At 65.9% G+C, this 99,643-nt stretch carries 92 protein-coding genes; 33 read left to right on the forward strand and 59 right to left on the reverse strand.

What is annotated here, in order from left to right; genetic code table 11:
- Positions 1 to 163: 163 nt before the first annotated feature.
- Positions 164 to 3,124, reverse strand: coding sequence for a UPF0182 family protein (locus CH276_RS08505; RefSeq protein WP_176459168.1), 2,961 nt, complete (start codon positions 3,122 to 3,124; stop codon positions 164 to 166).
- A 277-nt stretch (positions 3,125 to 3,401) separates the two neighbouring features.
- Here CH276_RS08505 and CH276_RS08510 point away from each other — a divergent pair, with 277 nt between their 5' ends.
- The gene (locus tag CH276_RS08510) at positions 3,402 to 3,980 is read left to right on the forward strand and encodes a PPA1309 family protein (protein WP_094632531.1); all 579 of its coding nucleotides are present in this window, start codon (positions 3,402 to 3,404) and stop codon (positions 3,978 to 3,980) included.
- A 13-nt stretch (positions 3,981 to 3,993) separates the two neighbouring features.
- On the opposite strand, the gene CH276_RS08515 is transcribed toward CH276_RS08510, so the two are convergent.
- Positions 3,994 to 5,019, reverse strand: coding sequence for a YlbL family protein (locus CH276_RS08515; protein WP_094632472.1), 1,026 nt, complete (start codon positions 5,017 to 5,019; stop codon positions 3,994 to 3,996).
- A gap of 146 nt (positions 5,020 to 5,165) precedes the next feature.
- Between CH276_RS08515 and CH276_RS08520 the strand changes: the two genes are divergently transcribed.
- The 3 genes from CH276_RS08520 (at position 5,166) to CH276_RS08530 (ending at position 8,977) form a co-directional block, all read left to right on the forward strand.
- Complete coding sequence (locus CH276_RS08520) at positions 5,166 to 6,563, forward strand: zinc-dependent metalloprotease (RefSeq protein WP_094632474.1); 1,398 nt, start codon at positions 5,166 to 5,168, stop codon at positions 6,561 to 6,563.
- Between the two features lie 123 nt (positions 6,564 to 6,686).
- On the forward strand, positions 6,687 to 7,574 hold the full coding sequence (locus CH276_RS08525) for a hypothetical protein (RefSeq protein WP_094632476.1): 888 nt from the start codon (positions 6,687 to 6,689) through the stop codon (positions 7,572 to 7,574).
- Between the two features lie 92 nt (positions 7,575 to 7,666).
- The gene (locus CH276_RS08530; protein WP_032398314.1) at positions 7,667 to 8,977 is read left to right on the forward strand and encodes an ABC1 kinase family protein; all 1,311 of its coding nucleotides are present in this window, start codon (positions 7,667 to 7,669) and stop codon (positions 8,975 to 8,977) included.
- Positions 8,978 to 9,010: 33 nt separating this feature from the next.
- Here the strand turns inward: CH276_RS08530 and CH276_RS08535 are convergent, their stop codons facing one another.
- From CH276_RS08535 to CH276_RS08545, 3 genes are all read right to left on the reverse strand, one after another.
- The gene (locus CH276_RS08535) at positions 9,011 to 9,331 is read right to left on the reverse strand and encodes a WhiB family transcriptional regulator (protein ID WP_037189857.1); all 321 of its coding nucleotides are present in this window, start codon (positions 9,329 to 9,331) and stop codon (positions 9,011 to 9,013) included.
- Positions 9,332 to 9,484: 153 nt separating this feature from the next.
- The gene (locus CH276_RS08540; RefSeq protein WP_032397689.1) at positions 9,485 to 9,790 is read right to left on the reverse strand and encodes a hypothetical protein; all 306 of its coding nucleotides are present in this window, start codon (positions 9,788 to 9,790) and stop codon (positions 9,485 to 9,487) included.
- A gap of 143 nt (positions 9,791 to 9,933) precedes the next feature.
- Positions 9,934 to 12,048, reverse strand: coding sequence for an ATP-dependent DNA helicase UvrD2 (locus CH276_RS08545; protein ID WP_441344248.1), 2,115 nt, complete (start codon positions 12,046 to 12,048; stop codon positions 9,934 to 9,936).
- Positions 12,049 to 12,164: 116 nt separating this feature from the next.
- Here CH276_RS08545 and CH276_RS08550 point away from each other — a divergent pair, with 116 nt between their 5' ends.
- On the forward strand, positions 12,165 to 12,434 hold the full coding sequence (locus CH276_RS08550; protein WP_032398313.1) for a mycoredoxin: 270 nt from the start codon (positions 12,165 to 12,167) through the stop codon (positions 12,432 to 12,434).
- A 7-nt stretch (positions 12,435 to 12,441) separates the two neighbouring features.
- Here CH276_RS08550 and nudC read toward each other — a convergent pair whose 3' ends face one another.
- The gene (gene nudC / locus CH276_RS08555) at positions 12,442 to 13,344 is read right to left on the reverse strand and encodes an NAD(+) diphosphatase (protein ID WP_032398312.1); all 903 of its coding nucleotides are present in this window, start codon (positions 13,342 to 13,344) and stop codon (positions 12,442 to 12,444) included.
- A gap of 24 nt (positions 13,345 to 13,368) precedes the next feature.
- Complete coding sequence (locus CH276_RS08560) at positions 13,369 to 14,436, reverse strand: potassium channel family protein (protein WP_032398311.1); 1,068 nt, start codon at positions 14,434 to 14,436, stop codon at positions 13,369 to 13,371.
- 105 nt (positions 14,437 to 14,541) lie between these two features.
- On the opposite strand from CH276_RS08560, the gene CH276_RS08565 reads away from it, so the two are divergent.
- Positions 14,542 to 14,928, forward strand: coding sequence for a DoxX family protein (locus tag CH276_RS08565; protein WP_032398310.1), 387 nt, complete (start codon positions 14,542 to 14,544; stop codon positions 14,926 to 14,928).
- Here CH276_RS08565 and CH276_RS08570 read toward each other — a convergent pair.
- The 4 genes from CH276_RS08570 to CH276_RS08585 all read right to left on the reverse strand — a co-directional run bounded on the left by CH276_RS08570 (position 14,891) and on the right by CH276_RS08585 (position 23,445).
- Positions 14,891 to 18,304 (reverse strand): ATP-dependent helicase, encoded by a 3,414-nt coding sequence (locus tag CH276_RS08570; RefSeq protein ID WP_094632479.1) that lies wholly within the window; start codon positions 18,302 to 18,304, stop codon positions 14,891 to 14,893. The two genes, CH276_RS08565 and CH276_RS08570, sit on opposite strands and share 38 nt — an antisense overlap.
- Positions 18,301 to 21,618 carry an ATP-dependent helicase gene (locus tag CH276_RS08575; RefSeq protein WP_094632481.1) on the reverse strand — a complete coding sequence of 1,106 codons (3,318 nt, stop codon included), beginning with the start codon at positions 21,616 to 21,618 and terminating at the stop codon, positions 18,301 to 18,303. Before CH276_RS08575 ends, CH276_RS08570 begins: the two co-directional genes overlap by 4 nt.
- A 64-nt stretch (positions 21,619 to 21,682) precedes the next feature.
- Entirely contained in the window at positions 21,683 to 22,327 is a 645-nt protein-coding gene (locus tag CH276_RS08580; protein ID WP_094632483.1) for a response regulator, read from the reverse strand.
- A complete protein-coding gene (locus CH276_RS08585) occupies positions 22,324 to 23,445 on the reverse strand; it encodes a sensor histidine kinase (protein WP_176459169.1) in 1,122 nt (373 codons plus the stop codon). The genes CH276_RS08580 and CH276_RS08585 overlap by 4 nt, the downstream gene beginning before the upstream one ends.
- 136 nt (positions 23,446 to 23,581) lie before the next feature.
- Here CH276_RS08585 and CH276_RS08590 point away from each other — a divergent pair, with 136 nt between their 5' ends.
- From CH276_RS08590 to CH276_RS08615, 6 genes are read left to right on the forward strand one after another with little or no spacing between them, the layout of a single operon-like run.
- Complete coding sequence (locus CH276_RS08590) at positions 23,582 to 24,313, forward strand: ABC transporter ATP-binding protein (RefSeq protein WP_094632533.1); 732 nt, start codon at positions 23,582 to 23,584, stop codon at positions 24,311 to 24,313.
- The gene (locus tag CH276_RS08595; RefSeq protein WP_094632487.1) at positions 24,310 to 25,086 is read left to right on the forward strand and encodes an ABC transporter permease; all 777 of its coding nucleotides are present in this window, start codon (positions 24,310 to 24,312) and stop codon (positions 25,084 to 25,086) included. The genes CH276_RS08590 and CH276_RS08595 overlap by 4 nt, the downstream gene beginning before the upstream one ends.
- A gap of 23 nt (positions 25,087 to 25,109) precedes the next feature.
- Positions 25,110 to 25,886 (forward strand): alpha/beta hydrolase, encoded by a 777-nt coding sequence (locus CH276_RS08600; RefSeq protein WP_094632535.1) that lies wholly within the window; start codon positions 25,110 to 25,112, stop codon positions 25,884 to 25,886.
- Entirely contained in the window at positions 25,887 to 26,228 is a 342-nt protein-coding gene (locus tag CH276_RS08605; RefSeq protein WP_094632489.1) for an MGMT family protein, read from the forward strand.
- Complete coding sequence (locus CH276_RS08610; protein ID WP_045195734.1) at positions 26,225 to 26,671, forward strand: PaaI family thioesterase; 447 nt, start codon at positions 26,225 to 26,227, stop codon at positions 26,669 to 26,671. Before CH276_RS08605 ends, CH276_RS08610 begins: the two co-directional genes overlap by 4 nt.
- Positions 26,672 to 26,684: 13 nt before the next feature.
- The gene (locus CH276_RS08615) at positions 26,685 to 28,469 is read left to right on the forward strand and encodes an NTP transferase domain-containing protein (protein ID WP_094632491.1); all 1,785 of its coding nucleotides are present in this window, start codon (positions 26,685 to 26,687) and stop codon (positions 28,467 to 28,469) included.
- Here the strand turns inward: CH276_RS08615 and CH276_RS08620 are convergent.
- The 6 genes from CH276_RS08620 to CH276_RS08645 form a co-directional block, all read right to left on the reverse strand.
- Positions 28,423 to 29,151, reverse strand: coding sequence for a sirohydrochlorin chelatase (locus tag CH276_RS08620; RefSeq protein ID WP_094632493.1), 729 nt, complete (start codon positions 29,149 to 29,151; stop codon positions 28,423 to 28,425). The two genes, CH276_RS08615 and CH276_RS08620, sit on opposite strands and share 47 nt — an antisense overlap.
- Positions 29,151 to 30,356, reverse strand: coding sequence for a uroporphyrinogen-III synthase (locus CH276_RS08625; RefSeq protein WP_094632495.1), 1,206 nt, complete (start codon positions 30,354 to 30,356; stop codon positions 29,151 to 29,153). Before CH276_RS08625 ends, CH276_RS08620 begins: the two co-directional genes overlap by 1 nt.
- The gene (gene nirD, locus CH276_RS08630) at positions 30,353 to 30,745 is read right to left on the reverse strand and encodes a nitrite reductase small subunit NirD (RefSeq protein WP_032398305.1); all 393 of its coding nucleotides are present in this window, start codon (positions 30,743 to 30,745) and stop codon (positions 30,353 to 30,355) included. The genes CH276_RS08625 and nirD overlap by 4 nt, the downstream gene beginning before the upstream one ends.
- A 121-nt stretch (positions 30,746 to 30,866) precedes the next feature.
- Positions 30,867 to 33,362: a nitrite reductase large subunit NirB gene (gene nirB, locus CH276_RS08635; RefSeq protein WP_094632497.1), complete on the reverse strand. Its 2,496-nt coding sequence runs from the start codon at positions 33,360 to 33,362 to the stop codon at positions 30,867 to 30,869.
- A gap of 61 nt (positions 33,363 to 33,423) precedes the next feature.
- Complete coding sequence (locus tag CH276_RS08640; protein ID WP_052050432.1) at positions 33,424 to 34,827, reverse strand: nitrate/nitrite transporter; 1,404 nt, start codon at positions 34,825 to 34,827, stop codon at positions 33,424 to 33,426.
- 224 nt (positions 34,828 to 35,051) lie between these two features.
- Positions 35,052 to 36,293, reverse strand: a complete 1,242-nt coding sequence (locus CH276_RS08645) for an MFS transporter (RefSeq protein WP_045199967.1) — start codon at positions 36,291 to 36,293, stop codon at positions 35,052 to 35,054.
- Positions 36,294 to 36,374: 81 nt separating this feature from the next.
- Between CH276_RS08645 and CH276_RS08650 the strand changes: the two genes are divergently transcribed.
- Positions 36,375 to 37,085, forward strand: a complete 711-nt coding sequence (locus tag CH276_RS08650) for a FadR/GntR family transcriptional regulator (RefSeq protein ID WP_032397682.1) — start codon at positions 36,375 to 36,377, stop codon at positions 37,083 to 37,085.
- Here CH276_RS08650 and CH276_RS08655 read toward each other — a convergent pair.
- The 3 genes from CH276_RS08655 to CH276_RS08665 form a co-directional block, all read right to left on the reverse strand.
- Positions 37,075 to 37,929 carry a TIGR02569 family protein gene (locus CH276_RS08655; protein WP_032398302.1) on the reverse strand — a complete coding sequence of 285 codons (855 nt, stop codon included), beginning with the start codon at positions 37,927 to 37,929 and terminating at the stop codon, positions 37,075 to 37,077. The genes CH276_RS08650 and CH276_RS08655 overlap by 11 nt on opposite strands.
- A 58-nt stretch (positions 37,930 to 37,987) precedes the next feature.
- Positions 37,988 to 39,154 (reverse strand): adenylyltransferase/sulfurtransferase MoeZ, encoded by a 1,167-nt coding sequence (moeZ, locus tag CH276_RS08660; RefSeq protein WP_094632499.1) that lies wholly within the window; start codon positions 39,152 to 39,154, stop codon positions 37,988 to 37,990.
- Between the two features lie 93 nt (positions 39,155 to 39,247).
- Positions 39,248 to 40,327 carry a DUF3152 domain-containing protein gene (locus tag CH276_RS08665; RefSeq protein WP_176459170.1) on the reverse strand — a complete coding sequence of 360 codons (1,080 nt, stop codon included), beginning with the start codon at positions 40,325 to 40,327 and terminating at the stop codon, positions 39,248 to 39,250.
- A gap of 300 nt (positions 40,328 to 40,627) precedes the next feature.
- Between CH276_RS08665 and CH276_RS08670 the strand changes: the two genes are divergently transcribed.
- A complete protein-coding gene (locus tag CH276_RS08670) occupies positions 40,628 to 41,281 on the forward strand; it encodes a TetR/AcrR family transcriptional regulator (RefSeq protein WP_032397680.1) in 654 nt (217 codons plus the stop codon).
- 72 nt (positions 41,282 to 41,353) lie between these two features.
- Here CH276_RS08670 and CH276_RS08675 read toward each other — a convergent pair whose 3' ends face one another.
- Together CH276_RS08675 and CH276_RS08680 are read right to left on the reverse strand one after the other, a co-directional pair.
- Entirely contained in the window at positions 41,354 to 41,581 is a 228-nt protein-coding gene (locus CH276_RS08675) for a DUF3107 domain-containing protein (protein WP_032397679.1), read from the reverse strand.
- A 106-nt stretch (positions 41,582 to 41,687) separates the two neighbouring features.
- Complete coding sequence (locus CH276_RS08680) at positions 41,688 to 42,419, reverse strand: ferritin-like fold-containing protein (protein WP_032397678.1); 732 nt, start codon at positions 42,417 to 42,419, stop codon at positions 41,688 to 41,690.
- A gap of 284 nt (positions 42,420 to 42,703) precedes the next feature.
- Here CH276_RS08680 and CH276_RS08685 point away from each other — a divergent pair, with 284 nt between their 5' ends.
- A complete protein-coding gene (locus tag CH276_RS08685) occupies positions 42,704 to 44,383 on the forward strand; it encodes a DEAD/DEAH box helicase (protein WP_032398300.1) in 1,680 nt (559 codons plus the stop codon).
- A 9-nt stretch (positions 44,384 to 44,392) separates the two neighbouring features.
- Positions 44,393 to 45,637 (forward strand): Rv3212 family protein, encoded by a 1,245-nt coding sequence (locus CH276_RS08690; RefSeq protein WP_094632501.1) that lies wholly within the window; start codon positions 44,393 to 44,395, stop codon positions 45,635 to 45,637.
- 21 nt (positions 45,638 to 45,658) lie between these two features.
- Here CH276_RS08690 and CH276_RS08695 read toward each other — a convergent pair whose 3' ends face one another.
- Both CH276_RS08695 and CH276_RS08700 read right to left on the reverse strand, forming a co-directional pair.
- On the reverse strand, positions 45,659 to 46,453 hold the full coding sequence (locus CH276_RS08695) for a ParA family protein (protein WP_032397676.1): 795 nt from the start codon (positions 46,451 to 46,453) through the stop codon (positions 45,659 to 45,661).
- A gap of 59 nt (positions 46,454 to 46,512) precedes the next feature.
- Positions 46,513 to 47,979, reverse strand: a complete 1,467-nt coding sequence (locus CH276_RS08700) for a DHA2 family efflux MFS transporter permease subunit (protein WP_094632503.1) — start codon at positions 47,977 to 47,979, stop codon at positions 46,513 to 46,515.
- Between the two features lie 180 nt (positions 47,980 to 48,159).
- Here CH276_RS08700 and CH276_RS08705 point away from each other — a divergent pair, with 180 nt between their 5' ends.
- Together CH276_RS08705 and CH276_RS08710 are read left to right on the forward strand one after the other, a co-directional pair.
- A complete protein-coding gene (locus tag CH276_RS08705) occupies positions 48,160 to 48,801 on the forward strand; it encodes an acid phosphatase (RefSeq protein WP_094632505.1) in 642 nt (213 codons plus the stop codon).
- Entirely contained in the window at positions 48,798 to 49,274 is a 477-nt protein-coding gene (locus CH276_RS08710; RefSeq protein WP_045195752.1) for a GNAT family N-acetyltransferase, read from the forward strand. The genes CH276_RS08705 and CH276_RS08710 overlap by 4 nt, the downstream gene beginning before the upstream one ends.
- 18 nt (positions 49,275 to 49,292) lie before the next feature.
- Here the strand turns inward: CH276_RS08710 and CH276_RS08715 are convergent, their stop codons facing one another.
- Entirely contained in the window at positions 49,293 to 49,712 is a 420-nt protein-coding gene (locus CH276_RS08715) for a hypothetical protein (protein ID WP_045195754.1), read from the reverse strand.
- 127 nt (positions 49,713 to 49,839) lie between these two features.
- Between CH276_RS08715 and CH276_RS08720 the strand changes: the two genes are divergently transcribed.
- Both CH276_RS08720 and CH276_RS08725 read left to right on the forward strand, forming a co-directional pair.
- Entirely contained in the window at positions 49,840 to 50,793 is a 954-nt protein-coding gene (locus tag CH276_RS08720; RefSeq protein WP_032398298.1) for a diacylglycerol/lipid kinase family protein, read from the forward strand.
- Between the two features lie 265 nt (positions 50,794 to 51,058).
- Positions 51,059 to 51,313 (forward strand): WhiB family transcriptional regulator, encoded by a 255-nt coding sequence (locus CH276_RS08725; protein ID WP_032366305.1) that lies wholly within the window; start codon positions 51,059 to 51,061, stop codon positions 51,311 to 51,313.
- 110 nt (positions 51,314 to 51,423) lie between these two features.
- Here the strand turns inward: CH276_RS08725 and CH276_RS08730 are convergent, their stop codons facing one another.
- Together CH276_RS08730 and CH276_RS08735 are read right to left on the reverse strand one after the other, a co-directional pair.
- Positions 51,424 to 52,902 carry a sensor histidine kinase gene (locus tag CH276_RS08730; RefSeq protein WP_045195759.1) on the reverse strand — a complete coding sequence of 493 codons (1,479 nt, stop codon included), beginning with the start codon at positions 52,900 to 52,902 and terminating at the stop codon, positions 51,424 to 51,426.
- Positions 52,903 to 52,923: 21 nt separating this feature from the next.
- On the reverse strand, positions 52,924 to 53,139 hold the full coding sequence (locus tag CH276_RS08735; protein WP_008717734.1) for a biotin/lipoyl-binding carrier protein: 216 nt from the start codon (positions 53,137 to 53,139) through the stop codon (positions 52,924 to 52,926).
- A gap of 119 nt (positions 53,140 to 53,258) precedes the next feature.
- Between CH276_RS08735 and CH276_RS29350 the strand changes: the two genes are divergently transcribed.
- Positions 53,259 to 53,333, forward strand: a complete 75-nt coding sequence (locus CH276_RS29350) for a 50S ribosomal protein bL37 (RefSeq protein ID WP_370878772.1) — start codon at positions 53,259 to 53,261, stop codon at positions 53,331 to 53,333.
- A gap of 71 nt (positions 53,334 to 53,404) precedes the next feature.
- Here the strand turns inward: CH276_RS29350 and rsrA are convergent, their stop codons facing one another.
- Positions 53,405 to 53,713: a mycothiol system anti-sigma-R factor gene (rsrA, locus tag CH276_RS08740; protein WP_176459171.1), complete on the reverse strand. Its 309-nt coding sequence runs from the start codon at positions 53,711 to 53,713 to the stop codon at positions 53,405 to 53,407.
- Positions 53,710 to 54,492, reverse strand: coding sequence for a sigma-70 family RNA polymerase sigma factor (locus tag CH276_RS08745; RefSeq protein ID WP_230596997.1), 783 nt, complete (start codon positions 54,490 to 54,492; stop codon positions 53,710 to 53,712). Before CH276_RS08745 ends, rsrA begins: the two co-directional genes overlap by 4 nt.
- A gap of 90 nt (positions 54,493 to 54,582) precedes the next feature.
- Here CH276_RS08745 and ybaK point away from each other — a divergent pair, with 90 nt between their 5' ends.
- From ybaK to rsgA, 3 genes are read left to right on the forward strand one after another with little or no spacing between them, the layout of a single operon-like run.
- Positions 54,583 to 55,074, forward strand: a complete 492-nt coding sequence (ybaK, locus tag CH276_RS08750) for a Cys-tRNA(Pro) deacylase (RefSeq protein ID WP_094632507.1) — start codon at positions 54,583 to 54,585, stop codon at positions 55,072 to 55,074.
- Positions 55,075 to 55,080: 6 nt separating this feature from the next.
- Entirely contained in the window at positions 55,081 to 56,397 is a 1,317-nt protein-coding gene (gene aroA / locus CH276_RS08755; protein ID WP_094632509.1) for a 3-phosphoshikimate 1-carboxyvinyltransferase, read from the forward strand.
- Positions 56,349 to 57,383, forward strand: coding sequence for a ribosome small subunit-dependent GTPase A (rsgA, locus tag CH276_RS08760; RefSeq protein WP_176459172.1), 1,035 nt, complete (start codon positions 56,349 to 56,351; stop codon positions 57,381 to 57,383). The genes aroA and rsgA overlap by 49 nt, the downstream gene beginning before the upstream one ends.
- A gap of 50 nt (positions 57,384 to 57,433) precedes the next feature.
- Here the strand turns inward: rsgA and CH276_RS08765 are convergent, their stop codons facing one another.
- From CH276_RS08765 to CH276_RS08785, 5 genes are all read right to left on the reverse strand, one after another.
- A complete protein-coding gene (locus CH276_RS08765; protein WP_032397669.1) occupies positions 57,434 to 58,684 on the reverse strand; it encodes a fatty acid desaturase family protein in 1,251 nt (416 codons plus the stop codon).
- Positions 58,685 to 58,806: 122 nt separating this feature from the next.
- A complete protein-coding gene (locus CH276_RS08770; protein ID WP_032398294.1) occupies positions 58,807 to 60,108 on the reverse strand; it encodes a fatty acid desaturase family protein in 1,302 nt (433 codons plus the stop codon).
- Positions 60,109 to 60,216: 108 nt separating this feature from the next.
- Entirely contained in the window at positions 60,217 to 61,332 is a 1,116-nt protein-coding gene (locus tag CH276_RS08775) for a ferredoxin reductase (RefSeq protein WP_032398293.1), read from the reverse strand.
- Positions 61,333 to 61,456: 124 nt separating this feature from the next.
- Positions 61,457 to 61,981, reverse strand: coding sequence for a DUF6912 family protein (locus CH276_RS08780; RefSeq protein WP_032397668.1), 525 nt, complete (start codon positions 61,979 to 61,981; stop codon positions 61,457 to 61,459).
- An 11-nt stretch (positions 61,982 to 61,992) separates the two neighbouring features.
- Positions 61,993 to 63,438 carry a WS/DGAT/MGAT family O-acyltransferase gene (locus CH276_RS08785; protein ID WP_094632545.1) on the reverse strand — a complete coding sequence of 482 codons (1,446 nt, stop codon included), beginning with the start codon at positions 63,436 to 63,438 and terminating at the stop codon, positions 61,993 to 61,995.
- 185 nt (positions 63,439 to 63,623) lie between these two features.
- Between CH276_RS08785 and CH276_RS08790 the strand changes: the two genes are divergently transcribed.
- The gene (locus CH276_RS08790) at positions 63,624 to 64,199 is read left to right on the forward strand and encodes an Rv3235 family protein (RefSeq protein ID WP_094632511.1); all 576 of its coding nucleotides are present in this window, start codon (positions 63,624 to 63,626) and stop codon (positions 64,197 to 64,199) included.
- A 37-nt stretch (positions 64,200 to 64,236) separates the two neighbouring features.
- Here CH276_RS08790 and secA read toward each other — a convergent pair whose 3' ends face one another.
- From secA to CH276_RS08860, 14 genes are all read right to left on the reverse strand, one after another.
- Positions 64,237 to 67,143, reverse strand: a complete 2,907-nt coding sequence (gene secA, locus CH276_RS08795) for a preprotein translocase subunit SecA (protein ID WP_094632513.1) — start codon at positions 67,141 to 67,143, stop codon at positions 64,237 to 64,239.
- A 307-nt stretch (positions 67,144 to 67,450) separates the two neighbouring features.
- A complete protein-coding gene (gene hpf, locus CH276_RS08800) occupies positions 67,451 to 68,119 on the reverse strand; it encodes a ribosome hibernation-promoting factor, HPF/YfiA family (protein ID WP_032397665.1) in 669 nt (222 codons plus the stop codon).
- A gap of 201 nt (positions 68,120 to 68,320) precedes the next feature.
- Positions 68,321 to 69,004, reverse strand: a complete 684-nt coding sequence (locus CH276_RS08805) for a ComF family protein (protein ID WP_094632515.1) — start codon at positions 69,002 to 69,004, stop codon at positions 68,321 to 68,323.
- A 46-nt stretch (positions 69,005 to 69,050) separates the two neighbouring features.
- Positions 69,051 to 70,793 (reverse strand): MtrAB system accessory lipoprotein LpqB, encoded by a 1,743-nt coding sequence (lpqB, locus tag CH276_RS08810; protein ID WP_052050429.1) that lies wholly within the window; start codon positions 70,791 to 70,793, stop codon positions 69,051 to 69,053.
- A gap of 35 nt (positions 70,794 to 70,828) precedes the next feature.
- Positions 70,829 to 72,514, reverse strand: coding sequence for an MtrAB system histidine kinase MtrB (gene mtrB, locus CH276_RS08815; RefSeq protein ID WP_032397663.1), 1,686 nt, complete (start codon positions 72,512 to 72,514; stop codon positions 70,829 to 70,831).
- On the reverse strand, positions 72,511 to 73,188 hold the full coding sequence (gene mtrA, locus CH276_RS08820) for an MtrAB system response regulator MtrA (RefSeq protein WP_027496508.1): 678 nt from the start codon (positions 73,186 to 73,188) through the stop codon (positions 72,511 to 72,513). The genes mtrB and mtrA overlap by 4 nt, the downstream gene beginning before the upstream one ends.
- Before the next feature lie 4 nt (positions 73,189 to 73,192).
- Complete coding sequence (locus CH276_RS08825) at positions 73,193 to 73,858, reverse strand: dTMP kinase (protein ID WP_094632517.1); 666 nt, start codon at positions 73,856 to 73,858, stop codon at positions 73,193 to 73,195.
- Positions 73,859 to 73,879: 21 nt separating this feature from the next.
- Positions 73,880 to 75,364: an adenosylhomocysteinase gene (gene ahcY / locus CH276_RS08830; RefSeq protein WP_032397661.1), complete on the reverse strand. Its 1,485-nt coding sequence runs from the start codon at positions 75,362 to 75,364 to the stop codon at positions 73,880 to 73,882.
- Between the two features lie 121 nt (positions 75,365 to 75,485).
- Positions 75,486 to 76,589, reverse strand: a complete 1,104-nt coding sequence (locus CH276_RS08835; protein ID WP_045199982.1) for an alkane 1-monooxygenase — start codon at positions 76,587 to 76,589, stop codon at positions 75,486 to 75,488.
- A gap of 266 nt (positions 76,590 to 76,855) precedes the next feature.
- Positions 76,856 to 78,373 (reverse strand): amino acid permease, encoded by a 1,518-nt coding sequence (locus CH276_RS08840; protein WP_032398289.1) that lies wholly within the window; start codon positions 78,371 to 78,373, stop codon positions 76,856 to 76,858.
- A 150-nt stretch (positions 78,374 to 78,523) separates the two neighbouring features.
- On the reverse strand, positions 78,524 to 79,753 hold the full coding sequence (gene manA / locus CH276_RS08845; RefSeq protein ID WP_082322644.1) for a mannose-6-phosphate isomerase, class I: 1,230 nt from the start codon (positions 79,751 to 79,753) through the stop codon (positions 78,524 to 78,526).
- Positions 79,753 to 80,895 carry a hypothetical protein gene (locus tag CH276_RS08850; protein WP_032397659.1) on the reverse strand — a complete coding sequence of 381 codons (1,143 nt, stop codon included), beginning with the start codon at positions 80,893 to 80,895 and terminating at the stop codon, positions 79,753 to 79,755. The genes manA and CH276_RS08850 overlap by 1 nt, the downstream gene beginning before the upstream one ends.
- A gap of 71 nt (positions 80,896 to 80,966) precedes the next feature.
- On the reverse strand, positions 80,967 to 82,349 hold the full coding sequence (locus CH276_RS08855; protein WP_094632549.1) for a phosphomannomutase/phosphoglucomutase: 1,383 nt from the start codon (positions 82,347 to 82,349) through the stop codon (positions 80,967 to 80,969).
- Between the two features lie 196 nt (positions 82,350 to 82,545).
- Positions 82,546 to 82,956, reverse strand: a complete 411-nt coding sequence (locus CH276_RS08860; RefSeq protein ID WP_176459173.1) for a DUF3499 domain-containing protein — start codon at positions 82,954 to 82,956, stop codon at positions 82,546 to 82,548.
- 72 nt (positions 82,957 to 83,028) lie between these two features.
- Between CH276_RS08860 and CH276_RS08865 the strand changes: the two genes are divergently transcribed.
- The gene (locus CH276_RS08865) at positions 83,029 to 83,508 is read left to right on the forward strand and encodes a metallopeptidase family protein (protein ID WP_032397658.1); all 480 of its coding nucleotides are present in this window, start codon (positions 83,029 to 83,031) and stop codon (positions 83,506 to 83,508) included.
- A 30-nt stretch (positions 83,509 to 83,538) separates the two neighbouring features.
- On the opposite strand, the gene CH276_RS08870 is transcribed toward CH276_RS08865, so the two are convergent.
- Positions 83,539 to 83,772, reverse strand: a complete 234-nt coding sequence (locus CH276_RS08870) for a WhiB family transcriptional regulator (RefSeq protein WP_027496498.1) — start codon at positions 83,770 to 83,772, stop codon at positions 83,539 to 83,541.
- A 719-nt stretch (positions 83,773 to 84,491) separates the two neighbouring features.
- On the opposite strand from CH276_RS08870, the gene cofD reads away from it, so the two are divergent.
- The 3 genes from cofD (at position 84,492) to CH276_RS08885 (ending at position 87,403) form a co-directional block, all read left to right on the forward strand.
- Complete coding sequence (cofD, locus tag CH276_RS08875) at positions 84,492 to 85,466, forward strand: 2-phospho-L-lactate transferase (RefSeq protein WP_032397657.1); 975 nt, start codon at positions 84,492 to 84,494, stop codon at positions 85,464 to 85,466.
- Positions 85,463 to 86,833, forward strand: a complete 1,371-nt coding sequence (locus tag CH276_RS08880) for a coenzyme F420-0:L-glutamate ligase (RefSeq protein WP_094632519.1) — start codon at positions 85,463 to 85,465, stop codon at positions 86,831 to 86,833. The genes cofD and CH276_RS08880 overlap by 4 nt, the downstream gene beginning before the upstream one ends.
- A 108-nt stretch (positions 86,834 to 86,941) precedes the next feature.
- The gene (locus CH276_RS08885) at positions 86,942 to 87,403 is read left to right on the forward strand and encodes an NUDIX hydrolase (RefSeq protein ID WP_094632551.1); all 462 of its coding nucleotides are present in this window, start codon (positions 86,942 to 86,944) and stop codon (positions 87,401 to 87,403) included.
- A 13-nt stretch (positions 87,404 to 87,416) separates the two neighbouring features.
- Here CH276_RS08885 and CH276_RS08890 read toward each other — a convergent pair whose 3' ends face one another.
- The 3 genes from CH276_RS08890 to rfbD are packed head-to-tail and all read right to left on the reverse strand — an operon-like array spanning position 87,417 to position 90,301.
- The gene (locus CH276_RS08890) at positions 87,417 to 88,511 is read right to left on the reverse strand and encodes a sugar phosphate nucleotidyltransferase (RefSeq protein ID WP_032397655.1); all 1,095 of its coding nucleotides are present in this window, start codon (positions 88,509 to 88,511) and stop codon (positions 87,417 to 87,419) included.
- Complete coding sequence (locus tag CH276_RS08895; protein WP_032397654.1) at positions 88,501 to 89,412, reverse strand: glycosyltransferase family 2 protein; 912 nt, start codon at positions 89,410 to 89,412, stop codon at positions 88,501 to 88,503. Before CH276_RS08895 ends, CH276_RS08890 begins: the two co-directional genes overlap by 11 nt.
- 34 nt (positions 89,413 to 89,446) lie before the next feature.
- Positions 89,447 to 90,301 carry a dTDP-4-dehydrorhamnose reductase gene (rfbD, locus tag CH276_RS08900; protein ID WP_094632521.1) on the reverse strand — a complete coding sequence of 285 codons (855 nt, stop codon included), beginning with the start codon at positions 90,299 to 90,301 and terminating at the stop codon, positions 89,447 to 89,449.
- 442 nt (positions 90,302 to 90,743) lie between these two features.
- Here rfbD and CH276_RS08905 point away from each other — a divergent pair, with 442 nt between their 5' ends.
- Positions 90,744 to 92,168 carry an LCP family protein gene (locus CH276_RS08905; RefSeq protein WP_094632553.1) on the forward strand — a complete coding sequence of 475 codons (1,425 nt, stop codon included), beginning with the start codon at positions 90,744 to 90,746 and terminating at the stop codon, positions 92,166 to 92,168.
- 59 nt (positions 92,169 to 92,227) lie between these two features.
- Positions 92,228 to 92,953, forward strand: coding sequence for a TIGR03089 family protein (locus CH276_RS08910; protein ID WP_094632523.1), 726 nt, complete (start codon positions 92,228 to 92,230; stop codon positions 92,951 to 92,953).
- Here the strand turns inward: CH276_RS08910 and CH276_RS08915 are convergent.
- Genes CH276_RS08915 through CH276_RS08925 form a run of 3 tightly spaced genes read right to left on the reverse strand, consistent with a single transcriptional unit; the run spans position 92,941 to position 95,079 of the window.
- Entirely contained in the window at positions 92,941 to 93,330 is a 390-nt protein-coding gene (locus CH276_RS08915; RefSeq protein ID WP_441344249.1) for a hypothetical protein, read from the reverse strand. The two genes, CH276_RS08910 and CH276_RS08915, sit on opposite strands and share 13 nt — an antisense overlap.
- Entirely contained in the window at positions 93,327 to 93,833 is a 507-nt protein-coding gene (gene purE, locus CH276_RS08920; RefSeq protein WP_094632527.1) for a 5-(carboxyamino)imidazole ribonucleotide mutase, read from the reverse strand. The genes CH276_RS08915 and purE overlap by 4 nt, the downstream gene beginning before the upstream one ends.
- A complete protein-coding gene (locus CH276_RS08925) occupies positions 93,826 to 95,079 on the reverse strand; it encodes a 5-(carboxyamino)imidazole ribonucleotide synthase (protein ID WP_094632529.1) in 1,254 nt (417 codons plus the stop codon). The genes purE and CH276_RS08925 overlap by 8 nt, the downstream gene beginning before the upstream one ends.
- 147 nt (positions 95,080 to 95,226) lie before the next feature.
- Between CH276_RS08925 and CH276_RS08930 the strand changes: the two genes are divergently transcribed.
- Positions 95,227 to 95,787: a GtrA family protein gene (locus CH276_RS08930; protein WP_045199996.1), complete on the forward strand. Its 561-nt coding sequence runs from the start codon at positions 95,227 to 95,229 to the stop codon at positions 95,785 to 95,787.
- A 5-nt stretch (positions 95,788 to 95,792) separates the two neighbouring features.
- On the opposite strand, the gene CH276_RS08935 is transcribed toward CH276_RS08930, so the two are convergent.
- The 4 genes from CH276_RS08935 to CH276_RS08950 are packed head-to-tail and all read right to left on the reverse strand — an operon-like array spanning position 95,793 to position 99,322.
- On the reverse strand, positions 95,793 to 97,112 hold the full coding sequence (locus CH276_RS08935; protein WP_032397649.1) for a sensor histidine kinase: 1,320 nt from the start codon (positions 97,110 to 97,112) through the stop codon (positions 95,793 to 95,795).
- Between the two features lie 6 nt (positions 97,113 to 97,118).
- The gene (locus CH276_RS08940; protein WP_037190266.1) at positions 97,119 to 97,799 is read right to left on the reverse strand and encodes a response regulator transcription factor; all 681 of its coding nucleotides are present in this window, start codon (positions 97,797 to 97,799) and stop codon (positions 97,119 to 97,121) included.
- 39 nt (positions 97,800 to 97,838) lie between these two features.
- A complete protein-coding gene (locus tag CH276_RS08945) occupies positions 97,839 to 98,438 on the reverse strand; it encodes a PH domain-containing protein (protein WP_094632555.1) in 600 nt (199 codons plus the stop codon).
- Positions 98,439 to 98,485: 47 nt separating this feature from the next.
- On the reverse strand, positions 98,486 to 99,322 hold the full coding sequence (locus CH276_RS08950; RefSeq protein ID WP_045200001.1) for a biotin--[acetyl-CoA-carboxylase] ligase: 837 nt from the start codon (positions 99,320 to 99,322) through the stop codon (positions 98,486 to 98,488).
- A 96-nt stretch (positions 99,323 to 99,418) separates the two neighbouring features.
- Here CH276_RS08950 and CH276_RS08955 point away from each other — a divergent pair.
- Positions 99,419 to 99,643: carboxyl transferase domain-containing protein (locus tag CH276_RS08955; RefSeq protein ID WP_303396054.1), on the forward strand; the 225-nt coding region annotated here is incomplete at its 3' end.

The raw sequence follows: 99,643 nt of genomic DNA on the forward strand, positions 1-99,643 counted from the left end.
TCCAACGCCTCGAAAAACCGCACCTTCAACCCAGCACATGCCACGATCCCCGCAACTCCCTCAAATCGAGGGTGTTGCGGGGATCGTTAGAACCCGCCATTCGGTGAGGCGGCCCTTTCGCTCGTATCGACCGGTTCGGGTCAGCAGACCTGACCCGACCCGATCAGTTGCCGGCCCGGTTGTACGTGTCGACCGCGGTCTGCAGGTTCTCGAGCGCAGTGCCGAGTTCCGCCAGATTTCCGCTCTGCTGCGCAGAGCGCACAGCGGAGAGTGCAGCGTTCAAACCGGAAACGGCAGCATCCCTCGTTGCCGAACCGCCGGTGGCGGGGGCAGGAGTTGCCGCAGGCGTGCCACCGTCGGACGGCGCGGTTTCGGGAACAGCGCCGGGCTGCGTATTTCCGTCGGTCTCACCGGGTGCGGTGACCGTGCGTCCGGCACCCGCTCCGAACACCTGCTCGATGGCCTCGGGCAGTGTCGCGGCATACCCGACGCGGCCCTCGTACGAGACGAGTACTCGAATCAACTGCGGATAAGCGGACGCCTCGTTGGTTCGAGAGGCGTACACCGGCTCCACGTAGATCAATCCACCGTTGCCGACCGGAAGTGTCAGCAGGTTGCCGAACTCCACGGTGTTCTCACGGCGCACGATGCCGAGACTCTCGGATACGTCCGTCGTGGTCGTCATCTGGTTCTGCACCTGATTGGGACCCTGCGTCGACGTATCGGTCGGCAATCGCAACACGGTGATCTTGCCGTAGTTCTCCGGGTCCGAATCCGCACTGACGTACGCGCCCAGCACCTCTCGGCGATATCCGACCAGCGCACTGGTCAGCTGGAACGACGCCTGATTCTCCTCGTTGGAGATGTCGGATGCGACGACGTAGTACGGAGGCTGCTTGGCCGCGGTGTTCTCTGCGGTCGGATCGGTCGGAACTTCCCAGAACGCGTTGTTGGTGAAGAACTCTCGCGGATCGTTGACGTGGTATTTGGTCAGCAGTTCACGCTGAACCTTGAACAGATCTTCCGGGTAACGGAAGTGATCACGAAGCTCGTCGGACACCTGGTCCTTGGGGATGACGGTTCCCGGGAACACGCCTTCCCATGCCTTGAGCACGGGATCGTTCTCGTCCTGCTCGTAGAGCTTGACGGTGCCGTCGTAGGCATCGACGGTGGCCTTCACCGAGTTTCGGATGTACGACACCTCTCGGCTCGGCAGCGCACGTGTCGTCGTCGACTCGATGCTGTCGGCCGTGGCGTCCTCGAGCGACATCCGCTGGGCGTACGGGAAGTTGTCCAGCGTGGTGTACCCGTCGATGATCCAGACGAGCTTGCCCTCGACGATCGCCGGGTAGGTCGATCCGTCGGTGGTCAACCACGGTGCGACCTTCTGAACGCGGTCGCGGGGGTCACGGTTGAACAGAATCTTCGACTCGTCGCCGATCACGCTCGAGAACAGAATGTTGCGCTCGGCGTACTTGCTGGCGAAGACGAGCCGGTTGAAGAAGTTGCCGACGTCGACACCTGCTGCACCGGTGTAGGTGTAGCTCTTGCTGTCGGTGTCGTACTCGCGAGGCTCGCCGGTGGAACCGACGATCGAGTAGTCCGCGTCGGAGTTCGCGATGACCGGGCCGAAGTAGATGCGCGGCTGGTCCAGGTCGCCGGGCCCGTCCTTTCGGATGGTGCCCTCGGAGTCGTTCTCGATCCAGTTGACCTGGTAGTTCGGGTAACCGCCGCGCCCGCCGCTGGATTCGTCGGCGACGGCCTCGTCGACGGAGTTGGCCGGCGCTGCGACGAAACCGTTGCCGTGCGTGAACACGGTGTGGCGGTTGATCCAGTCTCGCTGGTTCGCGTCGAGGGTCTGCGGTGAGATCTCACGGGCAGCAACGACGTAGTCGCGCAGGTTGCCGTCGGCATCGGGGTACCGGTCGACGGCCAGAGTGTCGGGGAATCCGTAGAAGTTACGGATCTGACGCTGCTGGGTGAACGTGGGCGCGAGGATGTTCGGGTCGAGAAGACGGATGTTGGACATCGTGGCCGACTCCGACGCCACCTCGCCGGGGCTCAACGCCGCCTCGCCGGAGTAGTTCCGATAGGTGACCACGTCGTCGGTCAGTCCGTACGCCGCTCTGGTGGCCGCGATGTTCCGCTCGATGTACGTGCTCTCCTTGTCCGCCGCGTTCGGGCGCACCGAGAACTGCTCCATCACCATCGGCCAGACGGCACCGATCAGGATCGACGAGAGCACCAGCAGCGCAGTGGCCAACGCCGGAATTCGAAGATCACGCAGGAAGATCGCTGCGAAGAACGCGATGGCACAGATCACGGCGATCGCGAGCAGGATCAGTTTGGCCGGCAACACCGCATTGATGTCGGTGAAGCTGGCACCGGTGAACGTCGGTTCTTTCCGACTGCTCGACAGCAGGGTGTAGCGGTCGAACCAGTACGCCACGGCCTTGAGCAGAACGAAGCTGCCCGCCAGGACGGCGAGCTGGATCCGCGCTGCGCGAGTGAGGGCTCCCTCACGTCCGGCGAGCCGGATTCCGCCGAATACATACTGCGTCACCAAGTTCGCGAAGAACGCGACCAGGACGGCGACGAAGAGCCAGTTGAGGATGAATCGGTAGAACGGCAGATCGAACGAGTAGAACCCGACGTCGAGATTGAACTGTGGATCGGTCATCCCGAAGTCCCCGCCGTGCAGGAACAGCTGGACCGTCACCCAGTTGGTCTGGGCGATCATGCCGGAGAGGAAACCGAACACCACCGGAATTCCGATGCCGAACAGGCGCAGACGGCTCATCACCGTGGTGCGGTACCGCGCGATCGGATCGTTGGGACCGGCGACCGGAACGAACACCGGCCGATTGCGGTACGCCAACAGCAGTGCCGCGAAGACGATGAGTCCGACGACCAGGGAAACGACGAGGAAGATCACCAACCGCGTCAGCAGAGTGGTGGTGTACACGCCACGGAAGTCGACTTCGCCGAACCACAGCCAATTTGTGTACACGTCGATCAGACGGGGACCGATGAGTAGCAAACCTGCTGCCACCAAGGCCAATACGAGCAAGATCCGGCTTCGCCGCGACAAGGACGGCATACCGGTGGGGGGCCTCATGCCCACGTGCCACACTCCAACTTCGGGCGGCGCCGATCGGCACCGCAGATGACTTCGGCGATGCACTCAGTGTGCACCGCATGTCCGTTTCGCCCTACTGTACGTACGTTGATCCTACGGCTGCGACAACCGTACTGCGGCCACTGCCGAACCCAGGTCAGGAGCGTCGCGTCGAACAGAACCATCGGAATGCGAGGATAGTGCGGTGAGCAACGACAGCAACGGACTGCCCGGCAGAGACGATTTCGGAAGCGAGTTCGACCCGGAGTCGGGTGGGCAGGACGTGGCGGAGGCTCTGGCTCGATGTGCCCGCGAGGTGGCGGATTTCGTCGACGCGGGCGGATGGCACCAGGCCCCGCAGATGTTCGCGTTGGTGCCGACCGCAGCGCTCGCCGCGGCCGAGCCCGGCCTGCTCGACGATCTCGCCGACGGTGCCGCACTGACGCCGATCCAGCAGCACTCGCTGCCCGAGGACATCACCGGCGGCTCCCCCGGCCTGGACGAGTTCCTCGCCACCTCCACGTGGCCCGAGGGTGTGGTCGGATGTGCCCTGGTTCAGGAGATAGTCGTGCTTCCACCGACTGCCGAATCGACCCTCGACGATGCCTTGATGCCGTTGCTCGCAGATCCCGATGCAGCCGACGAAGCCGCACGCTCGGCCGCCGAGAACCATCCCGAGAAACGGGATGCTCGGTTGATCGTCGCGGTGCTCAAGGACGGCCCGTCCCTGACGTTGCTGCAGTTGCACCCGGACGAGGACGCCGATCCCTTCGCGCCCATCGACCTTCGCATCGCCGAGGATCTGGCCCCCAACGTCGTGCACGGCCTCTACGCAACGTTCGACGTCGTCGACGACGACTAGCGGCAGGACCCGGTCAGCTGCAGGACGGCGCGTCGCCGCCGGAGCCGATCGCCTGCAGAGCGTCGACAGCACTGTCCAACGATTCGACGCGCACCAGACGCAGTCCGTCGGGAACGTTCTGTTCGGCTTCACCACAGTTGGCGTCCGGCACCAGGAACGTGGTCGCACCCGCTTCGCGAGCCGCGATCAGCTTGTAGGGAATACCGCCGATCGGCCCGACGGTACCGTCGGCGTCGATCGTTCCGGTGCCCGCGACGAACTCACCGTTGCTCAGCTGACCGGGACTGAGCTTGTCGACCACGGCGAGGCTGAACATCAGTCCGGCCGACGGACCGCCGACGTCGGCGAGGTTGAACTTCACGTCGAACGGCACGTCCGGCTGCTCCTCGGGCGTGACTCCGAGGTATCCGAGGGATGCATCGTCGGGCCGAGCACCGAGCACCACTGCGCTGGTCTGCGTCGACCCGTCTCGCACGTACTCGATGTCGAGAGAATCGCCCGGCGCTCTCGAACTGACGGCCTCACGAACGGCCGATGCAGTCGCGACGGGCGTGCCGCCGACCGACACCAGCGTGTCCCCCACATTCAGCACGCCTGCAGCGGGGCCGTCCTCGGCCACACTGGCCACCGCCAGTGACACGGGGAGATCGAGATGGTGCAGAGCAGCCAGTTCGGCGCTGGATTCGGACTGCTCGAAATCCGCCTGATTGCCCTCCTGCACTTCTTCTTTCGTCATGTCCGGCGGATAGACCTCTTCACGCGGGACCAGGCCTTGGCGTCCGCTCGCCCAGAAGCCGAGAGCCTCGAACAGATTGAGCTGATCACGCACGGCCACGGTCGTCATGTTCAAGTGACCCGCCGTCGGGTCGACCTCGGTTCCGTCGATCTGCACCACGGGCACCCCGTCGACGTCGCCGAGAGTATTGTACGTCGGTCCGGGGCCGAGTGCGGCGAAGGGAACGGTGACGACCGAGCCGGTGACGCCCAGCACCACCACGGGCACCAGCGCAGCGACGAGAGTGGCGATCCTTCGGTTCACTCCGTAGACACTAGATCCGAACGAAGTCCACGGTGCAGACCGCCCCTACCGAGTGCGTCGGTGCCGACTTCGCACGGGTCCGACTGTTCGCCGTCAGCGTGACGATCCACCACTCTCTCCGTTCTCCGGGCTTGTACCGTTGAGTCATGAGCAATTTTGGTTTCGGTGCCCCCGACGACGACCCGGACAAGAAGAAGGATCCGGACGGCTCCGGCAACCCTGCCGGCTTCGGGTTCGGTGCGGAGGGCTTCGACCCCGCACAGCTGGGCCAGATGCTCACCCAGTTCGGCCAGATGCTCAGCGGAATGGGAGCTGCGGGCGGAACCGGTTCGGGGCCGGTGAACTACGACCTGGCCAAGCAGCTGGCACGCCAGCAGATGGGCGATTTCAGCCCGGTGTCGGCGGGCGAACGGGAGGCCGTTACCGACGCCGCGCACCTCGCCGAGCTGTGGCTGGACGGGGCGACGACGCTGCCTGCCGGTGCCACGAAGACCGTTGCCTGGACACCGGTCGACTGGCTCGACAACACGATCGACACCTGGAAGCGCCTGTGCGACCCCGTCGCCGAGCAGATTTCGGGGATGTGGACATCCGGACTGCCCGCCGAGGCCCAGCAGATGGCCGGGCCGATGATGGGCATGCTGACGCAGATGGGCGGGATGGCGTTCGGCTCGCAGCTCGGCCAAGCTCTCGGCCAGCTGTCCAAGGAGGTGCTGACGTCCACCGACATCGGCCTGCCCCTCGGACCGTCGGGGACGGCGGCGTTGTTGCCGTCGGCCATCGCGTCGTTCAGTGAAGGGCTCGAGCAGCCCGACCGTGAGGTGTTGGTGTTCCTCGCCGCTCGTGAAGCCGCCCATCAGCGGCTCTACAGCCACGTCCCGTGGTTGCGGCAGCGGGTTCTGGCCACCGTCGAGGAGTACGCCCGCGGCATCAGGATGGACTTCTCGGCCATCGAGGAGGCCGCCGCAGGACTCGACCCGTCCGCGCTGACCGATCCGTCGAAGATCGAGGCGATCCTGCAGCAGGGTGCCTTCGAGCCCCAGACGACGCCGGAGCAGAAGCACGCACTCGAGCGTCTGGAGACACTGCTCGCCCTCGTCGAAGGATGGGTCGAAACGGTGGTGGCGACCGCTCTCGGCGACCGTCTGCCCGGTGCCGTCGCACTCGGCGAAACCATCCGTCGCCGCCGGGCGTCGGGAGGCCCGGCCGAACAGACCTTCGCGACGCTGGTCGGCCTCGAACTGCGCCCCCGCAAGGTCCGCGAAGCAGCCGATCTGTGGCGTCAGCTCCTCGCCGCCGCCGACATCGAGGGGCGTGACGGCGTGTGGGCACACCCCGATCTTCTGCCCGACTCGTCGGATCTCGACAATCCCGCGGCGTTCATCGACCGAGTGGTCGGTGGTGGAACATCGAACTTCGACGACCCGATCGCGCAGCTCGAAGCAATGGAGGCCAAGGAGGCCGAAGAGCGCGCCGAGCGCGCTGCGGAGAACGACGACAAGGGCACCGACGACGGTCCCGACAGAGGTTCATCCACAACCTGACCCGGGCGGTGTCGCACCGCTTCGATCCAGCTCGTCGAACGCCTGCTCGGAGGCCCTTCCACCCTGTGGATAACGCGCTCCGAGTGGGCGTTCTTCGCGGTCTGGGCTGCCAGAGTGTGTTTCATGATCACACCGACAGTTCGACTCGATCCTGCGGTGGCAATTCTGCCGCGGCGAGACGGCACAGTTCAGTTGGGTTGGAATCCCGAGACCAGCGTCGTCGTCACTCCACCTCCCGGCACCGAGCCGGGCTCGATACTCGACATTCTCCGACTCCTCGCCGCAGGCCACTCCAGACCGCACATCGTCTGTCACGCAATGACATTGGGAATGTCCGCCAATCGGACATCGGCGATGCTCGGCGAACTGGAGGATTCCGGGTTGCTGCTGCACGGCACGAGCGAACCGGTGGTGTCCGACGCCTCACCGGGCGCCTCCGGATCGGGGGCAGTGAAGACCGTCCACCTGGTGGGGCGAGGCCCGATCTCCGACGCGTTGGCCTCCGGTCTGAGTCGTACCGGAGTGACGGTGAGCCGGACGAGTCTGACTCCGACGCGCTACCCGCACTCGGTGGTGAAGTCCTGGAACTACGACGTCGTGGTGTTGGCCGACGATCTGGTTGCCGAACCCCGATTGGTGACCGATCTGGTGCGCCTGCGCACCCCACATCTGCAGGTGCGGCTACGAGACGGCAAGGGGATAGTCGGTCCTTTCGTGGTGCCCGGTCGGACCAGTTGCCTGCGGTGTGCCGATCTGACGCGCTGCGACTTCGAGCCCGAGTGGCCACATCTGTCCGCTCAACTGCTCGGCACGGTCGGCCAAGCCAGCAGCGCGACGGTGTTGGCCACGGCAGCGTTCGCGTTCGCTCAGTTGGAGAACCTTATCGGCCGTTCCGACGCCGCGCTCCCCGAGACCGCCGACTGCACCATGGAGCTGGACTTCGCGGCAGCCGGAACCACCGTGCACAAACGGCTGTGGTCCAAGCATCCGCACTGCGATTGCTGGCACTGACGAAACGCACCGAAAGCGAGTTCACCTCGACCGACAGCGGTCGGTGCGGGGCGGTCCGAGCAATTGTCGGAAGGTTCAGCCATGATGGAGCTGTGTCTGACATACCGCGCCGTGGATCGACTCGTACTGCAAAACTGGCCAGCATTCCCCTCGGAATGGCCGGTCGTGCTGCCGTCGGGTTCGGCAAGAAGCTCGCCGGCGGCAATCGCGACGAAATCGACGCGGACATGGCCGCCAAAGCAGCAGAACAGCTCTTCTCCGTCCTCGGGGAACTCAAGGGCGGTGCCATGAAGCTCGGGCAGATGCTCTCGGTGATGGAAGCGGCCGTTCCGGAGGAGTTCTCGGAGCCGTACCGCGAGGCGCTGACCAAGCTGCAGGCGCAGGGACCGCCCATGCCCGCGAAGACCGTGCATCGGGTGTTGGACCAACAGCTCGGAACTGCGTGGCGGTCACGTTTTCTCGATTTCGACGACACTGCGATCGCCTCGGCCAGCATCGGACAGGTGCACCGAGCTACGTGGTCGGATGGACGCGATGTCGCGGTGAAGATCCAGTACCCCGGCGCGGACGACGCATTGCGCTCCGACCTCAAGACGCTGAACAGGTTCGCGAACCTGTTCAGCACGGTGCTCGCGGGCACGGACGTCAAGCCGGTGCTCGAGGAATTGACGGCTCGCACCGAGGACGAGCTCGACTACCGCATCGAGGCGGCGAATCAACGTGCCTTCAGCAAGGAATTTGCGGGCGATCCACAGTTCGCCATTCCCAAGATCGTCGCCAGTGCACCCAAAGTGGTTGTCAGCGAATGGATGACGGGTCGGCCGCTGGCCGATGTGATCGCGAACGGAACGGCCGAGGAACGCAATCGGGCGGGCGAACTGCTCGCACTGTTCGCATTCGTCTCTCCGGCGCGGGCGAAGTTGTTGCACGCCGATCCCCATCCGGGCAATTTCATGATGCTCGAGGACGGACGCATGGGCGTCATCGATTTCGGTGCCTGCGCTCCGATGCCCGACGGCCTCCCTCCGGTTCTCGGCAGAATGGTCTCGCTCGCGCGTGACGAGAAGTTCGACGAACTCGTGGTGTTGTTCACCGAGAGCGGCTTCGTGGTGCCGGGGCGAACGGTGACGCAGAAGGAGATCGAGGACTATCTACGTCCGTTCACCGATCCGATTCACACCGAATCGTTCCATTTCACCAGGGCCTGGTTGCAGAAGGCTGCGGGCACCGCCGCGGATTTCAACAGTGCGCAGTTCCGCACCGTTCGCGCGTTGAACATGCCTGCCGAGTACGTGATGATCTTCCGAGTGCTCGGCGGGCTGGTCGGTATCTGCGCGCAATTGGACGCCTACGCGCCGTACATGGCCATTCTCACCGAGTGGCTGCCCGGCTTCGCCGACTGATCGTTCGGCGAAACCGGGCACCGGTCTCGGACATCATGCTGCGTTCTTCCGCGGCCGTCCTCGGGGACGCTTGCGGGCGATGACGACACCCTGCTCGAGGATCTCACCGCCCCATACGCCCCACGGCTCGGCTCGGTCGAGGGCCGCGCTCAGGCAGGTACGCCGGATGGGGCACTCGGCGCACAGCGCCTTCGCCTGCTCGAGTTCGGCAGGGGTGTCGGCGAACCACATGTCGGGGTTCGCCGCTCGGCAGGGCACCGACAGTGCCAGCTCGACCGATTCGGTCGAATACTGTGCAGCGTAGGCACTCTCGGACTCTGGTCGGCATGTCGTCCGGATCGTGGCGGTTGACACGTCGGTCTCCTCTACTTTTCGTGCGGCGTCGTTATCGGTTCGAGGGGTGATGCGAACCTGTCGGCCTCACGCTCGGATAGAGGAACTACCTGAACGAGAAAGGCCACGGTCCGCGAGTGCGGGTCCGTGGCCTGGTGGGGCTTGTCGAAGCGTCTACCGACAGTGAAGTCGGTGTCTGCTGTCGAGCACGGACGCACGTGGTGCGCGGTGACGTCGGGCTGCCTGAGCAACGGCTTTCGCTCCTGGTGCCAGGGCGACCTGGGCGGAATTCGAACCCGAGGCCGCGTATGCGGACTCGTCGATGGGGCCGAAAGCGGAGGAACGAATCCACGTCTGCGCAACAGAGCCTGCGGCGGCGGCATGAGTGCCGAGGGGGGCAACTCCGAAGGGTGCCGTGCCGAGGACAGGGCTGAACGCGACGGTTGCGTGGGCAACGGCGGCGTGCAATGTGTTGATCATTTTCTTCAGCTCCTGTTCTGGTCTCGTCGGCGGATGGGACAGTGCGCGATCTCCCGCGGCACGTGAAACAGACTAAGCCCCCCGCCGATATCTGCACAAGTTATTTTCTACCTGCGGTTTCGCGGAAATTCTCACCCTCTGCGTCACGCGTCCGAGGCCCGCACGACGGTGAGGACCTCTTCGCCGAACCGCTCCAGTTTCTTGGCCCCGATTCCTGGAATCGCCACCAGCCCACGCTCGTCCTGCGGTTGCTGCTCCGCGATGGCCGTCAGCGTGTTGTCGCTGAAGACCACGTACGCGGGCACCTTCAGTTCGCGGGACTTGTCCAATCGCCACGACTTCAGCGCATCGAGCAGGGCGATGTCGACGTTCGACGGACAACTGTCGCACCGACCGAGCATGGTCGCGGACGTGCCGATCAACGGCTTGCCGCACAACCGGCACTTGGGACCGGACTTCTTGCCAGCAGGCGCGGCGATACGCGACGCGGGTGAGTCCTCGGGAATCAGACCGTTGAGAAACCTCGACCGTCGCCGTGATTTGCGTCCGCCCTCGTTGCGGGCGAGTGCCCAGGACAGATGCAAGTGGACACGGGCGCGCGTGACACCGACGTAGAGCAGCCTGCGCTCCTCCTCGACGGCTGCCTCGTTGTTGGCGCTGGGGTCGTTGCCGATCGCGTGCGAGATCGGCAGAGTGCCGTCGGCGAGACCGACGATGAACACCGCGTCCCACTCGAGTCCCTTCGCCGCGTGCAGCGAGGCGAGCGTGACGCCCTGCACCGTCGGTGGATGCCGAGCCTCGGCGCGTGCTGCGAGCTCGCCCAGCAGTTTGTCGAGAGTCAGGTCGGGCTCGTGCACCAGCAGCTCCTCGGTGAGCTGCACCAGACCACCCAACGATGCCCACTTCTCGCGGGCCTGCGCACCCGTCGGCTCGGTGGCAGTCAGGCCGAGCGGAGCCAACACCGCTCGCACCAGAGCCGGTAGCCCCTCGCCCGCCTGCGCGCCGTCGGGCAGATCGTCGCGACCGCCTGCCTGCCGCAACGCGTTGACACCCTGCCGCACCTCGGGTCGGGTGAAGAACCCTTCACCGCCGCGCACCTGGTAGGGGATCTTGAGCTCGGTCAACGCCTGCTCGTGTGCCTCGGACTGAGCGTTGATGCGGTAGAGGATCGCGATCTCGGCCGGTTCCACGCCCTTCGAGATCAACCTCTTGATCGCTCGCGCCACGCCGTCCGCTTCCGCCGGCTCGTCGTCGTACTCGAAGAACTCCGGTTCCGGACCCGGCTCGCGCTGACCGATCAACTGCAGTCGGGTGCCTGCGATGCGACCGCGGGCGGCTCCGATGACGCGGTTCGCCAGCGACACCACCTCGGGCGTCGAACGATAGTCGCGCTCGAGCCGAACCACGGTGGCCTCGGGGTACTTCCGTGAGAAGTCGAGGAGATACCGCGGAGATGCGCCGGTGAAGGAATAGATGGTCTGGTTCGCGTCACCGACGACGGTGAGATCGTCACGCTCACCCACCCAGGCGTCGAGCACCCGCTGCTGCAACGGCGTCACGTCCTGGTACTCGTCGACGACGAAGCAGCGGTAGCGCTCGCGGAACTCGTCGGCCACCGACGAATGTTCTTCGAGCGCGGCGGCCGTGTGCAGCAGAAGGTCGTCGAAGTCGAGCAACATCCCGTCGCCGCCGCGTGACTTGAGTTCCTCGTAGCCGGCGTACACGGCGGCGACCTTGGTCGCGTCCATCGGAACGTCACGGCGATTGCTCGCCGCGATGCGCGGATAGTCCTCGGGTGCGATCAACGATCCCTTGGCCCATTCGATCTCTCCCGCGAGATCCCGGATGGCGTCGGTCGACGTGGACACCCCGGCGCGGTTGGCCGCCTGCGAGACGACGGTGAACTTGCGATCGAGAAGCTGCCATCCGGTGTCGCCGACCACCTGCGGCCAGAAATACTTGAGCTGACGCATGGCCGCGGCGTGGAACGTCCGAGCCTGCACCGGAGGGCCGTCTCCCCCGACACCGAGCTCACGCAAGCGACCGCGCATCTCGCCGGCCGCGCGCGCAGTGAACGTCACTGCGAGCACCTGCCCCGAGGACACGTGCCCCGCCGAGACGAGGTGGGCGATGCGTCGGGTGATCGTGCGAGTCTTTCCTGTGCCCGCACCCGCCAGGACGCAGACCGGGCCGCGGGGAGCCAACACTGCCGCGGATTGCTCCGGATCGAGTCCGGCGGTCATCGCGTCGTCAGCCATGAGGTCCATTGTGTCAGTGCCTACCGACAGCTCCACCCGGGGCCGAACCGGGTGTCCGACGGCCGATGCGGGTGTCGGCCGGAACAATCGCGTCGGCGCTCCTGTTGACTGTTGGCGTGACCACTACCGAGAACACCCCACAGACCCCGGCCGCGCTGACCGTCTACTCCACCACGTGGTGCGGTTACTGCCGCAGGCTCAAGACCCAGCTCGACCAGGCCGGAATCGAGTACGCCGAGATCGACATCGAGCAGAACCCGGAGTCGGCCGACTTCGTTGGCAGCGTGAACAACGGCAACCATGTGGTGCCGACCGTGCTGTTCGCCGATGGGTCGACGGCCACGAACCCCACTCTGGCCGAGGTCAAGCGCGCGCTGTCGCTCTGACCGACCGTCAGGCCGACGCCGCCCAGGCCTCGAGCATTCCGCGCGCGATGGAGATCGAACCTGGGAGCAGCAACCGTGACGTCGAATCCGATCCCCAGTCACCCAGTTCGAGCGCTGCGACCACCTCTGCTCGGTCGAACCAGTGGGCCTCGGCGATCTCGCCGTCCTGAAAGTGCAACGGTTGCTGCGGGTCGGCGACGGCGGAGAATCCGATCATCACCGAACGCGGAAACGGCCAGGGCTGACTGCCCAGATATTCGATGTCGGAGACGTCGAGGCCCACTTCTTCCCTGATCTCCCGAGTCACACAGGTTTCCAGCGACTCACCGGCCTCGACGAAACCCGCCAGCACCGAGAATCGACGCTCGGGCCACGCAGGTGCTCGGGCCAGCAGCACTCGATCGCCACCGTCGTGAACCAGACAGATCACCGCCGGATCGGTACGAGGGAACTCCTCGTGACCGGTCGACGTGCTCGTCCTCGACCACCCCGCGCTCGACGGAACGGACGGCGCACCGTCGAGTGAACTGAACTGTGCGCTCGCATGCCAGTTGAGGATCGCCAGGGCTCCGGTCACCATCGACAACGCGTCGCTGTCGAGGCGATCACCGTCGGTGCGCAGGTCGCCGAGGGTGCCTGCAACCACCTCGACCCGCCTGGCCCACAGGTGTCGATCGCCGTGAATTCCGAGAAAGACCGCATCGGCCGTCGGCTCGGCGGCGACGTCCGCGGCGGAGCCGAGCACCAGGCCGTGCTCGTCCACCGGGAATCGGCCTCTGCCGTCCACGTTCAGGATTCGAGCTGTCGGCCAACCCGCTGTCAATGTTGCGGTGTCTCGGCGCAGTTCCTCTGCCCTGTTCAGTGGCGATCGGGACAGTCGAGGTGGGTGAGCGAGGTGGAATTTCGGCACGCGCACGACCCTACTTGGCCGGGACTAGTCGCCCACGCGACGGATGTACAGCAATCGATCGGATGCCTCGACCGCATCGACTTCCGGGGTGCCGACTCGGAACAGTTTGCCGCCCCGCACCACTCCGAGGACGATGTCGGTGAGGTGCCGCGGAGAACCGCCCACCTCGTCACGCTCGACTTCGCGTTCGGCGATGGCGAAGCCCGCCTCCGGGGTCAACAGATCTTCGATCATCTCCACCACGGACGGGGTCGACGTGGCGATGCCGAGCAGACGTCCCGCGGTCTCCGACGACACGACGACCGAATCGGCACCGGACTGACGCAGCAGGTGCGTGTTCTCCGCTTCCCTGATGGCCGCGACGATCTTTGCTTTCGGAGCGATCTCGCGTGCGGTCAGAGTCACCAGCACCGCGGTGTCGTCCCGGTTGGTCGCCACGATGATGGCCGCCGCATGCTGGGCTCCGGTGAGCCGGAGCACGTCGGACTTGGTCGCCGACCCGTGCACGGTGACCAAGCCCAGGGCCGATGCGGCGTCGAGTACCGTCTGATCGGTGTCGACGACGACGATGTCGGACGCCGAAACACCGTCTCCGAGCATCGCGTCGACTGCGGTACGGCCCTTGGTGCCGAAACCGATGACCACGGTGTGATTGCGCACGCTGCGTCTCCATCGCTGAATTTTGAATGCCTGCCGGGACCGCTCGGTGAGAACCGACAGCGTTGTACCGACCAACAGAATGAGGAACAGGACCCGAAGGGGTGTGATGACCAGGATGTTGACCAGGCGCGCCGACGGACTCATCGGTGCGATGTCACCGTATCCCGTCGTCGACAACGACACCGTCGCATAGTAGAACGCGTCGAGAAACGACAGTTCGCCGTTCTGGTTGTCGCTGTAGCCGTCTCGATCGAGATAGACGACGAACGCCGCGAGGAACAGGATTCCGAGCGCCATCAGCACCCGCTTGTAGATAGCGCGCCACGGACTCGACTCCAGTTCCGGAACCCGCAGCACTCCGACGAGCGCGAAGTCGGGCTTGTCGGTCAGCGCGCCACTGTCACTCAGCCGCGCTCGCAACCTACCTGCCACGTCGTCCGCCGAGGTACTCACCGAAGTCGAGATCATTCACGGCACGCAGCGTAACCCCATGCCAGGCTTCTGTGCCGACGACGCCGGGTGTGGCACGGTATGGGCATGACACAGAGATCGAGTCAGGCGGCCGCACTGCGCCTCGCCGGACTGCTCGCCGGAGCCGGAGTTCTGCACTTCGCCACCCCGAAGTTCTTCGATGCCCAGGTACCGACGGCCCTGCCCGGCTCGGCGCGGACCTACACGCAGGTCTCCGGCGTTGCCGAACTCGCCGTGGCCGCAACGCTTGCCGCACCGCGGACCCGTCGACTGGGCGGTGCACTCGCGGCCGCGCTGTTCGTCGTGGTCTTCCCCGCCAACATCAACCTGGCATGGAAGTACGTGCAGAGCCCGAAGACCTCGCCGGCTCTCAAAGCAGCGATGATCGCCCGACTGCCGATGCAGATTCCACTGGTCACCGAGGCTCTGAAGGCTCGTCGGAACGCACCGTGACCCCCGGTTGCTCGGGCCCGGCCGGGCCTTCCAGGAGTTGGGCCAATTCTGTTGCGTCCGGAAGGTTTTCGGGCGAAATGGTGTGACCACTGCGCACGTAGTGGAACGCCGCGCGCACTCGATCGAGCGGTACCGGTTCGCTGCGCCCGATCGACATCAGCTCGGCCCACGCCAGCCGGTAGGCCGCGAGCTGCATCGCCACCGCCCGCTGCTCCGACGCCGTCGGCTCGGCACCGGTTTTCCAGTCGACGACGGTCCACCCGCCGTCGGGGTCTGCGAACACGGCGTCGATACGTCCTCGCAGCACCGTTCCCGCCACGGACGTCTCGAACGGCACCTCCACTTCGACGGGACTGCGGAGCGACCACTCCGAGTCGAGAAACGCCTGCTGGAGGGTTTCCAGGTCCACGTCGGCCGAGGCTCCGGTGTCGGCCGACCCCGGCAGTTCGTCCAGGTCGAGCAGTCGGGTCGCACCGAAGCGCCGCTCGATCCAGGCGTGGAACGCGGTTCCTCTGCGGGCCAACGGGTTCGGCGGGAACGGCAGCGGCCTGCGTAGGCGCGACGCCAACGCGTCGGGGTCGGCCGCGAGGTCCACCAGCTGTGTCACCGACAGGTTGCCGGGCAGAGCCACGTCGACTCCTGCGACCGATCTCGCGGCCCGCTCGGCCAGCAGAGTGTCGACGTCCGCGGCCCAGTTCTCGGGGTCCTCCCGAATTCGACCATCGGTGCCGTCGTCTTCGCTCGGTGTGGCCGAGATGTCTGCCAACGCGCGCAGCACTTCGTGCACGCCGCTCTCGATCGCTCCTCGTCGTGGACCGAGTGGATCGCGCGGCCAGGACGCGGTGTGCGGCACGGCCCCGAGTGGGTTCGACGCCCCGTCCTCCGGGGCCGAGGCCCACTGCTCGATCACCGCGATGTCGGCGAACTCCTCGACGTGCGTGTGCAACTCGTCGAGAAATTCCGACGGCCCACGCGGCTTCGTGGCGCTCTCGTCCCAGTGATGCGCGGATACCAGCAGCACCCGTTCGGTTCGGGTGAGTGCCACGTAGAACAGTCGGCGATCCTCGGCGAGCCGACGCCTCGCCAACGCATCCTTGTGACTCTTGACTGCGTCCTCCAGGTCCTTGCGATTGTGGAGCCCGTCGAGTTCGAGGACCGGAACCCCTTCCGAGCCTTCGCCGTCGAGCGCGCGGTCACCGCGCAGAGACGGCGGCAGCTCGGCCATCGCCCCGAGCCAGGTCGAGGAGGCGTTCGAGGAGGGGAACACACCCTTGGCCACGTGCGGGACCGCCACCACCTCCCATTCGAGGCCTTTCGCGGAATGAACGGTGAGCACCTGCACGCGATGGGGAGCGACCTCGACCTCACCGGGGGCGAGGCCGTCCTCGACCGTCTCCGCGGCGGCGAGGAACGACAGGAATCCGGTGACCGTGGCGGTCGGATTGTCGGCGTAATCGGCCACCACATGGGCGAATTCGTCGAGATGTTCACGACCGACCGCGCCGTCGGTGCCGAACGGCGTGCGAGCCTGAGCCTCGACACCGATACCCATGATCCGCTCGATGTCGCCGACCAACTCCGTCAGAGGTTGACCGATTCGGTCGCGAAGCAGGTGGAGCTCGCCTGCCAGGGCGACGATCCGGCGGTGCCCCACCTCCGAGTACCGCTCGGCCGGACCGGGATCGGCTATCGCGTCGGCCAGACCGGCCTGCTCCGACTGCTCGCCGGGCAGAGCGCTACCGAGCGCCGCCTCGAGCGCCTGTGGGTCGTCGACGCGTCCGCTGGTGCCGTAGCCGCCGCGGATCTCGAGCTCTCGGGCGCGCTGGGAGAGTGCCCGCAGATCCGTCGGCCCGATCTGCCACCGAGAGCCGGTGAGGATGCGCATCGCCGAGCTACCGGCAGTGGGGTCGGCCACCAGTCGCAGCATCGCGATGATGTCGGCCACCTCGGGAACGTGCAGCAATCCACCGAGCCCGACGACCTCCACCGGTAGTCCGCGGCTGCGCAGCACCTCCGCGATCGGCTCGGCGTCGGCGTTGCGGCGCACCAGAACCGCGGCGGTGGGCGGCATGCGATCCTGCTCGAGAGCGGAGCGGTACTCCCCCGCGATCCGGTCCGCGATCCACTCTCGTTCGTCCAGCACGGTGTCGGTGACGGCCAGGCGAACATCACCGGGAACCGCACCGGGGCGAGCCCGCAAAGTCGGCACCGGCACGCCGACGCGACGCAGTGGGTCGGTGATCAGGTTGGCCAGCGTCAAGGCCTCGGGCGGATTTCGCCAGCTGGTGAGCAGCTCGAGCCGAGGTGCGGGGCTTCCGTCGGCATTCGGAAAATCGGTGGCGAACCGCGGCAGATTCGCTGCCGATGCGCCGCGCCACCCGTAGATCGACTGCATCGGGTCGCCGACGGCGGTCAGGGCCAACTGCGGGTCGCTGCCGGAACCGAACAGAGACGACAGCAGCACACGCTGAGCGTGTCCGGTGTCCTGATACTCGTCGAGCAAGACGAGCCGGAACCGTTGCCTCTCGGCGATTCCCACCTCGGCATGCTCGGCGGCGACCCGCGCCGCCATCGACATCTGCGAGCCGAAATCCAGTGCGCCCTCGCGACGCAGAGTCTGCGCAAGCCGTTCCACCAACGGCAGCAACCCGATTCGTTGATGCTGCGCGTCGAGAATGTTCAGCAACTCCTTGGTGGGCCCGCCGCGTTGTCGTGGCCCCGGCCCGAGAGTGTGCACCAGTTTCTCCAGCTCCACGTGCGCGTGGCGCAGATCCTCGGGATCGACCAGATGCTCGGCCAATTGACCGGAAAGCGCGAGTACGGCCTCGGTCACCGACGTGGGGTTGCGGTCGGTGTCCAGGTCGCCGTCCCAGGTACTGACGACACGGTGGGCCAGCTGCCACAGTTCGGTTTCCGAGAGCAGTGTCGCGGATGGTTCGATCGGCAACAGCAAGCCGTGCTCGGTGAGCAGGCGGCCTGCATAGGAGTGGTAAGTGCTCACTTCCGGCTCGGCACCGAGGATTCGCTCGCGCAGCGCCAGACTCGGATCGAGTGCACGCACCAGATCGGATCCGGCCAGCCGAGCCAGCCGAGCTCTGATCCGAGAGATCAACTGCTGTGCGGCTTTTCGAGTGAAGGTCAGACCCAGAACCTGGTCGGGGTCGACGAAACCGTTGGCCACCATCCACACCACGCGGGCCGCCATGGTCTCGGTCTTGCCCGCACCTGCTCCCGCGACGACGAGCGTCGGGCCGGGCGGGGCGGCGATCACGGCGGCCTGTTCGTCGGTCGGTGGATGCTTCTGCCCGAGCGCCCGGGCGAGCTCGACCGGCGACACCAGCACCGAACCGGTCCGTGTCTTCGTCGATGTCGTCATTGCTCGGTCACCTGCCTACCCGTCTCGTGTGCCGGACAACTGGACTTGACCGGGCAGTGCCTGCACCCGTCGTTGACACGCGCCTCGAACGTCGGTCCCTGCGTCGCCGATGCGGCCTGGTGCACGGTGTCTCGCCACTCCTCGAGCTTCTCCGGTGTCGGCACGTCCTGGACGCGCTGCGTCGCCCCGTCCTTGTTGTGAGGCTTGGCCACGAACACCAGCCGCGCTCCGCCGGGCTCGCCCGCAGGCTCGCCCTCGATCGCACCGGCTGCTGCGGCGACCTGGTAGGTGGCCAGCTGATGGTGGCCCTGGGCATCCTCCTTGGACATCACGGTCTTGGCCGTCTTGACGTCGATGATCACCGGCCGGCCGTCCGAGTCGTGCTCGAGTCGGTCGATGCGGCCACGCAACGCCACCGCCGGTTCGTCCTCCGACCGAGCGTCGAGTATGCCGTCGACGCGCACTTCGACTCCGGCCTCGGTGAGCTCGCCTCGACTGCCCTGCAGCCAGGTCTCGAAGGTCTCGAGCATCGCCCCGGTTCGGTCGAGCTCGTGTCGCGAGTACCACTGCGATCCGAGATCGACTGCATCCCAGGCTGTTTCGAGAGCACGACGGAGTTGCTCCGGTGGTATCCGACCGGCCACTGCCTGGACGAGAGTGTGCACGAGCGTGCCGGTGACCGCATGGGTGTTGGTGCCGTCGTTGCCGCCGTGACGTTCGAACATCCACCGCAGCGGACAGGTGGTGAGTTGTTCCACCGTGGACGGCGACAGCGGCACCGGACCGTCGCCGAGCTGCCACAACGGCGCGTCGGTACTGGGCCCTGCCACCCCGAACCACTCGTCGGGATGGGCACCTCGAACACCGGCGTCGGCGAGAGTGGCCAGATGCCGGGCCGCTCGGGCTCGCTTGTCCGGATCCTGCTCGGCGACAACCGGATCGCACACCACACTCCGCAGTTCGGCCACCAGCATCGGCAGCGCCAACACTCGGTGTGCGGTCTCGGGCCCGGGGAGCTCGGGTACGAGATCCGACTCACCTCCCGCGTCGACGCCGCGGAGTTCGTCCACGAATCGCGACCGGACCAGATCGGCATCTCCGGTACTGGAATCGACGGCGGTGACGAGCAAGGTCGATCGGGCGCGACTGCACGCCACCAGAAACAGGGTGCGCTCCTCGGCCAGCAACGGTGTCGACTTCGACAGTCGCCCGTCGAGCGCCGCGGCCGCGTCGACCTTGCCGGACGCGAGGTCGACCAAGGTGTCGGTGCCCAGGAGACTGCCGCGTGACCGCAGACCCGGCCACAGCCCTTCCTGCACGCCGGCAACCGCGACGAGCTCCCATTCCCGACCCGCGGCAGAATGCGCGCTCAGCAGCGTCACCGCGTCGGCCCGAACCGTGGCGCGGTGTGAGTTGAGAGTGGGGATCTCCTGCTTCGCAATGTAATCGAGAAATCCACCGATCTGCGCCCGGGGCAACCTGTCCACGTATGCCGCCGCCGCGTCGAACAACGCCACCACCGCATCCAGGTCGCGGTCGGCCTGAGCACCGGCCGAGCCACCCCAGGCGGACGCCGCGGCCCACCGCCGCTCGAGTCCCGAAGCCTGCCACGCCGCCCACAACACGTCCTCGACACCGCGGCCCGCGCGGGCGAGAGCCCGCGCCTTCCGGATGACACCGAGGGCTCTGCGCAACGGGGCGGACTCGACGTCCGACAGTCCGTTCGTCCACCCGGCACTCCCCCGAGCGTCGTCGGTGAGTACGACTCTGAGCAGCTCCGCCGAGTCGCGCTCGCCGCCCGATGCGAGCTCGAGCCTGCGCACGCCGCGGCGCAGTCGCCGCAGACCCACCGGGTCGGCTCCGCCGATCGGCCCGGAGAGCAACGCGAGTGCATCTTCACCGTCGAAGCTCGGGTCGGAGATCGCCCGCAGTACCAGCAGGAGACCCACGGCCCCGTGCTGGCGGTGCAACGGTAGCTCCGAGGTCGGGGTGATCATGGGAACCCCTGCCCCGTGCAGCGCCCTACGCAACGGTGCGAGGGTGCGCGGTACCGACCGCACCACGATCGCCATCTCCGACCAGGGCATGCCGTCGATCAGGTGGGCCCGACGCATGGCGTCGGCGATGATCGCCGCCTCCTTCGCAGGCGAGGACACGACGTGCACCCGCGCTGCCGGCGCTCCGAATCGGGCCCTGCCCACCGGTTCGGGGCAGCGGTGGCGACCGAGGCCCGGCAATCTTCTCGCCACGATGTCGGTCAGCTCGGCGACCTCGGGCACGGAGCGGTAGTTGCGTGTGAGCACAACGCGGCGCGGCGAGCCCGCCTCGACCAGATCGGCCACGAAAGCGGGATCGGCGCCACGGAAAGTGAACACGGATTGATCGGGATCCCCGGCGACGACTGTCGATTCGGTGTCGGTGCCGATCAACCGAACCAGCTGCGCCGCTTGCGGATCGAGGTGCTGCGCGTCGTCGACGACGAGGTGCCGAATACGCGCGCGTTCGCTGCGCAACAGTTCGGGATCGGTGGCGAACGCCATGAGCGCGGCACCGATCAGCTCGGCGGCGTCCAGACCAGGAGCCGTGGCTCCCGCCGCCTCCACTCCCACAGCACCGCGCAGCAACATGGCCTGCTCGTATCGGGCAGCGAACCTCCCGACGGCGACCCACTCGGGCTTGCCGTGCTTGCGGCCGAGTTTGATCAGGTCTTCCGGTCCGATGCCGCGTTCGGCGGACCTGAGCATCATGTCTCGCACCGCAGTGACGAATCCCGCGGTGCCGAGGGCCGGACGCAGCCGCTCCGGCCAGTCGAGCGCCCCGTCCTCCAGATCGCCGCGCAGCATCTCGCGCACCACGGCGTCCTGCTCGGCACCGGTCAGCAATCGCGGTGGCGGATTGCCGTACAGCGAGGCCTGCAGCCGCAGCACCGCGAAGGCGTAGGAGTGCACCGTGCGCACCAACGGTTCACGCGTCGCCCGCAGTGCGTGATCGCCGCTGAACAGACCCGAGGTGATGACCTCGCGCACCGCGGTTGCCGCCCGTTTGGACTGGGTGAGTACCAGAACCGACTCCGGATCACCGGTGACGATGCGCGAGACCGCGTAATCGGCGACGAGCGAAGTCTTACCCGTGCCGGGACCACCCAGGATCTGCCATGGATTCCATCGCGGCGCACCCGACGCGGCCGCTGCTGCCGCGTCGGGAGTCGACGACAGCAGCCGAGCTGCCGAGCCGGTCCACTCCCGTGCCGGGCGAGCCACCTTGGGTGCACGGACGAGAGTGACCGTCGCGCCGTGTCTGCCGTCCGAGCTCATGACACAGATGCAATCACGAGCCACCGACAGACCGACCGTCGCCCGGACGGAGCCTTGGACACGTTCAGTCGAGCAGCCCGTCGCGCAGCGCACGCAGAACTGCGCTGGTTCTGTCGTTCGCACCGAGTTTGAGAATGGCCGAAGACATGTGGTTCTTGACGGTTCCCTCTGCCAGATGCAGTGCGTCGGCAATCGATCTGTTGGTGTACCCGCTTGCAACGAGCCGTAGGACGTCGATCTCGCGGGCCGTGAGGGTTTCGGCGACTCCGACGTCGCTCGCGCCGTGTTTTCCGGTCCGAAGAGCGTTCAGCAATCTTTGAGTAATGGCAGGTTGTGCCAAGGTGCGCCCTGCCGCGAGTTCACGTACGGCACCGCCGAGCCGCTCGAAGGTGACATCCTTGAGCAAATAACCCTTCGCACCCGCACGCAGTGCCCCGAGGACCAACTCGTCGTCGTCGAACGTCGTCAGCACCAGGACCGGAACCCTGATTCCTCTGTCCTGCAATGCCCGCAGCGTCCACAGTCCGTCGAACCGCGGCATGCGTAGATCGAGCAACACCACATCGGGAGGATCGAGTTCCATAGACGCGACCGCAGCAGCGCCGTCGTCCGCCTCACCGGTCACCTCGATGTCGGGGTCCAGTTCGAGAAGGCTGCGGATACCCTGCCGAACCAGAGTGTGGTCGTCGACGATCAAGACCGAGATCACGGTGCCGGCACCGTTGCATGGACCGCGAACCCGCGTTGGACCGAAAACGTGACCGTGCCGCCCAGTCCTTCGATGCGTTCTCGGATTCCTTTCAGACCGTGCCCCGGCTCGAAATCGGGCGACACCCGGCCGTCGTCGCGCACCGAGACCGACAGCGCACCGGTCGGATCCGACGTCACCTCTATCCACATCTCGTCGGCGTTCGCATGGCGAATTGTGTTGGTGATCATCTCCTGCACACAGCGCACCACCGCCAAGCCGCGAGCTTCGTCGACCCGCATCTCGGGATCGACCGTCAGATGCACAACAGGTTGGGGCAGCTGCGCAACCAGACGATCGAGTGACTCCCCCAGCACCGGAGTCCTGCTGCGCACCTCGCCGACGGTCGCACGGACGTCGGCGAGGAGGTCACGTGCGATGGTTCGAGCCCGAACGACATGCTCGCGCGCGGGCTCGGCGACCTGATGGGAGGCTACCTCTAGTTCCAGGCTCAGTGCTGTGAGTTGGTGACCGAGCACGTCGTGCAACTCTCGCGCGATTCTCAATCGCTCGTCGGCCCGGGAGGAATCGTCCAACAACGCACTGGCGGTGCGCAGTTCGGCGTGCGCGACCGCGAGTTCCCGACGCAACCGAGACTGCCGCAGCTGCGCGGTCACCGACAACGCACTGGCCACCTGCAGCGCTCCGTAGATCGACGCGATCAGGACGATCTCCGAGATCCGTCCACCCCGGATCGCGACCGACACCCCCACACAGCAGGTGTAGATCGCAACGATGACCGCCACCGCCGAGGCGGACACCCGATACACGGCGAACGTCGAGGTGAAGACCAGCAGAATGGGCAACCAGCCTGCAGTCGGGGCGGTCAGCACCAGAATCGGTGCCAGCACCACCTGGGAGCCAAAGCATGCGCGCACGGGACGATCCGGCAGCCGGTCTTCCCACCACATGCCCGCGGTCTGCGCGAGCAGGAAGGCCGCGAACAGTGCCGCCCAAACCGAACGTGGAACCGAGAGCTCGTCGGCGATCGAGCGATCGAAGACGACGAGAGCGCCCATCGCGACCGCGAGCGCGGACACGAACGCACCGGCCAGAACGTCGGGTCCGAGTCGTGTCATTCTGTCGACCCTATCTCCAGGTCCGCCCTCACACCCCTGCCGAAAGTCACGATCGCCATCGGTGACCATCGACACCTGTGCGCAGGCCAGGGCGGATCTAGCGTCGAGATCGACACCATCGAGAAGGGAACATCGGATGGCAGCGATCGACGTTCGAGACATCACCCAGCGCTATCGGGGGCGCACCGCCGTGAAAGGCGTCAGCCTCGCGATCGCCGAAGGCGAGACGCACGGCCTGCTCGGGCGCAACGGAGCCGGCAAGACAACCCTGGTCGAAATCGTTGCGGGCCTTCGTAAGCCGAGCTCGGGTTCCGTGCGAGTTCTGGGACTCGACTCCGTCGCCGATCGCGATCGTGTGCGAGCCGTTCTGGGGGTGCAGCTGCAGTCCAACGATCTTCACGCCTCGCTCACCGTCGCCGAACTGGTTGATCTGTTCGCCTCCTTCTACCGTCGACCTGCCGATCGAGGCGCTCTCGTCCGTGCGGTGGGCCTGCACGAGCATCGGCGGGTTCGGTACGAGCACTTGTCCGGAGGCCAGCAACAGCGGTTGTCAGTGGTCCTCGCCCTGATCGGTTCTCCTCGGGTCGTCGTGCTCGACGAGCTCACCACCGGACTCGATCCGGATGCCCGACGCACCGTGTGGCGACTGATCGAGGACCTCCGCGCAGACGGTGTCACCATCCTGTTGGTCAGCCATCATATGGACGAGGTACACCGCCTGTGCGATCGCATCACCGTCCTCGATCGCGGGGCCGTCGTGGCCACCGGCACACCGGAATCTCTGATCGCCGACGCCGGCCTCGGAGGCGACCACCGAGCCACACTGGAGGCCGCATTCCTGACGCTGATGGAACGGCATTCGGCATGACCGCGTACGACATCCACGCTGCACCTCGTCCGGGCCTGCGCGCCACCGGCGCACTGGTCGGGGCCGAAATGCGCATGGTCATCCGGGACACGGCCGGCCTGATCGTTCCCATCGCCCTCCCCGTGCTCGTACTGGTCATGAACGGCTCGGGTGCTTCGGCGGAGATCGTCGGTCCGGGCGCGATCACCGCGTTCGATCGGTTCGTGCTGCCGCTTACCCTGACCATGATCGTCGCCGTCGTCGGGATCGTGAACATGCCGAGCTTTCTAGCGCTGTATCGCAAGTCCGGCGTGCTGAAGCGACTGTCGACGACACCGATCCGACCGGCGCAGGTGTTGGCTGCGCAGGTGATCACCAGCGCCGTCCAAGCGACACTCGGAATCGGTATCGCTCTGTCCACCGGCACCCTGCTCTTCGGCATCACGCCACCGCACAACCCGATCCTGGTTGCGGCCATCGTGGTGCTCGGTGCCGCGGCGATGTACTCGCTGGGGATCGTGGTGGCTGCCGTCGCACCCACTGCGAACTCGGCCGTCGCGATCGGTCTGACTCTGTTCTTGGCTCTCGGTGCCACCGGCGGACTGTTCGGACCGGTCGCGGATCTACCTGGGCCTGTTGCGGTGGTCGGCGAGGTACTTCCTTTCGGTGCCACCGTCACTGCGCTTGGATCTGCCTGGGCCGGAACGCCTGTCGACATCGGCGGACCCATCGGGCTCGTGATCGCGGTCATTGCCGGAACCGCGTGCGCGATCCGGTTGTTTCGCTGGTCCTAGCGCGATGCGGCATAGTGGTCGACGTGCCCGAGTTGAATCTGCATACGTTCGGACCCGCAGACGGTCCCGAAATCCTTGCCGTCCACGGTGTGACCGGCCACGGTGCCCGCTGGTGGGATCTCGCCGAGAATCACCTGCCCGAGGCCCGAATTCTGGCTCCTGATCTGATCGGCCACGGCTATTCTCCGGCCACGCCGCCCTGGGACATCGACGCGCAGGTCACGGCTCTGAAGGCCGTGTTGGACGCCCACGCGCGCGGTCCGGTCGTGGTGCTCGGGCATTCGTACGGCGGCGCGTTGGCCGTCCATCTCGCACAGAGGTTCCCGGACGCGGTGCGGGCGCTGGTTCTGCTCGATCCCGCGATCGCTCTGCCGCCGGACGAGTTGCTCGAGGTGGCAGAGGCCACCGCGAAGTCCCCTGACTACACCGACGCCGACGAGGCGCGATCGGAGAAGATCCACGGGGCGTGGGCAGACGTGCCCACCGAATTGCTCGACCGCGAGGTCGCCGACCACCTGGTCCCCGCAGAAGGCGGAAAGGTTACGTGGCGAATGTCGATTCCGGCGATCGTCGCGACGTGGGGCGAGCTCGCTCGTCCGATCGTGGTCCCCGCCGAGAGCGTCCCGACCATCGTGGTTCGGGCCATGCGCGTCGAACCCCCTTATGTCACCGACGAATTCCTTGCTGCACTGCGAGAGAAACTCGGTGAGAACCTGCGTACCGTCGAGCTGGACTGCGATCACATGGTCGGCCAGGCCAAGCCGGTCGAGGTCGCCGAACTGGTGCGATCTGTGCTGTAGATGGCCCCGATCACCGAAGCCCAGGTCGAAAGGGTTCGCGCGCTGGTCGCGTCGATCCCCCCGGGATTCGTTGCCACCTACGGAGACATCGCGGCTGCCGCGGACCTGTCCAGCCCCCGCATCGTCGGCTGGATCATGCGCACCGATTCAGCGGACCTGCCCTGGCATCGAGTCCTCGGCGCGAGCGGAAAGCCGGCCCCGCACCTTGCCGCGAGACAGCTCGCCGCCCTGGCCGGCGAAGGCGTGCCGAGTCACGACGGGCGCGTGCCGTTGACCTCGATTCGGTTCGACTTCGGGGCGCTCCCACCCCCGACTGCGCCGACCACTAATCTCGGAGAATGAACATCAGGGACGCGTTCGAGCAGTTCGATCCACGCCCCACGGCGAAGTTCGCTCTGTCGAAGGCCAGCAGCTTCGTCGCGTCCGCCGGTCTCGTCGTCGACGAGGTCTCGGGCACCAGGGTTGCGGGGCACATCGATTTGACGGACGAGCACTTCACGCCGTGGGGCGTCGTCCACGGCGGCGTCTACACCACTGCCGTCGAGAGCGCCGCCAGCATCGGTGCCAGCGAGGCGGTCAAGGATCGCGGTGAATTCGCAGTCGGCGTACACAACGGCACCGACTTTCTGCGCGCCAGCAAGGGCGGTCGCGTCGACGTTGTCGCAGAACCGTTGCAGCAGGGCCGCGTTCAGCAACTGTGGCTGGTCACGATCACGGCCTCGGACAGCGGCAAGACCATTGCGCGAGGGCAGGTTCGCCTGCAGAACGTGCCGCTGCCGACATGACCGAGCTCGCACCGTGACACGGCCGGTCTGCGACGCGATCGTTCTCGCCGGCGGCCGAGGGTCGAGGATGGCAGATCCCGAGCACCCCGCTGCGTCGGAGGGGGTCGACAAGCCTGCCATGACCGTCGGCGGACGTCGCATGGTCGACATCGCCGTGGACGCGGTATCGAGCTGTCGCAGAACGGTTCTCGTGGGTCCGCTCCGAACCGGAGTGCCCGAGCACGTGGTGCAGACTCGCGAGACGCCGGCAGGCGGTGGGCCCGTCGCCGCCCTCGCCGCCGGACTGAAGTCACTCGGTTCCGCAGATTCGGAGGGCACCGCAGATCTGGTGGTGGTCGTTGCGTCGGATCTGCCCTTTCTCGACGCCGCGGCGGTCGAATCGCTGATCGGTTCCATATCCCACTCGCGCACCGACGCCGTCTTCGCCCGCGACGGTCACGGCCGCACCCAGTTCCTGCTCGGCATCTGGCAAATGTCTGCCTTGCGCTCTGCTGTGGCACAGCTGGATTCGGTGGACGGCGCACCGATGCGCAGAATCGTTCCCGCGGAACACACGGTCATCCCGATGTCCGGCATCGAGGACTGCGATACCCGTTCCGATCTGCTCGCGGCCCGCCGCGCCGCGCAGCTGCCCGAGACGTTGGAGGTCGGCGACGCGCTCGGGCAAATTCGGAGTCGACTCGCTCCCCTGCCGGTCCATCGAGTCATGGTGCGGGACAGTGTCGGAACCGTTCTCGCGGAACCACTCGTGTCCCGGACCGCATTGCCAGCAGTCGACATCTCCGCGATGGACGGCTACGCCGTCTGCGGCACCGAACCCTGGACGCTGCGGTCCGACATCGCGTACGCCGGAAGCTCGAACATCGCCGAACTCACCGACGGTACGGCGGTGCGCATAGCGACCGGAGCCGCGCTTCCGCCCGGAGCGACGTCGGTGGTTCGCGACGAACACGTGATCCGCGAGCCCGACGGGTCCGCTCGGCGAATGCCGACGGCCCCGCAGTCGGACGACACGCGTCGACGCGGCGAGGACTGGCTGCCCGGCACAGAACTCGCCGCAGCAGGCACCCCGATCGATGCCGCGGTACGGTCGCTCGCCGCCAGCGCCGAGGTGTTCGAGATGGCGGTTCGAGGCCCGGCCCGCGGGCGAGTTGTCATCAGCGGCAACGAGATTCGATCCATCGGACCACTCGCCCCCGGCGAGACGAGGGACGTTCTCGGATCGGTACTGCCGGAGTACCTGGCACACTGCGGTATCACCGTCGTCGATGTGACGCTGCTCGACGATACCGCGACGGGGTTTCGAGACGTGCTGACCCGCACCGAGGACGTGGACGTGATCATCGTCGTCGGGGCAACCGGAGGCGGGGCCGCCGATCAGCTCCGCACGACCCTCGTCGGCCTCGATGCGGAGACCGTCGTCGGGCGAATGCGGATGCGTCCCGGGGGTTCTCAGATCACCGCGGCGCTGCCCGACGGCACGGTGGTGCTCGGCCTACCCGGCAACCCGCTCGCCGCCGTCGGCACCGCGATGCTCACCGCACCCGCCATCGTCGACGCCCTGACCGGGAGGACGGTGCGCCCATCGCGGATCGGCCTGTTGACCAATGCCGCCGAGGTTCGGTCCTCGACTCCTCGCATCGTCCCGGTCACCGCGGACGGCACGCGGTGGCGAGCAGATACCCAGGTCCGCACGGCACATCTGGCTCACCTCGTCGGCCGCGACGCACTGGCGGTGATCCCGGCCGAGGTCAGCGCCGACGAGCCGGTGACAATTCTTCCGTTACCGCACCACTAGATTCACCGAGAGAGCGAACACCCTCGCGGTAGCGCGCGACCACGAGATCGACGATCGCGGCATGCACTCCGAGCGGTTCACCGACGCCGTCGGCACCGACGTCGGCCAAACGGGTGTGAAAGAGCCCGCGCGCCAACAGATACGACGCCACGAACACCCGCGCATGCCCGTCGTCACGCAGAGTCGACACCGCGTCGGACACGGTGGGGGTACTGGTGGCGACGTAGCCGATGCGGACCGGAACCCGGGCGACGTCGGTCAGCATCGCTGCCGCGCGCCGATGTTCCTCCAACGCACGAGCGTCCGACGATCCTGCGGCAGCGAGCACGATACTGTCACCCGCCTGCCAACCTGCATCACGCAGTCGGTCGACCATGACCTCGGCCAGCACGTGGTCGGGTCCGAGAGCGCGGGTGACCGCGACCGAGGTGTGAGCGCTGTCGGCGATCTCTCGCGGCACATCGGTGTGCACGTGGTAGCCGGACGCAAGGAAAGCCGGAACCACCACCGCCGACTCGGCGGTGTCGCGCAGCACCTCGGCCGGAGACGGCCCGAGAACGTCGACGAACGCCACGCGCGTGGTACCGATCTGCGTCGACACGGCATCGGCGAGTGCGGCGATCATCTCGACACCACGGGGGTTTCGGGTGCCGTGTGCAACCAACACCAGAGTGGGTGTCATCAGTACTTCCCTCCTTCGACGACGGCCGAACGCGAGGCCGATTCGTCGGAGTCGCAGTCCGTTTCGGTCTCGATGTGATCGAGTGCGATGCGATAGCCACGCTTGACCACGGTCTGGATCGCCTTCGGCGCGCCCAGCGAGGATCTGAGTCTGGTCATCGCGGTTTCCACCGCATGGGTGTCGCCGCCTCCGCCGGGCAGTGACGCCAACAGGTCCTCGCGGGAGACGACGCGTCCGGGATTGCGGGCCAACGTCTTCATCAGCGCCATGCCTGCCGGCGACACCGGTCGAACTTCGCCGTCGACCACCACGCACTTACCGCGGACGCTGACCACGTGTCCGCCAGCGTGCAGCCGGCCGGTTCGCCTCGGCAGCTCCTCGGCGATGTGCCGCGCGAGTGCCCCCAGACGCGCCCGTGCGGGCTGGGTGGTGGCCACGTTCAGTTGTTCCAGGGGCGCGGCCGTGACCGGCCCGACACAGGCCGCCAGCACCCTCGATCTCATCGATTGCAGCAGGGGTTCGAGCACGCCGTTCTCGTCGGCGCGCATCAGCATCGACGCCACCGCCGGTGCCGAGGTGAAGCTGAGGGCATCGAGCTCGCCGACGACGACGGCTTCGATCATCCGGTCCATCGGGCTCTGGTCGTCGGGCGCCGTCCAGCGGTACACCGGCACCGGAACCACTTCGGCCCCTGCGCAGCGCAACACCTCGCAGAAGTCGGGGACCGGCTCCCATTCGGTGGTCGCGCCGTGCAGCTGCACCGCGACGCGTTTACCCTCCACCCCTTCGGCGAGCAGATGTTCGAGTACCTCCGCCGAGGACTCCGAGGCGGGCGACCATTCCTCGCGCAGATCGGCCGCTCGAATGGCACCCTTCGCCTTCGGCCCACGAGCCAGCAGGCGTGACGCGCCGAGTGCGCGCCCCAGTTCTTCGGCCTGCCCCCACCCGTCCGCTGCCTCGATCCAGCCACGAAAGCCGATTCCTGTTGTGGCAACGGTGATCTCGGGCGGATCAGCGATGACGGCGGCGGTGACGCGTTCGAGTTCGGCGTCGTCGGCCAAAGGGATGATGCGGATTGCAGGTGCATGCATCACGGTGGCACCGCGCCGCTCGAGCAGAGTCGCGAACTCCTCGGCCCGACGCGACGCCGTGATTCCGACCGTGAACCCGGCCAGAGGCAGTGCTGCCCCGGCGATTTCGCTCACGTAGATCCGCCGCGGACGAGCACGACGCCTTCGACACAGGAGACCTCGAAGGATCCGAGGGTGACCTGCGGGTCGTCGAGGCAGCGCCCGTCGGCCAGGGAGAAGACCTGCTTGAGCAACGGCGACGCGACGGTGGGTTCGCCTCCGCGGTCTCCCACCAGTCCGCGTGACATCACTGCTGCGTGTCCGTACGGATCGATGTTGCCCACCGCGAACAGTCGTCCGTCGTCGAGCAGGAACAGCGCCGCCTGGGTGCCACCTCGCAGGAGCACCGCCACTCCGCGCCCCGGAATCAGTGCGTCGAGTGTGCAGGCCGGGGTCCAATCACGAGCGATGCCGTTCGGTACCGCTGTTGGTGACTTCACTGTTGATGAATCGATGACAGTCATGGCGCACCTCCTGATCAGCTATTCCACGTTGCTTGTGTTTCTGGCCCGTTAAGTCGCGATTACTCGTCTGTGCACATGCACTCAGTCTCGTGACCTGCCGGTTGTCAGCTCCTTCGGCGGTTCACGCGCCGATGCGCGGCATTCCCATCAGCACGGGTACCTTGCGTGCCCCGGACTCGTCGAACGCGATGGTGGGGTCCGCCTCGTCCGGGGCGTTGACGAAGGAGACGAATCGACCGAGTTTCTCGTCGTCTTCGAGCACACCCGCCCACTCGTCCTTGTACCCGGCGACGTGGCGTTCCATGTCGGCCTCCAGCTCCGCACCGATGCCGAGGCTGTCGTCGCACACGACTGCTCTGAGGTGGTCGAGGCCTCCATCGAGCGACTCGAGCCACGGCGCTGTGCGCTGCAACCGATCGGCCGTACGCACGTAGAACATGAGGTAGCGGTCGATGTAGCTGACCAGGGTGGCATCGTCGAGGTTCGAGGCCAGCAGCTGAGCGTGCTTGGGTGACTGACCGCCGTTCCCGCCCACGTACAGATTCCAGCCGCCCTCCGTCGCGATGATCCCGACGTCCTTGCCCCGAGCTTCGGCGCATTCGCGCGCGCAGCCCGAGACACCGAACTTGATCTTGTGCGGCGATCGCAGGCCCCGGTAGCGGTTCTCGAGATCGACGGCCATTCCCACCGAGTCCTGGACGCCGTAGCGGCACCAACTGGAGCCGACGCAGCTCTTGACCGTCCGCAGCGACTTTCCGTACGCCTGGCCCGATTCCATACCGGCGTCGACGAGGCGCTTCCAGATCGCCGGTAGCTGCTCGACGCGGGCACCGAACATGTCGATGCGCTGGCCTCCGGTCACCTTGGTGTACAGCCCGAAATCGCGGGCCACCTCACCGATGACGATGAGCTGCTCGGGCGTGCACTCGCCTCCTGGCATCCGGGGCACCACCGAGTACGTGCCGTTCTTCTGAATGTTGGCCAGGAAGTGGTCGTTGGTGTCCTGCAGTGACGCCTGCTCGCCGTCGAGAATGTGATCCGAGGACGTCGACGCCAGAATCGATGCCACGACGGGCTTGCAGATGTCGCAGCCGGTTCCGGTGCCGTACTTGGTAATCAGCGACGAGAAGGTGCGGGTGTTCGTGGCCCGAACGATCTCGAACAGCTCGGCCCTGGACTGAGCGAAGTGCTCGCACAACGACTTCGAGAGCACCACCCCGGATGCTGCCAGCAACGACTTGATGGACGGCAGGCATCCACCGCAGGTAGTGCCCGCAGTGGTGCAGCTCTTCACGGCCGCCAGATCGCAGGCCCCGTCGGCGATCGCCGAGCAGATCGCCCCCTTGCTCACACCGTTGCACGAGCAGATCTCGGCGTCGTCGGGCAGCGCACCGATACCGACCTGTTCGGCTGCCGGTGAGATCAGGGCACCCGGGTCGCCGGGCAGTTCCCGTCCGACGAGCGGACGGAGCAGCGAGTAGGCGGAGGCATCGCCGACGAGGATGCCCCCGAGGAGAGTCTTCGCGTCGTCGGTCACGACGAGTTTGGCGTACGTGCCCTTGGGTGCATCGCTGAACACCACCTCGAGCGCACCGGGAGTGGCCGCCATGGCGTCGCCGAAACTCGCGACGTCGACGCCCATCAGCTTGAGCTTGGTGGACATGTCGGCACCCGGGAATTGCGCTGCGCCACCGAGCAATCGGTCGGCCACCACCTCCGCCGTCGAATATCCGGGAGCGACCAGGCCGTAGCACCGGCCCTCGACGGCGGCACATTCACCGATCGCGTAGACGGCCGGATCGGATGTACTGCAACCGATGTCGACCATGATGCCGCCGCGCTCACCGACCTCGAGGCCGCTCTCGCGTGCCAGTCGGTCCTGCGGACGAACACCGGCGGAGAAGACCAGCAGCGCGGCGTCGATGCTGCTGCCGTCGCTAAGTTCGACCGTCAGACCGGCGCTGTCGTTCTCGGAGATCGACGACGTGCCCACTCCCACATGTACGTTCAACCCGAGTTCGGTGACGAGGCGAGCCAACAGCGCGCCGCCGCCCTCGTCCACCTGCAACGGCATCAGCCGTGGAGCGAACTCGATGACGTGCGGGGTCATCCCCATCTTCTTCAACGCATTCGCCGCTTCGAGACCGAGGAGGCCACCGCCGACCACCACACCGACGGCTCCGGGGCCCGCGGCGTCGGCGCGAGCACGAATCCTGTCCAGATCGTCGAGGGTGCGGTAGACGAAGCACGCGGGCAGGTCGTGACCGGCGATCGGCGGGACGAACGGGTAGGACCCGGTGGCGAGGACGAGAGCGTCGTAGTCGACGGTGTCCCCGGCCGAGGTCACGACAGTGCGATGGTCACGGTCGATGCGCTCTGCACGTACTCCGGTGCGCATCTCGACGAGTGCGTCACCGGGATAGTCGTTGCCCGCCAGCGCGAGTTCCTTGTGGTCCCACGCACCGACGTAGGACGACAGTCCCACCCTGTCGTACGCCGCCAGTGCCTCCTCGCACAGGACCGTCACCTTCCACTCGGCCGCCTCGTCGCGCGCACGCAGCGCTTCGACGAATCGGTGTCCGACCATCCCGTGACCTACCACTACCGCGTTCTTCATTGCGGGTCCTTCCGATCTTCGTTGCCGTGCAGTGCGTTTCGTTCTTGCCGGTGCCGGAACCTCAGACGGCTACCGGAGCGTTCGCATCGGCGGAGTCGGTCTTGCGGAGGTAGATCGCCCAGGTGACGATCGCGCACACGACGTAGAAGCCGAGGAACACCCAGAACGCCGTCGTGGCGGACTTCGCGGTACCCGAGTACGACGCCCGCAGCACCAGGTTGATTCCGACGCCGCCGAGAGCGCCGATAGCACCGGCGATGCCGATGAGTGCGCCGGACATCTTGCGCGACCAGTGCTGCTGTTCGTCGGCCGTCATACCCTGCAGTGCAACCGATTTGGCTGCGAAAATCGCCGGGATCATCTTGTAGACCGATCCGTTTCCGATACCGGAGAGCAGGAAGAGTGCGATGAATCCGACGACGAAGAGCACCATCACCGTGCCGCTGGCCGCCCCTGGCGTCGAATCGTCCCAGGTACTGGCCGCGACCAGAATTCCGGTGGCGAACGTCATGGCCACGAACGTGTACAGGGTGATCTTGCCGCCACCGATCTTGTCGGCGAGCTTGCCGCCGAACGGACGCGACAGCGATCCCAGCAACGGTCCGATGAAGGCGATCTGAGCGGCCTGCAGCGATGCCTGCGCCTGCAGAGCAGGAGTCGAGGGGCCGCCGTCGGTGAGTCCGGCGAGGAAGTTGATCTGCAGTACCTGGCCGAACGCAAAGCTGAAGCCGATGAACGATCCGAACGTGCCGATGTACAGGAAGGCGATCCACCACGAGTCCGAGAACTTCAACACGTCGATCATGGAGCGGCCGTTGGTCTTCTGGTTGTCGAGGTTGTCCATGAACAACGCGGCACCGACGGCGGCCACCGCGATGAAGACGAGATAGACGGCGCACACGATCTCGGGAGCGGTGTTGCCGATGGTAGCGATGACCAGCAAGCCGATGAGCTGGATGACAGGCACACCGATGTTGCCACCGCCCGCGTTCAGGCCGAGCGCCCATCCCTTCTCGCGTTGAGGATAGAACGCGTTGATGTTCGTCATCGAGGATGCGAAGTTTCCGCCGCCGAGTCCGGCGAACGCCGCGACGATGATGTACGTGGTGTACGACGCCGGGTTGAGCATGAAGTACATCGTCAGCACGGTGGGGATCAGGAGCACCAGAGCACTGAAGATGGTCCAGTTACGCCCGCCGAACTTGGCCGTGGCGAAGGTGTAGGGAATCCGCAGGATCGCGCCCACGAGTGTGGGGACGGCCACCAGGAAGAACTTGCCCGCCGCGTCGATGCCGTAGACCGACATCGGCATGAACAGCACCATCACCGACCAGATCGACCAGATCGAGAATCCGACGTGCTCGGCGATGACCGACCAGATCAGATTGCGCTTGGCGATCTGCTTGCCACCTGCCTCCCAGGCCTCGACGTCCTCGGAATTCCAGTGCGCGATGTGATGGTTCACGGAGACGGGAACTGTTCCGGGTGGAACTGTCGCCGTGGTGGCTGAGCCGGCATCTGCCGAAGCGCTGCGAGAAAGGCTGGTCACGTGTGGCCTCCTGATCGGTGTGTGAACCGAACATAGGAAAGCCATGTTGCAGCGGCGCTGCGTGCGGTGACTCGCTGATTAACTCGGTCTCACGCGCCCACCGGCACCGTCGTGAGATGACGCGTCGACGTCGACGTGCGTCACCAGGTGTCTTCGAGCATCCGCGGTCGGCAGCACAGGAACCCTCCGACCAGCAGAACTGCCACGCATCCGGTGAGCAGTATCAACGGAAGTCCCCATCCACCGGACCGCGTGTGCAACAGCCCGAACAGAATCGGACCGGTCGACGACACCACGTAGCCCAACCCCTGGGTGAATCCCGACAGCGAGGACGAGCCCACCGCAGTGCGCGTCCTGAGGTTGATCAGCGTCAGCGACATCGGGAAGGTCATCGTGCCCAGCCCGACCAGACACACCCACAGGACCGTACCGGCCGTCGGCGACCAGTGCAGACCCGCGAAGCCGCCGAGATAACACGCCGCTGCGACCACCACGATGCCGTACGGGTTGCGCACCCGCGCGCAGAGAGTGGGTGCGGCCAGCGACGTGATCAGGCCCATCGCCCCGAATGCGGCCACCGACGCACCCGCAAGGGCTTCGCCGATACCCGCATCGATCAACAGCGTCGGCAGCCACGTCAGCATCGCATAGGTGATCGTGGACGTCATCGCGAACATCAGGACCATCCCCCACGCCAGCGAGGACCGGTGGATTCGGCCGCTCGGCTCCACGTGCACCGCGTCCGATCCGGCCTCGGCCGTCACATCCTTCTCGTCGTGGCCGCGTCGGGCCACCACGACACCGAGCCACGGCAGTGCTGCGGCCAGGCCGACGACCGCCCAGATTCCGATGGACAGCCGCCACCCGTGGGCGTCGGCGACGGGGACCGCCAGCAGAGGCGGCACCATGGTGCTGACCTGCAGGGCGCAGATGTAGATGGTGCTCACCACGGCGAGCCGGTCGGAGAAGTAGCGTTTGACCAGCGGCGGGATGACGACATTGCCGATGCCCATGCCTGCGAGGGCGATCGCGGACAGCGCCAACAACGACGCGGTGTTCGGCGCGAACGCGCGGGTGGCCATACCGATGGTGGTCAGTGCCATGGCCAGCAGAGCGGCCCGCTCGAGCCCCGTGCGCTTGGCGAGAAACGGCGTTGCCAAACCGAACACTGCGAACATCGCGGGAGGCAACATGCCCACGATGCCGATCACCGTGGCACCGAACTCGAGGTCGGTGCCGATTCTGCCGAACAGCGGGCTGATCGAGGTCACGGCGGCGCGCAGAGTCAATGCGGAGAGAATGATCGCGGAGAAGACCAGAATTCGCCCGCGCAGGAGGGAGGTACCGACGATTCGGCCGGCGGGGACGGTGGGCGCACTCACCGCACAATCATAGGATGACCGGATCATTGGGTGCAAAGTACTACTATCGACGCTGCAATGTCCCCGGCATGAGGAGCCCACGTGCGGCAGGTCCAGCGATCGAGCCTGATATCCCAGGTGACAGCTGCACTGCGCGAGGAGATCACGTCGCAGCGATGGCCGGTGGGTACCCGGATTCCCACCGAACCCGAACTGTGCGAGATGACCGGTACCGGGCGCAACACCGTGCGCGAAGCAGTGCAGGCACTCGTCCATGCAGGCATGGTCGAACGCAGACAAGGTTCGGGCACCTTCGTCATGACGTGCTCCGACCTCGGCGGGACACTGGGTAAGTACTTCTCGGACGCCCGGCACCGCGACGTCACCGAGCTGCGCGAAACCCTGGAGGTCACTGCGGCAGCACTCGCAGCCGACCGACGCGACGACGCCGACATCCGCGCCATGCTGGGTGCGCTGGCCGATCGCAACGCCGCGTGGTCCGACGACACCCCGCTGGCCGATGCCGTTCGGATCGACGCACGGCTGCACCGCGCCATCGTCGCGGCCAGCCACAACGCCATCTATCTGGAGTTCTACGATTCGCTGCTGCCGGTTATCCACGACGCCATGCGACATCACGCGATCGAGCACGACGACGATTACATCGACGAACACACCGCACTCGTGGCGGCGGTCATCGACGGCGACGCAGCCCGTGCGATGCAGGCCGCCAGGTCACTGTTCCACGAACTCTCCGAATCGCCGGCTCGTGCGGTGGAACTATCAGCTCGCGCAGCGGATCTCACAGAATGAGGCGCACCAGATCTGCTGTTCGCGCCAAGCCCGGGAAGGCCTCCGACGTCGATCGCGGGTGAAGCGCGTGGACTGCGAGACGAAACATCAACGCACGCAACAGCATCTGCGGCCATTCCGGAAGATCGTCCCAGCGGCCGACCAGACCGTCGTCGGCGTCACCCCAGGAAAGTGCGTCCACCACGGCCACCCCGGCAGCCCAGGGCGCGGGACGCCAGTACGGGGTGATGTCGCTGATCCCGGGGGCCTCGCTTCCGGAGAACAGAACCGTTCCGAACAGATCGCCGTGCACCAACTGGTCGGGTGATTCGACGGGCTTGCGAAGTGTCGCAAGCTGTTTGACCAATTCCAGACTGCTCTTGCCGTCACTGGACGACGGCTCGGGTGCGCCTGCACCGCGGGCGGAGCGTAGCGGGACCGCCTCCCAGGCAGCCCTGTCGGCAGCCACGAACACGTCCACGTCGGCCCACGGGGCCACGGGAGGCTGAACCAGAAATCGGGGTCGCTCGAGTTGAGCGGTCGCCGCGTGCAACCGCATCGACAACGAGATCACCTCGTCGTGGCGGGGCTCCGGCTCGCCGGCGACGAACGTGTCTGCGCGCCAGCCCGACACGACGTATCGGCCGTCGGTCGAACGCACTGGACGGGCGAGACGAACCCCGTCGACGGTCAACGTCTCGCGTACCTTGGCCGACCACGCGGCTCGGGCATGGTCTGCCACCGGAGACAGGACGACATCACCCAGACGCCATCCACCGTCCCAGTCCGCACCGAGCGGTGCAGGCTCGACATCGCGCAGCCCGAACGTAGAGATCACGTGCTGAGGAGGTTCGACAGAGCTCACGAACGTCACGCTACCGTCGATCGCGGCACCACTGCGGACGACGCGCACACGGACCGCATCAGTACATGGGCAAACCGGGATCGATCTGCTTGGCCCACTCCACTATTCCGCCGTGCAGATGGGCGGCATCGGAGAAACCGGCACCGACGAGGGCCGAGAGCACCTCCGCGGACCTGATGCCGGTTTTGCAGTAGAGCACGATGGGAATGTGCTGCGGAAGCTCCGCCATCACCGCGCCCGACAGGATTCGATCCTTGGGAATCGAACGCGCACCGTCGATGCGGACGATGTCCCACTCCACCGGCTCGCGCACGTCGATGAGGGCGATCTCGCGTCCGGACTGCATCAGTGCGTGCAGCTCCGCCGGGGTGATCGATTCTCCGGTGGATTCGGTGGCCGGGACCACTCCGCAGAATGCCTCGTAATCGATCAGCTCGGTGATCGGCGTTCGATGCGGATCCCGAGTCAGGCCGACGGTTCGGTAGTTCATCGCCAGCGCGTCGTAGATCATCAATCGACCCAGTAACGTCTCGCCGATTCCGGTGATCAGCTTGATGGCCTCGGTCACCATGACCGACCCGATCGACGCACACAGCACCCCCAGCACCCCACCTTCGGCGCACGAGGGCACCATGCCCGGCGGCGGAGCCTCGGGGTACAGGTCGCGATAGTTGATGCCTGCGTCACCGGGCGCGGCGTCCCAGAACACCGACACCTGCCCCTCGAACCGGTAGATCGAACCCCACACGTACGGGATGCCGACCAGGGCGGCCGCGTCGTTGACCAGATATCGGGTGGCGAAATTGTCGGTCCCGTCGAGGACGAGGTCGTACTGCCGAAAGAGTTCGAGCGCGTTCGAGGAGTCGAGTCGAACACGGTGCAGCGCCACCTCGACGCCGTCGTTGAGTTCCAGAATCGAGTCCCTGGCGCTGTCGGCCTTCGGACGACCCACGTCGGATCGGCCGTGGATGATCTGCCGTTGCAGGTTCGACAGTTCGACATCGTCGAATTCCACGATGCCCAGGGTGCCGACACCGGCGGCTGCCAGGTAGAGCAGCGCGGGTGAACCGAGCCCCCCGGCACCGACGACGAGCACGCGTGCGTTGCGCAGTCGCTTCTGACCGTCCGTTCCTACATTGGGGATGATCAGGTGCCTGCTGTATCGGGCGACTTCCTCGGGAGTCAGTTCGCCCGCGGGTTCGACCAGAGGGGGGAGATGGACCACGACGCAGCGACGCTCCTCGACTCGACACGACGACCGAGTACCCGGCACGCCACGTTCGAATCTAATCCCCCGGCCCGTCCCGAACCCAGCCGATCAACCTCGGGGGTAGGGCCACGGGTTGAAACGGCACGTCTTGCCGTCCATCGGAACGACTCCCGCGGGGTCCAGTCGCGCGATGTCGTCGTTGGACGTCCCGAAAGTCTGCTGCATCATCACCGGAGCCAGCCCGCCGTCGGTCTCGCACGGTTGGTGCTGTTGGTAGCCGATCGCGTGGCCGACCTCGTGATTGATCTGGTACTGGCGGTACGAGCCGATGTCGCCCTGGAACGAGATCGCCCCACGCACCCACCTCGGCTCGTTCAGCACCACTCGCTCGATGCCGGGGTTGTAACAGGAGACCTCGAGCTGGATGTCGTAGCCACAGGCCTGGCGGATCGACAATTGCGACGTCAGCGAGATCCTGAAGTCGGGATCGCCCTGATCGATTCGACGGAATCCGAACCGTGGATCGTTCGTCCAACTCTTGGGGTTGGCGAGGGTCTGATCCACCAATCGGCCGAACGACTCGTCGCCGCCGAACCCGACCGTGTCCACGCCGTCCTCCACCTCGACCGTGTAGGTGAACACCCGCTCGGTCCCCTGACCCACCTGCTCGGTGGTGCCCGGCACGGTGTGCCACGTTCCGGCTCCCTGCACCGCGAACGGACCACCGTCGGGTAGTTCACCCGAGGAGATCGATTCCGCGAAGTTGCCGTCGGCCTGCGGCGGCACGCCGATGACTCCGGTGCCCGAGGTCGTGTCCGCACTCAGGGTGCCGAATCCGGGATCGACATTGGTGGACTGCGCGGCGGTGCCGGTGACGGGGTCACCGGTTCGCACGGCATCGAACACGACGAGCGCGGTCACCACGATCAGAATCGGAACCGCGTACGCCCGCCAGCCGTACGTGGACGCGAACTTTCCGAGCTTGCTCTGTTTCCTGATGTCGCGATCCGGTCTGGGACTGCGTTGCTTGACCTCGCGTTGCGTCGGGTCCCACTGCGCGCGGAGCGGTTGATGCGACCCACGACTTCCCACGGTGCGTGGGAAGTCGTCCGACCGATCGTCGTAGCTCTCGTCGACGCCGCCCGACTGCACACCACCGCGGATACGCGGCCCGCCTCGGTCAGTCACTCGATCACGATCTCACAATCCTCACCGCCCGCTGCTCGGCACGCCGATACCGGGAACGGAACTATCGGGTTTTCGGTACGAAAACATCGTACGAACAAACCGCTCGACATGATCCGGTATTGCCCACTTTTCGCAACGGTCCCCCAGGATCCCGTGAGTGCGGGCAGCCACGAGTATCGTTGCCCGTGATCTGCGCTACGAACGGTCCGAACCGACGGCCACCCGCCGGAAGTTCATGCCGGACCGTTCGTTGTCGAACCAAGACGAGCGCAGCTGTCGACGCGGATGGGAACATAATTGATGACAGATCTCGATGACCGGCGGTCTTCCGACCGGCCGGCCACCACCGGCAATCGCCGCGGCGCACGGTTGCCGCGCGATGCCCGTCGGGCGCAACTGCTCGCTGCTGCGAGCGAAATATTCGTGACCCGCGGATATCACGCATCCGGAATGGACGAGATCGCCGAATGCGCCGGTGTCAGCAAGCCGGTCCTGTACCAGCACTTCCCGGGAAAACTCGAGCTGTATCTGGCGGTGCTGCAGAGCTACGTGGACACCCTGATCGCGGGAGTCCGTCAGGCCCTGCGCTCGACCACGGACAACAGGCAGCGCGTTCGCGCCGCAGTGCTGGCGTTCTACGACTTCGTCGACACCGACACACAGGGCTTCCGCTTGGTCTTCGAGTCCGATCTGATGGGCGACCCGCAGGTCAATGCGCGCGTCGAGCAGGCGACGGAAGCCTGCGTAGACGCCGTCTTCGACCTGGTTGCTCACGACTCCGGACTCGATCCGTACCGGGCCCGCGTACTGGCTGTCGGCCTGGTCGGGGCCAGTCAGTTCACCGCTCGGTACTGGCTCGAAGCCGACCGGCCGATCTCCAAGGAAGACGCCGTCGACACCACGGTGTCGCTGGCCTGGGGCGGTCTGTCACACGTTCCCCTGCAGGCACCGTAGGGAACGGACCCACGAACGCAACACGCCCCTCACTCGATCCGAGTGAGGGGCGTGTTTTCGTTCCGCGCGGTCTCAGGCGGTCGCGAATCCGACCTTGCGAGCATCGGACGGACCGATCTCGACGTACGACACCTTGGAAGCCTGAATCAAGAACTTGCGTCCCTTCTCGTCCTCCAACGACAGCACTCCGTCCTTACCGGCGAAGGCGGTCGATACGAGCGCTTCGACCTCGGCCGGGGACTGCGTGCTGTTCACGACGAGCTCACGGGAACTCTCCGAAACACCGATCTTGACCTCCACGGTCAACCTCCGAACTCTCGACAACTCTGCTCACGCCAGGCTAGTGCAGAGGTGTCGCCCCGGATGCCCGACGCCCTGTGCTGTCAGCGAACAGCGCCCAGTGCGGTCAGTCCAGGCCGAGTGAGGACATCCGTTCCGCATGCTGTTCCTGCATGCGATCGAACAGTGCGACGACACCGTTGAGGTCTCCCGACGCGGTGATGACGAGATCGGTCAGCGACTCGCGGCGAGCGAGCACGAACTGCGCCTGGGTGATGGCCTCACCGAGGAGACGACGACCCCACAGCATCAGTCGTGCTTTGTCCTGCGAGCTGGCGCGAACCCGGTCGGAGACCTCGTGCACCACGAACTCCGAGTGTCCGGTCTCGGCGAGCACGTCTCGAACGATCTCGGCCACGGCCGGGTCGAGACTGTGCGCGATCTGCCGGTAGAAATCGGCCGCGATGCCGTCACCCACGTAGGCCTTGACCAACGACTCCAACCACGTCGACGGCGTCGTCGACTCGTGGTACTCGTCCAGAGCGCGAACGAACGGATCCATCGAGGCGTAGACATCGAGACCGCGATCCGACAGGGCTTTCTGCAACGTCTCGAAGTGGCTCATCTCCGCAGCCGCCATGCTCGCCAGCGCGACGCGACCCTCCATGGTCGGAGCCATTCGAGCGTCCTCCGCCAGGCGATAGAACGCAGAGATCTCGCCGTAGGCGAGCACCGCGAAAAGATCCGGAATGCCGGGGTGATCGTGCGCGATCGCCGGGTCGACCCGGTCCGTTTCCGGCGACTCGACGACGGTGGTGGGTGAAACTGCGGACGACGGCTCCGACGAATGGGCTCCCATGCGGCAATCGTAGTCCGGTGTCGGACCCGTCGTCTCGGCGCGCGCCGGACCTGCCGCGACCTGCCGACAATGGAGAAATCCGTTCGGCAAGCTACCATGGTGCTCGATCGTCGCTCGCGGACCGATGAAACGGACCGAAGAAGCACGCGACGGTCATCGATAATGTGTGCGCACCTGATCCGGGTCGCCTCGACAGCTTCGCCGCAGCGGACATCGCAGTCCGCGGCCGCGCTGAGGCTGACGGCGACATCACATCGGATCGAGGGCATCGACTTCGGCCGGCAATAGGCCTATGCCCTTCCTCGTGCGCACGTTCGAACACGAGGAAGGCCAGTCCCCTGAGCAAGACAGTCATCGACCAAGAGTCCGACACCGGCGACACCACGGTGTCGGCGCACGTGGACGACACGCACGTACCTCCCACCTTCGCCGAGCTGAACGTGGACCCCACCATCGTTCGCGCGCTGTCCGAGATGGGAATCGAGCGCACCTTCGCCATTCAGGAGTTGACGCTGCCGCTCGCCATCGCGGGCGACGACCTCATCGGTCAGGCACGCACCGGAATGGGCAAGACGTTCGGCTTCGGTGTGCCCCTGCTGCACCGACTCGCCACCGACAACTCCGGCACCTCCCCGCTGGACGGCACCCCCCGCGCCCTGGTGATCGTGCCGACGCGTGAACTGTGCGTGCAGGTCAGCTCCGACCTCGAGAACGCGTCGAAGTACCTCAGCGGCGCGAACGGCCCCGTCAAGGTGCTCTCCATCTACGGTGGCCGTCCGTACGAGGCGCAGATCAGCGCATTGCAGAACGGCGTCGACGTCGTCGTCGGCACCCCGGGCCGACTGCTCGACCTCGCCAAGCAGAACCACCTGATCCTCGGCAAGGTCGGGGTCCTGGTTCTCGACGAGGCCGACGAGATGCTCGACCTCGGGTTCCTCCCCGACATCGAGCGCATCCTCGGCATGGTCCCCGACAAGCGTCAGACGATGTTGTTCTCCGCCACGATGCCCGGCCCCATCATCACTCTGGCCCGCACCTTCCTGACGCAGCCGACGCACATCCGCGCCGAAGAGGCGGAGTCCTCGGCCGTGCACGATCGCACCGCCCAACACGTCTACCGGGCCCACGCCCTCGACAAGGTCGAGATGGTCGCCAAGGTCCTCAAGGCCGAAGGTCGCGGCGCGACGATGGTGTTCACCCGCACCAAGCGCACCGCGCAGAAGGTCTCCGACGAGCTGGCCGAGCGCGGCTACTCGGTCGGCGCGGTCCACGGAGACCTCGGCCAGGTCCAGCGCGAGAAGGCTCTCAAGGCGTTCCGCACCGGCAAGATCGACGTGCTGATCGCCACCGACGTCGCGGCCCGAGGTATCGACATCGACGACGTCACCCACGTCATCAACTACCAGTGCCCCGAGGACGAGAAGACCTACGTCCACCGCATCGGCCGCACCGGCCGTGCAGGGCGCACCGGTATCGCCGTCACCCTCGTCGACTGGGACGACATCCCGCGCTGGCAGTTGATCGACAAGGCTCTGGGTCTGGGTATGCCGGATCCGGTCGAGACGTATTCGAGCTCGCCGCATCTGTTCTCCGACCTCGACATCCCCACCGATGCCACCGGCACCGTGCGCAAGGCACCGTCGCGTGCCCCGGAGAAGACGGAAGACGACGGCGAGACGAATGCCGCAGCGCCTGCGGCCGACGCGTCGTCGACGACGAAGCCGCGCCGCTCGCGCAGTCGCAGGCGCACCCGCGCAGGGCAGGACGGCGACAACGCCGCAGGCTCTGCCACCACCACGAACGAATCCACTTCCGCCTCGGATTCGGTTGCCGGACAGTCGGATACAACCGACACAGCGACCACCGACACGGCCACCAAGACTGCCCCGCGCCGCCGTAGGCGTCGTCGCCCCAGTGGATCGTCCGCCGATGCCGGACCGTCGACTGCGAGCGCATCGGAGTAACCTCCCGCCGTGCTGGCTCCAGAACGTCGGACGAGAACCGACCTCGTCGTCGCCGCCGTCATCGCAGTGGTGGTGGTCGTTGCCGCGAGCATCGCCTGGTTCACCGGTGATGCTCGCGGAACCACATCGATCCCGGCCGAGGAGCCACTGCCTCGAGCCGAACCCGCCGCCGCGGTGCCCACGACGCTCACCGAACTGTGGCGCGCACCGAGCGCAGCGACGGACTCGACGCGAACCCCGTTTCCTGTCGTCACCGGATCCACGGTGGTCACCGCCGACGGGGGTGCCGTCCTCGGCCGCGATCCACGGTCGGGCGAGCAATCCTGGTCGTACACACGCGATCTCCCGCTCTGCTCGGTGGTCGCGTCGTGGAACACCGCGGTCGCGGTCTACCGCGACGGCCGCGGCTGCTCTCAGGTCACCGAGCTCGACGGGGCCACCGGAGACCGCAAGGCGCAGCGCACGTCCGACGCCGACGATGCGGTCCGCCTGTCCTCCGACGGCACCTACGTGACATCGAGGGGCGACACCCGCATGGAGCTGTGGCGGTCGGACCTGGTGCGCACCCTCGAATACGGCCGAGTGGACGCCCCGGTCAATCCGGGAAGTCAGCCGAGAACCGGCTGCACATTGCTGTCCTCGGCGTCGACGAACTCACGAACGGCCGTGCTCGAACAGTGCCCGGGAGAGCCCGCCGCGCGATTGTCGCTCATCAATCCTGCCCCCAAGGACGCCAGTGAACCCGAGGAGTACGGGTCAGCGGTGGTACCGGAACTCGTTCCCGAATCCGACACACCGACTGCCGGGCGGATCATCGCGATCACGGGCAGCGTTGTCGCGCTGTGGATCCCAGCGAACAACGGCGCGCCCGATCGGGTGGGACTGTACGACGACGCGGCCGCGAGAACCTCCGAATTCGCTCTCCCCGGAGGCTCCTCCCCTACCCCGAACTTCCCTGCAACGAAAGCAGGTTCGGTGCTCACCTGGTTCACCGGCGCGGGAGTCCAGGCGTTCGATCCCGACAACCTCGGCCCTCTGTGGACCGTCCCCGGAGCCCTCGGAAACGGCGCGGTCATGGCCGGACGACTCCTCGTACCCGTACCCGACGGCATATCGGTGGTCGATCTCGTCACCGGTGTTTCGACGGCCGACATTCCGGTCGACCGAGGCGATTACGACGGCCCGATACAGATCTCGGTGATCGGCGACGTGGTCGTCGAGCAACGCGGTTCCGACGTGGTCGCTCTGGGCTGACTCGATCTCAGGGGCTTCGTGCTACTCCGCCGGATCGTAGGTCTTCAGATCGGCTTTGCCGTCCCAGTGCGCCAGCAGATTCTCGGCAAGTTCTCGATAGGCCTGCGCGCCCTTGTTCTTTCGGCCCGAGAGTACCGTCGCGCCGGATGCACTGGCCTCCGCGAAGCGCACGGTCCGCGGAATCGGCGGCGCGAGCACCGGTAACGAATAGCGATCCGAGACATCGCCGAGCACGTCCCTGCTGTGCGTGGTGCGAGCATCGAACAGTGTGGGAAGGGCACCCAAAAGCGTCAGATCGGGGTTGGTGATCTGCTGCACCTCGGACACCGTTCGCAACAACTGACCGACTCCTCGATGCGCGAGGGTCTCGCACTGCAGGGGCACCAACACCGACTGCGCGGCGGTGAGGCCGTTGAGGGTCAGTACCCCGAGCGACGGCGGACAATCGATGACGACGACATCGAAATCCTCGAGGATCGGTGCGAGGGCCCGCTTGAGGGCGAATTCGCGACCCGCACGCATCAGCAGCAACGCTTCCGCGCCGGCGAGATCGATCGTCGCAGGCAGCAGCACGATTCCTTCCGCGGTCTCGATCAGGACGTCCTCGACCTTCGCATCCCCGGTCAGCACTTCGTGGACCGAGGAATCGAGCTTGTCCGGGTTGTGCCCGAGCGAGAACGTCAGGCAGCCCTGCGGGTCGAGGTCGACCACCAGGACGCGTCGATCGAGAGCATGCAGCGCAGCCGCGAGCGAAGCCACCGTGGTGGTCTTGGCGACGCCGCCCTTCTGATTCGCTACCGCGAGAATTGTCGTCACGGCCCTGATCCTTGCTTACATCGAGCCGATGAGCGAGGGTTCGGCATCTCTCGGGCGCGTCAGTGCATCGCGATCGGTGCCGCGGACCGCTCGGTGACGTGCTTCGTTCGGGGCAGGAAGAAGGCGGGGACGAACGTGGCGACGATCAGAATCAGCGCGACCATGAAGGTGGTTCCGAACGCCCTGGCCGAGATGTCGAAGGCCTCGACCTGGCTGGTCGCCGTCGATGCGGGCTTCTGCTGAGCGGTCAACACCACCGACATCAGCGCAGTGCCTATGGAACCGGCCGCTTGCTGAACGATGTTCATCAACGTCGAGCCGCGGGCAACCGTTTCGTCGGTCAGTGTCTGCAGCGCGGCCGTCATGATGGGCATCATCGTCGAACCGAGGCCGAGACCCATGACGAACAGTGCGCCGATGAGCAGGGTGTAGGACGTGTCGGTGCCGACCTGGGTGAACACCGCCATCCCTGCGGTGATGAGCACCATTCCCGCCAGCACGATCCTGCCGGGACCGAACTTGTCGGCGATCACTCCGGCGATCGGCATCGCGATCATCGCGCCGATGCCCTGCGGTGCGAGCAGCAGCCCGGCAGTCAACGTCGTTTCGCCGCGAAGCAGGAAATAGCTCGGGAACAGCAGTCCCGCGCCCATGAAGGCGACCATGAACAGCGTGGTGGTGATCACGGCCACGGTGAGCGATCGGTTCGCGAACAGCCGTAGATCGATCAGCGGATGCTGCACACGCAGGGCATGAAAAACGAACAGGACGATCAGCACGAGCCCGACGATGACCGGGACCAGTACCTTCACCGCGAGAACGGTTTCGGTTTCGACGACCGAGGACGCGCCGTAGAGGAACAGGGCGAGGCCGGGCGAGAGCATCAGCATGCCGCGGAAGTCGAAGGATTCGGACGGAGTCGGGTTGTCCCTGGGAAAGATCACCCCGGCCGCGATCAGGGCGAGTATGCCGATCGGCAGGTTGATGAGGAAGATCCAGTGCCAGCTCGCTGCCTCGATCAGCCAGCCGCCGAGGATGGGCCCTGCGATGGGACCGATGAGCATCGGAACACCCAACACGGCCATCACCCGCCCGATTCGCTCGGGACCGGCGGCGCGCGTCATGATCGTCATGCCCAGCGGCATCAGCATGCCGCCGCCGAGACCCTGCAACACCCGGAAGGCGATGAGCGAGGTGATGTCCCAGGCGAAGCTGCACAGCACCGAACCGAGGACGAACAGCACCAGCGCGGTGATGTAGAGGCGCTTGGTACCGAACCGATCGGCAGCCCAACCGGTCAGAGGTATGACGGTCGCCAGAGCGAGCGTGTAGCCCGTCATCGTCCACGCGGCGTTGGCGTAGGTGGTGTCGAACACGTCGGTGAACGTCCGGAGCGCGACGCTGACGACGGTGACATCGAGAATCGACATGATCGCCCCGAGCACGACGACACCGGCGATCTTCAGCAACGCGCCGTCGAGCTTCTCCGGAGCATCGGACGACACGGGCTTCTGCAGGTCGGTCATGGTTCTCCAGGAGATGAGATGGAAGTGTGAGGCACGACGGGAAGAGCTGTGTTGTCCGAGGCAGCGAAGATTCGCCCCGAGAGTAACCGGCCGGTAGGTCCGTACTCAATCGACAAATCGGACACATCCGCAGGCCACCTATGACAAGGGCCACATCTCGAGAGCGGGCATGATCGTTCCATGACCACACACGGCGGCGTCGAGGCCGGCAGAGTCGTTCTACTTCGGCATGGTGAGACCGAATGGGCGCTTGCCGGCAAGCACACCGGGAACACCGACGTCCCTCTCACGAGTACCGGCGAGCGACAGGCCGTCGAGGCCGGATCGCTCCTCCGACTCCTGAAGCTGCGCGATCCCCTGGTGATCACGAGTCCGCGAGAGCGCGCCCGTCGAACTGCCGAGCTCGCAGGCCTGGAGGTCGACCGGACGTGGGATGCGTTGTCGGAGTGGGACTACGGCGACTACGAGGGCATCACCTCGACGCAGATCCACGAGACGGTGCCGCACTGGACCGTCTGGACGCATCCGTGCCCGGGTGGTGAGTCCATCGGAGACATCGCAGTGCGCGTCGAACTGGTGCTCTCGGTGGTGCTGCCACTGTTGAGCGGCCGCGACGTCGTGTTGGTCGGCCACGGCCACTTCTCGCGCGCGCTGATCGCCGGCTGGACAGAGGCCGCCATCACCGAGGGCAAACGCTTCGCACTCTCACCCGCCGCGTATTCGTTGCTCGGTTTCGAGCATTCGTTTCGCCAGCTCGTCGCGCACAACGTGCACCCGTCGATTCTCACCGCTGCCACGGCACCGAAAGGAAACCCAGGATGATTCGCCGCGCCACCGAGGCCGATGTTCCCGCCGTCACCGCTCTCGTGCACGAACTGGCCGCGTACGAGAAGTCGTCCTCGCTGTGCACCGTTCGAGACGAGCAGCTTCGTTCTGCGCTGTTCGGGGCGCAGCCGTCGGTGTTCGCACACGTCGCCGAGCACGAGGGGACGGTGGTGGGGTGCGCGCTGTGGTTCTTGAACTTCTCCACGTGGGACGGCGTCAACGGAATCTATCTGGAGGATCTCTACGTGCAGCCCGCCGCGCGCGGAGAAGGCCTCGGAACGGCACTGCTCGCGGCGTTGGCTGCCGAATGCGTCGATCGGCGGTACACGCGTTTGGTCTGGTCGGTTCTGGATTGGAACACCCCGTCGATCGGGTTCTACCGATCACTCGGAGCAGAGCCGCAGGACGAGTGGACCACGTTCCGCCTGACCGAGACGGCATTGGCAGAGCTGGCCACCCGGGCGCGTTGAACGACCACCTCGGCGGAATCAGTCGTCGACGTCGCTGTATTCGGCGGCCATCCACCGAGAGGACGGCGGGCTGAACAGCAACACGAGCACGCCGACGACAACTACTCCGAGGGCGATGCCGTAGGCGGTTTGATGCGATCCGGTCAACAGTGACCACACGACGGGCAGCAGCAGCAGCTGTACGACGGTGGCGATGGACCTTCCCCAGCGTTTTCCGAGTACCAGGGCGATGCCCGCCGCCCCGACTCCGATACCGAGGACACCGAACCATCCCGCGGTGCCGTAGCCGTTGGCCACGGCGTTGTCCCCTTCTCCGGAGAACGCTCGGACGAGAAGAACGACGGCGGCCACCAGCGACGCCACGCCTTGCGCTGCGACGAGCGCCCCGGCGGATCGGAACGTGGCCGGCGGGGTGAGGTTCTCGGGTGAGGTGGACACGCGACCAGCCTAGGCAACCGGGAGTGGAGCCTGCGGAACGACCCGAGGTGACGGGAGTGGAGCCTGCGGAACGACCCGAGGTGACCGGAGTGGAGCCTGCGGAACGACCCCGTTAGTGTCAGTGCTCGTGCGTGCGCTGCTGATCGTCAATCCCAATGCGACTTCTACGACGGCTGCGGCTCGGGATCTGTTGGCTCATGCGTTGTCGAGTCGGGTGCGGGTGACGGTTGCGCAGACGACTCATCGTGATCATGCGTCGGAGCTTGCTCGGGGTGCCCGTGAGGACGGGATGGGTCTGGTGATCGTTCATGGTGGTGACGGGACGGTCAACGAGGTGATCAACGGGTTGCTCGGGGTGCCGTTGCCGACGTCGATGCAGGCGGTGACGATCGGTGCGATTCCGCCGATTGCGGTCGTTCCCGGTGGTAGTGCGAATGTGTTCGCTCGTTCGCTGGGTATCGAGGCGGATCCGGTGGCGGCGACGAATCAGTTGATCGGCCTGCTCGATGCACGGGCGCGGCGGACGATCGGGTTGGGGCACTGCGACAACCGTTGGTTCACGTTCAACGCGGGTATGGGTCTGGATGCGGACGTGTGTCGAGCTATCGATGCCGGGCGCAAGGACGGCAAGCCGGTGTCTGCGACGCGTTATGTGCGGTCGGCGGTGCAGGAGTTCTTCAAGCACAAGCGGCAGCCGGCTCGGTTGACGGTGGAGGTTCCGGGTCAGGATCCGTTCGAGGGTGTGCACTATGCGTTCGTGTCGAATTCGAGTCCGTGGACGTATTTGAACGAGAGGCCGGTGCACACCAATCCGGGTACCGGTTTCGATTCGGGTCTGGGAGTGTTCGGCATGCGTTCGACTGCCTTGCTCCCTACCTTGCGGGTGTCTCGCCAGTTGCTGGCCAAGGGCGCAGAACCGAAGTCGCGCAAGCTGATTCGGATCGATGATGTGCCGAGTGTCCGAATTTCGTCGGCGGAACCGGTCGGTTTGCAGATGGATGGCGACTATCTGGGCGAGCGCACGGAAGCGGAATTCTTCTCCACTCCCGACGCGCTCGAAGTGGTCGCGCCGGGCAGGTGAGGGCCGCCCGTCCTGGGCATATGCGGCAACACACAGCGCTGTTCTGGGGAAACCACGAGCGAAATCCGTTCACTCGGGGTACAAAGGAACGCAGAAGGCTAAAGCGAGCCTAACAGAGTGAGCTTGACCACGGTCACGCGCGTACCCCTTGACTTCACCTGAGTTCGTGAAAGCATTCACAAGCAACAGTGCGGAAACATTGGTTACCCACTCGTGAACAGAAGAGAAACGAAACGGCGCTTCGGCGCCCGGTAAGGAGCAGAGGATGGACTGGCGCCACAAGGCAATTTGTCGCGATGAAGATCCGGAACTATTTTTCCCGGTGGGAAACAGTGGTCCGGCGCTCGCGCAGATCGCCGATGCCAAAGTCGTCTGTACTCGGTGCCCCGTCACCGCTGAATGCCTGTCCTGGGCACTCGAATCCGGCCAGGACGCAGGAGTATGGGGCGCAATGAGTGAAGACGAGCGCCGTGCTCTCAAGCGACGCAACGCACGTACGCGCGCACGCAGCTCCGTCTAGGACGCACACGCAGCAATCGGCAAGGCCCGGTACCCGCTCAGCGGATACCGGGCCTTCTGCGTTCCACGGATCGTCGGCGGGCTCGTTACACACTGTTCACCGAACGTGCATCAGGCCCTCGGCACACGCCGTCCCAGAGGAACTCTCAACATCGCGTCGGTTCCCCCTCCCGCCGCCGGATGCAGACCGAGCGATCCGTTCAACTCCACCGATACCAGCGTGCGCACGATCTGCAGTCCGAGACCGTCCGAGCGTTCCAGGGAGAACCCCGTGGGCAACCCGCGCCCGTCGTCGTGGATGACAACATCGAGCCACTTCGCGGACCGGTCCGCTCCGATTCGGACGACACCCGCAGAACCGGCGTCGAATCCATGCTCCATCGCGTTCTGCACCAGCTCCGTGAGCACCATCACCAAGGGCGTCGCCCGTTCGGCCGAGAAGACTCCGAGTTTGCCCTCGCGCACCACTCGAACTCTCGGGTTGACCGTCGCTATGTCCAACATGATGGGCACCAGACGATCGACGATCTCGTCGAGATCCACTTCCTCGTCCACCGACATCGACAGCATCTCGTGCACGAGTGCAATGGACGTCACCCGACGAACCGACTCGGACAACGCCGTCCGCGCTTCCTCGTTCTCGAGTCGACGAGACTGCAGCCGGAGCAGCGCCGCCACCGTCTGAAGGTTGTTCTTCACCCGATGATGGATCTCTCGGATGGTCGCGTCCTTGCTGAGGAGGGCTCGATCGCGTCGTTTCACCTCGGTGACATCGCGGATCAGCACAGCCGCACCGGCCGACCTCCCCCGGGGCTGCAGAGCCAACGTACGCACGAGAACGGTGGCACCGCGTGCATCGACCTCCATCCGGTGTCCCACGTTGCCGCTGAGCGACGATCTGATGTGGTCGGCCACTTCCTGTGAGTCGAACGGGTCGGTGACCAGAGATCGCGTGACCGACGCCAGATCTCGACCGGACAACTCCGTCGTCAATCCCATCCGGTGGTACGCCGAGAGGGCGTTGGGACTGGCGTAGTCCACCCGCCCCTCGGTGTCGACGCGAATGAATCCGTCGCCCGCTCGCGGGGACGAGTTCACATCGGTCCGCTCCTCCGGGGTGGGAAACGTCCCTTCGCTGATCATCAGACACAGGTCGTCGGCACATTCCCGATACGCGACCTCGAGGGCACTCGGCGGACGAAGCTGCGCGGGATTGGTGTCTCGGGTCAGCACCGCGATGACGTGCTCCCCGCAGCGCACCGGAATGCTCTCGGTCCGGGTCACCACTCCTCCGTGCACTATTTGCCGCTGCTGCAGCGCGACCATCACGTCGGGGTGCTCGGACTCCGAGATCGTCGTTCCCACGATGTCGTGCGTGAAGACCGTGGGCGCAGTGGTCGGCCGGCACTGAGCCACACACAGCACGTCGGCAGTCCCACTGGACACGTCGTCGGTGCCGACCCACAGCAGCACGTCGGCGAACGACAGGTCGGCCAGCAGCTGCCACTCCCCCACGACACGTTGCAAGTGGTCGACCGCGACACCGGGGAGGTCGGTGTGCTCGGCCAGAAGGTCACTGAGGGTCGACACGACAGCTCACGTGATCACTGCTCAGGACACGACGGCGATGAGGTCGCCCTGCTGAATGACGTCGCCCACCGCGACGTCCACCGATGTGACCGTCCCTGCCGTCTCGGCCAGCACGGGAATCTCCATCTTCATCGATTCCAGGATGACGAGGGTGTCACCGACCTCGACTGCGTCGCCTCGGGCCACGACCACCTGAAACACCGTGGACACCATCTCCGCACGAACGTCCTCGGACACCGGCGAACCCCTCTCTCACGTCACCACGAACTGCGCAGACCACCCACCGGAGGCCAGGCCCGTCACAGTAAGCCAATCACACGTGGGAGACTGTAGTGAACAAACGAGAGGAGCCCATCATGGGAAAGCGTGGACGTAAGAAGCGTGCTCGTAAGGGCAACAAGGCCAACCACGGCAAACGTCCGAACAGCTGACGATTTGCCACAAGCGACGAGGGGCCGAGAAGCTACTGCTTCTCGGCCCCTCGTCGTCGTACGAGCTGTGGTTATTCGGAGTCGGTCTGACGAATCAACACCGTCCGTCGGATCTCGACGCTCAGTCGCTCGCGCAACCCGGCCGGTGCCTGGTCTCCCCCGCATTTGCGCGAGATGAGCCGCTTGACCTTCTCTTCGATTCCGTATGCCTCGAAGCAGGATCCGCATTCGTCGATGTGCTTCTGCAGACGGGTCCGGCTCGCTTCGTCGCATTCGTTGTCGAGCATCACCCACACGTCCGCGATCACCGCCGAGCAGTCGAGACGCTCGAACTGTGCGTCGCCGTCGTCCCCGCCGTCGATCTTTCCGGTGCCCGTCACTGGACTACCTCCTGCTCGTGCCGGTCGACTGCGCCGTCTCGGTTGAATCCGCGCTCCCGTGCAACCCCGGCCAGCAGGCCTCGCAGTTGCTTGCGTCCGCGGTGCAGACGCGACATCACCGTGCCGATGGGCGTACCCATGATCTCGGCGATCTCCTTGTACGGGAATCCCTCGACGTCGGCGTAGTACACAGCCATCCGGAATTCCTCGGGAAGAGACTGCAGCGCGGCTTTGATGTCGTCGTCCGGCAGCGCGTCCAGAGCTTCCACCTCGGCGGATCGCAACCCTGTCGACGTGTGTTCGGCGGTGGCGGCGAGCTGCCAGTCACTGATCTCGTCGGTGGGGTACTGAGCGGGCTGACGCTGCTTCTTGCGATAGGAATTGATGTAGGTGTTGGTGAGAATTCGGTACAGCCATGCCTTGAGGTTCGTGCCCTCACGGAACGATCGGAACGCCGAGTAGGCCTTGACGAACGTCTCCTGAACCAGATCCTCGGCGTCGGCAGGGTTACGCGTCATTCGCAGAGCTGCGCCGTAGAGCTGATCGAGCATCGGCAACGCGTCGCGCTCGAAGCGCTCGGTCAACTGAGCCTCGGTCTCGGCAGCCCTGCGCTCCGCGATCGCCTTTTCGTCGTCCACGTCAGCGACGGGATTGCTGGCTTCTGTCACGCTGATCCCTTCGATAGCTTCCACCGCCCAGGCTACGGCGCCCGTAGTCGGCTTCTGCGAAGAGATCACCCCCTTCAACACGAGGGGACGTCCCGCGGTCAGCACTGCCATTCGTCATTCCTTCCGCCTGCATCCGTATCTGTCGTTACACAACACGGCGTCGTCCCGTCGTGTTCCCGCTCAGTCGCTAGAGTCCGGTGAATGGCTGCGTCCACACCCGCTCTCGCGCTGCTCACCGCACGAAAGGTGGCGCACACCGTGCACTCGTACGACCACGATGCTCGGGTGCAGTCCTACGGCGAGGAGGCAGCCCGGATACTCGTCGAACGGCTCGGCGTTCGACCCGAACAGGTCTTCAAGACGCTCGTCGTGGAACGAGCAGATCGCTCGCTGGCGGTGGCGATCGTTCCGGTGACGGCGATGCTCTCCCTCAAGGCCGCGGCCGCTGCGCTGTCCACCAGGAAGATCGCGATGGCCGACAGGGCTGCCGCCGAGCGGTCCTCCGGGTACGTCTTCGGCGGCATCTCACCACTCGGACAACGCAGATCCCTGCCCACCGCGATCGACGACTCGGCTCTCGGCTTCGAGACGATTCTGTGCAGCGGAGGTCGCCGGGGACTGGAAATCGAACTCGCGCCAGCCGATCTCATCGGGCTCACCCGTGCCACAACCGCGCCCATCGCCGCGCGCTGACATCGAATGAGAGAAGATGGACCGGTGAGCAATTGGACAGCCCCAGCCGCCGTCGCACCCGTCGACGCGACAGTCACTCTGCCCGGATCGAAATCGATCACCAATCGCGCACTGATCATCGCCTCGCTCGCCTCCGGCTCGTCGACGATCACCGGTGCTCTGCGCAGCCGTGACACCGATCTCATGATCGACGCCCTGGCAACCTTGGGGATCGAGATCATCGCCGCGGACGACGACAGGACGGCGTTGCGCGTGACTCCCGCTCCGTTGCACGGAGGAGCCGTGGAGTGTGGTCTGGCGGGTACCGTCATGCGCTTCGTGCCGCCCCTGGCTGCCCTCGCCGCGGGCGAGGTGTCGTTCGACGGCGACGAACAGGCTCGCATTCGTCCACTCGACACCATCCTCGACGCCCTGCGTGCGGTGGGGGCCGAGATCGACGGCAGCGCTCTGCCGTTCACGATGCGCGGCACCGGTTCGCTGCGCGGCGGATCGGTCGACATCGACGCCTCGGGTTCCTCGCAGTTCGTCTCGGGTCTGATGCTCTCCGCGGCGGCGTTCGACGAGGGAATCGAAATCCACCACATCGGCAAGCCTGTTCCGTCCATGCCGCACATCGACATGACCGTGGACATGTTGCGGCGCGCCGGCGTCCGAGTCGATTCCCCCGAGTCCGGTGGTGACGCGAACACCTGGCGGGTGCACCCCGGACCGGTCGCGCCGATCGAGTGGATCATCGAGCCGGATCTGTCCAACGCCACCCCTTTCCTCGCTGCAGCGGTGGTGACCGAAGGCCGAGTGCGCGTGCCGAATTGGCCCGAATCGACCACCCAGCCCGGCGATGCCTTCCGCGAGATACTCACCCGGATGGGCGCTCGAGTCGACCTGACCGCAGGCATCTTGACCGTCGAGGGCCCGGATACGTTGCGCGGCATCGATTTCGATCTTCACGATGTCGGCGAGCTGACCCCGACGGTCGCGGCACTCGCCGCACTGGCCGAAGGTCCGTCGATTCTGCGTGGCATCGCCCACCTGCGGGGCCACGAGACCGACCGACTCGCCGCACTGACAACCGAGATCGTCCGACTGGGTGGGCGCGCCGTGGAAACGGACGACGGCATCCGCATCGATCCGGCTCCGCTGCACGCAGGCGTCTGGCACTCGTACGCCGACCACCGGATGGCCACCGCGGGCGCAATCGTCGGACTGCGTGTCCCCGGGGTCGAGGTGGACGACATCGGTACCACAGCCAAAACTCTGCCCGGTTTCGAGATGTTGTGGGACGCAATGCTGTCCGCGTCGACACCGAGCGGGGTCGGCTCCTGACCGCGCGCCGATACGACGAGTCCGACGTTCGTATCCGACCGGGCAAGAGTTCGCGTCCACGGACCAAGACTCGACCCGAACACAACGACGCCGAAGCAGGCATGGTGGTGTCCGTCGACCGCGGCCGATGGGGTTGTGTGCTCGGCGGTGACCCGGCACGGCCGGTGGTGACGATGCGTGCCCGCGAGTTGGGCCGTACTCCGATCGTGGTGGGCGACGAGGTCGGCATCGTCGGAGATCTGTCGGGCAAGGTCGACACTCTGGCCCGAATCGTGCGCGTCGCCGAGCGGCGCACGGTGTTGCGGCGCACGGCGGACGACACCGATCCGTTCGAGCGGGTGGTGGTGGCCAACGCCGACCGGCTGCTCATCGTGGCCGCGCTCGCGGACCCGCCGCCTCGGACCGGTTTCGTCGAGCGGGCGCTGGTGGCTGCGTACGTCGGCGGACTCGAACCGGTCCTGTGCCTGACCAAGAGCGATCTGGCCGACCCCGAGGAATTCACCGCGGCCTTCGCCGATCTCGACGTCCCGGTGGTGTTGGCAGGCCAGTCCGAGGACCTCACCGTGCTGACCGCGATGCTGACCGACAAGGTGACGGCGCTCATCGGACACTCGGGCGTCGGAAAGTCCACGCTCGTCAACAGGCTCGTGCCCGACGCATATCGCGCCACCGGTGTGGTCTCGGGCGTCGGGAAGGGCCGTCACACCTCGACGCAGTCGGTGGCGCTCCCTCTGCCCGGCGGCGGCTGGGTGGTCGACACTCCCGGTATCCGGTCGTTCGGACTGGCGCACATCTCCCCCGAGAACGTCGTCGCAGCGTTCTCCGATTTGGCCGACACCATCGAGAACTGTCCCCGAGGATGCACCCACCTCGGCCCACCCGCCGATCCCGAGTGCGCTCTGGACACCTTGACCGGAGACGCAGCCCGACGCGTCGCGGCCGTGCGTCTGCTCCTCGAAGCCGTTCGAACGAACGAAGCCTGGTAGCAACCCCCCTTTCGGGGTCGGTTGCCACCAGGCTGCACGCCGTTCGGAACTTACGCGGCCTTGCGGACCAGGCTGCGAATTCCCTTGCGCTTCTTCGTCTCTGCGATGGCGGTGCGGAGACCGCGACGCTTGCCCGTTTCGGGATCGACGGTGAACAAACCGGCCGGAGCATCGGCCCACTTGCGCTCGGACGCAGTCTCGGGAGCGTCGTCACTGGTCGCCTTCAGGTACTTGTTCGGCAGCGACAGCTTGGCGATGGTTCGCCACGACAGGAAGTACTGGTGGACGATCGAGCCGGTCGTGTACGGCAGGTCGTACTTCTCGGCCAGTTCGAGCACTCGAACCTTGATCTCGCGCAGGCGGTTACTGGGCAGATCCGGGAACAGGTGGTGCTCGATCTGGTAGCACAGGTTGCCGCTCATGAACTCCATGACGGGGCCCGCGTTGAAGTTCGCACTGCCGAGCATCTGACGCAGGTACCACTGACCCTGAGTTTCGCCCTCCATGTCGGACTTGGTGAACTTCTCCGCACCGTCGGGGAAGTGGCCGCAGAAGATGACGGTGTTGGTCCACACGTTGCGGATCATGTTGGCGGCGATGTTCGCCGTCAACGTGCTCTTCCAGGCGGGACCGGTCAGCAACGGATGCAGGACGTAGTCCTTGCCGATCTGCTTGCCGACCTTCTCGAGCACCTCGCGCCGCTTCTGCTCGAATTCCTCACGCGGCACTCGACCCTTGGCGACCTTGCCCAGTTCGAGGTGCTGAAGCGCCACTCCGTACTCGAAGAACAGCTGCAGCAGCAGGTTGTAGACGGGGTTGCCGATGTTGAAGGGCTTCCACCGCTGATCGCGGGTGACGCGCAGCAGACCGTAGCCGACATCGTCGTCCATGCCGAGCACGTTGGTGTACTTGTGGTGAATGTAGTTGTGCGTCTGCTTCCAGTGAGCGGACGGCCCCGTGTTGTCCCACTCCCACGACGTGGAGTGGATTTCCGGGTCGTTCATCCAGTCCCACTGGCCGTGCATGACGTTGTGGCCGAGCTCCATGTTCTCGATGATCTTCGCGACACCGAGCATGGCGGTGCCGACGAGCCACGCCGGACGACGACGGCTGGCGAAGAGCACGGCCCGGCCACCGATGTCGAGGGATCGCTGCAGGCGGATCGTGTTCTTGACGTACCGGGCGTCGCGTTCACCGCGGGACGCTTCGATGTCACGCCGGATGGCGTCGAGCTCGTGGCCCAACGCCTCGATGTCGGCATCGGTCAGATGCGCGTATTCTTTGACGTCCGTAATCGCCATGGGAAACAACCTCCTGGCAGTCGTGAACACACAGCTCGCGTATCAGGCCATGTGTGATTCCGTCACCTACCGTATCGTAACTTACGGTTCCGTAGGTTAGCGCCGGGAATGTGTGTGACGATTCACAACGACGCGCGGTCGCCCGATCGACGCAGGGCCTTGGCCTGACGCCTGGCTTCCTTCTTGGCGTTGCGCAGGCTCACACGCGCCTCCTGCATCGCCGACCGCAGACCGCGGCGCTGCCCGGTCAGCGGATCGATCCGAAGAGCATGAACGGCAGGCGAATCCCCTACGCGCCACCGTCGCTCGGAGGACGTCTCGGGAGCGTTGTCGGACGTGGCACGCAACCACGAGTCGGGCAGCGACAGCTTGTGAATGGTCCGCAGCGCCAGCAGGTACTGCTTGCCGAGCGACCCCGTGGTGTACGGCAGGTCGTACTTCTCGCACAGAGCGTGCACCTTCTCGGCGATCTCCGAGTACCTGTTGCTCGGCAGATCCGGGAACATGTGGTGCTCGATCTGGTAGCAGAGGTTGCCGCTCATGAACGCCATGACCGGACCGGCGTCGAAGTTCGCACTGCCCAGCATCTGACGCAGGTACCACTCGGGTCGTGTCTCGGTCTCGAACTGGCCGATCGTGAACTTCTCTGCCCCGTCGGGGAAGTGACCACAGAAGATCACCGCGTACGCCCACAAATTCCGGACGAGGTTGGCCGTCGCGTTGGCGGTCAACGTCGACTTCCACGCCGGACCGGACAGTGCCGGGAACAGCACGAAATCCTTGCCGACCTGCTTGGCGATCTTGCGCGCGAAGGCGCGGGTCGCCGGAGACTTCAGCAGGCCCTTCTCGTCCTCGCCGTCCAACTGCTTCTGCGCGTCGTAATCGTGCAGCGCGATGCCCCACTCGAAGGTGGTGGCCAGCACGATGTTGGCGAGCGGCTGAACGAGGTTGATCGGCTTCCACGGCTCGTCGCGGGTCATCCGCAGGATGCCGAAGCCGATGTCGTCGTCCATGCCGACGATGTTGGTGTACGTGTGGTGCGAGTAATTGTGGGCGCGTTTCCACTGCTCCGACGGACCGGTCTGATCCCACTCCCACGAGGTGGAGTGAATCTCCGGATCGTTCATCCAGTCCCACTGCCCGTGCATCACGTTGTGGCCGAGTTCCATGTTCTCGACGATCTTGGCGACACTGAGCATCGCCGTACCCACGAACCAGGCCGGCCGATACTTGCTGCCGAGCAGCACCGCACGGCCACCGAGCTCGAGCAGCCGCTGCAGTCTGATCGTCCGACGGATGTAGGCGGCATCGCGCTCGCCGCGGCTGTCTTCGACGTCTCGACGAATCGCATCCAGTTCACGACCGAACGCTTCCATGTCCGCTTCGCTGAGATGAGCGAACTCTTTGATGTCGGTGATAGCCACCGGGTCCTCCAACAGTTGAGTGCAGTGCCCGAAATATCGGGTTTCGACGTGGGCAACCTACGTAAGCGTAACCGAACAGTCTGAGAAGGCGGTGTGCGAAAAACAGACCTACAGTTCCAGTGTGCAATCGCCCGCAGCAGCGGAAATGCACGTCTGGACGCGGTCGCCCTCACTGTGTTCCTTACCGGAACGAAGGTCGATCACATGCCCTGCCGTCAACGGGACAACGCACGTCTGGCAGATACCCATCCGGCAGCCGAACGGCATCTGAACGCCGACGTTCTCACCGGCTTCGAGCAGGCTGGTCGCGCCGTCGACGGTGGTCTTCTTGTCCGATTTGGAGAACGTGACGGTGCCGCCTGCACCGGAGGTGTCGGCGCGCGAGATCTCGAACCGCTCCAGGTGAAGCCGGTCCTCGATCCCCTCGCGTTTCCAGGTCTTCTCGATCTCTTCGAGCAGAGCCGCAGGCCCGCACGCCCAGGTGTCACGCGTGCGCCAGTCGGGATAGAGCTCGTCGAGCGAGGCGAGTGCGAACTTGCCGTCCGACCGCGTCAGTTGCACGTGCGAGGTGAAGTTGGGATGAGACTTCTCCAGCGCGGCGATCTCGGCGGCGAACATGACTTCGTCCTCGGTGGGTGCCGAGTGGATGTGCACGGTGTCGGGCATGTCGCCGTGCCGATCCAAAGCCCGCAGCATCGAAATGATCGGGGTGATGCCGCTGCCTGCCGTGACGAACAAGATCTTGTTCGGCGGCGGCACGGGCAGCGCGAAATTGCCTTTCGGGGCGGCCAGCCGAACGATGGTTCCCTGCGGGACACCGCCGACCAGGTGTGACGAGAGGAAGCCTTCCGGCATCGCCTTGACGGTGATGGAGATCAGCTTGTCCTCCCAGTTCGGCGGAGAGGTCAGCGAGTAGGACCGCCAGTGCCAACGCCCGCCGAGGTGCAACCCGATCCCGATGTACTGGCCGGGCCGGTAATCGAAGTTGAAGCCCCAACCCGGCTGGATCACCAGGGTCACCGCCGTCGCGGTTTCCTTCTCCACTCGCACGATGCGACCGCGCAGTTCGCGTGCGGACCAGAGAGGATTCGCCAGATGCAGGTAGTCATCGGGCAACAAGGGAGTGGTGATGCGGGTGAAGGCACCACGCACCATGTTCAGTCTCGGACGCTTGGGGGCCGATACTCCGGCCGCCGGAGCCTCCAGCCACTTCTTCAGATCCATCGGGTGTTCCATCCCCTCGATCGAGATACTGAACCGCTTGCGGTCATCGAGGTTACGCTACCGTAGGTTCGGGTCGGGGAACACCTGCGCCGATGTGAATCGTGCCCGCGCGAACACGGCCGAGTCACAGCAGTTCGAGCAGAAACGACAACTCTTGCGGGGCGTACCACGCGAGCGTGTGATCCTCGGCGTCGCCGAGCACGAACTCCGCGTCCACGTCACCCATGTCCGCGGCATCGACGGCAGCGACGGCCTTGGCCACCGCCGATTCGGCCCCTTCGAGATCGACGTGGACCGACGCGACCTGATCCATCCGCAACGGTTCCTTCAGCCGGACGACGGCATCGTCGAGATCGGGGCGCAGAGTGGGATCGTCCACATCGGCCGCGATCACCGCCCGCCGGTACACCACCCCTTCGGCGACCGTACCGGTATCGCTCTCGTCGTCGACGGCGGCGGCGATCAGTCGCAGAGAGGCCCGCGCGGCCTCCCCCATCGCCACCTCGGCAAGCTCCTCGTCGTCGCCGGACGAGTACGCCTCACGCAGCGTCGGTGTCACCGCGAAGGCCGTGCGCGAGACCGGGCTGAACTCGCCCTCCGCCGACAACACTTTCAAGAACTCCAACGTCGCCGGAACGTAGACACGCATTGCAGAAGACCTCACACTCTCGATTCGTTGCTGGCATCGACCAACTCTTCCAATGCCTCGTGCAGAAGCGCCGTGACGACGTCCACGTCGGGCATGGCACCTCGATCGGCGTTGAGCCCGAAGAACACGTAGCCGTCGTAGGACGTCAACCCGATGCTCATCGCCTGGTTCTCGAACAGCGGCGACACCGGATACATCTCGAGCATGCGCGCACCACCCACGTACAGCGGGAACTGGGGTCCTGGCGCGTTGGTGACGATCAGATTGAACACCCGCTGAGAGAGCCTGCTGCCCGCCCGCGCGCCCATCGCGTGCAGGCTCGCAGGCGCGAACCCGGAGATGCGCATCAGTGTCTGTGCGGTGACTCCGCGACTCTGCTTGGCATGCGCCTCGGTGGCGTGCGCAATGTGCGAGAGCCGCACCACGGCATTCGATTCACCGACGGGCAGGTCCACCAGAAACGACGAAACCTCGCTGCGATCGTCCTCGGCCGGCTCGACCGGCCGCTCGGCCGCATCTCCGAAACCGACCCGATCGGCCGAGACGTACACCGACATGGGCACCATGGCCCGCACCGTCGAGGAGGCCGTGACGGGCTCTCCCCGAGAGAGCAGCCAATTGCGCAGTGCCCCGGTGACGACAGCGAGCACCACGTCGTTGATCGAGCAGTCGAACCTGTTGTGGATTCTCCGGTAGTCGGCGAGCTCGGTCTTGGCCACCGCGAATCTGCGGTTTCGCGAGATCGGGGCGTTCAGCGGACTCGACGGCGCGCTCTGGGTCGCGGTGCGCAGAACTGCCGCGACCTTCGCGGCGGCACGCACTGCCTCGCCCGCGACACCGGCAGCCCCGCGGACCGCACCGCGCAGAGCCTCGACGCTCTCCCCAGGACGCACCACCAACTCGGTCAGAGCATCGATGACCAACGCCGAGTCCTTGGGCTCGCGCGCAGGCATCCAGAGTTCCTCGGCCATCGGCGGCGGATTCTTGCTCGCATCCAGAATGACCTGACCGATGTCGAGCGCGTGTTCGCCGTCGACCAAGGCCGAGTGTGACTTGGTGAAGATCGCGAAGCGATTCTTCGACAGGCCCTCGACCAGATACATCTCCCACAGCGGCCGAGTGCGATCGAGTGGGCGCGAGGTCAGTCGCGCGATCAGATCGTGCAACTGATCGTCGGAACCAGGCTTCGGGAGCGCCGACCGGCGAATGTGGTACGTGATGTCGAAATCCGCGTCGTCGACCCACACCGGCCTGGCCAGACCGAAGGCGACCTCACGCACCTTCTGCCGATACCGGGGAACCAAGGCCAATCGTTGTTCGACCAACGACAGCAGTCGGTCGTAGCTGAATCCGCTGCGCGGAGTCCGAAAGATGGCGAGCGACCCGAGGTGCATGGGGCTGCTACTGGCCTCGAGAAAGTAGAACGACGCATCCTGCGCTGTCAGCCTGGTCGCCATCGCGTGTTCCAGTCCCCGTCCTCGCGTGAAGTACGCGCCGATTCCTGTGGCCGAGCGCGCAGTGTGCTCGAACATAGAGTACGTGGCGGGCCGATGTCGGTCTCGGGGTCGGTCGTGGACCGTATCGCGGGCCGATCCGGGGTACCGACGGGAACCGAACGCGCTCTCGGACCGTCAATGACGGTGTGAGCGTCATCGAATCGAACGACCCGCCGGACATCTCCGACACGTCGGCCCCCGGCCCCCGGGTCCGCGCCGAACATCATTGCTTTCTCTCGCGTGCCGCTCCGTTCGAACCGCCGCTCTGCACCGGTGCCGTACACACGTGGGATCCGGCGTCGGCCACCGAACCGCCGCCTACTCGGCACCGAGTATCCGTGCGCAGCAACCGTTCTCGACCGCGCGTCGAGCCCTACGGCCGGCCACCGGTACCCGCCGATGCACGGTCGAGTGCCGACCGCGCCATGCGCATGATGATCGAGGTCATCGATCGACGACGCAGCGCAGACCAGCTGTCACCGTTGTTCACCGCCTCGATGGTCGACCTGGTGCGGACCATCGTGCGGAACCCGCCGCCCGGCAGACGACTCGGATTCGCTGCCGTGCGTCGAGTACACGTGGCGTATCGATCGGACGTCTCCGCGGAGATCTTCGGCTCCTACACCCGCGGTCCACGCACGTTCGCCTTCGCGGGCCGAATCGAGCTGGCGATCGACCCGCGCCGGCCCGGGTGGACGGTCACCTCGCTACGAGTGGGGTGACGGTCGCCTCGCCCGGAGGCGACGCGACCGTCGTGCACTATCTCTTGCGCTTGGAGCGAGCTGCCTTCTTGGGTGCCTTGCTCTGAGTCCTCGCTGCTTCGCGACGCTCGCGGCGGGTGCCTTCGGCGGCGGACTCGCTGCCGGACGGGGACGGACCGGAACGGCGAACCGCAGTGCCACCGCCCTCGGCCGGACCGGAGAAGGTCAGTCTCTGCTCGTCCTGGTCGTCGAGACCCTTTGCCCGCAGAGCCGAGGGCACTGCGGGAGCGGTCGGTGCCGGAGCAGTGGGTGCCGGAGCCGTCGGTGCGGGTGCCGTCGGTGCCGGTGCTGCGGCGGGTGCCGGTGCCGGTCGGCCGGAGCCCACCGGCGAGGACAGTCCTGGAGCGACCGCGAGACCTGCCGAGGCCGCGGGCCCCGCCGGAGCCGGTGTCGCCTCGACCTGAAGGTTGAACAAGAAGCCGACCGACTCCTCCTTCAGGCCGTCGAGCATGCCCTGGAACATGTCGTAGCCCTCGCGCTGGTATTCGACCAGCGGGTCACGCTGCGCCATCGCACGCAGGCCGATGCCTTCCTTGAGGTAGTCCATCTCGTAGAGGTGCTCGCGCCACTTGCGATCGAGTACCGACAGCAGCACTCGACGCTCGAGTTCACGCATTCCGTTCTCGCCGGCGATTCCGTCGATCTCGGCCTCGCGGGTGGCGTAGGCCGATCGCGCGTCCTCGAGCAGCGCCTCACGCAATTCGTCGCGGCTCAGGTCGTCCTTCTCGCCGTCCTCGTTCTCGCCGACGAGCACCTTGTGGTCGATTCCCACCGGATAGAGAGTCTTCAGTGCGGTCCAGAGCTGCTCGAGATCCCAGTCCTCGACGTAGCCCTCGGCTGTCGCACCGTCGACGTAGGCGGTGATCACGTCGGTGATCATGCCCTCGACCTGGCCCTCCATGTCGGCACCTTCGAGGATCCGGCGACGCTCCTCGTAGATGACGGTGCGCTGCTGGTTCATCACCTCGTCGTACTTGAGAACGTTCTTGCGGATCTCGAAGTTCTGCTGCTCGACCTGCGTCTGAGCGCTCTTGATGGCCTTGGACACCATCTTGGCTTCGATCGGGACGTCGTCGGGCAGGTTGAGCCGGGTCATGATCGATTCGAGTGCACCACCGTTGAATCGACGCATCAGTTCGTCGCCGAGCGAGAGGTAGAAACGCGATTCACCCGGATCACCCTGACGACCGGAGCGGCCTCGAAGCTGGTTGTCGATCCGGCGCGAATCGTGTCGCTCGGTACCGAGGACGTACAGCCCACCGGCCTCGCGCACAGTATCGGCATCGGCCTTGACCTGCGCCTTGACCTCTTCAAGCGCAGGCTCCCACGCGGCCTCGTACTCTTCCGGGGTCTCGACCGGATCCAGACCCTGCTTCCTCAGTTTCAGGTCGGCGAGAATGTCCGGATTGCCACCGAGCACGACGTCGGTGCCGCGGCCGGCCATGTTGGTCGCGACGGTCACCGCGCCCTGCCTGCCCGCCTCGGCGATGATCGTCGCTTCCTGCTCGTGGAACTTCGCGTTCAACACGTTGTGCGCCACGCCGCGCTTGGTGAACTGCTTCGACAGGTACTCCGAGCGCTCGACGCTCGTGGTGCCGATGAGGACCGGCTGGCCCTTCTCGTGCCGCTCGACGACGTCGTCGACGACGGCGTCGAACTTCGCTTCTTCCGTCTTGTAGATCAGGTCGCCGTTGTCCACGCGGACCATGGGACGGTTGGTCGGAATCGGAATGACGCCGAGACCGTAGATCTGGTGCAGTTCCGCGGCCTCGGTCTCGGCGGTACCCGTCATGCCCGAGAGCTTGTCGTAGAGACGGAAGTAGTTCTGCAGGGTGATGGTGGCCAGCGTCTGGTTCTCGGCCTTGATCTCCACCTTCTCCTTGGCTTCGATCGCCTGGTGCATGCCCTCGTTGTAGCGGCGTCCCACCAGGATGCGGCCGGTGAACTCGTCGACGATGATGACCTCACCGTCGCGGACGATGTAGTCCTTGTCCTTGGTGTAGAGCTCTTTGGCCTTGATCGCGTTGTTGAGGTAGTTCACCAGCGGGGAGTTGGCGGCCTCGTACAGGTTGTCGATGCCGAGCTGATCCTCGACCAGCTCGACGCCCGCCTCGTGCACACCGATGGTCCGCTTGCGGATGTCGACCTCGTAGTGGGTGTCGACCTTGAGCATCGGCGCGATACGGGCGAACTCTCCGTACCACTTGCTCGACGCGTCGGCGGGTCCGGAGATGATCAGCGGCGTGCGGGCCTCGTCGATGAGGATCGAGTCGACCTCGTCGACGACGGCGAAGTTGTGGCCGCGCTGCACGAGGTCGTCGAGCGAGTGCGTCATGTTGTCGCGCAGGTAGTCGAAACCGAACTCGTTGTTGGTGCCGTAGGTGATGTCCGCGGCGTATGCGGCACGGCGTTCCACCGGGGTCATGCCGGAGAGAATCACGTCGACCGAGAGACCGAGGAAACGGTGCACGCGGCCCATCCACTCCGAGTCGCGCTTGGCGAGGTAGTCGTTGACCGTCACCACGTGCACACCGTCGCCGGAGATGGCGTTGAGGTAAGCGGGCAGAACACAGGTCAGGGTCTTGCCCTCACCGGTCTTCATCTCGGCGATGTTGCCGAAGTGCAGGGCGGCTCCACCCATGACCTGAACGTCGAAGTGTCGCTGCGACAGCACCCGCCAGGACGCCTCGCGGGCCACGGCGAAGGCCTCGGGCAGGAGCTGATCCAGGGTCTCGCCGGCGGAGTACCTCTCCTTGAACTCCGCGGTCTTGCCGCGCAGTTCGTCGTCGGAGAGGCTCTCGACGTCCGGAGACAGGGTCGAGACGTGGTCGGCGATGCTCTTGAGCCGCTTGACCATGCGACCTTCACCGACACGGAGCAGCTTGGAAAACGACAGCGACGGCACGGGCTTTCTCGTCCTCGATCCTCGGTTCACGGGTACTGGTACGAACAACACTGCATACTGCACGAGCTCACGGGTTCGTCACCACGACTTCTGCGTGACGGGTAACCCGAACGCGTCCATGGTAGGCGGTGTCGCTGCGAACCCGGCAGCCCGACTGTCGGTCGTCGGAGATCGTCGATCGACCATTCGGACAACACCGACACAGCACTGCAGGCTCGACGTGGGGATCGAGTCCCCGGTGTCGAGCCTGCAGCGGTGAAAAGATTTCACGGACGGCGAACGAGTCGCGCCGCCTCGAGCGGTCCGGTCAGGTGAGTCTGATCAAGCCGTAATCGAAGGCGTGCCGTCGGTACACGACCGAGGGACGATCGGTCGCGCTGTCGTGGAACAGGAAGAAATCGTGACCGACGAGTTCCATCTCGTACAGTGCGTCGTCGACGCTCATCGGTGCAGCCGAGTGGATCTTGGTTCGCACGATGTGCCCGGGACCGCTCTGGTCGTCCTCGAACGAGTCGAGTTTGATCTCGGGATCGAGAGCCAGCGTGTCGTCCTCGGCGAGTTCGGCAGTGGCCTCGGCGACGGACACGGGTCTCTTCTCGCCGTAGTGGACCTTGCGACGGTCCTTGGTGCGCCGGAGTCTGCTCTCGAGTTTCGACGTCACCGCTTCGAGTGCGGCATAGAAACTGTCGGCACACGCTTCGGCTCGAACGACCGGGCCCTTGCCCTTCGCGGTGATCTCCACGCGTTGACATGCCTTGGCCTGGCGGCGATTTCGTTCGTGCTGCAGTTCGACGTCGAACAGGTAGATGGAGGGATCGAAGCGCTCGAGGCGAGCCAATTTCTCGGAGACGTATATCCGGAAATGATCCGGTATCTCGACGTTGCGGCCCTTGACCACAACGTCCGCATTGCTCTTGGCGGGTTCTTCCGAGGGCTTCTCGTCGAAGAAAACCGAGGCTTGTGAAGGGGTCGTCACGCGTACCTCCCGATATCGGCCACGCCCACTGTTGGACGTGGCAAGTGTGCATGCCGAATGGGGAACCTTCCGGCATCTCGAGTCCGGGGCATCACCTCACATCCGGTCCAGTTGGGGCGTGTCCGCGACGTTAGTCGGTCATCGACTCGTGTGCCACCGTTCACCCCGAATTGGTTGTCGGCGTGTCCCTCCACCTCACCGTCACGCACTGGCCACCACCAGCGCGCCGGCCACCGGGACCCCGAAATCGGTTAGTACTCTTGCAGATTCGGCCAAGGTCGCGCCGGTGGTGACGACGTCGTCGATGAGCAGAACGGTGAAGTCCGCCGACTCCGTCCCACGTGGGCCGGTTCGCGGGCGAGTCACCCCGACGGCCTCGATCCGGCCCGCCACGTTGTGCTGCCGTTGCCCGGCCGACAGTCCGACCGAGTCGCGGACCGCGCCGCTCATGCGGAGCACCTCGGGAACGAGCACTCGCTCCGGTGCCAACTGTTCGGCAGCGATCCGAGCGCATCGCAGAACGGGATCACCCCCGCGAGCGCGCGCCGCCCGAGCCCGAGAGGGCGCGCAGATCAGAATCAGCGAACCGAGCTCGGGAGGATCGATCTCACCTGCGTCACGCAGATGTCCCACGGCCCCGGCGAGCGCTCGCCCGAAGGGCCGGGCCACCGACCGTCGACCTCGCTCCTTCAAGGCGATCACACCACTGCGACGCGGCCCGGTGTACGTACCGAGGGACCAGCACGGCACGCCGGGATCGACTCGTGGACGAACGGCGATGGGCGGGACGAACAGGGCCAGGGAACACACCGGGCACCAGTGCTCCCCCGGCACACCGCACCCGGCACACTCGAGAGGCAGAATCAGATCGAGGAGCGATCGCATGGACGGGGAGTCTGCCCGGGCCCACCGACAGACATCTGCGGCCCCGTCAGCCGGGCAGAATCGGCACCGCTTCGACTCCGGTCAATCCGGTGACCTCGCGCCAGTACCGGTCGCCGACCGGATCGGTGTTGTTGAGCGCGAACACGGCCCGCGCGTCGGCCACGTACTCCGTTTCCGGCGAGGCGTCCACTGCCAACACCGGAGTGGTCAGGTTGCGTGAGGGCAGCGGATCCATCCGGGATCCGTCGACGGTGACCTCGACCACCGGTGTATCGGTCGCGACCCGTGCGATCACGATCGTGTCGCCCGTACTCCAGTCCAGACTCGTGGCGTCACTACCGAGTCCGATGGCCACGGCTCTCGGCTCGGTCAGGGAGTACACGCCCGAGGGCTCGCGCACCACCGTCGCCACGTACACGACGCCGTCGACGATGAGCGCCGCTCGCACCCCGTCGCGGGCCAGTCGCAGTTCGGTGATCCGATTGCCGAGTGTCGTGACGGCGGTGGCCTCGACCGGGATCACCGACACCTGACCGGTGGATGGATCGCGGGCGGCCCGGATGACGTTGGTGCCGTCGATCACCGCCCACGCCGCGTTGTCGTCGGCTCCCCAGGTGGGACGCGTGATCGATTGCCCCTCGGCCACGGGGAACGCGCCACCGTCGTAGCTACCGACCATGAGCGTGCTCGACGGCGCAGGGGCGGGCCGTCCGGTGTCCGCGACACCTGCCACGAGGGTGCCGTCGTTCGACAGCGCCACCGAACGCAGGTTGCGGGCCTGCCCGAAGTACCCGGGAGCGGGGGTGGTCTCCGCCTCGTCGACGCGGAGCAATGTGCCGGAGGCGAGTGCGTGCAGCCCGATGCTGTCGTCGGTACCGCCCAGCGGATCGAACGCGTCGACGCCCGCGGTCGTCCACCCGTCGGGCTTGGTCGTGTCGATGGGTTGACCGTCGGCGAGCAACACGTACGGCCCTGCCACCTCCGCCGAGGCGAGAGTCCAGATCACTTGAGCGGCAAGCAGTTCTCGATCGCGGTCCCCCTTGTTCTGCAGGCCGCCGAAGTCGATCTTGATGCCGCCGAGTCCCACCCCCACCTGCGAGGTCTGGCCGTCCGCCTTGGTGATGGGCCCGCGAATACTCACATCGTCGGACAGTTCGTTGCTCACCGCGGCCGCCAGCGCCGACTTGGGGCCGTCGATGAGCAGCTGCACGAGCTGGTTGGCGAGCTGGTCCTGCGATCCGCTGGTCCACCGCACGTCGGGCACGAGTACGCCACCGAGCGGATCGACGAAGTAGAGCGATCGCTGCTGATAGGTGTTCAGAAATGCGGATCGATCGATGACGACGCCCGGCGGCAGTTTCGAGATCCGCCACTGACCGTCCACTCGGGCCATCTCGATCGCGGCGTCGACCGTGTCCGAGCCGGCCTGGTACTCGCCGCCGGAGGCCAGCATTCCCGCCGTCGTCGAGCGGATGGTGAACTGCGCGGTGTCCGCAGTTCGTGGACCGGACAGGGTGTCGATCCGGTCCGCTACGACCGTCCGTGCGCCGTCGTCCCACGTTCCCGACGCCTCCTCGGTGAGAAACTGCCGGGCGGCCTGATGCCTGTTGGCCGAGACCGCGCTGGCCTCGAAGAAGTCGTCGAGCAGGCGATCGGGCTCGCGTCCCGGCTCGGGGGCCGGGGCGCTGGTCGGCACGGCACCGGCGGTCAAGGTGCCGATGGCCTGAGGGCTGGACGACTCAGGCAGGCTGGCGCAGCCGCCGACGAGGGCGACGACGAGCGCGCACATCGCCAGCACCCGGGTGCTGCGACGACACGAGAAGATCACGTCGCGGGCTCCGACGCGGATGTCTTGGGTGCGGTGATCGCGGGAATCGGTTGTCCTTGTGCGAATTTCCTGGTGCTGGGTTTGAGGGGCAGTGGGGATCCGATCACCTTGTGCCCGCGCACGAGCGGCAGGGTGAGTCGGAAACATGCGCCTTCGCCCACTGCTCCCCACGCTTCGAGCTTACCGTCGTGCAGGCGGGCGTCCTCGACGCTGATGGCCAGCCCCAGGCCGGTGCCGCCGGAACGTCGAACGCGGGAGGGATCCGAGCGCCAGAACCGGTTGAACACCAGCTTCTCTTCGCCCGGTCGCAGCCCGACTCCCTGATCGCGCACCACGAATGCTGCCGCGTCGGCGTCCGAGCGCAGCCGCAGCAGGACCGGCTTGCCCTCGCCGTGGTCGAGTGCGTTCGCCAGCAGATTGCGCAGGATTCGTTCCACCCGTCGGGGGTCGACCTCGGCGATCACTGCGGTCTCGGGCATGTCGACGATCACTTCGGTGCCGGTCTCGCGGGCCAGATGCCGCACGGTCGACACCGCCGCTCGGGCGCACATGCGCAGGTCGAGCTGTTCGGCGGCCAGTTCGGCCACGCCCGCGTCGTGGCGGCTGATCTCGAGCAGGTCACCGAGCAGGGTCTCGAACCGATCGAGCTCGTTGACCAGCAACTCCGAGGATCTCTTGAGTGCAGGCTCGAGGTCGTCGCTGGCGTCGTGAATGAGGTCTGCGGCCATCCGAACCGTGGTCAGCGGGGTGCGTAGTTCGTGGCTGACGTCGGAGGTGAATCGGCGCTGGAGATTACCGAATTCCTCGAGCTGGGTGATCTGTTTGGACAGGCTCTCGGCCATCTCGTTGAACGACATCGCAAGTCTGGCCATGTCGTCCTCGCCGCGGACCGGCATGCGTTCCTTGAGCCTGCCGTCGGCGAATCGCACCGCGATCCTCGACGCCGAACGAATGGGCAGAACCACCTGCCGCGCGACGAGCATCGCGATCGCGGCGAGCAGAACCAGGAGCACCACCGCGCCGATGAACAGCGTGCCGCGAACGAGCGAGAGCGTGCGATCCTCGCTGGCCAGCGGAAAGATGAGGTAGAGCTGCAGGGCCGAGATGTCGGATCCGGTGGGCGATCCCATGATCAGCGCCGATCCGGAATACCCGCCGTCGCTGTCGGTCACCGTGGCGTACTGCGAACTGATCAGGCCCTTCTTGACGAAGTCGCGCAGACTGTTCGGGATCTGATCGACCGGACCGACGGACGCCTCAGCTCGGGTGGCATCGCCCTCCACGATCAGGACCGGATCGAACGATCCCGCCGACCCGGTGGTCGACGCCGCGTCCAGATCCTGGTTGGTCAGTGCCGCCCTGGCCCGTTCGAGGCGTGTCGCGAGCCCGCTCGAATCGTCGGCTCCGGCGAGGTTGCCCTCGACGGTGGTCCGCGAACGGTCGAGCTCCTCGGTCGCGGCGGACAACTTGGCCTCGAGCAGTCGATCGGTGATCTGGCTGGTCAACACCACACCGAGGATGAGAATGACCACCAGGGACAGCGTGAGCGTCGACACGACGACGCGCAGCTGCAGAGACCGTCGCCAGGCATGGCCGAGCGACGTACTCAGCGAACGAAACCAACGCAGTACCGGTGAGAACTTGCCGTTGATCCGCCGCCGAGAATGGGAGAAACGGATCACGGCGGTCCGGCCTTGTAGCCGACCCCCCTCACGGTCAACACCACCTCGGGGTTCTCCGGGTCCTTCTCCACCTTGGCGCGCAAACGCTGCACGTGCACGTTGACCAGTCGGGTGTCGGCCGCGTGGCGGTAACCCCAGACCTGTTCGAGCAACACCTCTCGAGTGAACACCTGGCGAGGTTTGCGGGCAAGCGCCACGAGCAGGTCGAACTCGAGGGGCGTCAGGGAGACGAGTTCGTCGCCGCGACTGACCTTGTGGGCCGGCACGTCGATGACGATGTCTGCGATGGACAGCAGTTCGGCGGGTTCGTCCTCGGTCCGACGCAGGCGCGCACGCACCCGAGCGACCAGTTCTTTCGGCTTGAAGGGCTTCATGATGTAGTCGTCCGCACCGGACTCGAGACCCAGGACGACGTCGACGGTGTCGGTCTTGGCCGTCAGCATGACGATCGGCACGCCCGAATCGGCACGAAGGACGCGGCAGACGTCGATGCCGTTCATTCCGGGAAGCATCAGGTCGAGCAACACCAGGTCCGGCCGATTCTCGCGTACGGCAGCCAGAGCTTGGGTGCCGTCGCCGACCACGAAGGGCTCGAATCCCTCACCGCGCAACACGATGGTGAGCATCTCCGCCAGAGCCGAATCGTCGTCCACAACCAGAATCCGAGGCTTCATGGTCCTATGGTGTCACTTTCCGAACCCCTGATGGCTGATTGAACATGTCGGCGGCGAGTCGATCGGGGTCGACGTCGGCGGTGACGACCCGCCACGGCGACACCCAGTGCGATGCAGCGAGGGTGCTGTACGCAGCCGAGGTTCGGCTCTGCAGTGAGCTGTCGCGCTCGTAGGAATCCCGGGTGCGAGCGGCGTCCGCACTCTCCCGGGCCGCAGCACGCTCGGCGGCCAGCGCCACCGGGACGTCGAGGAGAATCTGGACATCGGGAACGGGCACCGCGAATCGGTCGAACTCGAGCGACCTGATCCATTCGACGGCCTCGCCGTCGGCGGACTGCTCGAGCCGAGCGGCGGTGTAGGCGGCGTTGGATGCCACGTACCGATCGAGAAGAACGATGTCTTTGTCCGAGAGCAACTTTCGGATCTCGTCGACCGCGTCCCGGCGATCGAGAGCGAACAACAGGGCCATCGCGTGCACACTGCCTGCGGTGTCGCCGTGTTCGCCGTGCAACGCCTCCGCAGCCAGATCGGCGTGGATCGATCGGTGGTACCGGGGAAACCCGATGCGCTCGACCGACAGGCCGTCACGTTCCCACGCCGAAACGAGCCGACGGGCGAGCGTGTTCTTGCCCGCTCCGTCGACTCCTTCGATGACGAACAGTTTTCCCACTACCGGACCTGGCCCCGTCGGTCAGTAGCGGTAGTGCTCGGGCTTGTACGGGCCCTCGACGTCGACGCCGATGTACTCGGCCTGCTCCTTGGTGAGCTTGGTGATCGAACCACCGAGCGCTTCGACGTGGATGCGGGCGACCTTCTCGTCGAGGTGCTTGGGCAGGCGGTAGACCTCGTTGTCGTACTCGTCCGGCTTGGTCCACAGTTCGATCTGAGCGATGACCTGGTTGGAGAAGCTGTTGCTCATGACGAACGACGGGTGTCCCGTGGCGTTGCCGAGATTGAGCAAGCGGCCCTCGGACAGGACGATGATCGAGTGCCCATCCTTGAACTGGTACTCGTCGACCTGCGGCTTGATGTTGATCCGCGTGACATCGGGAGCCTTCTCCAGCCCGGCCATGTCGATCTCGTTGTCGAAGTGACCGATGTTGCCCAGGATCGCCTGGTGCTTCATCTTGCGCATGTGCTCGAACGTGATGATCGACAGGTTGCCCGTCGAGGTGATCACGATGTCGGCCTGCTCGATGAACTCCTCGACCGTGCGCACGTCGAAGCCGTCCATGAGCGCCTGCAGCGCATTGATCGGATCGGCCTCGGTGACGGTGACCCGCGCACCCTGGCCCTTGAGCGCCTCGGCGCAGCCCTTGCCCACGTCGCCGTAGCCGCAGACCAGCACGGCCTTGCCGCCGATCAGGACGTCGGTGCCGCGGTTGATGCCGTCGATCAGCGAGTGCCGAGTGCCGTACTTGTTGTCGAACTTGCTCTTGGTGACGGAGTCGTTGACGTTGATGGCCGGGAACGTGAGCTCTCCGGCGGCCGCGAACTGGTAGAGCCGTAGCACTCCGGTCGTGGTCTCTTCGGTGACACCCTGAACGGACTCGGCGACCTCGGTCCACTTGGACTTCGATGCCTCGAGCGAGCGACGAAGCAGGCCGAGAAACACCTTGTACTCGTCCGAATCGTGATCGTCGTCGGTCGGCGGTACGACGCCTGCCTTCTCGAACTGCGCGCCGCGCAGTACCAGCATCGTGGCGTCGCCACCGTCGTCGAGAATCATGTTGGCGGGCTGCTCGGGCCAGGTGAGCATCTGCTCGGCCGCCCACCAGTACTCTTCGAGGCTTTCACCCTTCCAGGCGAACACCGGGACGCCCTTGGGCTCCTCGACGGTGCCGTAGGGCCCGACGACGACGGCCGCTGCCGCGTGGTCCTGGGTGGAGAAGATGTTGCACGACGCCCACCGAACTTCGGCACCGAGTGCAACCAGGGTCTCGATCAGCACGGCTGTCTGCACGGTCATGTGCAGCGATCCCGAGACTCGCGCTCCCTTGAGCGGCTGCACGTCTGCGTATTCGCGGCGCAGCGCGATCAAGCCGGGCATCTCGTGCTCGGCGAGTCGGATTTCCTTGCGGCCGAATTCCGCGAGCGACAGGTCTGCGACCTTGAAGTCGATTCCACCGCGGCGATCCACGGTGAGTGCCGATCCTGACGTAACTGAGGTCGTCATCTTGCCTCTCCTGTTGACTGAGTATCTGTTCCCAGGCTATCGGGTCCGCGCGGCGGCACCACCGGCTGCCCGAGCGAGCAGGAGTGGAACCGGCGAATCGACCGACCGTCGAGAACCCGCTCTACCCGTTTCGTCCGGCTCGCGCCAGGATTCGAGCCCGTTTTCGGGGCAGGATGTTCGCGCGGGCGATATCTCCCTGGTAGTGCGCCGATACCCGCGGATCCATCACCCGACGCCACAGCGGCGGAATTGCGGCGAGGATCACCATCGACGCGTAGCCGGCGGGCAACTGCGGGGCCTCGTCGCAGGAGAGCAGGGTCTGATATCGCTTGCCCGGATTGGCATGGTGGTCGCTGTGTCGCTGCAGGTGGTACAGAAATATGTTGGTGCAGATTCTGTCGCTGTTCCAGCTGTGGCGGGGCGAGCACCGAACGTATTTCCCGCGATCGTTCGTTTCGCGGAGCAGGGCGTAGTGCTCCACGTAGTTCACCATCTCGAGCAGGACGAATCCGACGACGGCCTGCACCAGAAGATACGGCGCGATGGACCAGCCGAACACGATCAGCAACGAACCGAACAGCACGACACTGAGCAGCCACGTGTGCAGCAGCGCGTTGGAAGGGCTGGCGACCGAGCGGCCCTTGCGCCGGAGTCGTTGCGCCTCGAGTTTCCAGGCGGAGGCAAGGCCGCGGATCGTGCTGCGCGGCACGAAGGTCCACACACTCTCGCCCAGTCGTGCGCTCGCAGGATCCTCCGGCGTCGCCACCCGGACGTGGTGACCGCGATTGTGTTCGACGAAGAAGTGTCCGTACAGCGTCTGGGACAGGGCGACCTTGGCCAACCAGCGCTCGTGCTGCTCGATGCGATGGCCCAGCTCGTGAGCGGCGTTGATGCCCGTGCCTGCCACCAGGCCCACCGTGACCGCGAGGCCGATCTTGTCCACCACGCTCAGATCGCCGTAGGCCCACATCCAGCAGGCGACGAAGAGTCCGACGAACTGCACGGGCAGAAACAGATACGTACACCATCGGTAGTACCGATCGTTCTGCAATTTTTCGCTGGCCGACGCATCCGGATTGTGTCCGTCCTCGCCCGCGATCAGATCGATCACCGGAATGATCACGAAGAACACCAGCACGCCGCTCCACCAGAAGAGCGGCATGCCCGTCCAGTAGACCAACTGCGACGGCAGTAGCGCCGACGCCGGGGCCAACAGCCCCAGCATCCACAGATAACGTTTGTTGTCCTGCCAGCGAACCGACCGTTCACTGGCCTTCGAATCCCGCCCCCCGAAAGCGACACCCGAATCCTCCGTAGAAGTGATTCGGCCGTCCACACTCACTGTTGCAACACCCTCTCATCGAACTTTTTGAGTCCTCCAAGTCTGTTTTCGAGGGTATAACATTCCCGCGGTCTGATGTGACGCTATCTAAATTCGCCGCACAATCGCTGGTCAGCGGTCATGAACGCCCAGCGCTGTCACTGCACGGGTCAGCGCTCGGGCTTCTCGGTCCTGGACTTGCCTGCTTCTCGCAGCCCCATCACCGAGTGACGCCTGCCGTACAGGACGTAGATCACGACGCCTGCGGCCATCCAGACCAGGAACCGCAACCACGTCTCCACCGACAGGTTGAGCATCAGCCACAAGCAGGCCAGGACGGCGAGAATCGGCACCAAGGGAACCCACGGCACCCGGAAGCCACGCTCGAGGTCGGGTCGAGTCCGGCGCAGAACCAGCACACCCGCGGACACCAGCACGAACGCGAACAGCGTGCCGATGTTCACCATCTCCTCCAGCGTTCCCAGCGGAACGAAGGCAGCGAGGAGACCGACGATGACACCCACCAGAATCGTCGTCCGAACCGGCGTGCCCTTGCTTCCGGTGTGTGCCAGTCCCCGCGGCACCAGTCCGTCGCGCGACATCGCGAAGAGCACTCGGGTCTGCCCCAACATCAACACCATCACCACGGTCGTCAGACCGGCGAGGGCACCGAACGAGATGATGTTCTTGGCCCAGGTCAACCCGTTCAGCTCGAACGCCGTCGCCAGCGTGGAGCTGTCGCCGGCCAGATCGGTGTACTTGACCATTCCGGTCAGCACCAACGTGACGGCCACGTAGAGCACGGTCACGATCGCGAGCGATCCGAGAATCCCGCGCGGCAGTGCCTTCTGGGGTTCCCTGGTCTCCTCCGCGGTCGTGGCGACCACGTCGAAACCGATGAACGCGAAGAACACCAGTGACGCCGCAGCCAACAGTCCGTACCAACCGAAGGTGCTGCCGCCGGCACCGGTGACGAACGAGAACAGCGACTGGTGTAGCCCCTCACCGGTCGACGCAGGCTCCGACGGCGGAATGTAGGGATCGTAGTTGGCGACCTTGATGTAGAACGCGCCGACGACCACGACGAAGAGAACGACGATGACCTTCACCGCGGTGATCACCAGCGACACCCGTGAGGACAACTTGGTACCCGACGCGATCAGCACCGTCAGGACCACCACGATCAGCAGTGCGCCCCAGTCGAAATTCAGAGAACCGATCTCGAGCACCGGAGCGGACGTACCGAGCAGATCGCCCAGATAGAGCGACCATGCCTTCGCCACCACGGCGGCTGCGAGGCCGAACTCGAGGATCAGATCCCATCCGATGATCCATGCGATGAACTCGCCGAACGCCGCGTACGAGAACGTGTACGCACTTCCCGCCACGGGCACCGTCGACGCGAACTCCGCGTAGCACAGCGCCGCGAGGCCACAGGCGATCGCCGCGAGCACGAAGGCCAACGACACAGCCGGTCCCGCAACGTTTCCTGCGGTCCGCGCGGTCAGGGTGAAGATGCCGGCACCGACGGCGACGGCGACGCCGAACACGGTCAGATCCCAGGATCCGAGTTCTTTCCGAAGTTTCGTGTCCGGCTCGTCGGTGTCCTCGATCGACTGCTCGATCGATTTGGTCCGGAACCAACCCGTCGTACGTGGGGTCTTCGCGGGCCGGTCTGCTCTGGTCATCGGGTCTCCGTATCGCCACTTCACATCTACCGACGGATCACCGAACTCATCCGTCACTACGATTCACTGTGGCATCAGACTATTGCCTACGGGCACGCCATCGGACCGATCTCACGGTTCGAATCGGCAGACGCTCCGTGAACGCGCGATCTACAGGCGGCCAACGGAGGCCACGAACACCTCGGCCTCGCCCGAATCGGCGGTCACGGTGACGGATTCGTCTGCAGCGGGTATCCATGCCGAGCTGCCCTGGGGCACGGTCAGCTCGAACTGTCGGTCTGCGGTAGCGGCGACGACGGTGCCACTCGTGCACAACAGAATTCTCGGGCCGGAGCCGGGAACGGCGACCGTCTCCCCCGCCGCAACCGCAGTCCGACTCAGCGCGAATTCCGGTGCAGGCGTCGGATACAGATAGGTCGGTCGATCGTCGACACCCGGAGTGATGGGCGAGATGTCGGCAGGCTCGAAATCGAGCACCCGCAACAGTTCCGGGACGTCGACGTGTTTGGGGGTCAGTCCGCCGCGGAGCACGTTGTCGGAGTTCGCCATGATCTCGACCCCGGTGCCGCGCAGGTACGCGTGCAGATTTCCGGCGTCGAGGTACAGACCCTGGCCGGGAGTCAGGTTCACCCGATTGAGCAGCAGCGCCGCGAGCACTCCGGCGTCACCGGGATACGACTCCCCGAGCTCGAGCAGAGTTCTGGCCTCGGCGGCGAATCGTCCACCGTCCGTGCGTGCGGGACCGGAGAGATAGTCGATGCATCCTTGGGCGACGGCAGGCAACATGTCGTCGAGTGCCTGCCCGGGCAGCGTGATCCACGAGGTGAACACGGTGCGCAGCCCCGAGGCATCGGGCTGGGCGGCCAGCAGAGTTCGGTACCCGCTCAGGGCGGGGACGGCCAACGCGTCGAGCAGTTCGACGGTCTCGGTCGGACGCCGGAAGCCTGCCAACGCCTCGAATTCCGTGAGCGCGACGATCAGTTCGGGCTTGTGGTTCGGATCCCGGTAGTTGCGTACCGGAGAGTCGATCGGGACACCCGCGGCGTTCTCGCGTGCAAAGCCTTCACGTGCCTGAGCACTGCTGGGATGCGCCTGCAGAGACAAGGGCTCTTCCGCGGCAAGCAGTTTCAGCAGGTACGGCAGGCGTGACTCGTACTGCTGCGCGGAGCCACCGAGATGAGTACCCGGATCGTCGTCGATCAGCGTGAGCAGCGGGGTGCTGCCGCCCTCGTGCACCACATGCGCGGAGTCGGCCGGATGAGCGCCGAGCCAGATTTCTGCCTCGGGATGATCGGACGGCACCGGGCGTCCCTGAATTCGAGCCAGAGCGGTTCGCGAACCCCATGCGTAGGACCGAACCGCGCCTCGCAAGAGCTGCACTAGCTACCGCCCATCAACAGCAGATACGCGGCAGTGGTGTCCAACCGCGTGGCCAACACGGACATCGTGTCGAGCACCGAGAGTCTATCCGGATCCCGCACCGGTGGGGGGCCGTCGAATTCGGAACGTGCGTGCTCGCCACCGAACAGCGCCTCGCTGGAATCGGCGAGCAACATTTCCGACTCCGGTACACCTGCGATTCGTCGTTCGGTCATCGCACGATCGACGTCCGAGGCCACCACGACGACGCGCATCGGCAGCGCAGGCGGTGGTCCGTCGAGCTGCTCGTCGTGAAAGAACGAGTCGAATGTCTGTGATGTGCCGGATGATTCGACGACGGACGCCCGAATGGATGCGGCAATGACGTCACCCAATTCCCCCGCACCGACGACGACACCCGCCACGCGCAGCAGCACCTCGCTGCCGTGCCGAGCGACCTCGACCGCGGCAGGACTGCCCCCGGTCAGCACGACGCGTCGACCGTTCAACCCACTGGCGAGGGCCTTGGCCGGATTGTGGAACATCTCGTTGGACGGGCTGTTCCTGACCGCCTCCGCGTCGAGCAGGTCCGCAAGACGAGACAAATTGGGCAGCAACGTCTTCCACGATCCGCCGGCAACCGCACCGAGTACCGCGACGAACGCCGCGAGGTAACGCATCAGTGCGTTGTGGTCACGAACCGCGATTCGCGGCGGCAACCACATGACCCTGGCTCCCCGGACGGCACGCAGCGGCCCCTCCTCGGGGGCAACCACCACGACCTCTGCGCCACGCCGGGATGCCGCGTCGACCGACTCTGCCAGCCGCGGATCCCCTGCGTCGTCGCCTGCCACCACCACCACGTCGAGTGGGCCGATCCACGGCGGGGTACCGGTGCTTCGCACGAGGGGGACGCCGAGGCGGTCACCGAGCGCAGCGACCAGCAGTGACGCTGCCCGACTGCTCCGCCCGTCGCCGGTCACGATCACCACGCTCCGGGGACGCAGATCGGCCAGCCGGGCGAGGACCGACTCGTCGACCGCGGTCGCGACGGCACGAACCTGAGCGCCCGCCAGCGCTGCGCTGCGCAAGGAGCCCTCGCGATCGGCTGCGATGAGAGCATCCGAATCGTCGAGATCGACCAGAGACGACACTGCCGTCATGGCTGCGACACCTCCCCTTACCTCACCCGCTCGAAACGTCTGCATACCCACTCACGGGCCCTCGGTAACCACTATTCCAGTCCGGCGCGAACGATGCTCAAGATCTCCGTCGAAAGTGCGTCGACTTCTTCGCGGGTCCGCGCTTCCACATTGAGTCGAAGCAGGGGTTCGGTGTTGGATGCCCGCAGGTTGAACCAGCCGCCGTCGGCCAACTCGACCGTCACGCCGTCGAGGCGGTCGATTCCGGCGGTCCGATCGGCGAACGCCGCGAGCACGGCCTCGGTCCGTTCGGCTGCGTCACCGACCGTCGAGTTGATCTCTCCCGACGCGCTGTAGGTCTCGTAGGTGGCCATCATCTCCGACAAGGGGCGATCCTGTGCACCGAAAGCCGCGAGAACGTGCAGCGCAGCGAGCATGCCCGAGTCCGCTCCCCAGAAATCACGGAAGTAGTAGTGCGCCGAGTGCTCGCCACCGAAAACGGCTCCGGTGTCGGCCATCTGCTGCTTGATGAAAGAGTGGCCGACGCGGGTGCGGACCGGCGTGCCACCGAGCTTCTCGACCAGCTCAGGTACCGCACGGGAGGTGATCAGATTGTGGATGACGACCGCGCCCGGCTCCTTGGCCAGCTCGCGCTCGGCCACCAGGCAGGTCACCGCCGACGGTGACACCGGGTCGCCCTTCTCGTCGACGACGAAGCACCGATCGGCGTCGCCGTCGAAGGCAAGGCCGATCTCGGAGCCGGTCTCGACGACGAATCGCTGCAGGTCCACCAGGTTCGCCGGGTCGAGTGGATTGGCCTCATGATTGGGAAAGCTGCCGTCGAGTTCGAAGAACAACGGTTCGATCGTCACCGGCAGCGGCGCGAACACGGCGGGCACGGTGTGCCCGCCCATGCCGTTGCCTGCATCCACCGCGATCTTCATGGCGCGAATCCCCGACAGATCGACCAGTTCGCGCAGGAACTGCGCGTACTCGGTCAGCACGTCACGAGACGTCACGGTCCCGGCGGGGCCGTCGAACTCCGGTACCCCGTCCACCAATTCGGCCTTCACCGTGGCCAGACCGGTGTCCTGGCCCACGGGCTTCGCACCGGCGCGGCAGAGCTTGATCCCGTTGTACTTCGCCGGGTTGTGGCTGGCGGTGAACATCGCTCCCGGGCATTCGAGCAGGCCCGAGGCGAAGTAGAGCTGATCGGTCGACGCCAGGCCGATGTGCACGACGTCGAGCCCCTGAGCGGTGACGCCGTCGGCGAACGCACGAGAGAGTGCGGGCGACGAATCACGCATGTCGTGCCCGATGACCACCGAACGCGCGGCCCCCGCCTCGTCACGAACCAATCGAGCGAACGACGCACCGACGTCGCGCACGAACGCCTCGTCGATCTGCTCACCCACGACGCCTCGGACGTCGTAGGCCTTGATGACGGCGTTCACGGATTCTGCGGTTCGGGCCACGAAGATTCTCCTGGTGATCGTTGTCGACGACGCCGCACATCGGCGTCGGAAATCGAGCGTCGGTAGCAGTGCGATCCACACCAAGTATCGGCTGAACCTTGCGGTCCGTTTCTGTCCTGCTCCCCGAACCTTGCCAGACGGCAGACGGACCGGCCAGTCGGACCGACGGACGCCACACTCGGTGTCCTCGGACGGCTCAGGACGTGGGGTCGGGAAGAACTCGAAGGTGACCGCGCCTGCCCGTTCGGACGGCCGGAGCGGATCGGCGTTCGGTCTCGGACGGCCGAGAGATCGAGCGATCGGAGCTCTCGCGATCCTCGGATCGGACGCGATCGCCGCGACCCGCTTCGCGTACGGCTTCGGCGAGGGCCGTCAGATCGTCCTCGTCGGGACTCGACGTCGAGTAGCCGCCTTCGTAGCGCACCAGTTCCCAGCCCTTGGGAGCGGTGGTGGTCGACGCGTGCACCTCGCACAGATCCCAGGAATGCGGTTCGTCGACTGTGGCCAGCGGTCCGACGACCGCGGTGGAATCGGAGTAGACGTATGTGAGCGTCGCAACGGCAGAACGGTTGCAACCAGGCCTGCAGCAGCCACGCAGTGATCTCACGAGTGCAGAGTATCCGGTGGGTGCAACCGACCGAACGACCGACACACCGGACGAGCGCGATAACCTCCCCGTATGCCTCGTTTCTCATCCGCGCGCCGGATCACTTCTCGGTCCGTGGCCCGACACGGACGCGGCATCCGCGGACCGGTTCTACCCGAGGACATCCCGGCGCGGCGCTCACGGGCGGAGAAGTTCGACCGGCTGGTGCTCGAGGCGTTCGCACGGATCGATCATCGGTGGCACGAGAAGCTCTCGAAGCTCGACATCGCCGTGGACGAGGTACCCAAGATCAGGGCGTTGGATCCGGAATCGGTGACGTGGCCACCCGAGGTGGTGGCGGAGGGTCCGGTACCGCTCTCACGCCTGGTACCCGCCGGCATCGACAAGCGCGGGGAGACGACACGCGCCAGAGTGGTGCTGTTTCGGCGGCCGTTGGAACGACGCGCCAAGCATCCGGAGGATTTGGAGGATCTGTTGTTCGAGGTTCTGGTCGAGCAGGTGGCCACGTATCTCGGCATCGACCCGGACGAAGTCGACCCGGCCGGGGAGTGATCGACCCGTCGGGAGACCGACCCGAACTGCTCAGCCGATTCCGCGCTTGAGCCTGCGACGCTCCCGCTCGGACAGCCCGCCCCAGATGCCGAATCGCTCGTCGTTGGCGAGCGCGTACTCGAGGCACTCGTCCTTGACCTCGCAGCCGAGGCAGATGCGCTTCGCCTCGCGGGTGGATCCGCCCTTCTCCGGGAAGAAGGCCTCGGGGTCGGTCTGCGCACACAGGGCGCGTTCCTGCCACTGGTCCTCGATTTCCTCGAACATCTCGTCGAAACCCGCGACGAGACTGAGGAACGGCTTGGCCGGTGGAACCGACTCGGCGACGAACGGCATCGAGTCGACGTCGGAATCCGAATCGAGTTCAGCGTCGGCGTCGGCGTCGATGACATCGACGTCGTCGGTCTCGTCCGTCGGGACGACGTACGCAGAACCCGCATCGATCGAGACGCTGGAATCTGCGCCGATGCCGGACTCGGTTTGCGGCGCGTCGTCGACAGCGCTGAGATGTGCAGTGGGTCCGCCCCGCTGATCACGTGTCACGTGCTGGTCATACATCGCTTCCGCCTCCTCACCTGTGGTAGCGCAGATACTTTCGGTCCTCGTGTTCTCGAATACCTTGCCCCGCGCGGTCATTCGATCGAGCTGGTCCAACGTGCCGGATCCGACTCTCGACCTCTACTCGACGTCCAGTCAGGGACGAACAGGAAGGGAACGAGTGTTCGAAACCAGGTTCGCCGCAATCGAACTCGTGCTGCGAACACTGAATGACATACCTGTGATTAGACACGTCCAGGTGTGTCGCGGTCAAGCCGATCGCGCAAATCCAATACCATCACATGCCCGAAATCGGCGCTCTCCCCGAATCGAAGCCCGTCCCGTGCGTGTCGCATCGGTTCTGGCACGCGCAAACCGTCCACACGGACGTTGCGGCACGGGGTGGGCGCTCACCCCGTGCCAGCGCAACCCCATTAGGCTCGCGTGTTGTGAAAGTTACTGTTCTGGTCGGCGGTGTCGGTGGCGCTCGGTTTCTGCAGGGCCTGAAAACGTTGTTCGGCGACGAGCCCGAGCACGAGATCACCGCCGTGGTCAACGTCGGCGACGACGTGTGGATGCACGGACTGCGCATCTGCCCGGATCTCGACACCTGCATGTACACCCTCGGCGGCGGAATCGACACCGATCGAGGCTGGGGTCGGATCGCGGAGACCTGGAACGCTCGGGACGAGTTGGCAGCCTACGGTGCCGATCCCGACTGGTTCGGACTCGGCGACCGCGACATCGCCACGCACCTGATCCGCAGTCGTATGTTGCGCACCGGCTTTCCGCTGTCCGCCGTCACCGAAGCTCTGTGCAACCGTTGGCAACCGGGAGTCCGGCTGCTGCCCGTCACCGACGATCGCTCCGAGACCCATGTCGTCGTCACCGATCCCGACGACCCGAGCGGCGAGCAGCAGCGCGCAATTCACTTCCAGGAGTGGTGGGTTCGGTATCGCGCACAGATCCCGACCCACAGCTTCGCCAACATCGGAGCCGAACAGGCAACTCCAGCACCGGGAGTCGTCGAGGCGATCACCGAGGCCGATGCCGTCGTCCTCGCGCCGTCCAACCCGGTGGTCAGTGTCGGTGCGATCCTCGCAGTGCCGGGTATCCGCGGTGCGCTTCGCACGACGGATGCCAAAGTCGTCGGCCTGTCCCCCGTCGTCGACGGTAAGCCGTTGCGCGGCATGGCCGACGAGTGCCTGTCCGTCATCGGAGTCGAGACCACGGCGCAGGCGGTGGGCCGTCATTACGGAAGCCGGAGCGGTACCGGCATTCTCGACGCATGGCTGGTGCACACCACCGATACGGCGGTCGTCGACGGAGTGGACGTGCAGTCGGTTCCGTTGCTGATGACCGACCCCGAGACCACTGCAGTGATGGCACGCACTGCACTGCGCGCAGCCGGACTCGACCTGTGACCGACTCCCACCCCACACACACCGCACCGAGTGATCACGCCCCCGGCGGGGCCATCGAAATTCTTCCGGTGACCGGGCTCCCCGAGTTCCGGCCGGGCGACGATCTCGCCGCGACCGTCGCGGACCGTGCGCCGTGGTTGCGTGACGGCGACATCCTCATCGTCACCAGCAAGATTCTCTCCAAGGTCGAGGGCCGTCTCGTACAGGCACCCCGCGATGCAGACGAGCGAGATGCCGCCCGCAGAGTCCTGGTGGAACAGGAAGCCGTACGCATCGTCGCCCGCAAGGGCCGCACCCTCATCACCGAGAATCGACTCGGCATCGTGCAGGCCGCGTCGGGAATCGACGGCTCCAACGTCGACGGCGGCGAGCTGGCGCTGCTGCCCGAGAACCCCGACGCCAGTGCCGCAGCACTCCGCACTGCCCTCGGGGCGCTCCTGGGGGTGACGGTCGCCGTGGTCGTCACCGACACCATGGGGCGGGCGTGGCGGATCGGCCAGACCGACGCCGCCATCGGAGCGGCGGGCCTCGGCGTCGTACATGCATACGCCGGAGCCGAGGACGGCCAAGGGAACGAGCTCGTCGTCACCGAGGTCGCGATCGCCGACGAGCTCGCTGCCGCAGGCGATCTGGTGAAAGGCAAGCTGGGCGGGGTTCCGATCGCCGTGGTGCGCGGACTGACTCCGGTCGACGACGGTTCCACCGCCGCAGCCCTCCTGCGCGGTGGTGAGGACGATCTGTTCTGGCTCGGCACGGCCGAGGCACTCGATCGTGGTCGACGCGAAGCCCTCCTGCTCCGACGGTCGGTGCGCTCGTTCACCGACGAACCCGTCGATCCCGACTCCGTTCGTGCTGCCGTGTCCGATGCCCTCACCGCCCCTGCTCCGCACCACACCCGTCCGGTCCGCTTCGTCTGGGTCAGGACACCCGCGCTGCGCCGTCGGCTGCTCGAGGCGATGCGAGAGCAATGGCGAGCCGACCTGACCGCAGACGGCCTGAGCGAGGAGCGAACAGCAGCACGACTGAGCCGCGGCGACATTCTGTTCGACGCTCCGGAGATCGTGATCCCGTTCTGTGTGCCCGACGGCGCACACTCCTACCCCGACGAGCGGCGACGGGCGGCGGAGGACACGATGTTCACCGTCGCCGTCGGCGCGGCCGTACAGGGTCTGCTCGTCGCTCTCGCGGTTCGTGACCTGGGCAGCTGTTGGATCGGCTCGACGATCTTCGCGGCCGACACCGTGCGCGCCGAACTCGGCCTGCGAGCGGATTGGAAAGCCATGGGGGCCATCGCGATCGGGCACTCCGCCGAGCCGCTGACCGTGCGGGAGCCAGTGGTGCCCGGCTCCTCGCTGCTGGAGGTCTGAAGCGTGTCGGCGGCGACGCCGCGTCGTTCGACACTGTGGAACTCGGTCGGCACGGCCCTGCACGGCTGGGCACCCTCCGACTCGGGAGACGAATCGCTCCGGCACACCATGCTGGCGTTTCTCGACAGCAATCCCGACGCCTGCCTGCGCGCCAACCAGGCCGGACACTTCACCGCGTCCTCGCTGGTGCTCGACGCATCGGGAGCCCATGTGCTGCTGACGCTTCATCCCAAGGTGGGTCGGTGGATTCAACTCGGTGGCCACTGCGAACCGACCGACGAGACCGTGGTCGACGCCGCGCTACGGGAGGCCACCGAGGAATCCGGGATCGCCGATCTGACCATCGATCCGATACTGCTCTCGGCGCACACCCACCCGATCACGTGCTCGCTCGGCGCACCGACGCGGCACCTCGACCTCAGATTCCTGGTCCGGGCCCCGGACGGCGCGCGAGCGGTCCGCAGCGAGGAATCGACGGATCTGCGCTGGTGGCCGGTCGATGCATTGCCCGACGACGCCGAGCGAGAGACGATCGACCACCTCGTCGCACTCGCTGCCCGCCGCCGCTGACGGCGAGCACGCCTCAGACGTCGGTGGAGAAGCGGACTCCACCGTCGGGCAACTTGACCCCGGGCCACACGCGCGCGCCACGCAGCAACTCGCAGCGAGCACCGATGTCGGCACCGTCTCCGATGACCGCGTCGCGCACCAGTGCGCGGGGTCCGATACGGGCCCCGAAGCCGAGGATGGATCTCTCGACGACGGCCCCTGCTTCGACGATCGCACCGTCGAACACGACGGCCCCGTCGAGGCGGGCACCCGCCCCGATCTCGGCACCGCGTCCGACGACGGTTCCACCGATCAGCAGGGCACCCGGGGCCACGCCTGCACCCGGATGAACAAGTGATTCGCCGCGGTCACCATGCAGTGCAGGCGACGGCGCGATGCCGCGAACCAGATCGGCCGAGCCCTTGACGAAATCCTCCGGTGTTCCCATGTCGCGCCAGTAGGCACTGTCGACGTGCCCGTAGACCTTCTTGTCCTCGGCCAGCAAGGCGGGGAACACCTCTCGCTCCACCGACACCGGGCGATCGGACGGAATGGACTCGATGATCTCGCGCTTGAAGACGTAGCAGCCCGCGTTGATCTGATCGGTCGGCGGATCCTGAGTCTTTTCGAGAAACGCTGTCACCCGGCCTGATTCGTCCGTCGGTACGCAACCGAATGCGCGCGGGTCACCGACGCGAACCAGATGCAACGTGACGTCCGCATCGGTGGTTCGGTGCGTATCGAGCACCGCTGTCAGATCGGTGCCGCCCAGGACGTCGCCGTTGAAGACCATGACGTTCTCGGCGCGCAGACGTGGCAGTACGTTCCTGATACCTCCACCGGTGCCCATCGGCTCGGTCTCGAAGACGTACTCGAGTTCGATGCCGAGCGAGGATCCGTCCCCGAAATGCTGCTCGAACACTTCGGCTTTGAACGATGTACCGAGAACCACGTGCTCGATGCCTGCGGCCTTGATGCGCGCCAGCAGGTGCGTGAGGAACGGCAACCCAGCGGTGGGGAGCATCGGCTTGGGTGCCGAGAGCGTCAGCGGCCGGAGCCGAGTTCCCTTGCCGCCCACCAAGATGACTGCGTCGGTACGTGCGGCACCCGATGTGGAACTATCCGACATGTCCAGCCTCTGTTCTCTCGTCCGATACTCGTCCGTCAACTGCCCGCGCCCGAAGCGCTCCGGCCACAACGATCTTCGAGCGCAGACCGAGACCTGCGCGCAGGGCCCATCGTAAGGGAGCCTGCCACGTCCGGTCGTGCCGATCGGCCTGGAAGCGGTACGCGCTGGTGTGATGTGCCGGCAACATCACTTCCGGATGCCGTCCTGCCGCATGACCTTTCGAGTGGGTCACCTCGACATCGGGAACGTAGACGTTGTGCCAGCCCGCTCTTCCGAGCCGGTCGCCGAGATCCACGTCCTCCATGTACATGAAGTAGCGCGAGTCGAATCCACCGATCGAGTCGAATGCCGAACGCCGCAACAACAAGCACGATCCCGACAGCCACCCCACCGGCCGCTCGCTGACCGTCTCGTTCTCCTGGCGATACCGCCGAGTCCACGGGTTCGTCGGCCACAGCTTGCCCAACACCGCATGGCCTGCACCGGACGTGAGATCGGGCACCGACCGTGCCGACGGGTAACGCGAGCCGTCGGGCTCACGAATGAGCGGTCCGAGGGCACCCGCCCGTGGCCAACGCGCCGCAGCGTCGAGCAGGCCGTCGAGGGATCCGGGATGCCACCGCACGTCGGGGTTCGCCACGACGACGAACTCGACGTCGGGGTCGATCTCGGCCACCGCGCGGTTGACCGCTGCGCCGTAACCGATGTTCGCTCCGGTTCGCAGCAGTTCCGCCTCCTCGAACGCGGCCTCGGCTGCCTCGGGCGTGCCGTCGACCGAGCCGTTGTCCGCCATGATCACCCGAAGGGGACGCGTCGTCGCCTCACGCAGAGACGTCAGGAACTGGTCAAGGTATTCGCCGGGTGAATAGGTCACCGTCACCACGGCCAGCTCGGAACTCACGCGGGCAAGACTAGCCCGATCTCGCGTCCGACCCTCATGTCGACTGCGTCAAGGCGGCCGCCAACGCCTCCGACCACGGCCGCGCCGGGGTCAGACCGGCATCGACCCATGCAGTCGGTGACAGCACCGAGTACGCGGGCCGAGGTGCCGGAACGACGTACTCGGCGCTCGAGCACGGCTGCACTCGCTCGGGATCGGCACCGATGCCCGCGAACACCGCGCGTGCGAGGTCGAACCAGCTGGCCTGCCCCGCATTGGTGTAGTGCAGCGTTCGACCGCGCACAGCAGGATCGGCTTCGAGCTCGAGCAGGCCCGACGCCAGATCGAGAGCGAACGTGGGCGACCCGATCTGGTCGTCGACCACCGAGATCGTCTCGCGCTCACCTTCGAGTCGACGCATCGTGGTCACGAAATTCTTGCCGGTGTTGTCGTACACCCAGGCGGTCCGCACGATCACGGCCTCGGGCAGTTCCTCGTGCACCGCGAGCTCGCCTGCGAGCTTGGTGCGTCCGTACGCCGACTGCGGTGCGGTCTTCGCATCGACCTCGTACGGTTCTGTTGCTGTGCCGTCGAACACATAATCGGTGGAGACGTGGATCAACCGAGCCCCGACACGCCCGCAGGCGCGCGCGAGATTTCGAGGGCCGTCCGCGTTGACCGCCGATGCCCGTGCTTCGTCGGTCTCGGCGGCATCGACCGCGGTGTACGCGGCACAGTTGATCACCGTTGCCCCCGCTGTCACCGCCGCAGCCACGGCGTCGGGGTCGGTGATGTCCAGGTCGGCGGAGGAATATCCGAACACCTCGACACCGTCACCTCGTTCGGCGGCCAGAGACATCACTCGGCGGCCCAACTGGCCGTGTGCACCGGTCACCACGATCGCATTCACGGTTGCCAAGTGTGGCACGCCGCGTTCGCTTCGGCGAGGCAGCGACCGGTGCCAAGTAACCTTCGAACGGCGGGGGGAACAACGAAGTAGGCGGGTGTCTCAGACCGGCCGGAAACGAGAGAGGGTCGTCACGGTGCCACGAGATCCAGGCACGCCCGGAGGTGAGCGCACTCCCCCGCCGAGGCGGAGCGCTCCCCGGCGACCCGACGGCCCCCGAGCGCGCACCGCGGGCCGCCCCACCGATCGCGGGGACGCTGCTCACCGATACGGCGACGACGAACTCCGCGGAGAAGGCAGACGGAGAACTCGCAGCGAACGTGCGGACAGATTGCGCCGGCCGGAACGACGCAGCGCTCGCGGTGGCGTCGAGCAACCCGAATCCGACGGCAGGTCGCCTCGCGTCGGCGGTACCCGCTGGCCCGCGACGCACGTCGCGGTCGCGGTGCTCTCGATCCTGGTTCTGCTGGTGACCGGTTTCGCTTGGCGCAGTGTCGACAGCCTGCGCTCGAACATCGCCACCGCGGGCGGTCTCGGTCTCGGCGGAGCCGCCGACGGTGCCGTCGACATTCTCATGGTCGGCACGGACAGTCGTACCGACGCCCACGGCAACGCGCTGTCCCCCGCCGAACTCGCGTCTCTGAACGCAGGCGAAGAGGTGGCGTCCAACACCGACACGATCGTGCTGATCCGCGTCCCGAACGACGGTTCGTCGGCCACTGCGATCTCCATCCCGCGAGACTCGTACGTCGAGGTTCCCGGTATCGGGATGTCGAAGATCAATGCTGCGTACGGCGCGACGAAGGAGAACAAGCGGCTCGAATTGGTGGAGCAGGGTGTCACCGACGCCGATGCCGAATCACAGGCCACCGAGGCCGGGCGCGAGGCCCTCATCGACTCCGTCGCCAACCTCACCGGCATCACCGTCGATCACTATGCCGAGGTGGGTCTGCTCGGCTTCGTGCTGCTGACCGATGCCGTCGGCGGCGTCGAGGTGTGTCTGAACAACCCTGTGCAGGAACCACTGTCGGGTGCGAACTTCCCGGCGGGCGAGCAGAATCTTTCCGGTTCGCAGGCTCTCAGTTTCGTCCGACAGCGGCACGATCTCCCCCGCGGAGACCTGGACCGCATCGTGCGCCAGCAGGTGTTCATGGCCTCGCTGGTGCGAAGTGTGCTCAGCGCCAAGACACTGAGCAACCCCGCGAAACTGGGCCAACTCAGCACCGCGGTTCAGCGATCGGTGACGCTCGATTCCGACTGGGACATTCTGCAGTTCGCCACCCGCCTGCAGGATCTCGCAGGCGGCAAGGTCAAGTTCGAGACGATCCCGGCAGTCGACATCAATGCGACGACCGACTACGGCGAATCGATCGTGCAGGTCGATCCGGCCGCGGTGAAGAAGTACGTCGAAGGACTGCTCGGCGACGGCAATTCGGCGGAGGCCAACGCCGAGGATTCGGACGCACCGGTTGTCGATCCGTCGACGGTGACGGTCGACGTCGCGAACGACAGCGGGATCGACGGACTCGCCAACGGTGTCGCCGGCTCGCTGACTGCACTGGGATACGTCGACGGCACCATCGGAAACTACGAGGGCTCGTCGATTTCCGCGAGCCGTATCCAGGCTGCCGATGTGGACAGCGATGCCGCGCGTGCCGTGTCGGCTGCCCTGGGCGATCTGCAGATCACCGCCGACGACTCGCTGCCTGCGGACACCGTGCGCGTGGTCCTCGCGAACGACTACGCGGGGCCGGGCTCGGGGCAGGCCGCGACTGCGGAAACCATTGCTCCCGAATCGGATACGGCGGTTCCCGAGGCACCGGCGGCTCCGATCGACGCCGGTTCCACCGGTCCGATGTGCGTCAACTGATCGGTGCCGCTCGCCGAGCGTGTGAATCGGTGGCGTCGAGCGTCATCTAGGGTGCTGGGGTGGCTTCGAATCTGACTCAGACCCTGCTCGACCCGATTCTCGCCGCCGATCCGGCCGGTCCGCGCGTGACGTTCTACGACGATGCGACCGGTGAGCGGGTCGAGGTGTCGGCGGTGACCCTCGCGAACTGGGCTGCCAAGACCGCCAACTTGTTGCGCGACGAGTTCGCCTTCGAGACGGGTGGCAGGGTGAGTGTGCTGTTGCCCGCGCACTGGCAGACGGCTGCGGCGCTGCTGGGAGTCTGGTGGGCAGGCGGCGAGGTGGTCATCGGGGCCGACGACTCCGCGGACGTGGCGATGGTGTCGGGCGATCGGCTCGACGAGTCTCCCGAGGCGGACGAGGTGTTGGCGTTCTCGCTCGACGCGTTCGGCAAGGCGGTTCCCGATCTGCCGATCGGCATGACCGATTACGCGACGTCGGTGCGGGTTCACGGCGATCAGTTCAGGGTCGCGGGTTCCGCGAGCGCAGGCGCGGCACTGGACGGGCGTTCGGTGGACGAGGTGCTCGCTGCCGCTCGTGAGCGAGCCGACGCACGGTCGTGGACGGCCTCGGACCGGATCGCCTCCAGCGCGTCCTGGAACACGGCCGACGAGCTGATCGACGGTCTGCTCTCGGTTCTCGTCGTCGGCGCGTCACTGGTTCAGGTGGCCAATCCGGACGAGACGAAGTCCGAGCGGCGCGCCGAGACCGAAAAGGTCACCGCCACCGCCGCTCAGCCGGGCTGACGGTAGCCACCGTCGGCGAGTCCGGCCTCGATCTCGTACTTGTTCGCCGGGCCCCGATGCCGCGCTTCCTCGGCGAGGTAGCGGAACGGGAAGGTGAGCCCGAAGTTCGCCCATTGGTCTGCGTGTACGGCCTCGTGCCGCAGAACCCGACGGGCGGTGTTGCCCTTCGTCAGATAGGCACCGCCGAATGTCGTTCCGCCGCGGCCGAATCCGCCGCGCAGCCCGGTGCACACGAACAGGGAGAATTCGTCGTCGAAGCGCGCCGTACCGCGCCAGAGCCGGGCATAGAGCAACGCCAGCCGTGTCACGAGCATGGACTGCCGACTACCGCGACCTGCGCGCTCGATCTGCTCGCTGCGTGACACGGCTGCGCTCACCCGAGCAGAGTGGTGCGCAGCGCTTTGTCCTTCTCCAGCACCATGGCCTCGAGCGAGGCCTGGAACGCAGCCATCCGTTCTTGCAGAGCCGGATCGGATGCACCGAGAATCCGGACCGCGAGCAGCCCTGCGTTGCGTGCACCACCGATGGAGACGGTGGCCACGGGAACACCGGCGGGCATCTGGACGATCGAGAGCAGCGAGTCCATACCGTCGAGGTACTTCAGGGGCACCGGAACGCCGATGACCGGCAGCGGCGTCGCCGACGCGACCATGCCGGGCAGGTGGGCCGCTCCCCCGGCACCGGCGATGATCACCCGGATCCCGCGGCCTGCGGCCTCGCGCGCGTAGTCGAGCATGCGCTGCGGGGTGCGGTGCGCCGACACGACGCCCACCTCGAAGCGAATCCCGAACTCCGCCAGTGCTTCTGCTGCTGCTTCCATGGTGGGCCAGTCGGAATCGCTGCCCATGATCAGGCCTACGGCAGGAGTGTTGTCAGTCATCGTGCGGGTCCCATCCGTCGGTCCATTCGGCGTGCGACATCCAGTGCGCTGCGCGTTCGGCTCGCTCGCGCACCGCGGCCACGTAGGCGGGGTCGGCAAGCGAACCCGATTGCGCGCCCAGGATGTTCACGTGGCCGATCTTGCGATCCTTGCGCTCGCCCTTGCCGTACAGATGCACCTTCGCATCGGGCATGCGGGCGAACAGGTGATGCAGCCGCTCGTCCATCGTCATCTCGGGGGCCTCGGGCGCGCCCAGAATGTTGGCCATCACTGTCACCGGAGCGAGTGGATCGGTGTCGCCGAGCGGGTAGTCGAGTACCGCACGGAGGTGCTGCTCGAACTGCGAGGTGCGACACCCGTCCATGGTCCAGTGACCGGAGTTGTGGGGTCGCATGGCGAGTTCGTTGACCAGGAGCTTGCCCGAGGTGGTCTCGAACAGTTCGACAGCGAGGTCTCCGACGACGCCGAGCGCACCGGCGATGTCGAGCGCGAGCCTGCCTGCGAACGTGGCCACGTCCTCGTCGAGGTCGGGAGCAGGTGCCAGCACGACGGCGCACTGGCCGTTGCGTTGCACGGTCTCCACGACGGGCCACGCGGCACCCTGGCCGAACGGCGACCGGGCGACCATCGCCGACAGCTCGCGGCGCATGGCGACCTTCTCCTCGACCATGAGCGGTACACCCAGGTCGAGTTGGGCAGTGACGATCGCCTCGGCTTCCTCGGCGTCGGCGGGCATCCAGACGCCGCGCCCGTCGTAGCCGCCGCGAACGGCCTTGAGTACCACCGGCCACCCGTGCTCGTCTCCGAACGCAATCGCGTCCTGTGCCCACGAGACCTCGGCGTAGGCGGGACCGGGCGCGCCGAGTTCGGCGAGCTTGCGGCGCATACGAAGTTTGTCCTGGGCGAAGATCAACGCACTCGGTGGCGGTTGCACGTTGACGCCTTCCGCCACGAGAGTCTCGAGGTGCTCGGTCGGCACCTGCTCGTGGTCGAAGGTGAGAGCGTTGGAACCGGTCGCGGCCGTGCGGAGCGCATCGAGGTCGTCGTGGTGCCCGAAGACGACGTCGGGGCTGACCTGAGCTGCCGGCTCGTCGGCACCCGCGGCGAGGACGCGAAGAGTCTGTCCGAGTTCGATGGCGGACTGGTGAGTCATTCGGGCGAGTTGCCCGCCGCCGATCATCGTCACCACGGGCATTCCGGTCGACGACGGGCGCGCAGCGGTGGGGCGCGGTTCGGTACCTGTCACGGCTCACCATGGTGTCATGTCGCGCGCATTCGGTCCGAACCGGCGTCCGGCCCGCCGGGCCACTTGCTGGGCGAGGACCTGTGGAAACCCTGATGATCGGAGCCTCGGTTCGGCGAATCCAGGGTGGGTTTCGTAGACTTCACCGTTGTGCCGACGATCGCAAGCGTGCTTCAGCGCTTACCCAAGCCCATTCGGGACCTCGCGATTCGGCACAGTGAGCTGATCAAGTTCGCCATCGTCGGTGGCACGACGATGGTGTTCGACCTCGTCATCTTCTACTCGCTGAGCCTGACGGTGCTCGAGCAGAAGCCGGTGATCGCCAAGATCATCTCGGGTGTTCTCGCCACCCTGCTCAGCTACTTCCTCAACCGCGAGTGGGCATTCAAGCATCGCGGCGGACGCGAGCGGCACCACGAGGCACTGCTCTTCTTCGCGATCAGCGGCATCGGCGTGCTCATCGCAGCCGGTCCCCTGTGGATCGCGAACAACGTCTTCGACATTCGCGACACCAGTGAGTCGCTGACCACGGTGGTCATCATCGACTTCGTCCTCAACTACATCATCGGCAACCTGCTGCAGATGGCATTCCGGTTCTGGGCACTGCGCCGCTTCGCCTTCCCCGAGGACAACGCGCGCACCATCTTGGAAGTGGACGCCGAACGCAACGAGGACCCGACCGACGCAGCGGACGCACTCGACCTTCCCTGAGACGATCAGCGCGGCTCGCGCCGAGGCACGGCAGCCGACGGTTCACGCCACGCAGGCAGGAAGACCGAGAAGAGCGCCGGACGGCGGCGCTGCAGTTCCAGCCTGCCGCCGTCCGCCTCGATCAGCGCCCGGGCCAGCGCGAGCCCGACACCGGTGGAACCGGCTCCCGAGAATCCACGGTCGAAGATGTGCGGAGCGAGTTCGTTGCTCACCCCCGGTCCCTCGTCCGAGACCTCGACACAGACCAGTCGTTCACGGCGTCCCTCGGTGCTCTCGACCGCCGAGACGGCCCGAACCGCCACTGTGCACGCGCCTTCTCCGTGCACCAAGGAATTGTCCACCAGAACCGAGACCGCTTCGCGCAACCGCGAGCCGGTCACCGAGGCCTTCAGGTCCGCATCACCCTTGAGCACCAGGGTCCGCCCCACGTCCTCGAAGTTTCGCTGCCACTCGACGACGGTGCCGATCAGTTCCTCGACGACCGAGACCTCGTGCGCGTCGGCAGCGCCGTCACTTCGAGAGGATCGAACGAGCTCGTCGATGGCGAGGGTCAGTCGGTCCACCTGATCCATCGCCTCGTTGGCCTCGTCGACCACTGCCGGATCCGGGTGCGTGGAGATCTCGTCCAGGCGTAGACGGACGGCGGTCAGGCGGCTGCGAAGCTGATGCGAGACGTCGGCGACCAACGTGTGTTCACGTTGCAGCCGCCCGGCGATCTCGACGGTCGCCGAATCGAGAACCTCCGAGACCCGATCGAGTTCTGCGATGCCGTGCCGTCGTGGGTCCGGCCGAAAGTCGCCCTCGGCCAGGCGGGCGGCGCGCCGCGCCACATCCTGCAACGGGTCGGCCAGCCGCTTGGCCGTCGCTACGGCCACGACGGTGCCTGCCATCGCCGATGCGAGAACGACGAGAGTCACCGCTCCGAGCGCCTGGCGCTGAAGGGAACGCATGTCGTCGGACGGAACTTCGAGGCGAAGCGAACCCGAGGTACCCATCGACAGCGATTCGACGAGCGGTCGAGGCACGGACGACTGCCCGATGTCCGCTCGCGATGCGGCATCCTCGGGGGTCGGGTAGATGACCACGAGCCGGCCACCCTGTGGGATCGCCAACCGGAGCGAGCCGATATCGAGCTGGCCCTCGATCAGCCCCGCCGACCCTTCCTGCGAGATGATCTCGGCCGCCATTCGATCCAGGCGTGCCTGCAGGTCGTTGCGGGTGAAATCCTCCACCCACAACCACGCGGTGTACATCAGGGGCAGACCGAGCAGCAAGGCCGTCATGACGACGACAGCGAGAATCGAGACCAGAATCCGGCGCCGCATCGACCGCTAGTCGCTGTTGATACGGAAGCCGACGCCGCGCACCGTCGCGATACGACGCTCGGCCACGGGTCCTTCGTCGCCGATCTTGCGACGCAGCCAGGACATGTGCATGTCGAGGGTCTTCGATCCGCGCAGCTCCGCGTCGCCCCAGACCTCACGCAGGATCACCTCGCGAGAGACGACTTGGCCCGCATGGTCGAGCAAGACCTTGAGCAGCTCGTACTCCTTGTTGGCCAGAGATATCTCGGTGCCGCCGACCAGGACGCGTCGAGCAGCGGGTTCGAGACGAATGGCACCGACCTCGATCGGGGAATCCTCCCCGGCACCTCGGCGGCGGAGCAACGCACGTACGCGGGCCATGAGCTCGGCGAGCCGGAAGGGCTTGCCGACGTAGTCGTCGGCCCCGGCGTCGAGACCGACCACGAAGTCGACCTCGTCGGTTCGCGCGGTGAGCATGAGTACGGCGACCTCGGATCGGTTGGCACGCACCTGCCGACACACTTCGAGGCCGTCCATCCCCGGCAGGCCGAGGTCGAGTATCAACAGGTCGAACTTTCCATCCAGCGCGCGCTGGAGGGTTGCGGGGCCGGTCTGTTCGACGGTCACCGTGTAGCCCTCGCGTCCGAGAGCTCGGGACAGGGGCGCAGCGATGGCTTCGTCGTCTTCGGCAAGCAGCACGTCGGTCACATCGGTCACCATACGGTTCGAAGGTGAGAACAGCCTGTGTTACCTGCGTTTCCCGGCTCGCCAACCTGGTTTGGACTCGACAGCCGAATCCTCGGGAATCGGCTCGAACGCTCCCTGCAGGCCGTGCACGGATTCCCGGCGGTACTCCATCGAGTCGAATACCTGCTGGTAGAGCAGGGAATGCACGCGTTGTACGTGCGGAATGTCGTCGAATTCGAGCGGATCGTCCGATGCCGAGGCGATGATGAGCGTCCCGGTTCGCAACATCCGGTCGAGGAGTCCGTGGCGAAACTGCACGTTGCTGATTCGGCTCATCGGAATGTCGATGCCGGAGTGAGTGAGCACGCCCTGTCTGATCAACACTCGCCGGTCGGTGACGATGAAATGCGTGCACTTCCAGCTGATCAGTGGCACCAGGCACCGCCACACGACGATCGCCACCCACAGCACCGCGGTGGCGATCATTGTGACGTTCGCGGCGGTCGATTCGAGCCGCGCACTCGCGACTCCGAGACCGACCCCTGCCAGGCCGGTGACGAGCACGAATGTCACCGACGGCAGGACGAGCATCTTCCAGTGGGGGTGATGATGGAGCAGGAGCTCTTCCTCGTCGGCCAACGCGTCCTGTGGGTAACCCACGTGCACTCCTGACTACTCGCTTCGACTTCCGTCGAGTCGATATGGTCTCACGAGAGGGGTCGGAGATGAGTGACATCACCGGCGGCCACGGCCAGCACCGACGGCGCGTCGGACCCTTGCTGCTCGACCTCGATCACGATCCGGCCGTGCTCGTCGACGTCGATTGCCGTTCCCACCTTCTCGTCGCCGCCGGGCAGATCGACTCGTACACGCTGCCCGATGGTGCCGCACCTCTCCCGGTACCGGTGGACGAGGGCGTCGGTGTTCCAGTTCGAGTCCCGCCACGAGTCCACCTCGGCGGCCATTCCCCGCAGGATCGCCCGAACCAACGTGTCGCGGTCGAGAACCGCAGCCCCTTCCAGCGCCAGTGACGTCGCCGTGGGCACCGGCAGCTCGTCGCTCGTCATCGACACGTTCACTCCGAGCCCGATGACGACGGTGGGCGAGGGCCCGTGCGCGGCGACCTCGGCCAGGATGCCCGAGACCTTCTTGCCACCGATGAGGACGTCGTTGGGCCATTTCAATCGAGCATCGACTTCACCGACGGTGCGCAACGCGTCGACCAGTGCGATTCCGGTCATGAGCGATACCCACCCGAGCACGGCCGGATCGATTCCGGGGAACTTCAGCAGCATCGACACCAGAATCTGCGACCGCGGCACACCGGAGAACGGTCGCGCGTGCCTGCCGCGTCCGCTGTCCTGATGTTCGGCGATCAGTGCCGTCCGGTCCGCGTAATTCGCTGCGCCCGCGATCAGGTCCGCGTTGGTCGAACCGGTTTCCGCTACCACGTCCACCCGAGACCAGGAGGCCTGCGGGCCGTCCACCAGTGCCCGGCGAAGCGCGCGAACGTCCAGTGGTGGGCGATCGAGGTTTGTCCACATACGCACCAGCATATGGGCTCGGCGACAGGCCCAGGGCCTGCCGCGAACCACCCTCGGTCGGGGCGCAGATCACACTCGCAGTTAAAGTAGTGCCCCATGACCAGCGTCCAGGATTCCACTGCACACGGGTCGGCCGAAGCCCCCGATATCCATACCACTGCGGGTAAATTGGCCGATCTTCGTAAACGTCTCGCGGTTGCGGAGATTCCGTCCGGTGAGGCAGCGGTGGACAAGGTCCACGCCAAAGGCAAGCTGACCGCCCGTGAGCGGATCACCGCCCTGCTCGACGAGGGCTCGTTCGTCGAACTCGACGCCCTCGCC

Origin of the sequence: Rhodococcus sp. 06-470-2 (assembly GCF_002258235.1) — a bacterium.
GTDB lineage: Bacteria > Actinomycetota > Actinomycetes > Mycobacteriales > Mycobacteriaceae > Rhodococcoides.

Coding starts and splice junctions, on each gene's coding strand:
- CH276_RS08520 (WP_094632474.1), top strand. CDS start 5,166: ATGAGCAATTTTGGTTTCGGTGCCCCCGACGACGACCCGGACAAGAAG.
- CH276_RS08525 (WP_094632476.1), top strand. CDS start 6,687: ATGATCACACCGACAGTTCGACTCGATCCTGCGGTGGCAATTCTGCCG.
- CH276_RS08540 (WP_032397689.1), bottom strand. CDS start 9,790: ATGATCAACACATTGCACGCCGCCGTTGCCCACGCAACCGTCGCGTTC.
- CH276_RS08545 (WP_441344248.1), bottom strand. CDS start 12,048: ATGGCTGACGACGCGATGACCGCCGGACTCGATCCGGAGCAATCCGCG.
- CH276_RS08565 (WP_032398310.1), top strand. CDS start 14,542: ATGACACAGAGATCGAGTCAGGCGGCCGCACTGCGCCTCGCCGGACTG.
- CH276_RS08570 (WP_094632479.1), bottom strand. CDS start 18,304: ATGACGACATCGACGAAGACACGGACCGGTTCGGTGCTGGTGTCGCCG.
- CH276_RS08575 (WP_094632481.1), bottom strand. CDS start 21,618: ATGAGCTCGGACGGCAGACACGGCGCGACGGTCACTCTCGTCCGTGCA.
- CH276_RS08585 (WP_176459169.1), bottom strand. CDS start 23,445: ATGACACGACTCGGACCCGACGTTCTGGCCGGTGCGTTCGTGTCCGCG.
- CH276_RS08590 (WP_094632533.1), top strand. CDS start 23,582: ATGGCAGCGATCGACGTTCGAGACATCACCCAGCGCTATCGGGGGCGC.
- CH276_RS08595 (WP_094632487.1), top strand. CDS start 24,310: ATGACCGCGTACGACATCCACGCTGCACCTCGTCCGGGCCTGCGCGCC.
- CH276_RS08605 (WP_094632489.1), top strand. CDS start 25,887: ATGGCCCCGATCACCGAAGCCCAGGTCGAAAGGGTTCGCGCGCTGGTC.
- CH276_RS08610 (WP_045195734.1), top strand. CDS start 26,225: ATGAACATCAGGGACGCGTTCGAGCAGTTCGATCCACGCCCCACGGCG.
- CH276_RS08620 (WP_094632493.1), bottom strand. CDS start 29,151: ATGACACCCACTCTGGTGTTGGTTGCACACGGCACCCGAAACCCCCGT.
- nirD (WP_032398305.1), bottom strand. CDS start 30,745: ATGACTGTCATCGATTCATCAACAGTGAAGTCACCAACAGCGGTACCG.
- nirB (WP_094632497.1), bottom strand. CDS start 33,362: ATGAAGAACGCGGTAGTGGTAGGTCACGGGATGGTCGGACACCGATTC.
- CH276_RS08670 (WP_032397680.1), top strand. CDS start 40,628: ATGACAGATCTCGATGACCGGCGGTCTTCCGACCGGCCGGCCACCACC.
- CH276_RS08680 (WP_032397678.1), bottom strand. CDS start 42,419: ATGGGAGCCCATTCGTCGGAGCCGTCGTCCGCAGTTTCACCCACCACC.
- CH276_RS08700 (WP_094632503.1), bottom strand. CDS start 47,979: ATGACCGACCTGCAGAAGCCCGTGTCGTCCGATGCTCCGGAGAAGCTC.
- CH276_RS08705 (WP_094632505.1), top strand. CDS start 48,160: ATGACCACACACGGCGGCGTCGAGGCCGGCAGAGTCGTTCTACTTCGG.
- CH276_RS08710 (WP_045195752.1), top strand. CDS start 48,798: ATGATTCGCCGCGCCACCGAGGCCGATGTTCCCGCCGTCACCGCTCTC.
- CH276_RS08725 (WP_032366305.1), top strand. CDS start 51,059: ATGGACTGGCGCCACAAGGCAATTTGTCGCGATGAAGATCCGGAACTA.
- CH276_RS08745 (WP_230596997.1), bottom strand. CDS start 54,492: ATGGCAGTGCTGACCGCGGGACGTCCCCTCGTGTTGAAGGGGGTGATC.
- ybaK (WP_094632507.1), top strand. CDS start 54,583: ATGGCTGCGTCCACACCCGCTCTCGCGCTGCTCACCGCACGAAAGGTG.
- aroA (WP_094632509.1), top strand. CDS start 55,081: ATGAGAGAAGATGGACCGGTGAGCAATTGGACAGCCCCAGCCGCCGTC.
- CH276_RS08765 (WP_032397669.1), bottom strand. CDS start 58,684: ATGGCGATTACGGACGTCAAAGAATACGCGCATCTGACCGATGCCGAC.
- CH276_RS08775 (WP_032398293.1), bottom strand. CDS start 61,332: ATGGATCTGAAGAAGTGGCTGGAGGCTCCGGCGGCCGGAGTATCGGCC.
- CH276_RS08780 (WP_032397668.1), bottom strand. CDS start 61,981: ATGCGTGTCTACGTTCCGGCGACGTTGGAGTTCTTGAAAGTGTTGTCG.
- CH276_RS08785 (WP_094632545.1), bottom strand. CDS start 63,438: ATGGCGACCAGGCTGACAGCGCAGGATGCGTCGTTCTACTTTCTCGAG.
- CH276_RS08805 (WP_094632515.1), bottom strand. CDS start 69,004: ATGCGATCGCTCCTCGATCTGATTCTGCCTCTCGAGTGTGCCGGGTGC.
- lpqB (WP_052050429.1), bottom strand. CDS start 70,793: ATGTGCGCGCTCGTCGTCGCCCTCGTCGGCGGCTGCGCCAGCCTGCCT.
- mtrA (WP_027496508.1), bottom strand. CDS start 73,188: ATGAAGCCTCGGATTCTGGTTGTGGACGACGATTCGGCTCTGGCGGAG.
- ahcY (WP_032397661.1), bottom strand. CDS start 75,364: ATGACGACCTCAGTTACGTCAGGATCGGCACTCACCGTGGATCGCCGC.
- CH276_RS08835 (WP_045199982.1), bottom strand. CDS start 76,589: ATGCTGGGGCTGTTGGCCCCGGCGTCGGCGCTACTGCCGTCGCAGTTG.
- CH276_RS08840 (WP_032398289.1), bottom strand. CDS start 78,373: ATGACCAGAGCAGACCGGCCCGCGAAGACCCCACGTACGACGGGTTGG.
- CH276_RS08850 (WP_032397659.1), bottom strand. CDS start 80,895: ATGACGGCAGTGTCGTCTCTGGTCGATCTCGACGATTCGGATGCTCTC.
- CH276_RS08865 (WP_032397658.1), top strand. CDS start 83,029: ATGCCTCGTTTCTCATCCGCGCGCCGGATCACTTCTCGGTCCGTGGCC.
- CH276_RS08870 (WP_027496498.1), bottom strand. CDS start 83,772: ATGTTCGAGGAAATCGAGGACCAGTGGCAGGAACGCGCCCTGTGTGCG.
- CH276_RS08885 (WP_094632551.1), top strand. CDS start 86,942: ATGCTGGCGTTTCTCGACAGCAATCCCGACGCCTGCCTGCGCGCCAAC.
- CH276_RS08890 (WP_032397655.1), bottom strand. CDS start 88,511: ATGTCGGATAGTTCCACATCGGGTGCCGCACGTACCGACGCAGTCATC.
- purE (WP_094632527.1), bottom strand. CDS start 93,833: ATGACTGACAACACTCCTGCCGTAGGCCTGATCATGGGCAGCGATTCC.
- CH276_RS08935 (WP_032397649.1), bottom strand. CDS start 97,112: ATGCGGCGCCGGATTCTGGTCTCGATTCTCGCTGTCGTCGTCATGACG.
- CH276_RS08950 (WP_045200001.1), bottom strand. CDS start 99,322: ATGTGGACAAACCTCGATCGCCCACCACTGGACGTTCGCGCGCTTCGC.